94 protein-coding genes, 5 tRNA genes and 1 pseudogene (1 of these 100 only partly in view) are annotated in these 114,552 nt (G+C 66.3%); 48 read left to right on the top strand and 52 right to left on the bottom strand.

The window, feature by feature from the left end; translation table 11 throughout:
* The 8 genes from cysS to ACHAC9_RS17935 form a co-directional block, all read left to right on the top strand.
* A protein-coding gene (gene cysS, locus ACHAC9_RS17970; RefSeq protein WP_435761866.1) for a cysteine--tRNA ligase crosses the window boundary here: on the top strand, positions 1-793 show its 3' portion. It extends 611 nt beyond the left edge of the window; the window shows 793 of its 1,404 coding nt (coding positions 612-1,404); its start codon lies beyond the left edge, outside the window; the stop codon is at positions 791-793.
* A complete protein-coding gene (locus ACHAC9_RS17965) occupies positions 793-1,488 on the top strand; it encodes a DNA-3-methyladenine glycosylase family protein (protein ID WP_435761943.1) in 696 nt (231 codons plus the stop codon). The genes cysS and ACHAC9_RS17965 overlap by 1 nt, the downstream gene beginning before the upstream one ends.
* Positions 1,489-1,556: 68 nt before the next feature.
* Positions 1,557-2,534, top strand: a complete 978-nt coding sequence (locus ACHAC9_RS17960; RefSeq protein ID WP_435761864.1) for an acetyl-CoA carboxylase carboxyltransferase subunit alpha — start codon at positions 1,557-1,559, stop codon at positions 2,532-2,534.
* 10 nt (positions 2,535-2,544) lie between these two features.
* Complete coding sequence (gene tilS, locus ACHAC9_RS17955) at positions 2,545-3,960, top strand: tRNA lysidine(34) synthetase TilS (RefSeq protein WP_435761862.1); 1,416 nt, start codon at positions 2,545-2,547, stop codon at positions 3,958-3,960.
* Positions 3,961-4,095: 135 nt separating this feature from the next.
* Positions 4,096-5,343, top strand: a complete 1,248-nt coding sequence (locus ACHAC9_RS17950; protein WP_435761860.1) for an aspartate kinase — start codon at positions 4,096-4,098, stop codon at positions 5,341-5,343.
* Between the two features lie 96 nt (positions 5,344-5,439).
* Positions 5,440-5,532, top strand: a tRNA-Ser gene (locus tag ACHAC9_RS17945).
* 315 nt (positions 5,533-5,847) lie between these two features.
* Positions 5,848-7,473 carry an AMP-binding protein gene (locus ACHAC9_RS17940; RefSeq protein ID WP_435761858.1) on the top strand — a complete coding sequence of 542 codons (1,626 nt, stop codon included), beginning with the start codon at positions 5,848-5,850 and terminating at the stop codon, positions 7,471-7,473.
* Positions 7,474-7,514: 41 nt separating this feature from the next.
* On the top strand, positions 7,515-8,681 hold the full coding sequence (locus ACHAC9_RS17935; RefSeq protein ID WP_435761855.1) for an ABC transporter substrate-binding protein: 1,167 nt from the start codon (positions 7,515-7,517) through the stop codon (positions 8,679-8,681).
* 47 nt (positions 8,682-8,728) lie between these two features.
* Here ACHAC9_RS17935 and ACHAC9_RS17930 read toward each other — a convergent pair whose 3' ends face one another.
* Genes ACHAC9_RS17930 through ACHAC9_RS17915 form a run of 4 tightly spaced genes read right to left on the bottom strand, consistent with a single transcriptional unit; the run spans position 8,729 to position 12,095 of the window.
* Positions 8,729-9,439, bottom strand: a complete 711-nt coding sequence (locus ACHAC9_RS17930) for an ABC transporter ATP-binding protein (protein WP_435761853.1) — start codon at positions 9,437-9,439, stop codon at positions 8,729-8,731.
* Positions 9,436-10,203 (bottom strand): ABC transporter ATP-binding protein, encoded by a 768-nt coding sequence (locus ACHAC9_RS17925; RefSeq protein ID WP_435761851.1) that lies wholly within the window; start codon positions 10,201-10,203, stop codon positions 9,436-9,438. The genes ACHAC9_RS17930 and ACHAC9_RS17925 overlap by 4 nt, the downstream gene beginning before the upstream one ends.
* Complete coding sequence (locus ACHAC9_RS17920) at positions 10,200-11,162, bottom strand: branched-chain amino acid ABC transporter permease (RefSeq protein WP_435761849.1); 963 nt, start codon at positions 11,160-11,162, stop codon at positions 10,200-10,202. Before ACHAC9_RS17920 ends, ACHAC9_RS17925 begins: the two co-directional genes overlap by 4 nt.
* A gap of 12 nt (positions 11,163-11,174) precedes the next feature.
* Positions 11,175-12,095, bottom strand: coding sequence for a branched-chain amino acid ABC transporter permease (locus tag ACHAC9_RS17915; protein ID WP_435761846.1), 921 nt, complete (start codon positions 12,093-12,095; stop codon positions 11,175-11,177).
* Positions 12,096-12,247: 152 nt separating this feature from the next.
* On the opposite strand from ACHAC9_RS17915, the gene ACHAC9_RS17910 reads away from it, so the two are divergent.
* Genes ACHAC9_RS17910 through ACHAC9_RS17890 form a run of 5 tightly spaced genes read left to right on the top strand, consistent with a single transcriptional unit; the run spans position 12,248 to position 17,662 of the window.
* Positions 12,248-14,653 carry a bifunctional salicylyl-CoA 5-hydroxylase/oxidoreductase gene (locus tag ACHAC9_RS17910; RefSeq protein ID WP_435761844.1) on the top strand — a complete coding sequence of 802 codons (2,406 nt, stop codon included), beginning with the start codon at positions 12,248-12,250 and terminating at the stop codon, positions 14,651-14,653.
* A gap of 1 nt (position 14,654) precedes the next feature.
* A complete protein-coding gene (locus ACHAC9_RS17905) occupies positions 14,655-15,185 on the top strand; it encodes a MarR family winged helix-turn-helix transcriptional regulator (protein WP_435761842.1) in 531 nt (176 codons plus the stop codon).
* 8 nt (positions 15,186-15,193) lie between these two features.
* Complete coding sequence (locus tag ACHAC9_RS17900) at positions 15,194-16,048, top strand: enoyl-CoA hydratase family protein (RefSeq protein WP_435761840.1); 855 nt, start codon at positions 15,194-15,196, stop codon at positions 16,046-16,048.
* Between the two features lie 5 nt (positions 16,049-16,053).
* Entirely contained in the window at positions 16,054-17,229 is a 1,176-nt protein-coding gene (locus tag ACHAC9_RS17895) for an acyl-CoA dehydrogenase family protein (protein WP_435761838.1), read from the top strand.
* Positions 17,230-17,272: 43 nt separating this feature from the next.
* Positions 17,273-17,662, top strand: coding sequence for a RidA family protein (locus ACHAC9_RS17890; RefSeq protein ID WP_435761835.1), 390 nt, complete (start codon positions 17,273-17,275; stop codon positions 17,660-17,662).
* Between the two features lie 39 nt (positions 17,663-17,701).
* Here ACHAC9_RS17890 and ACHAC9_RS17885 read toward each other — a convergent pair whose 3' ends face one another.
* From ACHAC9_RS17885 to ACHAC9_RS17870, 4 genes are all read right to left on the bottom strand, one after another.
* On the bottom strand, positions 17,702-18,301 hold the full coding sequence (locus ACHAC9_RS17885) for a TadE/TadG family type IV pilus assembly protein (RefSeq protein ID WP_435761833.1): 600 nt from the start codon (positions 18,299-18,301) through the stop codon (positions 17,702-17,704).
* Positions 18,302-18,414: 113 nt separating this feature from the next.
* Entirely contained in the window at positions 18,415-19,902 is a 1,488-nt protein-coding gene (locus tag ACHAC9_RS17880; RefSeq protein ID WP_435761831.1) for a pilus assembly protein TadG-related protein, read from the bottom strand.
* 156 nt (positions 19,903-20,058) lie between these two features.
* Positions 20,059-20,538: a TadE family protein gene (locus ACHAC9_RS17875; RefSeq protein ID WP_435761828.1), complete on the bottom strand. Its 480-nt coding sequence runs from the start codon at positions 20,536-20,538 to the stop codon at positions 20,059-20,061.
* Between the two features lie 187 nt (positions 20,539-20,725).
* Positions 20,726-21,169, bottom strand: coding sequence for a hypothetical protein (locus tag ACHAC9_RS17870; RefSeq protein ID WP_435761825.1), 444 nt, complete (start codon positions 21,167-21,169; stop codon positions 20,726-20,728).
* A gap of 215 nt (positions 21,170-21,384) precedes the next feature.
* Between ACHAC9_RS17870 and tssF the strand changes: the two genes are divergently transcribed.
* Both tssF and tssG read left to right on the top strand, forming a co-directional pair.
* Positions 21,385-23,235: a type VI secretion system baseplate subunit TssF gene (gene tssF, locus ACHAC9_RS17865; protein ID WP_435761822.1), complete on the top strand. Its 1,851-nt coding sequence runs from the start codon at positions 21,385-21,387 to the stop codon at positions 23,233-23,235.
* Positions 23,184-24,269, top strand: a complete 1,086-nt coding sequence (tssG, locus tag ACHAC9_RS17860; RefSeq protein ID WP_435761820.1) for a type VI secretion system baseplate subunit TssG — start codon at positions 23,184-23,186, stop codon at positions 24,267-24,269. Before tssF ends, tssG begins: the two co-directional genes overlap by 52 nt.
* Here tssG and ACHAC9_RS17855 read toward each other — a convergent pair.
* Positions 24,261-25,154 (bottom strand): hypothetical protein, encoded by an 894-nt coding sequence (locus ACHAC9_RS17855; RefSeq protein WP_435761817.1) that lies wholly within the window; start codon positions 25,152-25,154, stop codon positions 24,261-24,263. The two genes, tssG and ACHAC9_RS17855, sit on opposite strands and share 9 nt — an antisense overlap.
* A 200-nt stretch (positions 25,155-25,354) precedes the next feature.
* Between ACHAC9_RS17855 and ACHAC9_RS17850 the strand changes: the two genes are divergently transcribed.
* Entirely contained in the window at positions 25,355-28,042 is a 2,688-nt protein-coding gene (locus ACHAC9_RS17850) for a bifunctional acetate--CoA ligase family protein/GNAT family N-acetyltransferase (RefSeq protein WP_435761814.1), read from the top strand.
* 42 nt (positions 28,043-28,084) lie between these two features.
* On the opposite strand, the gene ACHAC9_RS17845 is transcribed toward ACHAC9_RS17850, so the two are convergent.
* Entirely contained in the window at positions 28,085-29,332 is a 1,248-nt protein-coding gene (locus ACHAC9_RS17845) for a DEAD/DEAH box helicase (protein WP_435761812.1), read from the bottom strand.
* 192 nt (positions 29,333-29,524) lie between these two features.
* Here ACHAC9_RS17845 and ACHAC9_RS17840 point away from each other — a divergent pair, with 192 nt between their 5' ends.
* Both ACHAC9_RS17840 and ACHAC9_RS17835 read left to right on the top strand, forming a co-directional pair.
* Positions 29,525-30,043 carry a hypothetical protein gene (locus ACHAC9_RS17840; protein WP_435761810.1) on the top strand — a complete coding sequence of 173 codons (519 nt, stop codon included), beginning with the start codon at positions 29,525-29,527 and terminating at the stop codon, positions 30,041-30,043.
* Positions 30,044-30,145: 102 nt separating this feature from the next.
* The gene (locus tag ACHAC9_RS17835) at positions 30,146-31,450 is read left to right on the top strand and encodes an NAD(P)/FAD-dependent oxidoreductase (RefSeq protein WP_435761808.1); all 1,305 of its coding nucleotides are present in this window, start codon (positions 30,146-30,148) and stop codon (positions 31,448-31,450) included.
* 18 nt (positions 31,451-31,468) lie between these two features.
* On the opposite strand, the gene ACHAC9_RS17830 is transcribed toward ACHAC9_RS17835, so the two are convergent.
* Positions 31,469-32,182 carry a sensor histidine kinase gene (locus ACHAC9_RS17830; RefSeq protein WP_435761806.1) on the bottom strand — a complete coding sequence of 238 codons (714 nt, stop codon included), beginning with the start codon at positions 32,180-32,182 and terminating at the stop codon, positions 31,469-31,471.
* Between the two features lie 163 nt (positions 32,183-32,345).
* On the opposite strand from ACHAC9_RS17830, the gene ACHAC9_RS17825 reads away from it, so the two are divergent.
* The gene (locus ACHAC9_RS17825; protein ID WP_435761804.1) at positions 32,346-32,810 is read left to right on the top strand and encodes a hemerythrin domain-containing protein; all 465 of its coding nucleotides are present in this window, start codon (positions 32,346-32,348) and stop codon (positions 32,808-32,810) included.
* Between the two features lie 91 nt (positions 32,811-32,901).
* Here the strand turns inward: ACHAC9_RS17825 and ACHAC9_RS17820 are convergent, their stop codons facing one another.
* Positions 32,902-34,530, bottom strand: a complete 1,629-nt coding sequence (locus tag ACHAC9_RS17820; protein ID WP_435761802.1) for an ATP-binding response regulator — start codon at positions 34,528-34,530, stop codon at positions 32,902-32,904.
* 263 nt (positions 34,531-34,793) lie between these two features.
* Here ACHAC9_RS17820 and ACHAC9_RS17815 point away from each other — a divergent pair, with 263 nt between their 5' ends.
* Complete coding sequence (locus tag ACHAC9_RS17815) at positions 34,794-35,246, top strand: hypothetical protein (RefSeq protein ID WP_435761800.1); 453 nt, start codon at positions 34,794-34,796, stop codon at positions 35,244-35,246.
* 223 nt (positions 35,247-35,469) lie between these two features.
* On the opposite strand, the gene ACHAC9_RS17810 is transcribed toward ACHAC9_RS17815, so the two are convergent.
* The 4 genes from ACHAC9_RS17810 to ACHAC9_RS17795 all read right to left on the bottom strand — a co-directional run bounded on the left by ACHAC9_RS17810 (position 35,470) and on the right by ACHAC9_RS17795 (position 40,887).
* Positions 35,470-36,465 carry a diguanylate cyclase domain-containing protein gene (locus ACHAC9_RS17810; protein WP_435761798.1) on the bottom strand — a complete coding sequence of 332 codons (996 nt, stop codon included), beginning with the start codon at positions 36,463-36,465 and terminating at the stop codon, positions 35,470-35,472.
* A gap of 135 nt (positions 36,466-36,600) precedes the next feature.
* Positions 36,601-39,609, bottom strand: a complete 3,009-nt coding sequence (locus ACHAC9_RS17805; protein ID WP_435761796.1) for an ATP-binding protein — start codon at positions 39,607-39,609, stop codon at positions 36,601-36,603.
* 194 nt (positions 39,610-39,803) lie between these two features.
* Complete coding sequence (locus ACHAC9_RS17800; protein ID WP_435761794.1) at positions 39,804-40,625, bottom strand: response regulator; 822 nt, start codon at positions 40,623-40,625, stop codon at positions 39,804-39,806.
* A 118-nt stretch (positions 40,626-40,743) separates the two neighbouring features.
* Positions 40,744-40,887, bottom strand: coding sequence for a hypothetical protein (locus ACHAC9_RS17795; RefSeq protein WP_435761793.1), 144 nt, complete (start codon positions 40,885-40,887; stop codon positions 40,744-40,746).
* Positions 40,888-41,379: 492 nt separating this feature from the next.
* Here ACHAC9_RS17795 and ACHAC9_RS17790 point away from each other — a divergent pair, with 492 nt between their 5' ends.
* Positions 41,380-42,000, top strand: a complete 621-nt coding sequence (locus ACHAC9_RS17790) for a YfiR family protein (protein WP_435761791.1) — start codon at positions 41,380-41,382, stop codon at positions 41,998-42,000.
* Positions 42,000-43,892: a hybrid sensor histidine kinase/response regulator gene (locus ACHAC9_RS17785; RefSeq protein WP_435761789.1), complete on the top strand. Its 1,893-nt coding sequence runs from the start codon at positions 42,000-42,002 to the stop codon at positions 43,890-43,892. The genes ACHAC9_RS17790 and ACHAC9_RS17785 overlap by 1 nt, the downstream gene beginning before the upstream one ends.
* A 219-nt stretch (positions 43,893-44,111) precedes the next feature.
* Here ACHAC9_RS17785 and ACHAC9_RS17780 read toward each other — a convergent pair.
* From ACHAC9_RS17780 to ACHAC9_RS17765, 4 genes are all read right to left on the bottom strand, one after another.
* Positions 44,112-44,188 (bottom strand) — tRNA-Arg (locus ACHAC9_RS17780).
* Between the two features lie 107 nt (positions 44,189-44,295).
* A tRNA-Arg gene (locus ACHAC9_RS17775) sits at positions 44,296-44,372 on the bottom strand.
* 108 nt (positions 44,373-44,480) lie between these two features.
* A tRNA-Arg gene (locus ACHAC9_RS17770) sits at positions 44,481-44,557 on the bottom strand.
* Between the two features lie 107 nt (positions 44,558-44,664).
* Positions 44,665-44,741 (bottom strand) — tRNA-Arg (locus ACHAC9_RS17765).
* A 109-nt stretch (positions 44,742-44,850) separates the two neighbouring features.
* Between ACHAC9_RS17765 and ACHAC9_RS17760 the strand changes: the two genes are divergently transcribed.
* Together ACHAC9_RS17760 and ACHAC9_RS17755 are read left to right on the top strand one after the other, a co-directional pair.
* Positions 44,851-48,816, top strand: a complete 3,966-nt coding sequence (locus ACHAC9_RS17760; protein WP_435761787.1) for a sensor histidine kinase — start codon at positions 44,851-44,853, stop codon at positions 48,814-48,816.
* Between the two features lie 192 nt (positions 48,817-49,008).
* Complete coding sequence (locus tag ACHAC9_RS17755) at positions 49,009-50,565, top strand: histone H1-like repetitive region-containing protein (RefSeq protein ID WP_435761784.1); 1,557 nt, start codon at positions 49,009-49,011, stop codon at positions 50,563-50,565.
* Between the two features lie 3 nt (positions 50,566-50,568).
* Here the strand turns inward: ACHAC9_RS17755 and ACHAC9_RS17750 are convergent, their stop codons facing one another.
* Both ACHAC9_RS17750 and ACHAC9_RS17745 read right to left on the bottom strand, forming a co-directional pair.
* Positions 50,569-51,516: a D-2-hydroxyacid dehydrogenase gene (locus ACHAC9_RS17750; RefSeq protein ID WP_435761782.1), complete on the bottom strand. Its 948-nt coding sequence runs from the start codon at positions 51,514-51,516 to the stop codon at positions 50,569-50,571.
* Positions 51,517-51,653: 137 nt separating this feature from the next.
* The gene (locus ACHAC9_RS17745) at positions 51,654-51,992 is read right to left on the bottom strand and encodes a hypothetical protein (RefSeq protein WP_435761780.1); all 339 of its coding nucleotides are present in this window, start codon (positions 51,990-51,992) and stop codon (positions 51,654-51,656) included.
* A 232-nt stretch (positions 51,993-52,224) separates the two neighbouring features.
* Here ACHAC9_RS17745 and ligD point away from each other — a divergent pair, with 232 nt between their 5' ends.
* Together ligD and ACHAC9_RS17735 are read left to right on the top strand one after the other, a co-directional pair.
* Positions 52,225-54,873 (top strand): DNA ligase D, encoded by a 2,649-nt coding sequence (ligD, locus tag ACHAC9_RS17740; protein ID WP_435761778.1) that lies wholly within the window; start codon positions 52,225-52,227, stop codon positions 54,871-54,873.
* A gap of 136 nt (positions 54,874-55,009) precedes the next feature.
* Positions 55,010-56,537, top strand: a pseudogene (locus ACHAC9_RS17735) (catalase).
* Positions 56,538-56,907: 370 nt separating this feature from the next.
* Here the strand turns inward: ACHAC9_RS17735 and ACHAC9_RS17730 are convergent.
* Genes ACHAC9_RS17730 through ACHAC9_RS17720 form a run of 3 tightly spaced genes read right to left on the bottom strand, consistent with a single transcriptional unit; the run spans position 56,908 to position 59,178 of the window.
* Positions 56,908-57,147, bottom strand: coding sequence for a hypothetical protein (locus ACHAC9_RS17730; RefSeq protein ID WP_435761775.1), 240 nt, complete (start codon positions 57,145-57,147; stop codon positions 56,908-56,910).
* A 3-nt stretch (positions 57,148-57,150) separates the two neighbouring features.
* Positions 57,151-58,185: a Ku protein gene (locus tag ACHAC9_RS17725; protein WP_435761773.1), complete on the bottom strand. Its 1,035-nt coding sequence runs from the start codon at positions 58,183-58,185 to the stop codon at positions 57,151-57,153.
* A gap of 27 nt (positions 58,186-58,212) precedes the next feature.
* On the bottom strand, positions 58,213-59,178 hold the full coding sequence (locus ACHAC9_RS17720; RefSeq protein ID WP_435761771.1) for an SDR family oxidoreductase: 966 nt from the start codon (positions 59,176-59,178) through the stop codon (positions 58,213-58,215).
* Positions 59,179-59,346: 168 nt separating this feature from the next.
* Here ACHAC9_RS17720 and ACHAC9_RS17715 point away from each other — a divergent pair, with 168 nt between their 5' ends.
* From ACHAC9_RS17715 to ACHAC9_RS17695, 5 genes are all read left to right on the top strand, one after another.
* A complete protein-coding gene (locus ACHAC9_RS17715; RefSeq protein WP_435761769.1) occupies positions 59,347-60,816 on the top strand; it encodes a diguanylate cyclase in 1,470 nt (489 codons plus the stop codon).
* A gap of 46 nt (positions 60,817-60,862) precedes the next feature.
* Positions 60,863-62,509, top strand: a complete 1,647-nt coding sequence (locus ACHAC9_RS17710; RefSeq protein ID WP_435761767.1) for a SulP family inorganic anion transporter — start codon at positions 60,863-60,865, stop codon at positions 62,507-62,509.
* Between the two features lie 62 nt (positions 62,510-62,571).
* Positions 62,572-62,721 carry a hypothetical protein gene (locus tag ACHAC9_RS17705; protein ID WP_435761765.1) on the top strand — a complete coding sequence of 50 codons (150 nt, stop codon included), beginning with the start codon at positions 62,572-62,574 and terminating at the stop codon, positions 62,719-62,721.
* Positions 62,722-62,733: 12 nt separating this feature from the next.
* Complete coding sequence (locus ACHAC9_RS17700) at positions 62,734-64,560, top strand: DUF1302 domain-containing protein (RefSeq protein WP_435761763.1); 1,827 nt, start codon at positions 62,734-62,736, stop codon at positions 64,558-64,560.
* A gap of 33 nt (positions 64,561-64,593) precedes the next feature.
* Positions 64,594-65,139, top strand: a complete 546-nt coding sequence (locus ACHAC9_RS17695; protein ID WP_435761761.1) for a GNAT family N-acetyltransferase — start codon at positions 64,594-64,596, stop codon at positions 65,137-65,139.
* A 4-nt stretch (positions 65,140-65,143) separates the two neighbouring features.
* On the opposite strand, the gene ACHAC9_RS17690 is transcribed toward ACHAC9_RS17695, so the two are convergent.
* The gene (locus tag ACHAC9_RS17690; protein WP_435761759.1) at positions 65,144-65,770 is read right to left on the bottom strand and encodes a 1-acyl-sn-glycerol-3-phosphate acyltransferase; all 627 of its coding nucleotides are present in this window, start codon (positions 65,768-65,770) and stop codon (positions 65,144-65,146) included.
* Positions 65,771-65,958: 188 nt separating this feature from the next.
* Between ACHAC9_RS17690 and arsC the strand changes: the two genes are divergently transcribed.
* The gene (gene arsC, locus ACHAC9_RS17685; RefSeq protein ID WP_435761757.1) at positions 65,959-66,306 is read left to right on the top strand and encodes an arsenate reductase (glutaredoxin); all 348 of its coding nucleotides are present in this window, start codon (positions 65,959-65,961) and stop codon (positions 66,304-66,306) included.
* Positions 66,307-66,366: 60 nt separating this feature from the next.
* On the opposite strand, the gene ACHAC9_RS17680 is transcribed toward arsC, so the two are convergent.
* The 5 genes from ACHAC9_RS17680 to ACHAC9_RS17660 form a co-directional block, all read right to left on the bottom strand.
* Positions 66,367-67,590, bottom strand: a complete 1,224-nt coding sequence (locus ACHAC9_RS17680) for a DUF1565 domain-containing protein (protein ID WP_435761755.1) — start codon at positions 67,588-67,590, stop codon at positions 66,367-66,369.
* A gap of 139 nt (positions 67,591-67,729) precedes the next feature.
* The gene (locus tag ACHAC9_RS17675; RefSeq protein WP_435761753.1) at positions 67,730-68,167 is read right to left on the bottom strand and encodes an acyl-CoA thioesterase; all 438 of its coding nucleotides are present in this window, start codon (positions 68,165-68,167) and stop codon (positions 67,730-67,732) included.
* A 123-nt stretch (positions 68,168-68,290) separates the two neighbouring features.
* Entirely contained in the window at positions 68,291-68,968 is a 678-nt protein-coding gene (locus tag ACHAC9_RS17670; protein ID WP_435761751.1) for a hypothetical protein, read from the bottom strand.
* Positions 68,969-68,971: 3 nt separating this feature from the next.
* The gene (gene pepN, locus ACHAC9_RS17665; RefSeq protein ID WP_435761749.1) at positions 68,972-71,629 is read right to left on the bottom strand and encodes an aminopeptidase N; all 2,658 of its coding nucleotides are present in this window, start codon (positions 71,627-71,629) and stop codon (positions 68,972-68,974) included.
* 179 nt (positions 71,630-71,808) lie between these two features.
* Entirely contained in the window at positions 71,809-72,870 is a 1,062-nt protein-coding gene (locus ACHAC9_RS17660; RefSeq protein WP_435761747.1) for an alkene reductase, read from the bottom strand.
* Between the two features lie 156 nt (positions 72,871-73,026).
* Between ACHAC9_RS17660 and sugE the strand changes: the two genes are divergently transcribed.
* Positions 73,027-73,347: a quaternary ammonium compound efflux SMR transporter SugE gene (sugE, locus tag ACHAC9_RS17655; protein ID WP_435761745.1), complete on the top strand. Its 321-nt coding sequence runs from the start codon at positions 73,027-73,029 to the stop codon at positions 73,345-73,347.
* Positions 73,348-73,401: 54 nt separating this feature from the next.
* Here sugE and ACHAC9_RS17650 read toward each other — a convergent pair whose 3' ends face one another.
* The 3 genes from ACHAC9_RS17650 to ACHAC9_RS17640 all read right to left on the bottom strand — a co-directional run bounded on the left by ACHAC9_RS17650 (position 73,402) and on the right by ACHAC9_RS17640 (position 75,622).
* A complete protein-coding gene (locus ACHAC9_RS17650; RefSeq protein ID WP_435761743.1) occupies positions 73,402-74,073 on the bottom strand; it encodes a hypothetical protein in 672 nt (223 codons plus the stop codon).
* A gap of 242 nt (positions 74,074-74,315) precedes the next feature.
* Entirely contained in the window at positions 74,316-74,564 is a 249-nt protein-coding gene (locus tag ACHAC9_RS17645) for a DUF3297 family protein (protein ID WP_435761741.1), read from the bottom strand.
* Positions 74,565-74,647: 83 nt separating this feature from the next.
* On the bottom strand, positions 74,648-75,622 hold the full coding sequence (locus ACHAC9_RS17640; RefSeq protein ID WP_435761739.1) for a succinylglutamate desuccinylase/aspartoacylase family protein: 975 nt from the start codon (positions 75,620-75,622) through the stop codon (positions 74,648-74,650).
* Positions 75,623-75,727: 105 nt separating this feature from the next.
* Between ACHAC9_RS17640 and ACHAC9_RS17635 the strand changes: the two genes are divergently transcribed.
* Entirely contained in the window at positions 75,728-76,870 is a 1,143-nt protein-coding gene (locus ACHAC9_RS17635; protein WP_435761737.1) for an acyltransferase family protein, read from the top strand.
* On the opposite strand, the gene ACHAC9_RS17630 is transcribed toward ACHAC9_RS17635, so the two are convergent.
* The 3 genes from ACHAC9_RS17630 to ACHAC9_RS17620 all read right to left on the bottom strand — a co-directional run bounded on the left by ACHAC9_RS17630 (position 76,851) and on the right by ACHAC9_RS17620 (position 78,912).
* Entirely contained in the window at positions 76,851-77,324 is a 474-nt protein-coding gene (locus ACHAC9_RS17630) for a hypothetical protein (RefSeq protein WP_435761735.1), read from the bottom strand. The genes ACHAC9_RS17635 and ACHAC9_RS17630 overlap by 20 nt on opposite strands.
* A gap of 92 nt (positions 77,325-77,416) precedes the next feature.
* Positions 77,417-78,286, bottom strand: a complete 870-nt coding sequence (locus ACHAC9_RS17625) for a pirin family protein (RefSeq protein WP_435761733.1) — start codon at positions 78,284-78,286, stop codon at positions 77,417-77,419.
* Between the two features lie 29 nt (positions 78,287-78,315).
* Positions 78,316-78,912, bottom strand: a complete 597-nt coding sequence (locus ACHAC9_RS17620; protein ID WP_435761731.1) for an FMN-dependent NADH-azoreductase — start codon at positions 78,910-78,912, stop codon at positions 78,316-78,318.
* A gap of 113 nt (positions 78,913-79,025) precedes the next feature.
* Between ACHAC9_RS17620 and ACHAC9_RS17615 the strand changes: the two genes are divergently transcribed.
* Positions 79,026-79,943, top strand: a complete 918-nt coding sequence (locus tag ACHAC9_RS17615; RefSeq protein ID WP_435761729.1) for a LysR family transcriptional regulator — start codon at positions 79,026-79,028, stop codon at positions 79,941-79,943.
* 2 nt (positions 79,944-79,945) lie between these two features.
* On the opposite strand, the gene asd is transcribed toward ACHAC9_RS17615, so the two are convergent.
* The gene (gene asd / locus ACHAC9_RS17610) at positions 79,946-80,797 is read right to left on the bottom strand and encodes an archaetidylserine decarboxylase (RefSeq protein ID WP_435761727.1); all 852 of its coding nucleotides are present in this window, start codon (positions 80,795-80,797) and stop codon (positions 79,946-79,948) included.
* Positions 80,798-81,041: 244 nt separating this feature from the next.
* Here asd and ACHAC9_RS17605 point away from each other — a divergent pair, with 244 nt between their 5' ends.
* The gene (locus tag ACHAC9_RS17605) at positions 81,042-83,252 is read left to right on the top strand and encodes a TonB-dependent receptor plug domain-containing protein (protein ID WP_435761725.1); all 2,211 of its coding nucleotides are present in this window, start codon (positions 81,042-81,044) and stop codon (positions 83,250-83,252) included.
* 109 nt (positions 83,253-83,361) lie between these two features.
* On the opposite strand, the gene pepA is transcribed toward ACHAC9_RS17605, so the two are convergent.
* From pepA to ACHAC9_RS17580, 5 genes are all read right to left on the bottom strand, one after another.
* Entirely contained in the window at positions 83,362-84,213 is an 852-nt protein-coding gene (pepA, locus tag ACHAC9_RS17600) for a flocculation-associated PEP-CTERM protein PepA (RefSeq protein ID WP_435761723.1), read from the bottom strand.
* Positions 84,214-84,377: 164 nt separating this feature from the next.
* On the bottom strand, positions 84,378-85,616 hold the full coding sequence (locus ACHAC9_RS17595) for a TCR/Tet family MFS transporter (RefSeq protein ID WP_435761721.1): 1,239 nt from the start codon (positions 85,614-85,616) through the stop codon (positions 84,378-84,380).
* Between the two features lie 57 nt (positions 85,617-85,673).
* A complete protein-coding gene (locus ACHAC9_RS17590; RefSeq protein WP_435761720.1) occupies positions 85,674-86,360 on the bottom strand; it encodes a ribonuclease HI family protein in 687 nt (228 codons plus the stop codon).
* 112 nt (positions 86,361-86,472) lie between these two features.
* The gene (locus ACHAC9_RS17585; RefSeq protein WP_435761719.1) at positions 86,473-87,075 is read right to left on the bottom strand and encodes a YXWGXW repeat-containing protein; all 603 of its coding nucleotides are present in this window, start codon (positions 87,073-87,075) and stop codon (positions 86,473-86,475) included.
* 203 nt (positions 87,076-87,278) lie between these two features.
* Positions 87,279-87,515 carry a hypothetical protein gene (locus ACHAC9_RS17580; protein WP_435761718.1) on the bottom strand — a complete coding sequence of 79 codons (237 nt, stop codon included), beginning with the start codon at positions 87,513-87,515 and terminating at the stop codon, positions 87,279-87,281.
* 225 nt (positions 87,516-87,740) lie between these two features.
* Here ACHAC9_RS17580 and ACHAC9_RS17575 point away from each other — a divergent pair, with 225 nt between their 5' ends.
* The 7 genes from ACHAC9_RS17575 to ACHAC9_RS17545 all read left to right on the top strand — a co-directional run bounded on the left by ACHAC9_RS17575 (position 87,741) and on the right by ACHAC9_RS17545 (position 99,462).
* Positions 87,741-90,893 (top strand): penicillin-binding transpeptidase domain-containing protein, encoded by a 3,153-nt coding sequence (locus ACHAC9_RS17575; RefSeq protein WP_435761716.1) that lies wholly within the window; start codon positions 87,741-87,743, stop codon positions 90,891-90,893.
* 91 nt (positions 90,894-90,984) lie between these two features.
* The gene (locus tag ACHAC9_RS17570; protein ID WP_435761714.1) at positions 90,985-92,283 is read left to right on the top strand and encodes a hypothetical protein; all 1,299 of its coding nucleotides are present in this window, start codon (positions 90,985-90,987) and stop codon (positions 92,281-92,283) included.
* On the top strand, positions 92,280-92,834 hold the full coding sequence (locus tag ACHAC9_RS17565; protein ID WP_435761712.1) for a hypothetical protein: 555 nt from the start codon (positions 92,280-92,282) through the stop codon (positions 92,832-92,834). The genes ACHAC9_RS17570 and ACHAC9_RS17565 overlap by 4 nt, the downstream gene beginning before the upstream one ends.
* Positions 92,835-92,836: 2 nt before the next feature.
* Positions 92,837-93,901: a hypothetical protein gene (locus tag ACHAC9_RS17560; protein WP_435761710.1), complete on the top strand. Its 1,065-nt coding sequence runs from the start codon at positions 92,837-92,839 to the stop codon at positions 93,899-93,901.
* Complete coding sequence (locus ACHAC9_RS17555) at positions 93,898-94,914, top strand: hypothetical protein (protein WP_435761708.1); 1,017 nt, start codon at positions 93,898-93,900, stop codon at positions 94,912-94,914. Before ACHAC9_RS17560 ends, ACHAC9_RS17555 begins: the two co-directional genes overlap by 4 nt.
* Before the next feature lie 68 nt (positions 94,915-94,982).
* Positions 94,983-97,196: a hypothetical protein gene (locus ACHAC9_RS17550; RefSeq protein ID WP_435761706.1), complete on the top strand. Its 2,214-nt coding sequence runs from the start codon at positions 94,983-94,985 to the stop codon at positions 97,194-97,196.
* A 10-nt stretch (positions 97,197-97,206) separates the two neighbouring features.
* Positions 97,207-99,462, top strand: a complete 2,256-nt coding sequence (locus ACHAC9_RS17545; RefSeq protein WP_435761704.1) for a bifunctional serine/threonine-protein kinase/formylglycine-generating enzyme family protein — start codon at positions 97,207-97,209, stop codon at positions 99,460-99,462.
* Positions 99,463-99,687: 225 nt separating this feature from the next.
* Here the strand turns inward: ACHAC9_RS17545 and ACHAC9_RS17540 are convergent, their stop codons facing one another.
* Positions 99,688-101,184, bottom strand: coding sequence for an FHA domain-containing protein (locus ACHAC9_RS17540; protein WP_435761702.1), 1,497 nt, complete (start codon positions 101,182-101,184; stop codon positions 99,688-99,690).
* 74 nt (positions 101,185-101,258) lie between these two features.
* Positions 101,259-102,209 carry a PP2C family protein-serine/threonine phosphatase gene (locus tag ACHAC9_RS17535; protein ID WP_435761700.1) on the bottom strand — a complete coding sequence of 317 codons (951 nt, stop codon included), beginning with the start codon at positions 102,207-102,209 and terminating at the stop codon, positions 101,259-101,261.
* 89 nt (positions 102,210-102,298) lie between these two features.
* Between ACHAC9_RS17535 and ACHAC9_RS17530 the strand changes: the two genes are divergently transcribed.
* Positions 102,299-102,793, top strand: coding sequence for a GNAT family N-acetyltransferase (locus ACHAC9_RS17530; RefSeq protein ID WP_435761698.1), 495 nt, complete (start codon positions 102,299-102,301; stop codon positions 102,791-102,793).
* On the opposite strand, the gene ACHAC9_RS17525 is transcribed toward ACHAC9_RS17530, so the two are convergent.
* The 5 genes from ACHAC9_RS17525 to ACHAC9_RS17505 form a co-directional block, all read right to left on the bottom strand.
* Complete coding sequence (locus ACHAC9_RS17525; protein ID WP_435761696.1) at positions 102,764-103,225, bottom strand: SH3 domain-containing protein; 462 nt, start codon at positions 103,223-103,225, stop codon at positions 102,764-102,766. The genes ACHAC9_RS17530 and ACHAC9_RS17525 overlap by 30 nt on opposite strands.
* 2 nt (positions 103,226-103,227) lie before the next feature.
* The gene (locus tag ACHAC9_RS17520; RefSeq protein WP_435761694.1) at positions 103,228-104,793 is read right to left on the bottom strand and encodes a hypothetical protein; all 1,566 of its coding nucleotides are present in this window, start codon (positions 104,791-104,793) and stop codon (positions 103,228-103,230) included.
* Positions 104,763-107,120: an FtsW/RodA/SpoVE family cell cycle protein gene (locus tag ACHAC9_RS17515; RefSeq protein WP_435761692.1), complete on the bottom strand. Its 2,358-nt coding sequence runs from the start codon at positions 107,118-107,120 to the stop codon at positions 104,763-104,765. The genes ACHAC9_RS17520 and ACHAC9_RS17515 overlap by 31 nt, the downstream gene beginning before the upstream one ends.
* Complete coding sequence (locus tag ACHAC9_RS17510; protein WP_435761690.1) at positions 107,102-108,061, bottom strand: protein kinase domain-containing protein; 960 nt, start codon at positions 108,059-108,061, stop codon at positions 107,102-107,104. Before ACHAC9_RS17510 ends, ACHAC9_RS17515 begins: the two co-directional genes overlap by 19 nt.
* Before the next feature lie 139 nt (positions 108,062-108,200).
* Positions 108,201-108,680 carry a hypothetical protein gene (locus ACHAC9_RS17505; RefSeq protein ID WP_435761688.1) on the bottom strand — a complete coding sequence of 160 codons (480 nt, stop codon included), beginning with the start codon at positions 108,678-108,680 and terminating at the stop codon, positions 108,201-108,203.
* A gap of 207 nt (positions 108,681-108,887) precedes the next feature.
* Here ACHAC9_RS17505 and ACHAC9_RS17500 point away from each other — a divergent pair, with 207 nt between their 5' ends.
* Entirely contained in the window at positions 108,888-110,024 is a 1,137-nt protein-coding gene (locus ACHAC9_RS17500; RefSeq protein ID WP_435761686.1) for a metallophosphoesterase, read from the top strand.
* Between the two features lie 122 nt (positions 110,025-110,146).
* Entirely contained in the window at positions 110,147-111,577 is a 1,431-nt protein-coding gene (locus tag ACHAC9_RS17495; RefSeq protein ID WP_435761684.1) for a M20/M25/M40 family metallo-hydrolase, read from the top strand.
* A 100-nt stretch (positions 111,578-111,677) separates the two neighbouring features.
* On the opposite strand, the gene ACHAC9_RS17490 is transcribed toward ACHAC9_RS17495, so the two are convergent.
* On the bottom strand, positions 111,678-112,049 hold the full coding sequence (locus ACHAC9_RS17490) for a DUF1566 domain-containing protein (protein ID WP_435761682.1): 372 nt from the start codon (positions 112,047-112,049) through the stop codon (positions 111,678-111,680).
* A 229-nt stretch (positions 112,050-112,278) separates the two neighbouring features.
* On the opposite strand from ACHAC9_RS17490, the gene ACHAC9_RS17485 reads away from it, so the two are divergent.
* Positions 112,279-113,493 (top strand): right-handed parallel beta-helix repeat-containing protein, encoded by a 1,215-nt coding sequence (locus ACHAC9_RS17485; protein ID WP_435761680.1) that lies wholly within the window; start codon positions 112,279-112,281, stop codon positions 113,491-113,493.
* A gap of 568 nt (positions 113,494-114,061) precedes the next feature.
* Here the strand turns inward: ACHAC9_RS17485 and ACHAC9_RS17480 are convergent.
* A complete protein-coding gene (locus ACHAC9_RS17480) occupies positions 114,062-114,193 on the bottom strand; it encodes a hypothetical protein (RefSeq protein ID WP_435761678.1) in 132 nt (43 codons plus the stop codon).
* 2 nt (positions 114,194-114,195) lie between these two features.
* Here ACHAC9_RS17480 and ACHAC9_RS17475 point away from each other — a divergent pair.
* A partial coding sequence (locus ACHAC9_RS17475; protein ID WP_435761676.1) for a DUF1565 domain-containing protein occupies positions 114,196-114,552 on the top strand: 357 nt, incomplete at its 3' end.

Here is a 114,552-nt window from a genome sequence, read left to right as displayed (position 1 = left end):
CCGCGGTCGGCCAGGCTGGCACATCGAGTGCTCGGCGATGGCTTGCTCGTTGCTCGGCGAACGCTTCGACATTCACGGCGGCGGCCAGGATCTGCAATTTCCGCACCACGAAAACGAGATCGCCCAGAGCGAGGGCGCCTTCGGCGGCCCGATGGTCAACTACTGGATCCACAACGGTTTCGTGCGCGTCGACAACGAGAAAATGTCCAAGTCCCTGGGCAACTTCTTCACGATCCGCGACGTGCTGAAGAAATACGATGCCGAAGTGATCCGCTTTTTCATCGCGCGTGCCCACTACCGCAGCCCGCTGAATTACTCCGACGTCCACATCGACGACGCCAAGGGCGCGCTGACGCGCCTGTACACGTCACTCGCCGATGTCGACCTCGGTACGCAAGACGCGGCAGTCGACTGGGATGAAGCGCATGCGCAGCGTTTCCGTGAAGCGATGGACGACGACTTCAATACGCCGCTTGCCGTGGCCGAGCTGTTCGACCTGGCAAGCGAAGTCAATCGTACCAAGTCGGCCGCGACTGCGCGCCAGTTGAAAGCCCTGGCAGGCGTGCTCGGCCTGCTGCAGCGCGCGCCGCAGGATTTCCTGCGCGCGGGAGGCGGGCAGGAGGGGCAGGGCGGCCTGGTCGAGGCCGAGATCAATGAGCTGATCGCCGCCCGTGCCGACGCCAAGAAAGCGCGCAATTTCGCCGAGGCAGATGGCATCCGCGCGCAATTGGTTGCCGACGGGATCATCCTCGAAGACAAACCGGACGGGACGACAAACTGGCGTCGCGCATGATGGCAGCGGAAAAGGACAACGGCGCCGCCAGCGTGCCGGAACTCGAGGTGCCCGCGTACTGGGCCGAGGCGAAAGCCGAGCTGATGAAGCGCGACCGCATCATGAAGCGCCTCATTCCGCAGTTCGGCGACATGCACCTGAAGGGGCACCCGGACGCGTTCACCACGCTGGCGCGCTCGATCGTCGGCCAGCAGGTCACGCCGAAAGCGGCCGACGCCGCCTGGACCAGGCTCAATGGATGCTGCCCGAAGCTCACGCCCGCCCAGATCATCAAGCTCGGCGCCGAGCAGTTGTCAGCCTGCGGTTTATCAAAGCGCAAGACCGAATACATCCTCGACCTGGCCGACCATTTCAAGGCCAAGCGCGTGCATGCCAATCTCTGGTCCGAGATGGACGACGAGGCGGTCATTGCCGAGCTGGTGCAAATCCGCGGCATCAGCCGCTGGACCGCCGAGATGTTCCTGATCTTCAACCTGCTGCGTCCGAACGTGCTGCCGCTTGACGACCCCGGCCTGATCCAGGGCATCAGCCAAAACTATTTCTCGGGCGAACCGGTATCGCGCAGCGATGCGCGCGAGGTGGCCGCGAACTGGGAACCCTGGCGCACCGTCGCCACCTGGTATTTGTGGCGCAGCCTCGACCCCGGCGCGGCATCAGGCCTGGCATCCGCAGCGGCGTCCGGTACGGTAGAATAACGCCACATCGCCGTGTGGCCGCGTCAGTACTTAATGCGCCCCGGCCACAGAACAACCCCGGAGGTACAATGACTAAAACAACTTTCCTCAGTTTCGAGCAGTCTATTGCCGAGCTCGATTCGAAAATCGAAGAACTCCGCTTCGTCCAGGACGATTCCGCCGTCGACATTTCGGAAGAGATCGACCGCCTGGACAAGAAGAGCCAGCAGCTCACCAAAGACATCTACGCCAAGCTGACCCCGTGGCAGGTCTCGCAGATCGCTCGCCACCCGCAGCGTCCGTACACGATGGATTACGTGAACGCGATCTTCACCGACTTCCACGAACTGCGCGGCGACCGCAGCTTTGCCGACGACCAGTCGATCGTCGGCGGCCTGGCGCGTTTCAATGGCCAGGCCTGCATGGTCATCGGCCACCAGAAGGGGCGCGATACCAAAGAACGCGCGATGCGCAACTTCGGCATGCCAAGGCCCGAAGGCTACCGCAAGGCGATGCGCCTGATGAAGGTCGCCGAGAAATTCAACCTGCCGATCTTTACCTTCGTCGACACACCGGGCGCTTTCCCCGGCATCGATGCCGAAGAGCGCGGCCAGTCCGAAGCCATCGGCCACAACCTGTACGTCATGGCCGAACTCAAAGTGCCGCTGATCGCCACCATCATCGGTGAAGGCGGTTCCGGCGGCGCGCTGGCCATTGCCGTGGGCGATGCCGTGCTGATGCTGCAGTACGCGACCTATTCGGTGATCTCGCCGGAAGGCTGCGCCTCGATCCTGTGGAAGACCTCGGAACGCGCGGCCGATGCCGCCGATGCGCTGGGCCTGACCGCGCACCGCCTGAAAGCGATGGGCGTGATCGACAAGATCGTCACCGAGCCCCTGGGCGGCGCCCACCGCGACCCGAAGAACATGGCGCAAATGCTCAAGCGCGCACTGGCCGACACCCTGCGCCAGTTCCAGGGGATGAAGACCCGCGACTTGCTCGAAGCCCGTCACGCGAAACTGATGGCTTACGGTAAGTTCAAGGAAATGACCCCGACCGAAGAGTGAGCCTGACCCAGTGAGTAGTCCTTTAGCCGGGCCAGTCCCGGCCACCTTCACGCGCGCGCTCGACGCGCTGCGCGCACAGTTTTCTCCCACCACAATCGCCATTGCCTGCAGCGGCGGCCTCGATTCGATGGTCCTGCTGCAACTGGCGTCAAACTGGTGCCACGCGCACGGGCACACGCTCCTCGTTTTTCACGTCCACCATGGCCTCAGTACCAACGCCGATGCATGGCAGCGCCATGTCGAAGCCAGTGCGGCCGCGCTCGGCGTACGCGCCGATCATCGGTACGTGCAGATCGACACCGGAGGCTCGGGAACCGAGGCGGCGGCGCGCAAGCTGCGTTATCGCGCACTTGGCGACATGTGTCGCGAGCACCGCGCGACCCTGTTGCTGACCGCCCATCACCTCGACGACCAGGCCGAAACCGTGCTGTTGCAACTGCTGCGCGGGTCGGGTCCGGCCGGGCTGTCCGGCATGGATGCGGCCAATAGTGCGCCCGCGCTGCTGGGCAACCCGGATCTGGTGATGGCGCGCCCGCTGCTTCCCTTGTCGCGTCTTGACCTGGAAAGCTATGCGCGTGATGTCGGGCTGGACTGGGTAGAGGACGAGTCGAACAGCGACACCCGCTATGCCCGCAACGCTTTGCGCCACCGCGTGATGCCCGCATTGGCGCAAGCCTTTCCCGGTTTCCAGCAACGCTTCGCGCGCAGCGCCGCGCACGCGCAGTCGGCGCAGCGCCTGTTGAAGGAATTGGCCGAAGGTGACCTGGCCGCGACTTTGGTCGACGGCGCGATCGAGGTGGCGCGACTGAGAGCAATGAGCCTGGACCGCGTCTACAACCTGCTGCGCCACTGGTTCGCAGGACAGGGGCTGGCGATGCCGTCGACCGCCTGGCTGGCCGAGATGGTGGCCCAACTGTTCGAAGCGCGGATCGATGCCCAGCTGCTCGTGACGCACCCGGCCTGCCATATCCGGCGCCATCGCGACCGGCTGTATATCACGCCGAAGCTGGCTGATTTGGCTGGCATGCGCGACCCGGACGACGAAGGCATCATCGAAAAAAAGGGCGAAACCTTCCGCTGGCAGGGCGAGGCGCAACTGGCCTTTCCTGCTTATGGCGGCGTGCTGCATGTCGAGCCGGCCGACAATGGCGTCGGCTTCGATCCGGCCTGGCTGCGCGAACAAGCGCTGGTCATCGACTTTCGCAAGGGCGGCGAGCGCCTCAAGCTTGCCGCGAACCGTCCGACGCGTCCCCTGAAGGCGCATTACCAGGCAGCCGGCATTCCGGCCTGGGAACGGGCGCGCCTGCCGACTGTCAGCAGCGGGCGCGACCTGCTGTTCGCAGCCGGCCTGGGCATGGACTGCCATCATTTTGCGCCCGACGCGCCGGAGCCCGTTGCCTTGCGCTGGGAAGTGAAACTCGATTAGTTTCTATGCGAAAAGCGTATTACTTTATTTTATTTTCGTATAGCTTTTCGGACTTCCCATCTTGTGACCTTGCACTGCAACATGCTAGAGTAGGTGTTCCCTTTTCACCCTTACCACGCTGGGAAGCATCCTGTTATGGCATTAATTGTCCACAAATACGGTGGTACGTCGATGGGCTCGACGGATCGCATCAAGAACGTCGCGGCCCGCGTCGCCAAGTGGCATGACGCCGGATACCAGATCGTCGTGGTGCCTTCCGCGATGTCGGGCGAAACGAATCGCCTGATCGGTCTCGCCAAGGAACTCATGGCGCAGCCCGATCCGCGCGAACTGGACATGATCGCCTCGACCGGCGAGCAGGTGTCGGTGGGCCTGCTGGCGATGGCGCTGCTGGCCATCGGCAAGGACGCCGTCTCCTACACCGGCTGGCAGGTCGGCATTCGTACCGATTCCTCGTTCACCAAAGCACGCATCCAGTCGATCGACGACACGCGCGTGCGCGCCGACCTCGAGGCGGGTAAGATCGTCATCATCACCGGCTTCCAGGGCGTGGACGAGCAAGGCAATATCTCGACGCTGGGCCGCGGCGGTTCGGACACCTCGGCCGTGGCGATCGCCGCCGCGCTGAAAGCCGACGAATGCCTGATCTACACCGACGTCGACGGCGTCTACACGACCGACCCGCGCGTCGTCGATGAAGCGCGCCGCCTGGAAAAGATTACTTTTGAAGAAATGCTGGAACTGGCATCGCTCGGCTCGAAAGTGCTGCAGACCCGCTCCGTCGAGTTCGCAGGCAATTACCAGGTGCCGACGCGCGTGCTGTCGTCGCTGACCGACCCCCTCATGCCATTGGCCGATGAAGCCAACTCCGGCACCCTGATTTCGTTTGAGGAAGAAACCAACATGGAACAAGCCGTCATCTCCGGTATCGCATTCACCCGTGATGAAGCCAAGATTACCGTCATCGGCGTGCCCGACAAGCCAGGCGTCGCCTACCATATCCTGGGCCCGGTGTCGGACGCGAATATCGAAGTGGACATGATCATCCAGAACCAGTCGGTCGACGGCAAGACCGACTTCACCTTCACTGTCTCACGCAACGATTACCAGCGCGCGGTAGCGGTGCTGGAAGCGCAGCGCGATGAGCTCGGTTACGTGCGCATCGTCGGCGACGCCAAGGTATCGAAGGTGTCGGCGGTCGGCGTGGGCATGCGCAGCCACGTCGGCGTGGCCTCGCAGATGTTCCGCACGCTGGCTGAAGAGGGCATCAACATCATGATGATCTCGACCTCCGAGATCAAGATTTCGGTCTTGATCGACGAGAAGTACATGGAGCTGGCGGTCCGTGCCCTGCATAAAGCTTTTGATCTGGAGAAAGCTTAACTTTTTTCCATATTTTGGCCGCGGCGCCTTGACCAATCCGGCACCGCCCATTAATATGCTTGCTCTCAGCGCTAGCGAATCTTGCTGGAGTTGACTGGAGACGTGGCCGAGTGGCCGAAGGCACATCCCTGCTAAGGATGCATACGGCTTATACCTGTATCGTGGGTTCGAATCCCACCGTCTCCGCCAGATTCAAGAAAAAAGCCACCGCAAGGTGGCTTTTTTTTCGTTGACGCGACAGGCGATCGCCTTCCGCCAGCATGAACGTTGGCCTTGAGGTGGAAGCTTTGCGGGGACCGAAAATACGCGCCTGCAATGCCGATGCCTTGACGCTGCCCGGACACCAGGCCTACGGGCCGACCCGGTTCCTGCCTGTCCCCGGCGGCATGTCGAATTCCTTGCTCTATGCGATACTTTAAGCTTAAAGTATGTTGAGACCGATGAGAATTCGACATGGCCACGCCGTTGGCGCCGGCATGGCTTCCTGGACTGGCCGGAGACAACATGAGCGCAAGCGCGTATCTGGACACTTTTGCGAACGACCACCTGCCGCCACGCGAACAGTGGCCCGAACTGCTGTTCGAACTAGACGAGCTGGCCTATCCCGAACGACTCAACTGCGCCGCCGAGCTGCTCGACGCGATGGTGGCGCGCGGCCATGGCGCATCGAGGGCGATCCGCGGCGCCAGCGTGAACTGGACTTACGCCGAATTGCTCGAGACGGTCGACCGCATCGCCGGTGTGCTGCGCGCCGATCTGGCGCTGGTGCCCGGCAACCGGGTGCTGCTGCGCGGCGCCAATAACCCGATGATGGCGGCCTGTGTGCTGGCGCTCTGGAAGGCCGGCTGCATCGCGGTGCCCACCATGCCGCTGCTGCGTGCCAGGGAGCTCGGCACCATCATCGAGCTGGCGCGGGTGGACGCCGTGCTGTGCGGCGCCGACCTGCGCGCGGAACTCGACCTGGCCTGCCAGGGCATGCGGGCCGCACCGCGCGTGCTCTCCTTTAACGAGGCCGCACCAGGTTCGCTCGAGGATCGGATGGCCTCCAGGCCGCCGCATTTTGATGCCGTCGACACGTCGGCGCAAGACGTCTGCCTGATCAGCTTCACCTCCGGCACCACCGGCCGCCCGAAAGGCACCATGCACTTCCACCGCGACGTGCTGGCGATCTGCGACTGCTTCCCGCGCTCGATCCTGGCCACAAGCGCGGCCGATGTGTTCATCGGCACGCCGCCGCTGGCCTTCACCTTTGGCCTGGGCGGACTGCTGCTGTTCCCGCTGCGTTACGGGGCATCGACCGTGCTGCTCGAAAAGCTCACGCCCGACCTGCTGCTGGCGGCAGTCGCCCAGTACCGCGCCACCGTCTGCTTCACCGCGCCCACCTTCTACCGGCAAATGGCGCCGCTCGCCGCCAAGCACGACCTCACCAGCCTCTCCCGGACCGTCTCCGCCGGCGAAGCACTGCCGCTGGAAACGCGCCAGGCCTGGCAGCGCGCCACAAGCCTGGCGATGATCGACGGGATCGGCGCGACCGAAATGCTGCATATCTTTATTTCGGCCGGTGGCGACGCGATCCGTCCCGGCGCCACCGGCCGCCCGATTCCCGGCTACCAGGCCTGCATCCTGGACGACGACGGCCATCCGGTCGGCCCGGGTGTGACCGGTCGGCTGGCGGTCAAGGGTCCGACCGGCTGCCGCTACCTGGCCGACCCGCGTCAGCTCGACTATGTCTGGAATGGCTGGAACCTGACGGGCGACGCCTATCAGGTGGACGCGGACGGCTATTACTGGTTCCAGGCGCGCCTTGATGACATGATCATCTCGGCCGGCTACAACATCGCCGGACCGGAAGTCGAGGACGCGCTGCTGCAGCACTCCGCGGTGGCCGAATGCGGCGTCGTGGGCGCTCCCGACGAAGAGCGGGGGCAGGTGGTCATGGCCTATGTCGTGCTGCGCGCGGGTGAAGTAGCCGGGCCAGGGATGGCGAAGGCCCTGCAGGACCATGTCAAGGGGGCCATCGCGCCCTACAAATACCCGCGCCGGATCGAATTTCGCACCAGCCTGCCGCGTACCGAAACCGGCAAGCTGCAGCGCTTCAAGCTGCGCCAGGAAGCACGCCAGCAGCAGTAAGGCCATACCCGTCAACCATTGTCCAACCAGGAGCCCATTCCGTGAAACTGCACCGCCTCACCGCCACACTGCTCGCCTTGTGCGCCGCCTTCAACGCCCAGGCTGCCGACAAGGTCAAAATCGGGATGCTGACCACCCTGTCCGGCGCCGGCGCTGGGCTTGGCGTCGACATCCGCGATGGGTTCGAGCTCGGCCTCAAACACCTCGGCAACAAGATGGGCAAGCTGCCGGTCGAGGTGCTCACCAGCGACGACCAGCAGAATCCGGACGTGGCCAAGCAGATGACCGAGCGCCTGCTGAAGAAAGAAAAGGTCGACTTCATGACCGGCGTCGTGTTCTCGAACGTGATGCTCGCTGTCGGACCGAGCGTGTTCGCCGCGAAGACGCACTACATCAGCGCCAATGCCGGGCCGTCGCAGTACGCCGGCGCGCAGTGCAGTCCCTTCTTCTTCAACGTCGCCTGGCAGAACGACAATCTCGACGAGGCGGTCGGCAAGATGGTGACCGAGCAGGGCTTCAAGAACGTCGTGCTGCTGGCCCCGAACTACCCGGGCGGCAAGGACAACCTGAACGGCTTCAAGCGCACCTACAAGGGCAAGGTCGCCGACGAGATCTACACCAAGATGGGCCAGCTCGACTACGGCGCCGAAATGGCGCAGATCCGCGCGTCCAAGCCGGACGCCGTCTTCATCTTTCTGCCGGGCGGCATGGGGATCAATTTCATCAAACAGTTCGCCGACGCGGGCCTGTCGAAGTCGATCCAGCTGTTCGGCCCGGGCTTCTCGGCGGACGAGGACATCATCAAGGCGGTCGGCGCGCCGATGATCGGCATGCGCAACGCGTCCCAATGGGGCCACGACATGGACAACCCGCAGAACAAGCGCTTTGTCGCCGATTTCCTGAAAACGTACGGACGCATGCCGTCGCTGTATGCATCCCAGGGCTACGATGCCGCGATGCTGATCGATTCGGCGGTACGCGGCGTGGGCGGAAAGCTCGAGGACAAGGCAGCCGTGACCAAAGCGCTGAAGGCGGCCAACTTCAAGTCCGTGCGCGGCGACTTCAAGTTCAACAGCAACCATTATCCGGTGCAGGACTACTATGCCCGCGTGATCGAGAAGAACAAGGAAGGCCGCGTCACCAACCGCACGCTGGAGAAGGTGCTGAGCGACCACGGCGACGTCTACGCGCAAGCCTGCAAGATGTAAAAGTAGCGCCTGCCCCCGGCGCGCCGCAGGGGGCGATAAAAACTGTGCTACACCCCTACATAGCGCTGCCAGACAGCGGGCTGCGCGCGCAGCTGCTCGCTGCTGCCGGTCCAGACCACCTTGCCCCGCTCGACGACCGTATGGCGATCGGCCAGGGACAGCAGGCGCTCCACGTACTTGTCGATCACGAGCACGGTTTGTCCCTGTGCGCGCAGGTGCGCGAGGCACTGCCAGATCTCCTCGCGGATCAGCGGCGACAGGCCTTCGGTGGCCTCGTCGAGGATCAGCAGATGCGGATTGGTCATCAGCGCGCGCCCGATGGCCAGCATCTGCTGCTCGCCGCCCGACAACTGGTTGCCCATGTTCTCGGCGCGCTCCTTCAGGCGCGGGAACAGGGCGTAGACGCGCGCCAGGGTCCACGGCTCGTCTGATTTGTTGCGGTTGGCGGCAAAAGCGACCAGGTTTTCGCGCACCGTCAGGTTGGGGAAGATCCGGCGCCCCTCCGGTACGATCGCGATGCCGAGGCGCGCGATCCGGTCGGTCGGCATGGTGTCGATGCGTCGGTCGCAAAAATGTACCGCGCCGCGCCGCACGGGCGTCAGGCCCAGGATCGAGCGCAAGGTGGTGGTCTTGCCGACGCCGTTACGCCCTAACAGGGTGGCAGTCTCGCCGCGCCCGATTTCCATGGACAGGCCGAAGATGACCTGGCTGCTGCCGTAAGCGGTATCGATGTCGTCGACGCGCAGGATGGGATTCATGCGATGGCCTCGTCGCCCAGGTAGGCTTTCTTTACTTCGCTGTTGTTGCGGATCTCGTCAGGGCTGCCGCTGGCGACCACGCGCCCGGCGACGAGCACCGAAATGCGGTCGGCCAGGCGAAACACCGCGTCCATGTCGTGCTCGATCAGCACCACGCCGATCTCGCCCCCCAGATCCCTGATCAAAGGGATCAGGCGTGCCGATTCGTCCGGGCCCATCCCGGCCATCGGCTCGTCCAGCAGCAGCAGCCTGGGGCAGGTGGCCAGCGCCAGGCCGACTTCGAGCTGGCGCTGTTCGCCGTGCGCCAGGTTGCCGGCCAGCGCATCGACGCGCGGCCCGAGCCCAACCTGCTGCGCGACCGCGCGTGCCTCGTCGAAAAGAAGGCTGTCGCCAATCGCGGCGCGCCAGAAGCGCATGCTGCTGCCGCGCCGGGCCTGCACCGCCAGCGCGATGTTGTCGAGCACCGTACAGGCCTCGAAGATGGTCGTGATCTGGTACGAGCGCGCCAGGCCCAGGCGCACCCGCTCGTGCATCGGCCGCGCCGTGATGTCCCGGCCTTCGAACAGGACCGCGCCTTCGTCGGGTCGGATCGCGCCCGAGATCTGGTGGATCAGCGTGGTCTTGCCGGCGCCATTCGGTCCGATGATCGCGTGGATCTCGCCGCGCTGTACGGTCAGATTCAAGCGATCGGTGGCAACCAGGCCGCCGTAGCGCTTGACCAGATTGCGCAGCTCGAGCAGGGGAGGGGTCGGCTGCGTGTTCACGCCGGGCGCCCGCGCTGTTCCATACGCTTGAACAGGCTGGCCAGGCCGTTGGGCAGCAGCAGCACCACGCCGAGCAGGATCGCGCCCAGGTAGAGTTGCCAGTGAATGGTGTAGGCCGACAGTATTTCTTCCAGCAGCAGCATGACGAAGGCGCCGAGGATGCCGCCGTAGAAGTAGCCGGTGCCGCCCAGGATCACCATCACCATCAGCGTGCCCGACTGGGTCCAGTGCAGCAGGCTGGGGCTGACCAGCATGTTCTGGTTGGCCAGCAGCGCGCCGGCCAGGCTGGCCATGGCGCCGGCAATGACGAAGCAGGTCAACTTGTAGCGCAGCACCGGGTGGCCGATCGCCTCCATGCGCACCTCGTTTTCGCGCACCGCCTGGAGTACCCGGCCGAAGTGCGAGTTGATCAGGCGCCAGGACAGCAGCAGGCAGGCGCCGACCACGCCCAGCACCACGTAGTAGAAGCCGGTGTCGGACGCCAGGTCGATGATGCCGGTGGACGAGCGTGCCGCCATCGACAGGCCGTCCTCGCCGCCGTATTCCTTGAGGCCGATAAAAATGAAGTACACCATCTGCGCAAACGCCAGCGTGATCATGATGAAGTACACACCCCTGGTGCGCAAGGACACGAAGCCGATCGCCAGCGCCAGCAGGGCGCCGGTCAGTATTGCGGCCGGCCAGCTGATCCATGCCGAGGTGACGCCGTGGTGCATCAGCACGCCGACCGTGTAGGCGCCGCCGCCCAGGAAAGCCGCGTGGCCCAGGCTGACCATGCCGCCGAAACCCAGGATCAGGTTCAGGCTGGTGGCCGCGAGCGCGAAAATCAGGAGGCGGCTGGCGACGCCGATATAGAACTCCTGCTCGAGATGGCCGGCCGCCAGCGGGAACAAGAGCGCCAGCGCGACCAGGAAGGCGGTCCAGCCGCGCGAGAGGGGATGGTGCAGGGTGCTGAGCATGGATGGAATTCCTTAACCGCGCGCCGGGAACAGGCCCTGGGGTTTGAAAAACAGGACGGCGGCCATCAGGACGTAGATCAGAATGGATGCCAGGGCGGGACCGATGCTGGCCGCGAAGTCGGTCGGCATGACGAACTTCAGCACGGGAGGCAGCAGGCTGCGGCTGAGGGTGTCGACGATCCCGACCAGCAGGGCGCCGACCAGCGCGCCGCGGATCGAGCCGATGCCGCCGATGACGATCACGACGAAGGCAAGGATCAGGATGCTTTCGCCCATGCCCACCTGGACCGCGAGGATCGAGCCGAGCAGGGTGCCGGCGACGGCGCACAGGGCCGCGCCGACGGCGAACAGCAGGGTGAACACGCGCTTGATATCGACCCCCATCGTGAGCGCCATCTCGCGGTTCGAGGCGCCGGCGCGCACCAGCATGCCGAGACGGGTCTTGACCACGATCAGGTACATCAGGAGCGCCACCGCAAGGCCGGCGCCGATGATGAACAGGCGGAACGACGAGTAGAAGAAGCCCGGCAGCAGTTCGACCGGTTCCGAGAAGATCGGCGGCGTGTTCAGGGTCAGGGGCTGGGCGCCCCAGATCATGCGCACGCCCTCGTTGAAGATCAGGATCAGCGCAAACGTGGCGAGCACCTGGGACATGTGGTCGCGCCCGTACAGGCGCCGCAGGATGGCCATCTCCAGCAGCGCCCCGAGCGCCGCGGTGGCGGCGACCGCCAGCAGCATGCCGAGCCAGAACGATCCGGTCAGGCTGACGAAGGTGGCGGCGAAGTAGGCGCCTGCCATATACAAGGACCCGTGCGCGAGATTGATGAAGTCCATGATGCCGAATACCAGGGTCAACCCGGCCGCCAGCAGGAACAGCATCAGGCCGAACTGCAGGCCATTGAGCACGTTTTCAAGCACGAAAGTCAGGTCCAAGCGTGTCTCCTGAATTACTTGACATCTAAAATGTTTAGGGATTTAATATACTACATGAAGTTCATGCGCTTGCACCTCCCGGCGGTGAATTTTCTTGCACGGGAATCCAGGCCGACGCCCCTGTACGCACCACGCCAGAACACGGAGCAATCATGAAGATAGTTTGCATTGGAGGCGGCCCGGCCGGCCTGTACTTCGGCCTCCTGATGAAGAAGCAGGACCCCGCGCACGAGATCACGGTCATCGAGCGCAACCGGCCGTACGACACCTTCGGCTGGGGCGTGGTGTTCTCCGACCAGACCCTGGGCAACCTGGTGGCGGCCGACGAAGACACTGCGCGCACCATCTTGCAATCGTTCAACCACTGGGACGATATCGACGTCCACTTCAAGGGCCGAACGGTGACGTCAAGCGGGCACGGGTTCTGCGGCATCGGCCGCAAGCGGCTGCTCAACATCCTGCAGGCGCGCTGCGAGGAACTTGGGGTGCAGCTCGTGTTCGAAGCCGACGTCACCGACGACCAGGCCACGGCAAGTAAATACGGCGCCGACCTGGTGATCGCCTGCGATGGCCTGAACAGCCGCGTGCGGACCCGCTACGCCGGCACCTACCAGCCCGACATCGACAAGCGCCACTGCCGCTTCGTCTGGCTCGGCACCAAAAAGAAGTTCGACGCCTTCACCTTCGCTTTTGAAGAGACCGAGCATGGCTGGTTCCAGGCCCACTGCTACCAGTACGACGGCGACACGTCGACCTTCATCGTGGAGACGCCGGAAGAAGTCTGGCGCCGTGCCGGCCTGGACGACATGAGCCAGGAAGAGGGCGTCGCCTTCTGCGAGAAGCTGTTCGCCAGCTACCTGGACGGCCACTCCCTGATGAGCAATGCTTCGCACTTGCGCGGTTCCAGCATGTGGATCACCTTCCCGCGCATCGTCTGCGAGCAGTGGGTGCACTGGAACAGCATCGACGGCCGCCGCGTGCCGACCGTGCTGATGGGCGACGCCGCCCATACCGCCCACTTCTCGATCGGTTCCGGCACCAAGCTGGCGCTGGAAGATGCGATCGAGCTGACGCGCAGTTTCCAGCGCCATGGCGCGGCCGGCATCGACGGGGTACTCCAGGCCTACCAGGAAGTGCGCGCGATCGAGGTGCTGAAGATCCAGAGCGCGGCGCGCAATTCGATGGAGTGGTTCGAGAACGTCGAGCGCTATACCGCGATGGAAGCCGAGCAGTTCGCCTATTCGATGCTGACCCGCAGCCAGCGCCTGTCGCACGAGAACCTGCGGGTGCGCGACGCCGGGTATGTCGCCCGCTTCGAAGACTGGATCGCCAGCCGCGCGTTCGCCCAGGCCGGCTTGCCGGCGCCACCCCCGTCAAGCAAGGTGCGCGCCAGCATGCCGCCGATGCTCACGCCGTTCCGCCTGCGCGGCACGGTCCTGAAGAACCGCATCGTGGTCTCGCCGATGGCGCAGTATTCAAGCGAGGACGGTGTGGCGGGCGACTTCCACCTGGTGCACCTGGGCAGCCGCGCGCTCGGTGGCGCCGGCCTGGTGTTCGCCGAAATGACCTGCGTCTCTGCCGACGCCCGCATCACGCCCGGCTGTCCCGGCATGTACGCCCTTGAACACACGGCGGCCTGGAAGCGCATCGTCGATTTCGTCCACGCCAGCAGCGACGCAAAAATTGCGATGCAGCTCGGCCACGCCGGTGCCAAGGGATCGACCCGGCGCGCCTGGGACGGCACCGACCTGCCGCTCGACGAGGGCAACTGGCCGCTGGTGTCGGCCTCGCCCCAGCAGTACCTGGAAGGGGTGTCGCAAATGGCGCGCGAAGCCACACGCGAGGACCTGGAGCGCATCAAGCGCGACTTCGTGCGCGCCACCGTCGATGCGGCGAAGGCCGGCTTCGACTGGCTCGAGCTGCACTGCGCTCACGGCTACTTCCTGTCGAGCTTCATCTCGCCCCTGACCAATCAGCGCGGCGACGACTACGGCGGCAGCCTGGAGAATCGCTGCCGTTACCCGCTCGACGTGTTCGCCGCGATGCGCGCAGTCTGGCCGCAGGACAAACCGATCAGCGTGCGCCTGTCGGCCCACGACTGGGTCCCTGGCGGATTGACCCCGGATGACGCGGTCCAGGTCGCGCGCCTGTTCAAGGAAGCCGGCGCCGACATGATCGACGTCTCCTCCGGCCAGGTCAGCAAGAAGGAAAAGCCGGTGTATGGCCGGATGTACCAGACCCCGTTTGCAGATCGCATCCGCAACGAGGTCGGCATCCCGACCATCGCGGTCGGCGCGATCTTCGAGGCCGACCATGCCAACAGCATCATTGCATCCGGGCGCGCCGACCTGTGCGCAATCGCGCGGCCGCACCTGGCCGATCCGGCCTGGACCCTGCACGAAACCGCGAAGCTCGGTTACACCGGGTTGCCGTGGCCGAAGCAGTATCACGCCGGCAAACTGCAGCTCGAGCGCAACCTGCAGCGCGAACGACAGATGGCGGCCGCCAGCAGCGGCCTGACCCCGCAGCAGGTTGCGGCCAAGCTGCTCGAGGGCTGACATGGCACGCAAGAACGCCATCCGTGCGCAAGCCGCCGACGAAGTCCATCCAGTGCTGGACGTCGAGAGCCGGCTGACCGAGGACAATCACCAGTCGCTCAAACTGTGGCTGCGCATGCTTTCGTGCACCACCATGATCGAAGCGGAGATCCGCAGCCGCCTGCGCCTCGAGTTCGGCATCACGCTGCCGCGCTTCGACCTGATGGCGCAGCTCGAGCGCCATCCGGAAGGATTGCGCATGGGTGAGCTGTCGAAGCGCCTGATGGTCACCGGCGGCAGCGTCACCGGCATCACCGACCAGCTCGAGCAGGAAGGCCTGGTGGTGCGCGACGCGGTGCCGGACGATCGCCGCGCCTACAGCGTCAGCTTGACCCCGTCCGGGCGGCGCGCGTTCAATCGCATGGCATCGAGGCACGAAGGCTGGATCACGGAACTGATGAAAGGCCTGGACGCACAGGAAAGAGACACGCTGTTCACATTGCTGTCGACATTGAAGCGCGGCCTCGCCGCCGCTGCCCAACCGGACCATTAGGAGAATCCATGCGCCACCTCCCAGGCGAACCGCAGCAGTTGGCGGGCAACCGCGCCGACTTGGCCGGTTACCAGCCGCAGCACTTCCTGTTCAGCGTCGAACAGGGTGTGGCCACGCTCACGCTGAACCGTCCCGAGCGCAAGAACCCGCTCACCTTCGACGCGTATGCCGAACTGCGCGACCTGTTCCGGGCGCTCGGCGTTGCCGCCGACGTCAAGGCGATTGTCATCACCGGCGCCGGCGAGAACTTCTGCTCCGGCGGCGACGTGCACGACATCATCGGCCCGCTCACGAAACTCGACATGCCGGGCCTCCTGACCTTCACCCGCATGACGGGCGACCTGGTCAAAGCCATGCGCGCCTGTCCGCAACCGATCATCGCGGCGATCGACGGCGTCTGCGCCGGCGCCGGCGCGATCCTCGCGCTGTCCTCCGACATTCGCTATGGCACCGCGCGCAGCAAGACCGCCTTCCTGTTTACCCGGGTCGGCCTGGCAGGCTGCGACATGGGTGCCTGCGCGCTGCTGCCGCGCGTGATCGGCCAGGGCCGCGCGGCCGAGCTGCTCTATACCGGACGCAGCCTGGGCGGCGAGGAAGCGGAGCGCTGGGGTTTCTTCAACCGCGTGTGCACCCCCGAGACGGTGCTGACGGATGCCCAGGTCTTCGCCGCGGCGCTCGTTGCGGGACCGACCTTCGCGCATGGCATGACCAAGAAAATGCTGCAGCAGGAGTGGAACATGGGCGTCGACGAAGCGATTGAGGCCGAAGCCCAGGCCCAGGCGATCTGCATGGCCACGAATGACTTCCATCGCGCCTATCACGCGTTCGTGGCGAAGGAAAAACCGCAATTCGAAGGGAACTGAAGGTCATGGCCGATATCGACTACCTGAACTGGCCGTTCTTCGACGGCCGCCACCGCGAACTGGCGCAGGGCCTCGACGCCTGGGCCGCGCAGAACATCCCGCAGCAGCACGGGCATGACGTGGACGCGGCCTGCCGCTCCCTTGTCAGGCAGCTCGGCGACGCGGGTTGGCTGGAGCATGCCATCGGCGGTACCGCGTACGGCGGCGCGTTCGATGCCATCGACACGCGCGCCGTCTGCCTGATCCGCGAAACCCTGGCGCGCCATTCGGGCCTGGCCGACTTCGCGTTCGCGATGCAGGGCCTCGGCAGCGGCGCCATCACGCTGTTCGGCAGCGACGAAAACAAGGAGCAATACCTGACCCGGGTCGGGCGCGGCGACGCGATTGCCGCATTCGCACTGTCCGAGCCCGATGCCGGTTCCGACGTGGCGGCGATGTCGTGCGCGGCCACGCTGGAGGGCGACCACTACCTGCTCAATGGCGAGAAGACCTGGATTTCGAACGGCGGCATCGCCGACCTGTACGTGGTGTTCGCGCGTACCGGCGAAGCGCCGGGGGCGCGCGGCATCTCGGCCTTCATCGTCGACGCCGATGTGCCGGGCTTCGAGATCGCCGAGCGGATCGACGTGATCGCGCCACACCCGCTGGCGCGCCTGCGCTTTACCGATTGCCGGGTTCCGGTGTCGAAGCGCCTGGGCGAAGCGGGGCAGGGCTTCAAGGTCGCGATGGCGACCCTCGACATCTTCCGCACCTCGGTGGCTGCCGCCGCGCTGGGCTTTGCCCGCCGCGCCCTGGACGAGGCCCTGGCGCGCGCCACCACGCGCAAGATGTTTGGCAAGACGCTGGCGGACTTCCAGCTGACCCAGGCCAAGCTGGCGGATATGGCGACCGGCATCGACGCCGCCGCCTTGCTCACCTACCGTGCGGCCTGGCAGCGCGACAGCGGCCGACGGGTCACCAAGGAAGCGGCGATGGCCAAGCTGACCGCCACCGAAACGGCCCAGCAGGTCATTGATGCGGCCGTGCAGATGTTCGGCGGTCTGGGGGTTGTCAGCGAACAGCCGGTCGAGCGCCTGTACCGCGAAATCCGCTCGCTGCGCATCTACGAAGGCGCAACCGAAGTGCAGCAGTTGATCATCGCGCGCGAACTGCTGGCCGAAGCCGCGGTGCCGCGTGGCTGACCCGTCCACCGTCGCCGCACTCATCAACGAAAGGCACACCCCCATGGAATTCCTGCAACCAAAGGACTGGCCGAGGCCGCGCGGCTACGCCAACGGCATCGCCGCAATGGGCCGGATGGTGTTCGTGAGCGGCATGGTCGGCTGGGACGCCGACGGCGTCTTCCAGACCGACGATTTCGCCGGGCAGGTACGCCAGGCCTTGGCGAACATCGTCGCGGTGCTGGCCGAAGGCGGCGCCAAACCGGAGCACATCGTGCGTATGACCTGGTATGTGCTCGACAAAAAAGAATACGTCGCCGCCTACCCGGAAATCGGCGTGGCCTACCGCGAACTGATCGGCCGCCACTTCCCGACCATGAGCACGGTGCAGGTGGCCGGCCTGATCGAGGACCGTGCCAGGGTCGAGATCGAAGTCACCGCGGTCGTGCCCTAATAGATCCGACCTTCCTGGTCAAGCGCCCGAAGTCCCGAGCTAGCAGTCGCATGGGACCCCAGGAGGGAGTCCCAGCGTTTCGACCGTCGCGACTGTCGTTGCACGCGAGAGCGCGAACGAAAAAGGAACAAGCGACACCAGTGCTCGGTAAGGAACTGGTTCGCATGCCGCGCTGACGCCATTCGGCAAACAGATACGAGCCCTGACAAGCCTGATGCAGTTTTCAGCGTTTGGATTGGTTGCGCAGTTCACCCGATTTTCTTGCGGGGTGGCCGGTAGGGCCGTAATCGATAGCGGTACACTCGAGTTCAAAGGAATGTGGAGATAGTCGATCTTAACGTGTTGATCAGAAACCGGATCGGCGAAGACGAGAAGACCTGGCGTAGTGCGAAGAACTGCCCTTTGGCGCAGGTTCGCCATTGCCGTCGCGTCACTGAAGTCCGTATTAACGGCAAGCGCTGCTGCCCGGCGTGTTACTTCTTGCAGGGTATTGACGATGTACATCGCGCGTGCCAGTTCAACGATGCCGAAAAACAGCATCAAGAATATCAGTATGACAATGGCGAACTCGACCGCGGCGACCCCTTGTTGCTTCACGGTGGATCGATAATGCCGGAGATATCGATTAAGTTTCTGCATAGTGAATCACGACTTCTGCACTTGCGTGCAGCGTGTCCCCTCCAATGTAATGAGCCACGAATTTATAGCAGATGTCATGATTCATCATCACATCATATAAATACGGCAGGGCTTCATGGATACAACACGACTTGCGTCCCCAGTGATTGTTCGGGAACGAGTCCTGCGAATTCACCGTAGAGCGTGCTGTCCGTCGCGGACACCGTCATAAAGAACTTGCCGATACCGCGTACGGTCGCTTTACTGCCAGAAACCGGGCAAGCGAGCAGGGGCAAATTCAAGACCCGCCGGTTAGTCATGCTTTTGTTGCCGGTTGGCGGCGCCCTATAAAAGCTTGTCCCGCTCCGATAAGAGTAAGGCGTAGGCGTTGCTGCGGCGGATGGATAGGGAGTCGTGGCAGAGGTCCTTGGTGCACCCGGGTTATACAAAGTGTTCCATGCCGAGATATCGAACGTACTATACCCCACGGCCGGTTCGGCCTTCCCTGCTTCGTATGAATCGTACTTGACAGCCTTTGCGTAGGACCATAGCGGCCCGAATTGAACACCGGTGGTGCCATCGGGAGCAGTGTCTGGTCCGGCAACAGTCCATCGCCTGTCTGTTGTCTGCAATAGTGCCGCTGATTGCCCTGCCGGCGTCGCGCTCATCCAGGGACTGCCGCCATTGTATGTGTACTCCTTTATATTCACGTCTGCGGGTGCCGACCGCGCATTGCAAGGAGATGTCGGGGCGCTGTAAGAGCCGAAGCGCGAATTCAAATGGTAATAAAGGCTCGAAAGCGGGAATGAGGGAGATACAGTAACGCCTGCGCCCGTCAGCCGAGTCATCGCCATCGTCCCGGTGCAAACGAAGGGAGCGAGCGTCGCTGTATCGGTAATCGTTCTGCTGCTCTGATAGGGATTCACAGCATAGGTTTGGCCTGCGGAGGATCCGGGTCGATTCAGGTCAACCAGGTTGTAACCCACGCCACGTCGAAAACCGTACTCTTCCAATTCGCCGTTGTGGTTACGATATTCTTCATCACGCATGGCGCAGATCGCCAACGGCGTCACTTTGATAGCGGACCGACCTGCGACGGCTCGAGCGCTGGCATATGTCACAGACGAATTCGTAAAAACATGGACGAATGACGTCCTTACCCTGCCATATCTTTCGTCCAGACCGTCTGTTTCCACTTTGACATACAGCAATCCGTCGGGCTGGGTTTTTGCTTCTTGAGAAGTTTTCCAGGGACCCCCTGGATCAGCTCCGAACTCTATTGCAGTATCCGACCAGTTTAATGTCCCGTTGCCGTAACCGTAAGAAAGTGCGCCGGGCGTTACGGTCAAGCGATCAGACGCTTTCTCCAACGCATTAGTAATCCCCTGAGCAGTTCCGTCCAGTTCGTGCGCAGCCGCCAGTGCAACTGTGTCGGCTACGTTCTGCATCTCCATTTGGCGATTGTAGACCTGGGGCAGATCGAGACATAGACCAAAAAAAGCGATCATTACAATCAGCGCTCCCAGGAATGTAATGGCGATGGCACCGGTTTCCTTACTGGAGAAGCTTTGCGCACGATGGGTAACTCGCCGGCCATGTAATAAATTGTGGATTACCCGCATATGTGTCTCCGATCCCCATCCCTCGTTTTACTGCACTTGATCCATGGACACCGTGAAGTTGACAGCCACAATCAATGTCTCTAAGGCCAATTTTACGTCTAGGGTATGATGTCGAAATCTATTCAGATTAGTTGGGAAGCACACGGGTTCCAGACCTCATCTGTCACCGACGTAACGCATGGTGACGTCGCCAACCAGAACCATGTCGGTGTTGCCTAGATACGATGACGTAATGCTGCCGAAGAAATTATCATGAAGGGATATTTGAACCCCGACACGAACAACCTCCGGGACGTTTGCCCCGCATGCGCTTGTATTGCACTGGACATCAATCAGAATGCCCTCTGTGAATGGAAGTATTTCCTGGAGCTCCTCTTGTGCAATCCATCGAGCGATCGCCGCAACCCGTGCCTCATTGAATCCACCCCCGGGCGTCCTCATCTCTGCTTGAGTGGCGGTCGATAAAAACCGAGTAGCATCGTGCGCGGCCTTTTGTCCAACGCTGTAAAACCAAAAGAGGCGCGCTAAAAAAAAGGGCACTACTAACACTAAGATAAACAACGGCAAGATAATTGCCATCTCAACAGCAACGCTTCCGTTTGCCGCCCTGCGGAACAGTCTGGGTCGCCTATACATCGCCGCCCTTTCCAGTATGGTAAGTTCAGGTCGATATTAGACGCTGAATTCAATTACGATTTGACATATAGCAATTGCGCCAGCGCATATTTCAATGAGCAACACGCGCGCTGGTCGGGGGTATCCATGTCGGTTACTGACAAGGGTCGGGGGAAACCTCGTCGATCGGGACGGCCCCCGCCAGCCGTCAGGTTTTCTTCCTGCGGCCGATGCCGCTCGCTGCCATCCGGTTCAGGCGGGCATGGCCCGGCACCGCGCCCGACGGTTGAGCGAGCACGAGCGCCAGGTCGATTGTCAGCCGGTGCAGCGACAGCAGGTCGCTCGCGGCCGCCAGTGCTGCCCGGCCGAGCGCGGCATCGCCCGCTTCGACCTGGGTTTCGATGCGGTGCAGGGAAGCGAGCAGCAGCGCATTCTCGGCGAGGCGCCCATGCAGGCCGTCGAAAGCGAGCGTGTCCATCACCGTTTCCTCATGCGCGAGATCTGCCTCGATCGCTCCCACGACCGCCAGGAATGCGGCACAGAATTGGTCGTCGGGCAGGGTCGCATGCCGGTGGATGCGCACGAACAGCAGCTTGCGCGCGTGGCGCAGGGCGGCGGCAGCCGTATGGTGGGGGGAGGGGAGCGTGGCCATCGGAAACGGCTCGGGCGTTGTAATCCGGCCAGTGTGCATCCGCTACCGGTACGATCTTTGCGCTAGCTCAATGCGACGTGCGAGGTGGGTCGCATCAGTGGCCGGCCGTGCCAGGATGGCTGTCGTTCCAGCCAGGATCGCTTCTTATCGCCAGTCAAAGTAGCGCGAGCAACGCGATGGGAGCATAGCTAGTTTCCAGCCGGCAAAGAGAACGTATGGATGAGCTACTACGGTATTTCGAGGAAGAGCTGGGACTGTTCGGCCAGTACGCGCGCGAATTTCGCAGCCGCTTCCCCAAGCCCGCGGGCGACCTGCACATCGCGGGCGAGAATTACGACGATCCAAGCGTTGCCCGGCTGATCCAGTCGGTCGCGCTGCTGAGCGCGCGGATCCACAAGCGGCTCGACGACGACTATCCAAAGTTCACCGAGTCGCTCCTCGAGGGCCTGTACCCGCATTACCTGCGCCCGCTGCCCTCGTATTCGGTAGCCCGGCTCCTTCCGTCCGGTCGCGACACCGCTGATTTCGCCAGCATCGCACGCGGCACCCCGCTGCGCAGCAGCCCGGTGGCAGGCACGGTCTGCCAGTTCCGGACCGTCTATCCGGTGCTGACCGGCCCTTTGCACATCGTCGATGCGGCGTTCTCGGTCCCCATCGCCTCGCCGCGTACGGCGCAGCTGCCGCGCGGCGTCACCGCAGGCCTGTCTTTCGGGCTTCAGATAAAAGGTTCGCTGGCAAATCTCTGCGGGCGCGGACTGGGCCGGGTGCGGGTATTCGTCGATGGCGAGCCCTCGCTGCGCGCGGCGCTGATCGACGCGCTCTTCATGCGCGCGCGCGGCGCCTGGGTCCAGCCCGATGGCAGCGCGGCGTGGGTCCCGCTCGAGACCATACCGCTGCACCTGGCTGGCTTCGGCGCCGACGAGGCGCTGCTGCCGGCACCCTTACGGTCGCATCCGGCGTTCCGGCTGCTCACCGAGTATTTCACGTATCCCGAAAAATTCAACTTCATCGATATCGACCTGCATGCGCTTGCCCGCCAGCTGCCCGCAGGCTGCACGCGCTTTACGCTGCACCTGGGCCTGGCGGGAATGACTGGGGACGCCGACAGCGCGCGCATGCTCGCGCCGCTGTCGGCGCGCCACCTGCTGCTCGGCTGCACGCCCGTGGTCAACCTGTTTCGCAAGGCGGGCGACCCGATTGCGCTGACCCACACGCGGGCCGAGTACACGCTGGCGGCCGACGCCGCCCATGCAGCCGCCTTCGACATCCACAGCATCGACAAGCTAAGCGTCGTGCGCGAAACGCGCGGCACGACGAGCGTTACCGAATTCAGTCCGCTGTACGCGGTGCGCCACGAGGACAAAAGCGCAGGCGGCCATTTCTGGGTGGCGCGCCGCGACGAGACCCTGGCGCGGGTGAGTCCCGGCCACGAGCTCAGGCTGGCGCTGGTCGACCCTGACTTCACGCCGGACGAAGCGGCCAGCGCCACGATCTCCACGGAACTGACCTGCACCAACCGCGACCTTCCTGCGCAGCTGCGCATCGGCCAGCTCGACGGCGACCTGCTGGCCGAATCGGCATCCGGCGCCGCGCCCTTCACGCTGCTGCGCAAACCAAGCCCGAGCTGGCGCGTTGCCAACGGCGACGGCGCCCACTGGCGCCTGATCTCGCACCTGGCGCTCAACTACGCCGGGCTGACCACCGCCGGTTTGCCTGACCTGCAGAAAATGCTCGCCCTGTACGACCTGCCGCGCTCACCGATTGCCCGGCGCCAGATCGCAGGCATCGTCGGTCTCGAGCACGGCACCGTGCGCGCCTGGCTCAGGACGCGTCCGGTCTCCTCGCTGATGCCCGGTGTCGGCATCCGCATGACGGTCGACGAGGAGGCGTTTGCCGGCAGCTCACTGTACGTGTTCGCGCAGGTGATGGACCGCTATTTTGCGCTGAACAGCCAGCTCAACTGTTTCACGCGGCTTGACATCGTGTCGAGCCAGACCGGAGAGGAGATCCTTGCATGCGCCCCACGCACCGCCGAGAAACTGCGAGCGTCATCGAGCGGCTGCTAGCGGCGCCCCACGAGTTCGAGTTCGTGCAGGCGGTCTCCGTCCTGCTGGCATCGCTCATGGCGCAAGGAGCGTCGGCTGACGAGGCCTTGCACCATAACCTGCGTTTCGAAAACAGTCTGCTGCTGGGTTTTCCCGCGTCCGAGATCGAGGCCATCGCGCGGGCGGAAAGGGCGGACGACGCTGCCGCACCCGGCGCCGGCGGCGGCCATCGCTTTACGATCACGCCGACCTTCATGGGACTGCTCGGGGCGCAGGGCACGCTGCCCCGGCACGTCACCGAACGCATCGCAGCCTGGCAAAGCGCACGCGACGACGCGGCGCCACGCGCTTTTCTCGACTTGTTGTCGAACCGCATGCTGGCACTGTTTTACCGCGCCTGGCAAAAAAGCCGGGTCGAGTACATGCCCGGGCAGAAGGGGGACGGCGAGGATCGCTTGCGCCCGCTCCTGCTGGCGCTGTCCGGATGCGCGCCCGGCCAGGCGGGCCACGCGCCGCCCGAGAGCCTGGCCGCGCACTACGCAGGCATGCTGGGCCAGCGCCCTTCCTCGAGCGTGGTGCTCGAGCGCATCGTGTCCGATTTTTTTGGCGTCGCCGTACGGATCGAGGAAGCCGTCGGTCACTGGGATCGCTTGCTGCCCCATGAGCAGGCCCAGCTCGGCATCAATGCCGAGCTGGGCGAAAATGTGCTGCTTGGCGAACGCAGCTGGCGGCCCGACCTGCGCGCGCGCCTGCGCATCGGTCCGCTCGACGCGGCAGGCTTCGCACAGTTCCTGCCCAGTGGCGAAGCGAGCGCCGCGCTGCGCGCCATCCTGCGCAGGTTTGCGGAGCCGACCGTTGGCTTCGAGGTGGAACTCGTCTTGCGTGCGCAGGATGTTCGTCCAATGCAGTTGGCGGGGCCGGCAACCGGACCGGGACTGCTCGGACGCGACAGCTTTCTCATTGGCGGCCCGGCCGGTGCGGACCGTGCCGACATGCGCTACCTGATGCTGCCGATGGCCCCGCTCGGTGCACTGTCTGCGACTGGTTCAATGTAAGGCCGGAGAAGTCGACCGGTCGTCCGGGCGCGCGCCGCCCACCGCACTAACCGCACGATCCGCCAGAACTTGGGCTGAGCCTTCATCTACAATCTGGTCGGGATTGCGCCGGCGGCCGGTTATCCCGTGACGGCGCGCTCGTAGGCCTGAGCGCCTCAGTGCTTGTGCGTCACCGGTTTGCGGACCGGTCAGCATCATCCCATCGTACCCGGCGACGATGCGGTTCTGTTCGCGCCAGGCACGGTCGGGGCTGGCCGGCTGAGGGGCCGGGGCTCCGTACGACAGGGCCGGGCTGTACACGGTGGCGGGCACCGGGATGCTGCCGTCGGCGGCGCTGACGGCAGCGGGAGCTGCGTGGGCGACGCCGGCCAGAAGGCACAGCGCGGCCACGCGGGAAAGCGTGGTGACGAAGGTCATGACATCCTCGAGAAAAGCGTTCGACAAGCCGCGCGCGGGGCGCGGCAAACGGGGGTCAAGCGAGGCGGGGGCGCGGAGGTCGTTCCGGCTGGGCGAGGTGGACCGACGGCAGGCGGCCGGCAGCGCAGGCACTGAGGCACTCGCGGGTGCATGGACGGCCAGTTGCGGCAGGCCGACGGGCAGGACCGCGGTGCCGATGCCGCAAGCCGAACAGGTGCCGCACTTGGCAGCACCGTCTTGCGCCGCTTCCGGCTCCTGGTCCGCGGCCCGCGTTACCGGCGCGGCTTCGTGGCAAGGAGGATGTTGTGCATCCTGCAGCGGCTGCCGGACCTGCATTGCCGCCTGCTTCGCATGCGCGGGCATGCCATGCGCCGGCGCGCACGCGACCATGTCCGCAGCGGCCATGCCCCGATAGGGCATCGCCAGCAGGAGCAGCCAGACGATCAACGAGCGCAGGAGGGTATTCACCAAAATATTCCAGCATGCCGCCTCAGCGATTTGGCACCCGCCGCTGATCAGTGCGCGCCGCGAAACGATCCGGCGGTATTCTCTGACAACGAAGTCAAGGCCGCGTGGCGAAGGGAGCTCAGCTTGGTGTCCCGTCCGGAAAATCCGCTGTTTCAACCCGGCATGGCCGCGCGCGCGCTGGCCGTGTGGCGGTGCACACCATGAGCGTGCGCAACCTCGACAAGCTGTTCGCGCCGCGTTCGGTGGCGCTGATCGGCGCCTCGAACCGCCCCGGCAGCCTGGGCGCGACGCTGCTGCACAACCTGGTGGCAGGCGAGTTTCGCGGCTCCATTTATCCGGTCAGCCCGAAGTACACGGAGCTCGCCGGCCTGGCGGTGGTGGCAAGCGTGGCTGACCTGGCCGTGGCGCCCGACCTGGCCGTCATCTGCACGCCGCCCGCCACACTGCCGGCGATCATCCGCCAGCTCGGCGAGAAGGGCACACGCGCGGCGGTCGTGCTCAGCGCGGGCCTGGCGGATGCGCGCGAGGATCGCAGCAACGGCGGCCGCTCCATGAAGCAGGCGATGCTGGACGCCGCCCATCCTTATTTGCTGCGCATCCTGGGTCCGAACAGTGCGGGGCTGCTGGCGCCCGGCCTCGGCCTGAACGCGAGTGTCGCGCACAGCGGCGCGCTCCCCGGGCGGATCGCTTTCGTCTCGCAATCGGGCGCATTGATGACCGCGGTGCTGGACCGGGCGCGCTCGCGCGGGATCGGCTTTTCGCATTTCATCGCGCTCGGCGACTCGGCCGACGTCGATCTCGGCGACGTGCTCGACTACCTGGCCAGCGATGGCGCGACCAGCTCGATCCTGCTGTATGTCGAACACCTGCGCTACGCGCGCAAGTTCATGTCGGCCGCGCGCGCGGCGGCGCGCAGCAAACCGACCCTGGTGCTGAAAGCCGGGCGCGTGGCCATTGGCATGCGCGCCGCCGCGAGCGAGAGCGGGGCGCTGGCGAGCATGGACGAGGTGTTCGACGCGGCGATCCGGCGCGCCGGCATGCTGCGCGTGTTCACCACCGAGCAGCTGTTCGCCGCGGTCGAGACGCTGGCCCACGCAAAACCGCTGCACGGCGAGCGCCTGGCGATCGTCGCCAACGGCGCCGGGCCCGGCGTGCTGGCCTTCGATGCGCTGGTGTGCGGCGGCGGCAGCGCGGCGGTGCTTGCGCGGGAGACGACCGCGCGCCTGGCGGCGCTGCTGCCGACAGGCGCCACGCCTGCCAATCCCATCAACCTGCAGGGCGACGCCGTACCCGAACGCTATCGCCAGGCGCTGGAGATTCTGCTGCAGGATCCCGGGACCGATGGGGTGCTGGTCGTGCATGCGCCGACCGCCACCGTCGACAGCGCCGACATCGCGCGCGCGATTGCGCCGGTGGCAAAGGGCGCCTCGCGCAACGTGCTCGCCTGCTGGCTGGGGGGCGACTCGGTCGCCGGTGCGCGCGAGATCGCGTCAATCGCCGGCATGCCGACCTTCGACACGCCCGAAGACGCGGTCGCCGGTTTCCTCCAGATCGTGCACTACCGCCAGAACCAGAATCTCTTGATGCAGGTGCCGGCGTCGGTATCGAACATCACGGCGGGCGAGCGCGGCACGGCACGCGCGCTGGTGCGCGAAGCGCTCGCCAGCGGGCGCCATCTGCTGTCCGACCCCGAGACCAAGGCAATCCTGCGCGCCTACGGCATGGACCTGGTCGAAACGCGCGCGGCCGCCAGCGTCGATGAAGCGGTGGCGGCGGCGCGCGGCATTGGTTTTCCGGTGGCGGTCAAGATCCTGTCGCCGGACGTGATGCATAAATCCGATGTCGGTGGCGTGGCGCTCGACCTCGACTCGGAGCAGGCGGTGCGCGCCGCCGCCGGGCGCGTGCGCAAGCGCCTCGGCGAGCTGCGCCCGGATGCGCGCTTCGAAGGCTTTTCGGTGCAGGCGATGGCGCGCCGCCCCGATGGGCATGAACTGATCCTGGGGGTTGCGACCGATCCCGTGTTCGGTCCGGTGATCCTGTTTGGCCAGGGCGGCATCGCGGTGCAGGTGGCGGACGACCATGCCGTGGCGCTTCCGCCGCTGAACGCCGTGCTGGCGCGCGAGATGGTCGAGCGCACCCGCGTTGCGCGCCTGCTGGCCGGCTACCGCAACCGCCCGCCCGCCGACATGGATGCGATCGTCGCCACCCTGGTGCAGGTATCGCGCCTGGTATCGGACATCCCCGAAATCGTCGAGCTCGACATCAACCCGCTGCTGGCCGACGCGAACGGCGCCATCGTGCTCGATGCGCGCATGCGCCTGGCGCTGGCCGACCATTCCGCCAGCACCCTCGACCGGCTGGCGATCCGGCCTTATCCACGCGAGCTGGAAGAGACGATCGATTTCGGCGGCCTGCCACTCCTGCTGCGCCCGGTGCGGCCCGAGGACGGCCCGGCGCACCTGCGTTTTTTCGACGCGCTCACGCCCGACGACGTGCGCTACCGCATGTTCGTGCGCATCCGCGAACTCCAGCCTTCGCAACTAGCGCGTTTCACGCAGATCGACTACGACCGCGAGATGGCCTTCATCGCCACCCGCCCCGGGCCGGACGGCCTGCCGGAGACGCTCGGCGTGGGACGCGTGGTGGCCGACCCGGACAATGTCAGTGCCGAATTCGCGGTGACGGTGCGCTCGGACCTGAAGGGCATGGGGCTGGGCCGGATCCTGATGCAAAAGCTGATCGACTATTGCCGCAGCCGCGGCACGCGCGAGATCGTGGGCGAGGCGCTGCCGCAGAATAACCGGATCATCGGGCTGGTGAAAAAGCTGGGTTTCGAGGTGCTGCGGGCGGACGAGGAGGGTGTGCGCAAGTTCCGCCTGGTGCTGTGATGAAATAATATTTCATCGTGGGGTCGTTCGTGACATATCCTTTCAGCGCCTGAAACGCACGTCTTCGGTCACGACCTTCGCATCGCCCTTCGGTTTTTTCGGCTTCTTCGGTTTCTTGACGACCTCACCGCCGGCATTCGTCTCCGGCACCCGGTGCTCCGCCGCGAAGCCGGGTTCTTCCACGCGGTTCAAGGTTTGACCGGTCAGCTGTTCGATCGCCGCCAACTGCAATACTTCGTCCGCGCACACCAGCGAGACGGCTTCCCCGGAAGCCCCGGCGCGGCCGGTGCGGCCGGTGCGGTGCACGTAATCCTCGGCCACGATCGGCAAGTCAAAGTTCACCACCACCGGCAAGTCGTCGATATCCAGGCCGCGCGCGGCGACGTCGGTGGCGACCAGGATCTTCACTTCGCCGGCCTTGAAGCGCTCGAGTGCGCGCAGGCGTGCCGGCTGCGGCTTGTCGCCGTGGATCGAATCGGCGTCGATGCGTTTCGAATGCAGCAGTTCGACCAGCTCGTCGACCCCGCGCCGCGTCTTCACGAAGGCCAGCACCTGGCCCCAGCCGTGCTGCTTCAAGAGGTGCAGGAACAGTTCGGGTTTACGTTTCTTGTCGACCGTAATCGCCCACTGTTTGATCGCTTTCACCGTCGTGTTGCGCGCCGCGGTCTCGATGCTGACCGGGTCATTCAGGAGCTTGTCGGCGAGCACCCGGATCGGATCGGAAAAGGTGGCCGAGAACAGCAAGGTCTGGCGCGCCTTCGGCAGGGCTGCGAACACCTGGTCGAGTTCGCGCGAAAAGCCAAGGTCGAGCATGCGGTCGGCTTCATCGAGCACCAGCATCTGCACGCCGTTCAGTTTCAAGGCATTCTGGCGCTGCAGGTCGAGCAGGCGGCCGGGCGTGGCCACCAGCAGGTCCAGGCCTTTGCGCAGGCGCATCATCTGCGGATTGATGCTGACGCCGCCGTACGCGACCATGGTGCGCAGCGGCAGGCCGGCGCCATAGGCTTTGAAACTGGCATGCACCTGTTCGGCCAGTTCGCGGGTCGGCACCAGCACCAGGGCGCGCGTCGAATTCGGAGCGATCGGCGTGCCTTCCATGGTCAGGCGCTGCAGGATCGGCAGCGCGAAACCGGCCGTCTTGCCGGTACCGGTCTGGGCCGCGGCCAGAAGATCGCGTCCAGCCAGCACGGCGGGAATCGCCAGCGTCTGGACCGGCGTCGGGGTGCTGTAGGCGAGGGCATCGAGGGTGCGCGTGATCGGAGCGATCAGGCCGAGCGAGGAAAACGACATGTCAACCTTGGGGCAAATGAACAGCCGACAGTTTACCCTGCACCGCGCCGGCAGGTGGACGATTTGTGCGATGCGCATCCGGGCTGTCGCTGTTGTATTCCAGGCGGCAATTTGTAATTATGTGTTGCAACGAACGGACGCTGATATTGCAACTGGTAAAGTCCAGACCACATCACAATGAGAGGACCCAGCATGAAATCCCTGATCCGTACCGTCTTTGTCGGCGCCGCCCTGGTTGCGGCCGCCGCTCCCGCGCTGGCGCAGACCAATGTCAGCATCAACATCGGCCAGCCCGGCTTCTATGGGCGTATCGATATCGGCGGCTTCGCCCCGCCCTCAGTCTATGTCCAGCAACCCGTCATCGTGCGCGAAGTGCGCCATGTCGGTTCCCAGCCGGTCTACCTGCGCGTACCGCCGGGCCACCGCAAGAACTGGTCGCGGCATTGCGCCCGCTATGACGCCTGCGGCCGTCCGGTGATGTTCGTGCGCGACGACTGGTACACCAACACCTATGCGCCGCGCTACCGCGAGCGTCACCACGACGGTTACCGTGCGCAGCGCCAGGAAGTGCGCCACGTCGTCGTCCACCACGACGACCGCCGCGACGATCACGACAAGCACGAGCGCAAGCACGACAAGCACGAGCGCAAACACGACAAGCACGAGCGCAAGCATGACAAGCACGGCAAGGGCCACGGCCGCGGCGATTGATTCACGCACGGTGCGCCGCGCACGTGCATGTCTCTGCCGGTGTACACTTGCCAGGTAGCCAATAACCGGCCCCGGCCGGCGGCGTCATATGCGGAGGGTGGCTTGCAGAGCGAAATCGTGATCGTTGGTGGTGGAGCGGGCGGACTGGAACTGGCCTGCAAACTGGGACGCAAGCTCGGTCCCGCGAAGGTGATGCTGGTCGACATGCGGCTGTATCACATCTGGAAGCCTTCGCTGCACGAGGTGGCGGCCGGCACCCTCGACATCCATCAGGAGGGCCTGTCGTACCAGATGCTGGCCCACGATAACGGTTTCACCTTCGTCTACGGCCCCATGACGGCACTCGACCACGGGGCGCGGCGCATGACTGTCGGCGCCGTGCGCGCGCCAGACGGCGAACAGGTGCTGCACGAACGCAGCATCGATTACGCCTCGCTGGTGATCGCGGTCGGCAGTACTTCCAACTATTTCGGCGTGCCCGGCGCGCGCGAACACACCATTTCCCTGAATGCGACCGAAGACGCCGAGCGCTTCCGCCTGCGCCTCTTGCGCCTGATGGCCATGGCCGAGCAGGCACGCGAAGAGCGCTCCGACGCCGACGCGGCGCTCGACGTCGTCATCATCGGCGGCGGCGCCACCGGCGTCGAGCTGGCGGCCGAGCTGCGTGAAGCGTCCGGCGTGTACGCCACCTACGGTTTTTCTCGCTTGCAGGTCAAGCGCGACTTGCGCATCACGCTGCTGGAGGGAGCGCCGCGCATCCTCGCGCCCTTGCCGGAACGCGTCTCGAACGCGGCGTTGAAGCTGCTCGATGAACGCGGCATCCGCGTCGTTAACAATTGCCGTGTCACGAAGATCGAGGCAGACCGGATCGTCGACAACGACGGCAACGTCTATCCGGCCAGTATGTGCGTCTGGGCGGCCGGCATCCGCGCGCCGGAATTCCTGGGCGCGCTAGGGCTGCCGGTCAACAAGGGTGGCCAGATCGAGGTCGATGCGCAACTGGTGGTCAAGGGCGTGCCCGGCGTGTATGCGCTCGGCGACTGCGCCGCCTGCATCGACGGCTCCGGCAACCCGGTGCCGCCGCGCGCCCAGGCCGCGCACCAGCAGGCGGAGTACCTGCTCAAAACCTTCGTGCGCCGCGCAGCCGGCAAGCCGGTGGATGACAAACCTTACCTGTATCGCGATTATGGGTCACTGGTCTCGCTCGGCAAGACGACCAGCGTCGGCAGTCTGATGGGTTCGCTAAGCGGGGCCAGCTGGTTCGTCGAGGGCATGATGGGGCGCTTGATGTACACCAGTTTGCATCTGATGCATCACCAGGCCGTGCTCGGATCGATGCGCACCGGTGTGCTGGCGGTGGCGCGGTTCCTGATACGCAGGACGACGCCGCTGGTGAAGCTGCATTGATGAGAGGCGGGCGGTCGATTACCCCGCACGCCGCGGCAAAATCATCGTCAGGGCAGTCCCGCCACCCTCAACGCGCCCCAGCGCCACGCTCCCGCCCAGCGCGCGTGCCCGTTCGCGCAGCAGGCGCAGCCCGTGGCAGCGCAGCGACTCGGGCGGCGCTGGACGCGCCAGCCCCACGCCGTCGTCGCGCACGGTCAGCATCAACTGCTCGCCATCGTCGTCGAGGATCACATCGACCGTCTTGGCGCGCGCATGCTGCAGTGCATTGTGCAAGCCTTCCTCGGCGCAGCGCAGCAGTGCCACGCCCTGGGCGCGCGGATAGGCGTCGTCGTCGTCGGGCAGGCTGACGCGGGCCGTGAGGCCATGTTCCTGGCCGAACTCGGCCACCAGCTCGGAGAGCGCCGCCTTAATGCCCAGGAACTCGAGCTTGTCGTTCCACAGCGTGAGCTGCACCAGGCGGTTGGTCTCGATGATGCCGCCCAGCAGGGTCTTCATCTGCTGCGCGCGGTCGAGCGCCTTCGCATCCGTCAGGCCTTTGGAGAGCAAGCCCAGGTGCATGGTCAGCGCGGTCATCGACGAGCCCAGGGTGTCGTGGAGCTTACGCGCAAGCAGGCGCCGCTCGTCGTCCCAGCTGTTCATCAGGTGGGCGACCAGCTCGGTCAGTGCGGCGGTGCGTTCGGCAACCTGCCGTTCCAGTTCCGGGTCGAGGTGCTGCGGGTCCGGTGCGGTCATCGTGGGCTCGGTTGAATGTTTCCCAAATCATACAACAGCTTCGACCAGGAAGTGCGCACACTGGGCCCGCTCCGTGCGCTGCCGAACAGTGCGCCAGAGCGTTTCAGATAATGCTGGAGTCCTGGATATCTTATTAAAACCATAAACACCTCAGGGAGTTCCCATGCCTAAAACCAATGAACCAATCGATGCCATCGAACTGCTGACGCAACAGCACCGCGAAGTCGCGGAGATGTTCGAGCGCTTCGAAAACATGACCGACCGCGCCAAAGTGAGCAAGAAGAAGCTTGCTGACGAGATTTGCAATGCCCTGATCATGCACACCACGATCGAGGAAGAGATCTATTACCCGGCCACGCGCGCAGCGAGCGACGAGACCGAAGACATGATCGACGAGGCCGTTGTCGAACACGCTTCGGCGAAAGACCTGATCGCGCAGATCATGGAAATGGACCCGGGCGACGACCTGTACGACGCCAAGGTGAAGGTGCTGGGCGAGCTGGTAGAGCACCACGTCGAGGAAGAAGAAGAGGAAATGTTCCCGAAGACGCGCGAACTGAAGCTGGACCTAAAAGCACTGGGCCAGGAAATGCAGGCACGCCAGAAGGAAATCGAAGCGTCGCAGTAAGACTCCCAGTCCGGGCTGCCATCGGCGGCTTGTGGGCAGATGGTAAAAACGGCGCCGAGGCGCCGTTTTTGTCGTTCGTAGCTTGAACCGTTCAGCCCGCCGCGGCCGGTAAGTGCGCAAGCTCTCCGAGCGCCTCCAGCAGCTGGGCAATATCCACTGGTTTGACCAGGTGCATGTCGAAACCCGCTTCCAGCACGCGGCGCTGGTCTTCGGCCAGGCCGTAGCCGGTCAGGGCGATCAGGCGCATGGCGCTCGTCGCCGGGTTGGCGCGCAGGCGGCGCGCCACTTCGTAGCCATCGATACCGGGCAGGCCGATGTCGACCAGGGCCACGTTCGGCAGGTGCGCGGTCGCCAGTGCAACGCCGTCCAGGCCGTCGGCCGACTGCAGCACCGGATAGCCATACACGTCGAGCATGGTCGCCATCATTTCGCGGCCATCCTCGTTGTCTTCGATCAGCAGGACCGCTGGTTTGCCCGCCACTGCATCGGCAGGCCTCGCATGTGGCGTGGCCTGGTCCTGGGAGGCTTCGGCGCGCGGCAAGCGGATCGTGAAGGCGCTTCCTTCGCCGGCGCCGCTGCTGGTGGCGCTGACGCTGCCGTCATGCAGCTCGACCAGGCGCCGCACCAGCGACAGCCCGATGCCCAGGCCGCCTTGGGCGCGGTCCAGGCTGATCGAGCCCTGCACGAAGACGTCGAATACGTGCGGCAGCAGATCGGAAGAGATGCCGACACCGGTATCGCGCACCGTCAGCAGCACGTCGTCATTCTCGGCGCCGATCGTGATGTCGATGGTGCCGCCGGCCGGCGTGTATTTCAGCGCGTTGTCTATCAGGTTCGTCGCAATCTGTTCCAGCCGCGTCGGGTCGCCGTCGACCCAGTTCGGCGCCAGGTCGACATTGATGCGGTAGCCGCCGGTGCGGCCGGTGGCGCGGAAGGTGTCGAGGCAGGCGCCGACCAGGCCGGCCATGTCGACCGATTTGCGTGCCAACAGAATCTTGCCCGACATCGCGCGCGACAGGTCGAGCAGGTCGTCGACGATGCGCGACAAGTGCTGGGTCTGGCGCTGGATGATCTGGCGGGCCCTGGAGGCCATCTCGGCGTGCGCGCCCGGCATGTCGATCAGGGCTGCGGCGCTGGAGATGGCCGACAGGGGATTACGCAGTTCGTGGCCGAGCATGGCCAGGAACTCGTCCTTGGCGTGGCTCTTGCGCTCGGCCGCCTGGCGGTCTTCGATCTCGCGCATCAGGCGCTCGTTGGTACCGGTCAGCTCCAGGGTGCGCTGCGACAGCTTTTCCGTCTGGCGCCGCAACTGCTCGTTCTTGTTGGCCAGGGCCACGAACACCGAGACCTTGGCGTGCAGGATCTGCGGGATGACCGGCGTGAACAGGAAATCGGCGGCGCCGCGCTGGTATGCCTTCAAGCGGTCGATCTCGTCGGCCAGGAAAGCGGTGACGAAGATGATCGGAATATCGGCCGAGCGTGCGCGCTGGTGGATTGCCTCGGCCGTCTCGAAGCCGTCCATGCCGGGCATGTTGACGTCCAGTATGATGACGGCAAAGTCGTGCAGCAGCACCTGGCGCAGCGCTTCCTGGCCGGAACGCGCGGCCAGGACCGTATAGCCGGTCTCCTCGGCCCATTGGTCCAGCAAACTGCTCAGGGCCAGCAGGCTTGCCGCATCGTCATTGACGACCAGAATTTTTGGTTTGTCGGTAGTTGGCACGTCGTTCCTGCTGCGTTCGTCGTTAGGGGCCAGGATTCTGCGGGACTGAAAGGATAGCAGAGAGCCTTTGTTTTCCAAAGTAAAGACACAAATCGGGCGCCAGAATAATAGCACGGCAATTTCTGGTGTTTATGGGCAATCGTGCAGCGTGTTGCGTGTTCGCCAGCGCACATACTAATAGGGGCGCGCATGCGATAGTGGAACCGTGTCCAGTGCAACCGTGTCGAAGTTGGCGGACAGGCTGATTACCTAAGAGGACAAACATGAATATCAATACGATTGTAAGCGAGCAGTACCATGGCAAATCGCTGCGAGAACTGGTGGATGCACCGCTGACGGCCCTGTGCGGCATCGGCGAAAAAGAGGCGCAGGCTTTCCAGGACGCCTTCAACGTGAGCACGATTCGCCAGCTGGCCCAGCTCAAGTTCATCACCCATGCGGTCGCCATCGAAATGATGGCCAGCGCCGAGCATCCTTCGAGCTCGGAAACGGCCAGGGAAACCCTGCTCGACGAGGCGGTCGAGATGACCTTCCCGGCCAGCGACCCGATCTCGGTCGATTCGGGCATCACCCGCATCGAAGTCGCTCCTGATAAGGTGGAAGCAGCACGCGACCACCAGAACGCGTCGGCGATCGCCGCGCACAATGAGGCCGCTTGCGGCCAGGCCAACGTCGGCAGCGCGCGCACCGAATCGACCGGTAGCGGCACGGCTTGATCGGTTCGCTTGGCGGGAACGGCGCAGGCACCTGCAGCGAATTCAGGTGCCTGCGCCGTTGTCGTTTGTGGGGTTGATCTTGTCGATCGGGCGGACTCGTCGCGACGGCTGATCCGCTGCTGTACCGCTGCAAACCGTACAGCCTCCGGCCATTCGAATGCAAAAAAGCCCAATCCCGATGTGTCGAGATTGGGCCCTATCTGTCATGCACTGTCCCTCAAACTTACCTGTGCGGCACCAGCTCCGGCGTCGCCTGCTTGGCCGGGGTCTTGACGATCGCCGCCTTCGGCGCGCTGCCGGTAGAGCAGAAGCGGTTCTTGCCGGCGCGCTTGGCTTCGTACAAGGCGTAGTCGGCGATGCTGATCAGGGCGTCGACCGATTCGGCGTCGTCCGGATAGATGCTAATGCCGATCGAGGTCGACAGGCGCAGCGTCAGGTCGTTGATGAAGAAAGGCTCGCACAGCGCTTCGACCAGCTTGGCGGCCGGACCCTGGGCGTCTGCCAGACTGTGGATGTCGCCCAGCACGACCATGAATTCATCGCCACCCAGGCGCGCGACCGTGTCTTCCTTGCGCGAGGACGACAGCAGGCGCTGCGACACCATTTTCAGGATCTCGTCGCCGTAGGCATGGCCGTAGGTGTCGTTGATCGCCTTGAAGCCGTCGAGATCGAGGTACATGATCGCCGCCTTCGCATGGCTGCGGTTGGCGTGCTGCAGGGCGGTCTCGATGCGGTCTTCCAGCAGGCGCCGGTTCGGCAGGCCGGTGAGGGCGTCGTGCAAGGCCAGTTCCTGCTGGGCGCGGCTGTACTGGGCCAGCTCTTTATAGAGCAGGCGCACTTCAAGCATATTGTGGATGCGCTTGTGCACTTCCAGCAGGTCGAACGGTTTGCTGATGAAATCGCGCGCGCCCGCTTCCAGGGCTGCAATCTTGAAACTCGGCTGGGCGGTGAGGGCCAGCACCGGCAGGTAGCCGCCTTTTTCGATTTCCTTCAGGCTTTTCATGACCTGGAAACCGTTCAGGCCCGGCATTTGCAGGTCGAGCAAGATGAGATCGTAGTTGTGCTCGCGATGCAGCGGGCAGACCTGCTCCGGCTCCATGGTCGAGCTGACGTTAACGTAGCCCTCTTCGCGCAATATCTCTTCCATCAATTCGATATTGTCCGGCGAATCGTCCACGACCAGGATCTTGGCATTCAGAATTTCTTGTCTGCTCGGCATGCTTGTTCTCTTCGAAATAGGTACTTGAAGGAAACTAGTTTCACTTCAGAAATCCAACTTTCCCACCTCAACTAGTCTACCAAACCTGGAAGAATTTCTTGTAGGACAGCGCCGCGTCCGCTGGTAGGAACTTCATTATCGTTTTCGCGCCGCCGATGGACGGACCAGCGACCCCACCACGTCGACCAATTCGTTCGGCTCGACCGGCTTGGAAATATGCGAACTGAAGCCCGCTTCGAGTGCCCGCAAGCGGTCTTCCGAACGGGCGAACGCGGTCAGCGCCACTGCCGGCAGCAGGCCGCCGCGGTCGCGCGGCAGGGCCCGTATCCACGACAATAACTCAAACCCATCGACTTCGGGCATGCCGAGGTCGCTGATCAGGAGGTCGGGCATGTCTGCCTGCAGGGCCGTGAAGGCATCGCGCGCGCTGGCCGCGATGCGGACCTTCGCATGGCAGTCGGTCAGGATGCGCAGGATCAATTCGCGCGCGTCGCGGTCGTCGTCGACCACCAGCACCGACACGCCCGTCAAGTCGCGCAAGGTGAGATCAGGCGCGGCCGGCGGCGGGCTGCCCAGGATCATGCTGCTGCGGCGCTCGGCGCGGGTCATTCCCTTGGCCAGCGGCAGTTCGAACGAGAAGCTTGCGCCGCGCCCTTCGCCCGGGCTCTCGGCGCGCACCGTGCCGCCATGCTGCTCGATCAGGTGCTTGACGATCGCCAGGCCCAGGCCCAGGCCGCCGTGGCGGCGCGTCATTGAGGCGTCGGCCTGGCGGAAGCGTTCGAAGACATGGGTGATGAATTCCGGAGCGATGCCGGCGCCGGTGTCGCGCACCGTGACCACGACCGAGCCGTCGAGCGCTTCGAGTTCGACCGTGACCACGCCGTCGCGCGGGGTGAACTTGATCGCGTTCGAGAGCAGGTTCCACACCACTTGCTGCAAGCGCGCCGCGTCTCCCGCGACCATGCCGGGATTCTGTTGGTAGCGTTTCTCGATGCGGATGTTCTTGGCGTCGGCCGCGGGGCGAACGGTCTCGATGGCGGCGTCGAGGAAGCCGTGCGGGTTCAGCGTCTGCATGTCGAGCAGCACCTTGCCCGAGGTGATGCGGCTCATGTCGAGCAGGTCTTCGATCAGCTGGGCCTGGGCGCGCGCGTTGCGCTCGATCGTCTGCAGGCCGCGTTGCAGGTCGGCCTCGTCCTTGCCGCCGCGGCGCAGTACCTGGGCCCAGCCGAGGATGGCCGAGAGCGGCGTGCGCAGTTCGTGCGAGAGCGTGGCGAGGAACTCGTCCTTCATCTGGCTCGAGCGCTCAGCCTCGGCACGCGCCTCGCGTTCGCTCTCGAGCAGGACCTTGCGCTCTTCGGCGGCCTGCTGGGCCGCTTCGTACAGGCGCGTATTGTCGAGCGCAACCGCGGCCTGGGCGGCAATCCCGCGCACGATGCGCTCGGTGCGTTCGGTGAAGATGCCCGGCTCCGGGTGGCCGAAGAGCATGGTACCCAGCACTTCGCCGGAGCCCGCCATGACCGGCACGGCGAGATAGCTGCGCACCGTCGGCTGGCCCGACAGCAGGCTGAACTTGATGGGGCTCTGGCCGTAGCGCGCGTCGCACGTGATGTCGTCGGAACGGATCACGCCGGCGCCGCGAAAGCTTGGTCCGAACAGGGTGCTCGCATGCGGTTCGCCGAAGCTCTGGAAGTCGTTGGCGGTGCCGCCCGACAGTGTATACAGCGAGAAGGTCGGCCCTTCGTTTTCCTTGCCGTGGTAGAAGAAGGCGGCGAAACGCGCGGCGGCCACGCCGCTGGCGGCGTCGGTCGCCACTTGCAGCAGCGAGCGCAGGTCGCGTGCGGAGGCCAGTGCGCCGCCGGTGCTGTTGAGCAGTTCGAGCACCTTCGATTCTTCGCGCAGTGCTTGCTCCACACGCTTGACCTGGTCGACGTCGGTATTCGTGCCGAACCAGCGCACGACCTGGCCGCTGCGGTCGCGCACCGCGTTCACGCGCGTCAGGAACCAGCGGTAGTGACCATCGGCGCCGCGGATCGGGTATTCCATCTCGAACGGCGCGCCGCTCCCGATCGATGCGCGCCATTGTTCCAGCATGGCGGGCAGGGCGTCCGGTTCGACCGTGTCTTGCCAGCCCCAGCCAGTCGCGCCGTCGGGTGTGGTGCCGGTGTAGTCGTACCAGCGTTCGTTGAACCAGACGATCGCGCCGTCGGCCTGGGCCATCCAGGCCAGTTGCGGGATCGTGTTGGCCAGCGCGCGCAGCACTTCTTCGCTCTGGCGCAGGCTGTCCTCGGCGCTCTTGCGCAGGGAAATGTCCTGCACCACGCCGGTCATGCCGGTGACCTTATCAAGCAGGGCGGGGTCGGCGTAGTCGGCGCGGCCCACCAGGGCAATCCAGCGCACCTGGCCGCCATCCGGCAGCAGGCGGCATTCAAGGTTCAGGTCGGCGTGCGTTGCAAAGGCATGCAGCACTTCGCGGCGCACGGTCTCGCGGTCCGGTTCGTCCAGGCGCGCGCGCAGCGCGGCCCAGGCATGGGCCACTTCCGGGTTGAGGCCGAGAATGTCGGCGGCACGCTCGCCCAGGCTGACGCGGTCGCTGGCGGCATCCCAGCGCCAGTCGCCCAGGCGGCCGGCGGCCAGGGCCACCTGCAGCCGGCTGTTGCCGTCCATCAGGGCTTGCTGGTCGGCGCGGCGCCGCGTGATGTCGTGGAAATACAGGGTCAGGCCGTCCGGCGACGGATACATGCGCGCCTCGAGCCAGACCGCGAGGCGCGGATAGAAGAATTCACGGCTGCCGGTCTGGCGCGAGTCCATCGCGCGCTCGATTTCGGTCGCCAGGTTGGTGCCGTCGAGTTCCTGGAACTCGTCCCACAGGCGTTTGCCGACCAGGCCTTCACGCGACTTGTTCAGCGGCGCCAGCAACTGCAGGGCGCGTCCGTTGACATAGGTGATGCGCCAGTCGAAGTCGACCGCGCAAAAGGCATCGGTCAGACTTTCGAGCATGTTTTCGGTACGCTCGTTGGCCTGCCGCAGCGCTTCCCTGGCGGCGCCGAGCTCGGCTTCGGCCTGCTGGCGCGCAGCGAGCACGTTCGTGGCGGTGCGCAATGCTGCCGAACGCATCATTTCCAGGTCGTCGCGGTTTTCGCTCACGCGGCGCTCCCGGGAAACATGGCGCCGCACGCCAGCGCCGCACGGGGGGCGGGAATGCGGGAACGGCAGGGGATCGATTGGGTGGAGATCATGGCAAGACCGGGGCTCTGCAAGACGGGGCGCTCGCCCGCAGGCGCGCTTCCCGGCCATTCTAGCCCGGCCGCTCCGTTTGGTTGCACACGCATGACCCTCACTCAGGCGCCCGCCCGCAGCGCGCCCGTGACCTGCCCGAGCGCGTCCTGCAGCTGATCGAGCTCGTAGGGCTTTTGCAGCGACTGATAGGGGAAGTCGAGATGGCGCAGCAACATGTCGCCATAGCCCGATGCAAAAATCACTTTCAGGTGCGGATAGCGCCCCAGCGACAGGCGCGCCAGGTCGACGCCGGACATGCCGGGAAGGCTGACGTCGGTGAACAGCACGTGATAATGCCGCGCGGCGAGATGCGCCAGTGCGTCGTCCGGATGGGCCACGCCGTCGGCCTCGTACCCAAAGGCCTTGAGCATCTCGCAGACCAGGTATTGGGAATCGAGGTTGTCCTCGACCACCAGGATACTGAGGGTGCCCGGCTCCTCGAGCGCCTGCGGCTGCGCCGCTTCGGCTGCGGCCAGGGCGCACAGCACGCCCTTGGCGCCGCCCTGCGCGCCGACCGGCGTGAAGTACAGGTCGAAGTGCGCCCGCCCGGTCCCGAAATTGACGGCTGCGCCGGCAACGCAGGCCGCTTCGCCGCGCCATGCGTCTGCCAGTGCCGCGTCCGCTGCAGCGAACGGCGGCGGCAGCACGGCCGGTACCGAGCCGCCGGGCACGCGCGAAAATCCCGGCCCGGCAAGGGCGCCATAGGCCTCGTTGCACAGCACGATCGGCTGTTCGCCCCAGGCCAGCAGCATCGGGAGCGGCGTGTTGAACATCAGGTCGGCGGCAACGCGCAGCGGCTGCGGCCACCCCGCGGGATCACCGAGCGCGCTGGCGCTCCAGTCGTAGGAGGAGACAGTGCGGGCGGACTTACCGGAAGCGAGCATGGGAAACGGCCTGTTGTGTATTCAAAAACATGGCCGAATCGTACACTAAATGAATGGTGTTTGTCTGCCCGCTGGAAGTGCAGGCCAGGTGCAGGGGGCCGCCGCGCTTGTCCACGCGTCAAGCCTGCGGCCCGGCTGCGAGGGCGATGCCGGCCTCGTGCGCCAGCGCCGCTATACGCAGCGCGGCCAGGTAACTGTAGTTGCTGCCGAATTCGAACCAGAATTCGATCGTGGGGACGCTTGCATGCCGTATCGAGGTCATTCTCCCGATGCGCCGGGCGGCGGAGGGGAGAATGATAGCAAGCCGGTGCGCCGGCGGCGCAAAAAAAAGCCCGCTGGAGAGCGGGCTGAATCTATTTCCGAGGAGGAGATAGAGGAGACAGGAAGAATTATGCTGAAATGCAATACGAATTGCCAATTCCGATTCCTGATGACAGTTATTGATGCTGCATATGGCTGGTGCATCAACCCACAAGATCTCGCACTCGCTTGGTGCATTGAGGAAAATGTTTTACCATGACATGTCAAAAAACAATTCAGGTCGGGCGCTGTGCATGTCCGTGCTGTCCGAATCGGTCCTGTCGCGCTATCATGCGTTCGGCGCATGTTGTGCGGCAGGCGTGACTTGGCCGAAGAGCCCATGGCCGCATGCCCGTCGGCGTACGATGGGCAGGCCGAGTCTGGCAAACCGGGTGTGCGCCGGGCGTTCTAGCGCATCTGCAACGAGCGCAACCTGCTAATTTAACCCCGGACAATGACCCAACATCGCTTTTACCGCACCCCACAGCCCACTTCCCCCGCGCGCATGCGCCGGCGCGTCGCCGGCTGGTCGCTGGCCTGGGCCGCGGCCGTGTTCGTGGGTGCCGCGCTGCCCCCGGGGCCCGCGTTTGCGCAAAGTGCAAGCAGCGAGACGCTCGAGCGCCGCGTCAAGGCCGCCTTTCTCTACAAGTTCCTCGGTTATGCCGATTTTCCCGCCGCCGCATTCGCCGACAGTGGCTCTCCTGTGACGATCGGCGTGGTCGGGTCCGACGAGATGGCGGCCGAGCTGGCACGCGTGGTCGCCGGGCGCCAGGTGCGCGGGCGCCCGATCATCGTGCGCACGCTGCGCGAAGGCGAGCCGAGCCAGGTTCACCTGCTGTTCGTCGCCGGCAGCGACAGTGCGCGTGCGGCGCGCATCCTGCGCGCGGCCCCGCCGGCCCCGCTGCCGGTCACCGAATGCGAGCTGGGCCTGCAGCACGGCAGCGTCATCAATTTCAGGATTATCGAGGAGCGGGTGCGGTTCGACGTCTCGCTCGACTCGGCAGAGAGGAATAACGTGAAACTCAGTTCGCGCCTGCTTACGGTCGCCAATCGCGTGGTAAAGGGAAACAGCTGATGCACTCTCGCGATACCGGTTCCGTCCGCAGCAAACTGATCAAGATGGCTGTCTTCACCACGCTGGCGGCACTGCTGTCGGCCTCGATCGCCATGCTCCTGCTCGACCTGCGCACCTTCCAGCGCTACTGGGTCGACGACCTGACCACCCAGGCCGACATCATGGCCAACGTCACCGCGCCGGCCTTGGCCTTCAACGACGCCTTGACCGCCCAGCAGCAGCTGTCGGTGCTGCGCGCGCGTCCGCAAATCCTGGCCGGTGCCGTGTACGCGAATACCGGCGCGCGCTTTGCCACCTATGCCAAGGCGGGCACCGATCAGGCGCTGCCGCCGCGCCCGCAGGCGGCCGGCTACCGCATCGAGCGCGGTTCGCTCGAGGTCTGGCACAACATCGTCGAAAACGGCGAGCCGGTGGGCACCGTCTTCCTGCGTTCGCGCTTTGGCCTGCTCGAGCGCCTGCTCAACTACGGTGCCATCCTCGGCGGGGTGATGCTCGGCGCGCTGCTGATCGCGGCGCTGGTCGCTTCGCGCCTGCAGGCGGCCATCACCCGCCCGCTGGAAGCGGTGACGAACGTGGCGCGCCAGGTGATGCAGCAGCGCGACTTCACGCTGCGCGTACCGGGCAATAACAGCGGCGAAATCGGGGTGCTGGTCGAAGCCTTCAACGACATGCTGGCCGAAATCGGCCGCCGCGCCGACGCCTTGCAGACGGCCAACCGCACCCTCGAGCACGAGATGGACGTGCGCCAGAAGGCGGAAGATGCGCTGATCGTGGCCGACCGCCGGAAGGACGAATTCCTGGCCACCCTGGCGCATGAGCTCCGTAATCCGCTGGCGCCGATCCGCACCGGCCTGGACATCCTGCGCATCCGCAGCGGCGATGCCCAGGCCACCCAGCGCGCGACCGACATCATGGAACGCCAGCTGCGCCAGATGGTGCGCCTGGTGGACGATTTACTCGACGTATCGCGCATCAATACCGGCAAGTTCGCCATCAAGATGGGCCGTGTCGAACTCAAAGCCGTGGTCAATGACGCTTTGGAGGTGGTGCGCTCGTATATCGAGCTGCATGGGCACGAACTGGCGATCGATTTGCCGGACCGCCCGGTGTTCCTGCACGGCGACGCCACGCGCCTGGCCCAGATCCTGTCGAACCTGCTCAACAACGCTGCCAAATATACCAACCGCGGCGGGCGTGTCACGCTGGCCGCCCGCGTCGAGGAAAAGACCCTGGTGCTGGACGTGATGGACACCGGCATTGGCCTGGCGCCCGACATGCTCGACTCGGTGTTCGAAATGTTCGTGCAGGTCGATTCGACCCTCGAGCGCACGAATGCCGGCCTGGGCGTGGGCCTGTCGCTGGCGCGCAAACTGGTCGAACTACATGGGGGCACGATCGCCGCCTCGAGCGAAGGCCTGGGACGCGGCAGCCGCTTCACGGTGCGCCTGCCGATCGTGGTCGAGCCGGAACTGCCGACCAAGCCCACCCCGGCGGCCTTCATCAGCACCGAAACCTACCGCATCCTGCTGGCCGACGACAACGTCGACTTCGTCAACAGCATCGGCGCCTTGCTCACCGCTATGGGTCACAGCGTGGTGATTACCCACAACGGCCCGGATGCACTGGCGGCCGCAGCGCGCTTCTGCCCGGACTACGCATTCCTCGACATCGGCCTGCCGCAGATGTCGGGCTACGACCTGGCGCGCGGGATCCGCAAGCTGAGCTCGGGCCCGATGACGGTACTCATCGCGGTCACCGGCTGGGGCCAGGAAAAGGATCGCCAGCTCGCTTTCGAGGCTGGGTTCGACCACCACATGGTCAAGCCGGTGCGCTTCGAGCAGATCGAGGAAATTCTGGGCAACCGCAGCGTCGTCAAGAAGCTGCGGACCTGACGGACTCGCGTGAGAGGAAGGTACGGTGGAAGCGCTTGCGCGCTCCCGCCGGCCCGGCCTTCGCACTTGCTTTGCCTTGCGGTCGCGCCAAAAAGCCCGGTTGAAGACTCGCAGATGTGCTTCAGCGGTAAGGATTGGCGCCAAGGAAGGGCGCGGAAAAAAGGGAGCCGGAAAAGAAAAATGGCCCAGAATCTCTTCTGAGCCATTTCCTTGAAACTGTGGTGCGGCTGGCAGGAATCGAACCCACGACCCCTTGGTTCGTAGCCAAGTACTCTATCCAGCTGAGCTACAGCCGCCCGAAGCACGCATTATAGCGGGACATCGGCAGATTGGGAAGGGCCTTGCCACGAATGCCCCGCCACAACGAAAAAGGCCAGATCTCGCGATCTGGCCTTCGTATTCGTGGTGCGGCTGGCAGGAATCGAACCCACGACCCCTTGGTTCGTAGCCAAGTACTCTATCCAGCTGAGCTACAGCCGCCCAAGGCAAGCATTATAACGGGGCATTGCCGGATTGGGAAGGGCCTTGCCGCGATTGCCGGTCCCGCAACGAAAAAGGCCAGATCTCGCGATCTGGCCTTCGTATTCGTGGTGCGGCTGGCAGGAATCGAACCCACGACCCCTTGGTTCGTAGCCAAGTACTCTATCCAGCTGAGCTACAGCCGCCCGAGCACGCATTATAGCCGGGCATGGCCGGATTGGGAAGGGACTTGCCGCGCATGCGCGTTTCATAACGAAAAAGGCCAGATCTCGCGATCTGGCCTTCATATTCGTGGTGCGGCTGGCAGGAATCGAACCCACGACCCCTTGGTTCGTAGCCAAGTACTCTATCCAGCTGAGCTACAGCCGCCCGAGCACGCATTATAGCAGCGGCAACGGCCTTGCGGAAGTCTTAATTTATCACAACATTTTTGGATCCTCTGGTAAATTAGTCGTTCTGCATCCGATGTGAAGATACTATGCTGGGCATTACCTTGCGCAAGGGCTGCTCCACCGCGGCGCGCTTCTCCCTGGCGGCAGTGCTGGCCATGCTGGCGCCGGGCGACATGGCAAACGCGGCCGCGCCGCGCAACTTGCACTTCGAGCGGGTATCGATCGAACACGGCCTGTCGCAGGGGTCGGTCCTGAACATCCTGCAGGACCGCCAGGGGTTCATGTGGTTCGGTACCCAGGCCGGCCTGAACCGCTACGACGGCTACCAGATGACCGTCTACGGCAACGACCCGCAAGACCCCGGCTCGCTCCCCGACAGCTTCATCAATGCTTCCTTCGAGGATGCCGAGGGGCGCCTCTGGTTCGGCACCAAGGGCGGCCTGGCGCGCTTCGATGCGGCATCCGGCAAGTTCGTGCGCCATGCGCTGGCCGATGCCGGTGCGCCTGCGAGCGGCAACCGCAGCGTCAACGCGATTACCGCCGACCGCCAGGGCATGCTCTGGCTCGCCACGAATGACGGCATCAAACGCTTCGACCCGGCCAGCGGCGCCTTTATCACGATCCGCCACCCCGGCCACCCCGGCCACGACGGCGTCCCTGGCGGCAACGCCGTCAGCGCGCTTGCCTTCGACGGCCACGGCGTGCTTTGGGCCGGCACGGCGCGCGGGGTGGCGCGCCTGGCGCCCGGCGCGCGGCAGATGGAACACTTCACCGCGCTTGATGCGGACCCGCGCCGCGCACGCATCAATGCGCTGTCGATGGGCCCGCGCGATACGCTCTGGATCGGCACCGACGCCGGGCTGGAAGCATGGGAAATCGGGGAAGCTAGGCCGCGCCGGCGCGCGATCGGCGCGCTTGACGGCGTCGGCGAAGTTCGTGTGGCTGCCTTGTATCACGACGCCGGCGGCACGCTCTGGGTCGGCACCGACCTCGATGGCGTGAAGTGGCGCGATCCGACCAGCGGGCGCTTCGTCTCCTACAGCAACCGGCCGCTCGACGCGCACAGCCTGTCCGACAACCAGGTGGGCGCGATCCGGATCGACCGCAGCGGCACGCTCTGGGTCGGCACGCGCTTTCGCGGTCTGTCGCGCACCGATCTGGCCAGCGGCGGCTTCTCGAATTTCAGCTACCGTCCCGAAGGCAGCTACCGGATCGGCTTCGAAAAGGCACGCGACGTCGCCGTGCGCGCCGACGGCAAGCTCTGGATCGGCAGCACCGGCGGCGGCCTGGTGCTGCTCGACCCGGACACCGGCGCCACCGTCCAGCTGCGCCACCAGGCGGGGCGCGCCGACACGCTCCCGAGCGACGTGATCCACAGCGTCTCGATCGTCGGCGACCGCCTGTATGTCGGCAGCGCCGGCGCGCTGGCCTGGAGCGACGTGGGCGGCGGGCGTTTTCACCAGGTCGCGCTGCCGGAACTGGGCATGGCCACCGTGCAGGACGTGCTGCGTACGCGCGACGGCGTGCTCTGGGTCCTCACGCGCGCGGGCCTGTACCAGCTCGACGACGACTTGCGGGTGCGCCAAACCTGGCGCCACGACCCGCGCAATCCGCAGGGAATCGGCGACAACGCCTTGTTCGCGATGGTCGAGGACGCGCAGGGCATCCTCTGGATCGGGACCGACAATGGCCTCGACCGGTTCGACCGGCGCAGCGGCGTCTTCACCCACTACCGCCACGATCCGCTCGACGCGGGCAGCCTGCGCCACAACCGCGTCTACAGCCTGACGCTGGGCGCGCGCGGCCAGCTCTGGGTCGGTACAGCCGGGGGCCTGCACCGGATGGACCGGGATGCCGCCGGCAAGACCGCATTTCATCCGGTGAAGCTGCGCGATGCGCGCGCGCCGCTGCCGATCGGCGCCGTGCTGGAAGACGGCCAGGGCCGCCTGTGGGCCAGCATGACCGACGGCATCAGCCGCTATGACCCCGCCACCGGCCAGTACAAGCACTACACGGCCAAGGATGGCCTGAACGAGGGGAGCTTCTTCGTCGCCTCGGCCGCGCGCGGACCCGACGGCCAGTTGCACTTCGGCGGCGTCAATGGCCTGGTCTCCTTCCTGCCCGGCGCGATCCGCGACAATCCTTTTCCTCCCGTGGTACGGATCACCGACTTCCTCGTCCTTAACAAGCCGCAGCGGCTCGCCACGCCGATCGACCGCACCCGCGCGATCACCCTGACGCAACGCGAATCGGTGTTTTCGTTCGAGTTCGCCGGCCTGCACTACGCGGCCCCCGCCAGCAACCGCTATGCCTACCAGCTCGAAGGCTTCGACGCCGGCTGGGTCGAGACCGATGCAAGCAGGCGCTATGCGACCTATACCAATCTCGATCCGGGCACCTATGTGTTCCGGGTCCGGGCCAGCAACAAGGACGGTGTCTGGAGCGAGGCCCCGGCTGCCGTGACGGTCACTATCACGCCGCCCTGGTGGAAGAACCCGTGGTTTCGCCTGGTGGCGCTGGCGGTGACCGGCGCGCTCCTTGCGGCCGGCTACCGCCTGCGTATCCGCGCGCTGGTGCAGCAAAAGGAGGTCCTCGAACGCGAGGTCGGCACCCGCACGGCCGAACTGGTGCTGCAGAAGGACGCGGCCGAACAGCGCAAGCGCGAGGCCGAGGAGCAGGGCGAGGCGGCCGACAGCGCGCGCCGCAACATCGCGCTGCTGTCCGATATCGGCCGGCGCCTGACCGCGAACCTCGACACCGAGGCGATCATGACCACGCTGCACGAGCACGTGCAGGTGTTGATGGATGCGCCGGTGTTCGCGGTCGCGGTGGCGCGGCCCGAGGGCACGCTGCTCGACTTCCCGTATGCGGTGGTGAACGGGCGTCGCCCGGTGCCCCTGACGCGCGACCGGCGCGACCCGGACCAGCTGGCCGCCTGGTGCATCGAGCACGGGCGCGAGGTCTTCATCAACGAGCTGTCGCTCGATGCCGCGCGTTACCTGCCGGGTGTCGATCCGGACGCGGTGGCGGCGGGCGCGCTGCCGTGCGAAGTGGACGCCGCCTGCGCCGGCGGGTTGCCGCAATCGTTGTTGTACGTGCCGGTGCTGGCCGGCCGGCGCGTGCTGGGCGCATTGAGCGTGCAGAGCTTCGCGCCGCGCGCCTACCAGCGCGTGCACCTCGACATGCTGCGCACGCTGGCGGCCTACGTCGGCGTCGCGCTCGACAATGCCCAGGCCTACCGCCAGTTGAAGGACGTGCAGGGCCAGCTGGCGGCGCAGGAAAAGCTTGCCTCGCTCGGTTCGCTCGTGGCCGGCGTCGCGCACGAACTGAATACCCCGATCGGCAACAGCCTGCTGATGGCCAGCACGCTGCACGAAAAAACGTCCGCCATCGCGCAGGCGCTCGAGACCTCGGCGCTGCGGCGCTCGGAACTGTCAAGCTATGTCGGCGCGGCGGGCGAGGCGTCGGAGCTGATCGTGCGCAGCCTGCACCAGGCAGCCGAACTGGTGAACAGCTTCCGCCAGGTCTCGGTCGACCAGGCCAGCGCCCAGCGCCGCTGCTTCGACCTGGCGCAGGCCTGCCAGGAAATCGCCGCCACCCTGATGAACAAGGTGCGCCTGGCCGGCCACACGCTCGAACTCGCGGTGCCCGGGGCGATCGCGATGGACAGTTATCCGGGGCCGTTCGGGCAGGTCCTGATCAACTTCGTCAACAACGCGCTGCTGCATGCATTCGACGGGCCGGGCGGCAGCATGCGCCTGTCGGCCGAACTGCGGGGCGAAGACTGGGTGCGCATCGCGTTCGCCGACGACGGCCGCGGCATCTCCCCGCTGCACCTGGCGCGCGTGTTCGACCCCTTCTTCACCACGCGCATGGGGCAGGGCGGCACCGGCCTGGGCCTGAACATCGCCCACACCATCGCCACCTCGCTCCTTGGCGGCACGATCCGGGTAGAGAGCGAGCCCGGCGGGGGCACCGTCTTCATCCTCGAACTGCCCCTGCGCGCGACCGGGACGCGGCCCCGGGGCGAGGAGCGCGCGGCGCACGCGTGAAGCGCGCCTGCCCTGTGATAGCATCGCTGGGTTCCTTGCCTCGTTGGCATCTCCGCACCCGTCCCAATGCCCAAATCGCTCCAGCTCGCACAGCCAGACACACAAGCGCCGTCCGCTGACCCCGACGTCGCCCCTGGGCCGGCGGGCCCGGACCCGACACCTGTCCGCTCCGCCGATCGGGGCCCGAGGCGATTGGGCACGGCGGTCTCGCTGTCCCTGCTCGCGCATGCACTGCTGCTCAGCGTCGCCGTGGGTGGCCAGGGGCTCGGCCTTCCCGGGCTGAGCTTGCCTTGGCAAGAGCGGCGCCTGGGCGCCGACGATTTGCGCATCGTGCTTGCGCCGGCGGCTCCCGCACCCGCCGCCACGGCCGACACGCCACCCGTCGCAGTTCAGAAACAGGCGGCGGAGCGCAGCGCGACGCCGATCACCATGCCGGCGCCCGCACCCGCGCCGATCCCTGCCAATCCCGCGCCGCCGCCAGCACCGGTCCTAGCCGCTGCAACAGCGGCGCAAGCGTCTGTAGCGGTGGTGGCGCCCAGCGCGCCCGCCGAAGTGAGCGAACTGCCTGAACCTGGCAAAACGAACGACGCGGCGCGGGAGCGGACCGAACAGGACAGGCGCGAGCAGGAACAGCAGAGTGCGCAGCGGCTGCGACAGATCGCGCTGGAGGCGGCGCGCCTGGATGCCGAACGACAGGAAGTGGACCGCCAGGACGCGCTGCGTCGCGCGGTAGTGCAGCAGGAACAGGCAAGAGAGCTCGAGCAGGCGCAACAAGTCGCCGCGCGACAGGAAGTGGAACGGGCCGAGGCCGCGCGCCAGGAAGTAGCCAAGCAAGAGGCAGCACGCCAGGAGGCAGCTAAGCAAGAGGCAGCAAGTCAGGAGTTAGCAAGGCAAGAGGCAGCACGCCAGGACGCATCAAGACAAGAAGCAGCACGCCAGGAAGTGGCGAGGCAAGAGACAGCACGCCAGGAGTTGGCGAGGCAAGAGGCAGCACGCCAGGAAATGGCGAGGCAAGAAGCAGCGCGCCAGGAAGTGGCGAGGCAAGAGGCAGCACGCCAGGACGTGGCGAGGCAAGAAACAGCAAGCCAGGAGTTAGCAAGGCAAGAGGCAGCACGCCAGGAAATGGCGAGGCAAGAAGCAGCGCGCCAGGACGCATCAAGGCAAGAAGCAGCACGCCAGGAGGCAAGCCGCCAGGACGCGGCAAGGCAAGAGGCGGCCCGGCAAGACGCAGCAAAGCAGGAGACGGCACGACAGGAACAGGCAAAAGGAGCGCAGGCGCAACGCGAGCGCGCCGCGCAGGAGGCGGAGCGCGAGGAACGCCTGCGCGCGATCGGCAAGCAGCTCAATCAGGAAGCCGCCCAGCGCGACGCCCCACCCACGACGCCCACGACCACCAGCCTGCGCCGCGGCTGGCTGTTCGGACGCGCCGATCCGAATGCCGACCTGGTCCTGTACGCGCAAGCCATGAGCCGCAAGATCGAAATGAACATGGCCTTCGACACGGTGCGCGAGGTCGTGAAGCAGCCGCACACCCAGCCGATCGTGACGGTGGCGATCCGTGCCGACGGCTCGGTCGAGAAGGTGACCTTCGTGGTTTCCAGCGGCGTGCCCGCGATCGACGAGGCGATACGGCAGGTCGTGAGCAGCCAGGCGCCCTACGGCGCGTTTCCGCCGGCGCTGGCACGCCAGTACGATGTGGTCGAAATTCGCCGTACATGGATTTTCGACATGGCGATCCGCTTGCAGTAAGGCTCACCCCACCAGATTGGTCGCGCGTCCGGCTTCCCACGCTTCGATGTTATCGACCAGCATATCGGCCAGCGTCTGCATCGCGCCGGCACTGGCCCAGGCCACGTGCGGCGTCAGGATGAAATTCGGCAGCCGCAGGCCCAGCAGCGGATTGCCCTGCGATGGAGGCTCCTTGCTGAGCACATCGAAGCCCGCGCCGCCGATCGTGCGCCGCATCAGCGCCTCGGCCAGCGCATCCTCGTCGACCAGGCCGCCGCGCGCGGTATTGATCAGGAGGGCGGTCGGCTTCATCAGGCCCAGTTCGCGCGCGCCGATCAGGTGGCGCGTGGCGTCGGTCAAGGGCAGGTGCAGGCTGATGACGTCCGACGTGGCGAGCAATTCGTCCAGCTCCAGCTGCGTCACGCCGGGTTCGTCGATCTTCGAGCGCGAGTTGGTGGCGATGCGCATGCCGAACGCCTGGCCGATCTGCGCCACGCGCCGGCCCAGGGCGCCGTAGCCGATGATGCCGAGCCGGCTGCCGGCCAGGTCGCCGATCGGGTGGTCGAGCAGGCAGAAGCGGTTCGAGCGCTCCCAGCGCCCGGCTTCCACGTCGGTGACATACGCGCGCAGGTTGCGGCGCAGGGCAAGCATCAGCGTGAAGCAGTGCTCCGGCACCGAAACGCCCGAATAATTGCGGATGTTGGCGACAAGGATGCCGCGCGCGCGGCAGGCGGCCAGGTCGACGTTGTCGGTGCCGGTGGCAGCCACCGCGACCATGCGCAGTTCCGGCAGCTGGTCGAGCGCCTCCGCATTCAACGGCACCTTGTTGGTGACGGCGATCGTCGCGCCGCGCAGGCGCTCGGCGACCTGGTCGGGCGCGGTGGCCGGGAAGTCCTGCCAGTCGTGGTCAAAAGCGGGACGCCTTACCTTGGCAAGCAAGCTGTCGCGGTCGAGGAAGACGATCTTGTGCATGGCGCGCTCCGTGAATGGGTGCGCATATTGTAGGGCATGCGCTTGATAAAGTTGGGAATCTGCTAAAAAACGGGCGAAAAAAAGACAGGGCGGACCCTGTCTTTTTTGGGCTATGGTGGGGCTCGAGCGGCCTGTAATTATTTGGTGCTGGTCGTGGTCGCATGCGCAGCGTGGGCGGCGGTATCGGCCTTGTGTTCGGCCTTCGCTTCCGCGGCGTCGGCTTTCGCTTCGGCCTTTTTCTTGCTGGCCTTCTTGACGGCCTTGGCCTTGTCCTTGGACGCGTCTGCTTTCGCTTCGGCAACGTCAGCCTTCGCTTCGGCCGAGGCCTTTTCTACCTTGGCATCGGCCTTCGCCACTTCCTTCGCTTCCTTGGCTTCTGCCTTGATGGCCGGGGTACTCGTCTGGGTGGCGGTGCTCTGGGCAAATGCCGAGGTAGCGAACAGGCCGGCAATCAGGGTAGCGACGATTTTGCTCATGGTGGTCATTCCTTAAGGAGTGGGAAATGTGTCGGAACCGATGCTCGGATTCCAGGTGCTGCTGTGCCCAATAACGCGGGCCGTACCGACAGGGTTGACGCGAATTACATCCCGTTACAATCCGCAGCCGCGTTCGCGACAGCGCACCCGGGAGCACGACCGTTAGCTGCCGTACAGTTCCCTGGAAAATCCCTGACTACACTGGCCCTACTGGAATAACGCAGGAGTTGTCATGCCCGACGCCCTCAAGCTCTACAAATCCAAACGCGATTTTTCGATCACCTCGGAACCCGCCGAAGGCGGCCAGGCGGGACAAGACGCGCTCACGTTCGTGATCCAGAAGCACTGGGCCAGCCGCTTGCACTACGACTTGCGGCTGGAGCTCGACGGCACCATGAAAAGCTGGGCCGTGCCGAAAGGCCCGAGCTACGACACCCACGACAAACGCATGGCCGTGCACGTCGAGGATCACCCGATTTCGTATGCCGATTTCGAGGGCACCATTCCCGAAAAACAGTATGGTGCGGGCAAGGTCATCATCTGGGACAAGGGCACCTGGGCGCCGGATGGCGATCCGGAAGAGGGCTATCGCAAGGGCAACCTGAAATTCGAACTGCGTGGCCACAAGATGCACGGCCGCTGGGTACTGGTGCGCATGAAGGGCCGCGGCGAAAAGCAGGAAGCCTGGCTCCTGATCAAGGAGAAAGACGAGCACACGCGTCCTGCCGAGGAGTTCTCGGTCGTCGACGAGATGCCCGACAGCGTCAAAGCGCTGCCGATGCCGGGTACGAACGAGAAGCTGCCGGCCAAGGTCAAGGTCAAGGTCAAGGCCAAGGCCAAGGTCAAGGGCAAGGCGACAGCCGCCGCGGCAGACGAGCAGCCGGCAGGCGTGGCGAAGAAGGGACGGGCCACGAAGGCCGGGAAAGCGGCCGCCCAGGCGAAGGACCCCGGCCTGCCCGAAGGGGCGATCGAGGCGCCGCCGCCGAAGGAGTTCGCCCCTGAACTGGCAACCCTGGTCGACAGCCCACCAGGCAACCCGGAAGAATGGGTGTTCGAGGTCAAGTTCGACGGTTACCGCATGCTCGCGCGCATCGAGAATGGCGAAGTGCGTCTCATCACGCGCAACAATAACGACTGGACCGACAAGCTGCGCCCGATTCAAGAGGAAATCGCGCGGCTAAAGCTCCCGGACGGCTGGTACGACGGCGAGATCGTCGTGCACGACGCCCACGGGCGGCCGAATTTCGGCATGCTGCAGCTCGCTTTCGACGGCAGCAATGGCGCCGACATCGTCTACTTCATCTTCGACGCGCCCTACCTCGGCGGCTACGACCTGCGCAAGGTGGCGCTGGTCGACCGGCGTGCGCTGCTCGAAGCGGCGCTGACCCAGGCGGAGGCGTCCGAGATGCTGCGCTTCTCCGCCGAGTTCGGCACCGATCCGGAAGGGCTGGTCGCCGCCGCCTGCAAGATCGGCCTGGAAGGCGTGATCGGCAAGCGCCGCGATTCGCATTATGTGTCGCGCCGCTCGCCCGACTGGATCAAGCTCAAATGCGGGCAGCGCCAGGAATTCGTGATCGCCGGCTATACCGACCCCAAGGGTTCGCGCACCGGCATCGGCTCGCTCCTGCTGGGCACCTACGATGGAGAGGGCGTGCTGCGCTACGCCGGCAATGTCGGCAGCGGGTTCAATGCAGAGAGCCTGCGCGACATTACCGCCAAACTGAAAGCGCTCGATACCGACGTCAGCCCGTTCCCGCCGCGCGCGGTCCCCGGGCGCAAGCACCACTGGGTCAAGCCCGAGCTGATCGCCGAAGTCAGCTTTTCGGAGTGGACCAGCGCCGGCGCGGTGCGCCACCCCGTATTCCAGGGCCTGCGCACCGACAAGCCGGCGCAAGGCATCACGCGTGAACTCCCAACCCCTGTCGAGGAAATCGAAACGAGTGACAAGGCTGAACCAGCATCGACCGGGTCGGGAACTTTCGAAGGCAAGCTGCCCGCCACCCTGAAGATCAGCAACGGCGACCGTGTCGTCGACGAAGAGAGCGGCGCCACCAAGATGGACGTGGTGCGCTATTACGCCCTGGTCGGCGAACTGATGATGGAACACTTGAAGGGCCGCCCGGTGTCGCTGGTGCGCGCGCCGTCGGGCATCAAGGGCGACCTGGTGTTCCAGAAGCACGCCGATATCAAGAAGCTGCCCGGCGTAAAGCACATGGACCAGGCGCTCGACCCGGCGCATCCGCCGATGCTCACGGTCGTTAACATCGCCGGCATCCTGTCGGCGGCGCAGTGGAACGCGCTCGAGTTCCACACCCAGAATGCATTCGGCAAGTCCTACGACAAACCCGACCGCATGATATTCGACCTCGATCCGGGCGAGGGCGCCGAGTGGCCGGCGATGCAGGAAGCGGCCCAGGTGATGCGCGCCTTCCTCGGGGAACTCGGCCTGCCGGCTTTTCTGAAGACAAGCGGCGGCAAGGGCCTGCACGTGGTGGTGCCGATCAAGGGCGGCAAGGACTGGGACACCGTCAAGGGCTTTTCGCAGGCCATCGTGAACCACCTGGCGACGACCTTCCCGGAGCGCTATTCGGCCAAGAGCGGCGCCAAGAACCGGGTCGGCAAAATCTTCATCGATTACCTGCGTAACGGCCAGGGCGCAACCACCGTCTGCGCCTGGTCGGCGCGCGCGCGCCCTGGCCTGGGCATCTCGGTGCCGCTCTCCTGGGACGAACTGAGCACCCTGAAGTCGAGCGACCAGTGGAGCGTCAAGAACGCGCATACGCGCCTGGACCAGGGCAACGATCCGTGGGAGGGGTATGCGAAGGCGGCCAAGACCCTGACGGTGGCGATGAAGCAGCTGGGGTATGCCGGGCCGGTGTAATCGGGCTTGAAAAGCAGGCGGCGGTCCAGGGCGTCTTTGGGAAAAACTATCAAGTACATAGATATATTTAATTTCTTCTATGCTTCAGTTGCGGATACGGTAACTATCCTTTATGAAACATTGATAGAAATAATCTATGAAACTGACATCTCCCGCCGCTGGCCGCGCTGCACTGTGCGCGCTGACCCTGGCCTCCGGCGTCATTGCCCTCTCGCAGGACGTCCAGGCCCAGACCCTGACCAAGGATAACGGCGCGCCGGTTGGCGACAACCAGAACAGCCAGACTGCCGGCGCCGGCGGTCCAACGCTGCTGCAGGACGTGCACCTGGTGCAAAAGCTGCAGCGTTTCGATCGCGAACGCATCCCGGAGCGCGTGGTGCACGCGACCGGTACCGGCGCCCATGGCGAATTCACCGCCACCGACGATCTGTCGGACCTGAGCAAGGCGAAGCTGTTCGCCAAGAACACCAGGACCCCGGTCTTCGTGCGTTTCTCGACCGTGATCCCGAGCCGTTCGGGCGCCGAGACGACGCGCGATCCGCGCGGTTTCGCCACCAAGTTCTATACCCAGGAAGGCAACTGGGACCTGGTGGGGAATAACCTGCCGATCTTCTTTATCCGGGACGCGATCAAGTTCCCGGACATGATCCACGCCCTGAAACCTTCGCCGATCTCGAACGTGCAGGAGCCTGAGCGTGTCTTCGACTTCTTCTCGCACGTGCCGGAAGCGACCCACATGCTGACCCGTGTGTATTCGAACTACGGCACCCCGGCGACCTACCGTGAAATGAACGGCAGCAGCGTTCACGCCCTCAAGCTGGTGAACGCGCGGGGCGACTATGTCTATGCCAAGTTTGCATGGAAGTCGCGCCAGGGCGAGCGCAACCTGCGTCCGCAAGACATTCCTGTGGTACAGGGCAAGAGCACCAGCCACGCCACCGTCGACCTGTACGGCGCCATCAATGCCGGCAAGTTCCCGCAGTGGGACCTGACGGTGCAGGTCATGAAACCGGAAGAATTGAGCAAGTTCGACTTCGATCCGCTGGACGCGACCAAGATCTGGCCGGGCATCCCGGAGCGCAAGGTCGGCACCATGGTCCTGAACAAGGTTCCGGAGAATTTCTTCGAGGCGACCGAGTAACCTGGTGCCGGGCATCGAAGCTTCGGAAGACCGGATGCTGCAAGGCCGCCTGTTCTCGTACGTCGATACCCAGCACCACCGCCTCGGCGCGAATTTCCAGTCGCTCCCGATCAACAAGCCGGTCGTGGCCGTCAACAACAACCATATCGATGGCGCATCCAGTACGGGCAACCGCAAGGGTCTGGTCAACTACGAGCCGAGCCGCCTGGCGCCCTTGAAGGAAGATGCGAACGCGCGCAGCAGCAAGCTGCCGCTGACCGGCAGCACCCAGCAGGAGCGCATCGCCCGGACCATGAACTTCCGCCAGGCAGGCGAGTTCTACCGTTCGCTGGGCGCGCAGGACCGTGACGACCTGATCGCCAACCTGTCGGGCGACCTCAAGCGTGTAACGAATGCGGACAGCCGCAACACCATGCTGTCGCACTTCTGGAAGGCCGATGCCGACTACGGCAAGCGCCTGGTTAAAGCGGTCGGCGGCGACGCGGGCAAGATCGCCGCGCTGGCCGCGTCATTGAAGGAGTAAGCGCCAAAAAAAAAGGCGCCGGGCTCAAGCCCTGGCGCCGTTTCTTTGCGGACCGCGCAGACCGCGCGGCCCGTCGCTTAGTCGAGCTTGCGTCCGAGGCAAGCATCGATGCGAATAAGCAAGTCGCGTAAAAAAGGCGCCGTGGAGACGGCGCCTGCGTGCGGCACAAACGTGCGTGCGCCTACGGTCAATAGCGGCGCGTGCCGGTCGTGCCGTTATAGGTCTGCTTGTTCATCTTTGCCTGGATTTTTTTCCAGATGAAACCTGCGATTGCCATCATGATCATCTTGCGCATAGAAACCTCCTTGTTGGTGGACGGCGACATGCCGTCCGGTTGAATGTATTTTGCTGCATTGCCGGCTGCACGATCTTAGCCCTGCGATTCGTTCTTGAAGATACCACGCACGTTCATGGCCATTAGCGCCACCTGCAGCGAAATCAGGGCCCAGGCTTCGTCATGCACGCCCCAGATGATCCACAGGACGTTACTGAGGATGAACATCCAGAATCCGAAGACGCGTTTTCCGGCTTTTTTCGAGCCGATCAGAAAGGCGGCGTACAGGCTGACCACCATCGCGGGCCACTGGAGGAAGTCGAGAAGTCCCTCCATCAGTCAGGCTGCCTTCCTGCGGCGAACGGGTGCCTTGGCTGCCGGGGCTGCGGCTTGGCTTGCCTTGGCCGCAGTGGCGCGCTTCGGCGCGGCCTTGGCGGCGACAGCCTCGCGGCTGGCGCTGCCTGTCTTGCTTGCGCGCGGCGCCGGTTTCTCGTCTTGGGCTTCCTCGCTCGGCTTGCGCGCGCGCTTCGGCGGTGGCGGTTCGTCGTCATCGTCGTCATCGCCCGCAGCCGCCTTGCCCGGCTTCTTGCCCAGGCTCGCCTGCAGCAGCGCTACCAGGTCGATCACATTCGTCGCCTTGGCCGGCTTCTGCTCCGGATCGGGCATCGTGATGGTCTTGGTCTGCTTGGCCTTGACCTTCTTCTCGATCAGGGCCATCACGTCTTCGCGGTAGCTGTCTTTGTACTGATCCGGCTCCCAGTCCTCGCTCATGCCCTCGACGAGGGCCATCGCCATATTCAGTTCCTTGTCGCTGATCGCGTTCTTCGCATTCTTCGCCGGGATCTTGAGTTCGCGCGGGTCGCGAATCTCGTCGGCATAGCGCAGGGTGTTCATGACGATCGTGTTGCCGACGCAGTGCAGTGCGGCGAGGTGCTGCTTGACGCGGATGACGACGTGGGCGATGCCGATCTTGCCGACTTTCTTCAGGGTGTCGCGCAGCAGCGCATACACCTTGTCGCCGCCCTTGCCCGGCGCGAGGTAATACGGCTGGTCGTAATACAGGAGCGGCACGTCGCCGGCGTCGACGAAGGCCAGGATGTCGATCGTCTGGCTCGCTTCCGGGTTGGCGCGGCGCAGGTCTTCGTCCGACAGCACGACGTATTCGCCCTCGGTGTATTCGTAGCCCTTGATGATGTCGTCCCAGCCGACTTCCTTCTGGGTGTTCTTGTTGTAGCGCTTGAAGCCGATCGGCGAAAAATCGCGCCGGTCCAGCATGTGCAGGTCGAGCCCCTTGTTGCTGGTTGCCGGATACATATCGACCGGGATGTGCACCAGCCCGAAGCTGATCGCACCTTTCCACATGCTGCGTGCCATTTGCGATTCTCCTTGTTGTTGTGTGCTTTATTCGCCGACGCTGCCCGTGACCGGCAGCACGATGCCGGTGATATAGCTCGAGCAGGCGTTCGACGCGAGGAACACATACGCCGGCGACAGTTCTTCCGGCTGGGCCGCGCGGCCGTAGGTGGTGCTCTCGCCGAAGTGGACGATCTTGTCCGGAGACTGGTCGGCCGGATTGAGCGGGGTCCAGACCGGGCCCGGGGCCACGCAGTTGACGCGAATGCCTTTATCGAGCAGGTTCGCCGCGAGCGACATCGTGAAGGCGTGGATCGCGCCTTTCGTGCTCGAATAGTCGAGCAGCAGCTTCGAACCCTTGATGCCCGTCACCGAGCCGGTGTTGATGATCGCCGCGCCGCGCTTCAGGTAGGGCAGGGCGGCCTTGGCCATGTGGAAGTAGCCGTAGATATTCGTGCGCATCGTCTCATCGAAGCGTTCTTCGGTGATGTCGAGGAGCGAGTCGGCATGCATCTGGAAGGCGGCGTTATTCACCAGCACGTCCAGTCGGCCCCACTGGCCGAACACCGCATCGACCGCCTGCTGGCAGAAGTCCATGTCCTTGACGTCGCCGGCAATCGTCACGCAGCGGCGGCCTTCGGCCTCGATGCAGCGCTGCGTCTCGGCGGCGTCTTCGTGTTCGTTCAGGTAAAGGATGGCCACGTCGGCGCCTTCGCGCGCGAACAGTACCGCCACCGCGCGCCCGATGCCGGAGTCGCCGCCGGTGACGATGGCCACGAGTCCCTCGAGCTTGCCGCTGCCCTTGTAGTTCTCGGCCATGAAGCGCGGTTTGACGTCCATCTGCGCTTCGAGGCCCGGTTTGGCCAGGTGCTGCCCGGGCATCGGCGGCACCGGCTGCTCGGCGCCGATCTGCACCGGCTTGCTGCCTTCCTCCGCTTTGCCGCTGGCATCGATCTGGTCCTGGCGGTTCTGAATCGCCTTCTGGTGGTTCGCTACATCGTCCTGGTTGGCCATCGCGCGCTTCCTTCCTTTGCATGTTCGAGACCGCTTCAGTATCGGGCGCACAATTCGGCGCGACGGTGCGCTCGCACACACAGGACGCCACTTCGCCTGTTCGGACAGGGCCATTTATGTCAAAATCAGCATCGTTATGTAACAAATATGCATGTCAAGGAGAAAACCATGCCCCAGCAGGTCGCGCCGCAAGGTCCAACTACCGGGTTGTTCGTCAACCCGGCGGCCGGGCGCCGTGCCGATTTCGAGGCCGCTTGCGGTGCCGAGTTCAGTACGCTGGCGCTGCTCGACAGTGCCGATGCCGCGTTGGCGAGCCCCGGCCTGGCGTCGAGCGACCTGCTCGTCATCGATCTCGACCATTTCGACCCCGAGCTCGACCATGCAGGCCTGGCGCGCCTGGTGGCGGCGCGCGCCGGCGCCCCGACCTTGATCCTGTGCCCGTTCGCGAATGCCCGCTGGCTGCGGGCCCTGATGGCCTGCGGCCCGGTCGAGTACGCGATCGCGCCACTTGGCGCCGACGCCCTGCGCGAGGCGATCCGCGCGCGTCTCGGGGGCGGACCGACGCCGGCCGCGCCGCCCAGCCAGCGCGAACAAGAGCTTGACGCGCTGCAGGCCTTGCGCGCGCGGGTGCGGCGCGCACTGGACGAAGGGGAAGAACTCGAGGGGCTGGCCGAGCGGCTGTGCCAGGTCCTGTGCAGCTGGCCGGGCGTGACCCATGCGGCGCTGTTCTACCTGCAGCCGGGGGGTGACCTCCAGCTGCAGGCGCAGAGTGGCGAGCGCAGCCTGAACCTGGCGAAGGTGCTGGGGCGCGCCGAGCGCCTGCTGCAGTCGCCGCTGCGGCACGCTTTTCCTGGCCTCCTGGCGGCGGCCGGGAATACGATCGCGCTGCTCGACGACCTGGACAAGGCGGGCGAGCCGGCGCTCAGCGAAGCATTGCGCGAACACGGCGTCAAGATGGTGCTGGCGCTGCCAATTCCGTCGAACGGTCCCGGCACGCCGCGCGGTTCGCTGTGCCTGCTGTTTCGCGAGGCGCGCAACTTTTCGCGCGACGAGCTCGATGCGCTGGCCGACATTGCCGACCTGGCGGCCGTCGGCTTGCGCATGGCCGACCTGAACCGCGAGAGCGAGGAGATGCTGGTGCGCGTGACCCACCTGTCGACGCTCGACGCGCTGACCGGCGTGGCGAACCGCCGCCACGGCGAAAGCCTGCTCGAACAAGAGATCAAGCGCGCGCGCCGCTACAAGCTGCCGCTGGCCCTGATCGCTTTCGATATCGACCGCTTCAAGGGCGTCAACGACCGCTATGGCCACCCGGTCGGCGACCTGGTACTGCGCGCAGTGGCCGACGCCGCCCAGAAGCTGGTGCGCGCCAGCGACGTGCTGGTACGTGCCGGCGGCGAGGAATTCCAGGTCATCGCGCCCCACACGAACGCCATCGACGGCCTGAAAGTGGCCGAGAAACTGCGCCTGGCGATCGAGGCGACCGCGATGCCGGGTGTCGACCAGGTCACCATCAGCCTCGGGGTGGCGCAGCTGGGCGAGCACGAGAGTGCCGATTCGCTGACGGTGCGGGTGAATGCTGCGCTGGGGCGGGCCAAGCGGGCGGGGCGCAATTGCGTTGAGCTGGCGATGGGGTGAGGGTGGTGTGCGGGGGCTACCCTTGCCCTTTTGAAACGGACGAGCAATGCTGCACTGGTTGAGGCACTACCGGCGCGCCATGCTGCCCGGCGATATCAGCGCCGGCGTGGTGGTCGCCATGATGATGATCCCGCAGGGCATGGCCTATGCCCTGGTGGCCGGACTGCCGCCCGTGGTCGGCATCTACGCCAGCATCGTCCCGCCCGTCCTGTATGCCTTGTTCGGCACCAGCAGCACCCAGTCCGTGGGTCCGATGGCGATCATCTCGCTGATGACGGCCTCGACCCTGGCCCCGCTGGCCGTTGCCGGTACGCCCCTGTATGCCACCCTTGCCGCCCAGCTGGCCCTCTTGTCCGGCCTGGTGCTGCTCGCTTGCGGCTTGCTGCGCATCGGCTTCATCGCCAACTTCTTTTCGCGCCCGGTGATGAGCGGCTTCACCATCGGCTCCTCGATCGTGATCGCGCTCGGCCAGCTGCCTGCACTGCTCGGTGCGCCGTTTCCCTCGCTGCACCTGCCCAGCGCAATCCTCGGCGGGGCGTCGCTGCTGCTCCTGCTGGCGGCACGCAGCGCCCTGGCGCCGCTGCTGCGCCGTTTCGGGCTCAGTTCGGTCGTAGCCGACATCGGCGCCAAGCTCGCGCCAATGGTCGTCGTCGTCGGCGCCACCGCGCTGGTGCCGCTGCTGGGCCTGGAAAGCCTTGGCGTGCGCACCACGGGCAGCGTTCCCGCCGGGCTGCCGCTCTTGAGGCTGGCGACCTCGAACGAACACTGGCAGGCACTCATCCAGCCGGCGCTCCTGATCGGCTTCATGGTTTTCCTGATCAGCATGTCCGGCGCCCAAACCCTGGCCCTGAAGCGTGCCGAAAAACTGCAGAGCAATTACGAATTGATCGGCCTGGGCGCGGCGAACGTGGGCAGCGCGCTGACGGGCGGCTTTCCCGTCACCGGCAGCATCTCGCGCTCGGCGGTGAACTTCGCGGCCGGGGCCAACTCCCAGCTCGCCAGCCTGATCACGGCAAGCTTGCTGTCGCTCGCCTTGATCGCGCCCACCGGCTGGCTGGCGCTGCTGCCGCTGCCGGCCCTGGCCGCCACCATCATCGTCGCCGTGCTCGGGATGCTCGATACCTCGACCTTGCGCACCGCCTGGCGCTACGACCGGGCGGACGCGGCCGCGCTGGTGGCGACGGGCACCGGCGTGCTGGCGCTGGGCGTCGAGGCCGGCGTGGTGGTCGGCGTCGCGCTGTCGATGGGAGCACTGATCTGGCGCGCCAGCCGGCCGCATATCGCGGTGCTGGGGCGGATTCCGGGTACCGAGCACTTCCGCAACATCGAGCGCCATACCGCCGAGACGGCAAGCGGACTGCTGCTGCTGCGGGTCGATGCCGGACTCTTTTTCGGCAATGCCGAGGCGGTGAACGAACGGGTCGAAGACGAGATTGCGGCGCGCCCGGATACGCGCCACCTGGTGCTGGTGCTGTCGGCGGTGAATGCGATCGATACCTCGGCGCTGTTCGCGCTGGGCGAACTGAACGCGATGCTGCGCACGCGCGGCATCGGCCTGCACCTGGCCGAAGTGAAGGGGCCGGTCATGGACCGCCTGAAGCGCAGCGAGCTGCTCGAGGCGCTGAACGGCACACTGTTCCTGAGCACGGCCATGGCCTGGGATTCGTTGTCTGCAGGCGGCGTCATGCGTTAAGCATTGCGGCAGTGCAAAGGGTGTGGCAGTATTTGCGAATAATCAATTACTGGGAGAGTGCGATGCATCGCCTGATTACGTTCGCATGCATGCTGATCGCCACGATCCTGTGGATCGCCGGTCTGAACGAGGGCTCGCTCCTGTTCTTCGTGGCCGCCGGCGCCTTCGAGCTGGTGTTCTGGAAGCGTTTGCTGGCACGCCCCTGCGCTTGAGCGGAATGCGCCATGACCACGCTCGCTCCTTCCCGGCGCGGGGCCGGGACCCGCACGCGTAAGACACCGGCACCACTGCGGCGCCGTGGCGTTGTCCTGGCACTGGCCCTGGCCAGCTTGCCCATCGCCCACGCGGCCGAGTTCAAGACGGGCGGGCGTATCACCTTCGGCTCCGTGGTCCGTCTGGAAGAGCGCGATCCGCAACTGCTCACCGGCGTCAACGCCAGCGCCATTGGCCTGGCCGGCTTTGGCAGCGGCGGCAATGCCGACGACGCCAACATGAACTACGCACGGGGCGACGCGGCATCGACCGCGCTCAAGGCGTATCTCGACCTGAGCGCGCGCGAAGGGGCGTGGTCGGCACTGGTGCGCGTCAAGGCCTGGCAAGACGTCGCGCTGGAGGACCGCAAGCGCCCGTGGGGCAATGTCGCCAACGGGTATGCGCTCGATGCGCCGCTGAGCGACGCCGGCTCACCGCGCCGGTCGCGCTTTTCCGGTGTAAGCCTGGGCGACGCCTGGCTCCAGTACAGCACACAGGGTGGGCCGGCTGGGCCCCGTTACACGGCGCGCCTCGGCCGCCAATCCTTGAACTGGGGCGAGCGGCCTGGCATGGCCGGCACGCCGGGCGGACTCGAAGCGCTCAATCCGAAGGATTTGCCGGCACTGCGCCGGGCTGGCGCCGTGCCCCAGGAAATGCGGGTCGCCGCGCCCATGCTGTTCGGCCGCGTCGACCTCGACCCGGCGTTCGCCGTCGAAGCGTACTACCAGCGTCGTCACACGCCGACCGCGCTCGACATGTGCGGCACCCTGTGGTCCCTCTCCGACTACCTGACGCCGGGATGCGACCTCGTGATGTCGGGCCAGCCGCAGGTGAGCGACCGCGCACGCATCGGGCTTGGCGCCACCATGAAACGCCTGCCGACCCCGGAGGTGGAGCAGGGTGAATACGGGCTGGGCCTGACCTGGAAGTCCGTGCCGCTCGGGCTGGACATCGGCCTCTACCATGCCCGCTACAACGCGCGCACCGCGCTGCCGAGCCTGCGCCGCAGCACGCGCGTCGGTGGCCCGGCGCTGGTCGCGGGCGACCCGGACGGGCGCAACATGGCCTACTTCACCGAGTACGTGGAAGGCCTGGCGCTCACGGCGCTCACCTTCGCCCACAAGCGCGAACGCACCAGCTTGTATGGCGAAGCGTCTTATCGGCCACGGGTCCCCTTCATGCTCGCGCCGGGCGACGTGTTGCCGCCATTCCTGAACGCGAGCGCGCCGGCCCTGCTGCGCGCCAGCGCCAACGCGGTGCCGCCGGGCGGCTTGTTCCACGGCTATGACCTGTACGCGATGTCGCAGCTGCAGCTGGGGGCCGGGCGCGAGTGGCAGGTCGGCAAAGCCGTGCTGGCGGCCAGCCTGGAAGTCGTCGGCAAGCATGTGTCGGGCTTGCCTGACCCCGCCGTGCGGCGCTACGGCCGGGCCGATATCTTCGGCGTGGGGCCTGTGGCCGGCGCCTGCACCGTCACCACGGGCGACGCCGTCCGCCAGTGCAGCCTGCGCGGCTACGCCACCAGGAACAGCTACGGCTACCGCGTGCGCTTCGACGCCCGGATGCCGGTGCTGGTCCAGGGGCTGGCCGGCAGTGCCAGCCTCACGTTCGCCCACGACCTGAAAGGCTGGGCCGGCGACTTCCTGCTCAACGAAGGCCGCAAGACGGCGAACCTGGCATGGCGTTTCGAGTACCGCCAGCGCTACCTGCTTGAACTTGCCTGGTTGCCGAACTGGGGCGGAGACTACAACCAGGTCGCCGACCGCGACGTCGCGGCGCTCGCTGCCGGGGTGCGTTTTTAATCCATGTACAGGAACGACCGAGGAGAAAACGACATGCAGGTCAACATGCTGGACGCTGCCGGCGTCAGGGCCCATGCACTGCCGCTGCGCGCGCTGCTGCTCGACGCGGTCGCGCATGGGGCCTCGGTCGGCTTCGTCATGCCGCTCGCCGAGACGGAGGCCGATGCCTACTGGCGCGAAGTGGCGGGGGCGGTCGAGGCCGGCTCGCGCATCCTGCTGGCCGGCTGGCGCGACCACGTGCTGGTCGGGACGGTGCAGCTCGACCTGTGCATGAAGCCCAATGGCAGCAACCGCGCCGAGGTGCAAAAGCTGCTCGTGCACAGCGGCGCACGGCGCGCCGGTGTGGGGACAAGCATGATGCAGGCGGCGGAGGTGCAGGCGCTCGCGCTGCGCCGCGGCCTGCTGTTCCTCGATACCGAGGCGGGTTCAAACGCCGAAGCGCTGTACGCGCGGCTCGGCTATACGCGGGTGGGCGAACTGCCGGAATATTGCGCGACACCAAGCGGCGCCTGGCGCGCGACGGCCATCTGGTACAAGACCATGTTCGTGCGCGAGCGCAAGGGCGTGCTCCAGGGGTGAGCTGTCAAGGCTTGCGCCGATCGGGGCCGATATGGGGCGGGGCCAGCTTGATCGGCGCCGCGTCTTGCGGATTGAAGCCATGGCGGTCCCGGTAGACGGCGGCGATGGCCGCCATGTCGGCGTCCTGGTCGCCGGTCAGCGTCATGAAGTCCACCAGGCCCAGTTCCTTCCTGCTGTAGTCAATGTAGACCAGCACCAGCGGCACCTTGGCGGCCATCGCGAGATGATAGAAACCGCTCTTCCAGTGCGGACGGTAGCCGCGCGTGCCTTCCGGCGTGATGCCGACCCAGCACCATGGCTCGCCCAGCATGTTCTCGGCCAGCAGGCGCGTCGCACCCATCGGCGCGCGCCGGTCGACGGGCACGCCGCCCCAGTAGCGCATGATGCCGCCCAGCGGACCGCGAAACAGCGAGTCCTTGGCGAGCCAGCGAAAGTTCAGGCCCAGGGCCCACTTGCCCAGCAGGCCGATCGGAAAATCCCAGTTCGAGGTGTGGGGGTACACCACAGCGATGCCGTGCGGGCCGGGCAGGGGCCGGTAGCGCAGCTTCCAGCCGGCCAGGTTCAGGAGGCGCAGCGCGGTGCGCTGGCCCCAGGTTTGTAAGGCCGCAGGATGCATCAGGGTGTCGCTCATCTTTTCTCCGTCGTGCCGCGTGAAAGCGGCCTCTTGTTATGTGTTGCTACTCATGCGAGAACTTATCGTTACCATGCGGAAAACGAAGCGAGGAATTTTATAGGGCCAGGGCAAGAGCGACAAGGAAAAAAGCTGGTCTGTTACATGGCCGGGCCGTATCATGGCGGCCCTTTGCCCCTTCGATCATCATGGACATCACGATCTATCACAATCCGCACTGCAGTCATTCGCGCAGCACGCTGGCCGCAATCCGCGACACCGGTGTTGAGCCGCACATCGTCGATTACCTGGTCGCGCCACCCGCGCGCGAGGAGCTGGTGCGCATGCTCGGCGCGGCCGGTCTGCATGCGCGCGACGCGATTCGCACCAAGGAAAGCCTGTATACGGAACTCGGGCTCGACGCCGCCGATGTGAGCGACGAAGCCCTGGTCGATGCGATGCTGGCGCATCCGGTGCTGATGAACCGGCCTTTTGTGGTGACGCCGAAGGGCGTGCGGCTGTGCAGGCCGTCGGAGACGGTGCGCGAAATATTGTAGGTGGCGTGTCACCGCTGTGCAGCCGGTGTCAAGCACGCCCGGCGAGCGCCAGGCGTCGAACTAGCGTACGCCGTCGGGGTCCTCGTTGCGGGACAGCTCCGCGTCCGGCAGTTGCTCGTGCTGGAAAGCGCCGATATCGAAGCCGGTTCCGACGCTGCGCTGTTTCCCCTCGAAGTCCGGTTCCGGGGTCTCGACCACCATGCCGCGCCCGATCGCGGGTGAGCGGCTGCTGAGGCGGAAATCCGGCGTGCCGGTGCGGCTGTATTCGAGGAAGACCGGTTCGGCCGCGACCGTCCCCACATGCTGGCGTCCGGGCGGCAGGCGCCAGTCGCTGACGCTGTTCTGAAACACCAGGTTGTGCACGTAGCGGTTGTTGGCGCCCGTGGCGCCTTGCTCGAGGATGCCGTGCTTGTTGTCGAAGACGATGTTGTTGGCCACGATCGTGTTGTCGTTCGGCCCCTTCGAATAATAGAAGTCGCCCCCGCCGACGACGATGCCCGAACCGGAAGTCGACACCGTGTTGCCGGTGATGTCGACGCGCTGGGCGTCGTGCCACAGGTGGATGCCGGCGCCGGAGATGCGGTAGATCACGTTGCTGCGCACGCGCGCCTGGGTGCTGACGTAGATGCCGTGGTGGAAGCGGCACTCGGGGGGGCCGATGTCGTGCACGTTATTGCCGATGACCTCGCCGTGCTTGCCCTTGTAATAGCTGTCCACGCCGATGCCCGCGCCGCCGGCCGCCTCGCAGGGCACGTCGAGGGCGATATGGTGCACGTGGTTGTGGCGGATGCCATTGTAGGAACCGCCGTTGTAGATGCCGCTGAGCCATTTGGTGCCGCTCTGGTACTGGAAGCCATCGACATCGAATCCGACGATGTCGACGTAGTTGCCGCGGTTGTCCCAGGCGCTGGTGGTGCGCGAGTCGAGCGGCGGGACGATTTTCGCGCCCCAGCGTTCCGACGACACGAAGATGATGCGCGCTTCGGCAGTGCCGCTGACATTGGTGCGAAAGCCGCCCGTGTACATGCCCGGCGCCACGTACACGGTCGTGCCCGAGGTGACCACCTGGGCGGCGCGCCCGATCGTGCGGAAGGGTTCGGACTGGGTGCCCGGGTTGGCATCCGAACCGTTTGGCGCGACAAACAGGTTAGTACGCACGACTTCGGGAATGACCAATTGTTCGGACGAGCCTTCGCTCAGACGGCAGCCATCGAGCACCAGCAGGATGGCGCAGAACAATACCGCGAACAATGGATTGGCGGAACGATTCGCTGGACCGGACATGGCGGAACCTCGTGGACGGCGGACACCAATGCAGTGTCGCCCGGCGCGAACGCCGCGCGGCGCGATTCCCTCAAGTTTGCCTTTGAGCGGGCGCAAGGTGATTCACGCAGGCACATGCATGCCCCCGGCCTCGTTCCCTTCAGCCCCTTTTCACGACCTGCGGCATGTAGGCGTCGAGGAATTCGGGCGGCATGCGGCGCGGCCGGCCGCCTGTGACGTCGATGCAGACCAGTTCCCAGCGCCCGCGCAGCACGGTCGCCCCGTCGCTCGTGCGCACCAGCTGGAAGCGGCGTTCCATCGACAGCTTGCCGTCGCCGCCGACCAGCCAGGTCGCAAGAAGCAGCTCCTCGCCCAGCAGCGTCGGCAGGATGTAATCGTATTCGCCGCGCCGGATCGCCATCGCGCGGTCCAGGCGCCGGTAATCCTCGAGCCCCAGGCCAAGCGACTCGGAGTGCGCCCAGCCAATCTGCTCGCACCAGCGCACGTAAACTGCATTGTTCGTGTGGTTCAGCCCATCGATATCCGCGGCGCCCGGCGCCAGGGATAACAGAAACGGTTGCGGATAATCCAAGGTCAATTCAACTCCCCTTCGAACAGGCGGCGTGGCGCCGGCAAAGCGCCATTCTAGCCGCTTGCCGGGCTCGCCGAGCCGTGCGTGCCAGCAGAGGCAGGCCACAAGCGTTGGGGTTGGAGCGCGCTCTCAGCGGCGGGTCCAGCTGACGTTGGTGGGGCAGGTGGTACGGCCGGCGCCGTGACCATCGGCGTTTCCAAAGCCCGTGACGAGGCCGCCGACGCTGCCGCTGCGGTAGCAGCGCGGCCGGCCGGCCACGGTCTTGCGGTAAATGGTCACGCCGTCGGGTGCCGTATAGCTCTCGAGCGTCAGGCCAGGGGGCCGGCTCGCGCGTGCGGCCGCAAAGGCTTCGGCGAAGCGCTCCCATTTGCGCTCGGGCTCGGCCGTGATCGGGCTGGACCCCTTGCGCAGGTCGCGGTCGACCTGCCCCGCCATCGCTATCGAATTCGCGAGCAGGTCGCCCGGCAGTGGCGAGCCCCGTGCGTCGGGCTGCGACTCACCGGCCGGTTCGGGGTCGGCAGGGGGCGGGGTGGAGGATGGTGTTGCCGGCTCGGGCAAAGGTGCGACAAAAACGGCCGGCTGGCGCGCACGTGCCCGAGACGGCGGCGCAGGAGCAGCCGGCTGCGGCGCCGGCCAGGGCAGGGCCTGCACCAGCACCAAAGTGGAAGCGCGCGGCGCCGGCTCCGGTGCAGCGGGGCGCGCGCTCGTCCACCAGGCCAGCACCAGCAGCAGGTGCAGGCCAAGGGTCAGGACGAGCGGGGTCCATGGCCGGGATCCGCCGTAGCCTGGCGTGGCGCCGTGCTGCAATGCTTACCTCGGTGCCGTCATGGCTGCCTTGATGGTCACGCAGCGCTGGTCTTCCTGCTGGGCGTCGAGCAGCGAACGGCGGGTGCCGGCCGACAGGCCCTTCATCGTTGCCGCGGCCTGGCTCAGGCGCTTGACGCTGGCCGGCGTGCAACTCGTCGGAATCAGCGAACCGGCATAGCTGCGCATATAGACCGGGCCGGCCGCCTTGTCGATCGCCGGCAGCTTCGCCAGGCGCTGGGCCGCCGTCTGTTCGGCCAGCACATTCTGCTCGGCCGGGTACAGGTTGTCGATCGCCGTGCGCACCTTCGAGAACGGCAGTGTCGTCTGCAAGTCCTCGACCGTGCCGAGCCACTCGCTTTTCAGCTTCGGATCCGGACGGATCACGGTCGCGGCGAGTGCCGCAGCCTGGCCGGCGTCGGAGTTGTCGCGCTTGGCTTCAAGCTCCACCAGGGCGGCTGCGCCCGGATGGTTGTAGCGGTTCAGGCGGCGCACGATGGCCCAGCGCAGGTCCTGGTTGATCGCCAGGCCCTCGACGGTGGAGGTGCCGTCCAGGATCCCGGCCAGGTGATCGAGCGCTTGCGGGCTGCTGGCCAGGAACAGGTAGGCGTCGAACCAGCGGCGCTGGAAGTTCTCGTTGCCCTTGCTGGCATTGGCCGCCTTCCACGCCATCGCTTCCAGGTCCGTGCGGGTCTGCGTGGCCCAGGCCGAGTTCACACCCATCAGGTCCAGGTATTCCTTCGAATCGGCAAGCTTGCCCAGCACGTCGCCCAGCAGCGTGTAATCCTTCTCCAGCGGCGCGTTCACCAGCACCGTCTTGATGAATTCGTTCAGCGGCAGCTTGCCGTCGCGTACGCCGTCCCACAGGCTCTGCCACAGCATCGTGCGCAGCAGCGCATCATCGACGCTCGCCAGGCTGGTGCGCGCGGTCTCGAACGAACGTTTGTCGAGCTGGACCTTCACGAAACCCCAGTCCTGGTAGTTCGGATACACCAGGTCCGGGCATGCGCTGCCCGCCAGCGCCGCCACTTTCGTGTTCGCGCCCTTGTAGGTCACGGGCACGTTTTGCAGCGCCACCAGCTTGCCGCCCTCGACCTTGAAGGTGGCAACCTGCACGCGCTGTTCGCGCAGGGTCGGCAAAAGCTTGCTCGGCGCGCTCTGCTGCAGGGAGAAGGCGCTGACCTTGCCGCCGGTGCAGCTGAAGTTCGCAGCAATCGTATTCACGCCCGCTTCGTAGAGCCACTCGCGCGTCCAGCCCGACAAGTCGCGCCCGGCCGCCTGGCCCAGGCTGCCGATGAAGTCGTCGAGCCTGGCGTTCTCGTAGGAATACTTGGTCAGGTAGTTGTGCACGCCCTTGCGGAAGACTTCCGCGCCCAGCAGGTGGCGCAGCTGTATCAGGGTCGAGGCGCCCTTCGAGTACGTGATCGCATCGATGTTGTCGAACGCGTTCGCGGTCGACGGCACCGGCACCTCGATCGGGTGGGTATTCGCCTTTTGGTCCTGCACGTAGGCGGCCTGCTTGCCGGTCGAATAGAAGTGCTGCCAGGCGTCCTTGAATTCGGTCGACTCGGCGGTCGCCAGCGTGCCCATGAAGGAGGCGAAGCTCTCGTTCAGCCACAGGCCGTTCCACCACTGCATGGTGACGAGGTCGCCGAACCACTGGTGCGCCATCTCATGCATGATCACCGAGGCCAGCGACTGGCGCTGGGCATCGGTCATCTTCGCCTTGTGCAGGAAGCCGCGTTCGGCGAAGGTGATCGCGCCGGCGTTCTCCATCGCGCCGTACAGGAAGTCGGGCACGATCAGCTGGTCGTATTTCTCGAACTGGTAAGGAATGCCGAAATAGTTGTCGAAGAAGGCCAGGCCGTTCTTCGTGTAGCCGAACCAGTCTTCGGGCGTGACTTGCGCGGCCACCGACTGGCGCGCGAACAGGCGCATCGGGTACTTGCCGCTCTTGTCTTCCCATACCTTGTAGGGGCCGGCGTGCAGCGAGAAATTGTATGGGCTCAGCTTCTTCGACTTGGGGAAGACCCAGCGCTTGCTGGCGCCAGCAATCTCGATGCTGGTCTCGCGCGTGGTCGACACCACATGCCAGTCGGCGGGCGCCGTGGCCGTCACCTGATAGGTCGCCTTCAGGTCGGGCTGGTCGAAGACCGCGAACATCTGGTGTGCGGCGGCCGGTTCGAAGTGCGAGTACGTATACACCCGGTTATCGACCGGGTCGACCATGCGGTGCAGGCCTTCGCCATTCGTGCTGTGCGCTCGTTCGTAGGCGATGACGACGCTGTTGCGGCCCTTGACCAGGTCGGCGGGGGCGATCGTCACGAACCAGTTGTTGTACTTCGTCTCTGCCTGCTTGCCGTTGACGCTGACCGATTTTACGGTCGCCTTGTCGAGGTCGATCGTCAGCGGCGCGCCTGTATCGTTCAGGTCGAAGCTGGCGGTGGTGACGCCGCTGAAGGTTTCTTTTCCGGTCAGCGTGAACTCGAGCGCATACTCGACATTCGACACGCGCGCCGAGCGGGCGGCGGCGTCCTGCTGGGAAAGGAAAGCGTTTTCGGCGCGGGGCGCCGGGGCGGCGCAGGCGCCGCTCGCTGCGAATACCGATACGGCGAAAGCTGTTGCGATGGCGATCGTCATCGCGCGTGGTGCAAGAATAGTCAAGTTGGTTCCCTGTTGGCGCGTGCACCGCCGACCGGCGCAGCATGCGAATTGCGCAAGAATATCATGAGCGCAACAGCAATTACAGGGGAAACCGGATGCACTCACGGGGCGTACATACCCCGTGCATACGGGTCGGTACGACTGGAAGGCTGGCCATGCCGGCCAGCCTTGTCGCGACATTACGCCTGCTTCAGCGCCGCATAGTCCGTATAGCCTTCGGCGCCGCTACCGTAAATCACGTCCGGACGCAGGGGATTGAGGTCCGCACCGCTCTGCAGGCGCTCCGGCAGGTCCGGATTGGCGATGAACCACAGGCCGAAAGCGATGGCATCGGCGTCGCCGGCAGTGAGCAGGCGCTCGGCCGCCTCGACCGTCATCTTTTCGTTGGCGATGAAGACGCCGCCGAACTGTTTCTTCAATACGGGTCCCAGGCTGTCCTCGCCTACGGCTTCGCGCGCGAAGATGAAGGCGATGCCGCGCTTGCCCAGTTCGCGTGCGACGTAGCCGAAGGTCTCGACAGGGGTCGAATCGCCCATGTCGTGTGCGTCGCGGCGTGGCGCCAGATGCATGCCGACGCGGTCCGCGCCCCAGACGGCGATGCAGGCATCCGTCACTTCCAGCATCAGGCGCGCGCGGTTCTCGATCGAGCCGCCGTATTCGTCGGTACGGAAGTTGGTGCTGTCTTGCAGGAACTGGTCGAGCAGGTAGCCGTTGGCGCCGTGGATCTCGACACCGTCGAAGCCCGCCTTCTTTGCATTTTCGGCGCCTTTGCGGTAGGCCGCGACGATGCCGGCGATCTCGTTTGTCTCGAGCGCGCGCGGCGTGGCGTAGTCGCGCTTCGGGCGCACCAGGCTGACGCTGCCGGCCGGCTTCACCGCGCTCGGGGCGACGGGTGCCGCGCCGTCCAGGAACACCGGGTCGGAAATGCGGCCCACATGCCAGAGTTGCATGACGATGCGTCCGCCAGCGGCGTGCACGGCCTCGGTGATCTGCTTCCAGCCTGCCACCTGCGCGTCGGACCAGATGCCCGGGGTGTCGGCGTAGCCGACGCCCATCGGCGTGACCGAAGTCGCTTCCGACAGGATCAGGCCGGCGCTGGCGCGCTGGACATAATACTCCGCCATCAGGGCGTTCGGCACGCGGTCCGGGCCGATGGCGCGGGCACGGGTCAATGGCGCCATGATAATGCGGTTCGGCAGTTGCAGCGCGCCGATGGTGATGGGGTCGAATAAAGTGGTCATTGCGTTCCTCTTGGATGAAGTCCGGGCATCTTACGGGACGCGCCCGATTCCTGCCGAGGACGCCACATTTTCGCCCGTGATGCCGGGCTGAACGCAGGGCGGTGCTATACTTGCGCCCGTTTTTCACGGACGGGGAAGCCCCGCGAAAGGTTGAAAATGAGCTGGATTTATCTGGTGGTGGCAGGCTTGCTGGAAGTGGCGTGGGCAGTCGGACTGAAGTACACCGCAGGCTTCACCAAGCCGATTCCGACGGCTTTTACGCTGCTGGCGATGCTGCTCAGCGTCGGCATGCTGGGCCTGGCCCTGCGTAACCTGCCGCTCGGCACGGCCTACGCAGTCTGGACCGGCATCGGCACGATCGGCACCGCAGCGTTCGGCATGATGATGCTGGGCGAGCCGGCCGGCGCGCTGCGCATCGGCTCGATCGGCCTGATCGCACTCGGGATCGCAGGCCTCAAACTGTTGACGCCGGCCTGACACAAAGAAAAGCAGGCCAGCAGCCTGCTTTTCATTCGTACCCTGTGCCTTGCATCAGAAGCGGTAGCTGACGCCCACGCGGATCACGGGATACAGCTTGAAATCCTTCACTTCGTCGGCCAGCTTGGCATTTTCTGCCGCGACGTCGTTCGCGACCTGGGCGCACACGGGAGCCGGTGCGGTGCAGCCACGGGACGCCAGGCTGGTTTTCGGCGAACCCTGGAAAGCCACGCCCAGGTCCATGCCGAAGCCCCAGCCCGCCGCCGCGACCGCGTTGCCCCAGCCGATGCCGAGATAAGGGGCGGTCTTGCGGAAGTCGATCTTGCCGCTCAGGTCGCCGACCATCGCCGAGCTGTAGGTGCGCCCGTTGATGGTGTAGGTGCCGTTCGCGTTCGGCTTGGCGTTCGCGTCGATGCTATTGCCGTTGTAGACCAGGCCGCCGCTGACGCGGAAGGCGCTGCCCCACGGATGGTAGTCGAGCAAGGCGTCCACGGTAGCCAGCTTGAGCTTGAAGTCGTATTCCACGTCCGAGGTATTGCCATCGTAGGAGTAGCTGGCGAAGTTCAGGCCGACGCGGGCGTTCAGGTTCGGTGCGACCGGGGTGCTCAGGTGCAGGCCAAGGCCGGTCGTGCCGAGGTCGACGGTGGTGGCGATTTCGCGGGCCTGGGCGGTGCTTGCCGCTGCCAGCGTGACCAACAGGATCGACACAATCTTCGTAAATTTCATCTGGTTTTCCAATATCTCAGCGTGCGCTGGTGCGAGCGACGAATTGCCGATTGGCAATCCCAAGCACGCCATCATATTGTTCTGGATTTGGACAGGCAAGCGCTTTTTCCGCAATGCAACATCATCTGTTGTGGTAGGGCGACAGCCGACGAGTCGAGCGGCGCGCCGCAGCGGACAGCACCGTTCATTGGCGGGAAAGAGGAAATGAGGAAGATGCCGGCGCGGTGCGCCGGCCGGGTCGATCAGCGGTAGAACGCGTCGACCTTGCCCTTCAGTTTGATCAGCATCGGCTTACCCTTGCGGTCGAGCGTCTTGCCGGCGGCGACCTTGATCCAGCCTTCGCTCAAGCAATACTCTTCGACGTCGAAACGGTCCTTGTCGTTGAAGCGGATACCGACGTCATGCTGGAACACGTCGCGGTTGTGGAAAGGGCTGCTCGGATCGATGGAGAGCCGGTCTGGAAGAGGGGGGAGGGTAGCGGTATCGGTCATGGGTGCGAATTATCCACTAGTTCGCAAGCGACGACAACGGCGCACGCTTGCGACATCTGGACCCATGTAGCGAGGTCCCTGTTTCAGTCGCGCCCGAACTCCGGATTCGCCCGCGTCAGGTAATACCACTCCGAATTCGCCCCCGCCTTGGCATCCGGGAACAGGATCCGGCCACTAAATTCTGCCAGCACCGGCCTGCCATCGGCCCGCGTGCCGATCTGCTCGCCCTCGGCGACCGGATCGAAGCTGGCCCAGCTACGTGAAAAGACGTCGCCCGCGTCCTCTTTGTCGTGCACCACGACCATCTGCAGCGCTTCCATCTCGTCAAACGGCACCGGTTCCGGTTCCGGCGCCTCGATCAGTTTGAGGAACGCCAGCGTGTTGAGGATGGCGCGGTAGGCCACTTGCGGCGCCTGCGGGTCGACGTGCTGGCCGCATTCGAGCGTGAGCGCATAGCCGCCCGTGGTGCGCATGTATTCGGTGGTGCCGACGCCGTAGCGCAGCACGGTTTCGAGTTCGTCGGCGTTGCCGCGCGAACGGCGCTGCACCCCACCGCCATAGGCCGCCATCCAGCCGGTGACGAAACGGCGCACGCCCAGGCGGCGCGCCAGGGCGCGTTCTTTCTCGGCCTGCCCGAAGGGTTCGAGCGGGCCCCCGTTATTGACGGGCCCGACCATCACGAATGGCTCGCCATGGGCTGCATTGAACGAGTGCAGGTCGAGCAGCACGTCGTGCTGTGCCAGCAGCGGACAGAGCCAGTTGGCAATGCGGTCCTCGAAATCCTGCGGCTCGTCCTTGGGGAACAGGTTGCGGTTCAGGTTGCGCTCGCCGTTGCGTTCGTTTTTCGCGTAGGCGAGAGGATTGACGATCGGAACAAACGTCACGCTGCCGGCCGCAATGCGCAGCGCGCCGCTGTCGAGTTCAGCCATGACGCGCCGGATCGCCTCGGTGCCGCAGATCTCGTTGCCGTGGGTCGCGCCCATGATGATCACGCTCGGGCCGTCACCCAAGCCGGTATAGTTGACAAACTTGAACTGCAGATTCGGTGTGGAGGTCATGCGTGATGATCCAAAGAAATATCGGTGCCGCCATTTTATCGGGAATCACTGGCACGTGCGAAATGGGCATGGCATGATCCGCCACTCCTGTTTTCACGCGATCCCATGATTGATCCCCGCAGCGCCCGCCTGCATGGTCTCGACACCCTGCGCGCGCTCGCCGTCACACTGGTCGTCCTGCACCATTACACGCTGTTCGTCTCGCACGACGATGCCACCTTCGGCTGGCTCGGGCGGATCGGCTGGGCCGGCGTCGACCTGTTCTTTGCGCTCTCGGGCTACCTGATCGGCAACCAGATCTTTGCCGCCCTGAAGACGGACGCCGGCCTGTCCCTGAAGGCCTTCTACGCGCGCCGCCTGCTGCGCACGCTGCCCAATTATTTCGTGATACTGGCGATTTATTTTCTTTGGCCGGCCTGGGGCGAGAATGCGCCGCTCGCGCCACTCTGGCGCTACCTGAGTTTCACCCAGAACCTGGGCCTGGCGCCCGGTACCGCGTTTTCGCACAGCTGGTCGCTCGCGATCGAGGAACAGTTCTATCTGCTGCTGCCGGCGCTGGCGCTGGCCGGCGCCCTACTGCGGCTGCGCATCTCTGTCGCCTGGGTAGTCATCGTGTGCGTGGTCGCGGCCGGCATGGTGCTGCGCGCCCAGCTCTGGTCCGAGCATGTCGATGCCCAGAAGTATGGGATTTACTTCTATTACAAGCTCATTTATTACTCGAGCTTATGCAGGCTCGACGAGTTGGTGGCCGGCGTGTCGCTGGCGCTGCTGAAGAACCACCATCCGGACGTGTGGACGCGCGTCACCAGCCACGGCAACCGCATGCTGGTCGCCGGGCTCGCGATCACGGGGCTGAGCTTCTGGCTGTTCCTGGATCAGCACTACGGGTTCGTGGCAACCGTCTTCGGCTACCCACTGCTGGGACTGGGCTTTGGCTTGCTGATCCTCGCCGCCTTGTCGCCGCGCTCGCTCTTGCGGGAGTTGCGCATTCCCGGCGCCGGACGCCTGGCCGTGTGGTCGTACGCGATCTACCTGACCCACCGTGGCGCCAGCGCGGTCGCCGCCGCTCCCTTGCAGGCGCTCGGCTACGGCCCGCATTCCATCGTTGCGGTCGTGCTGTTGCTGTCGCTGTCGGTGCTGTCGGGCTGGATCTTGTACCGGTTGGTGGAAACGCCCTTCATGGCGCTGCGCGAACGCTACGTGCCGAGCAACCTGGCGCGTCCCACCTTCAGTCCTGCGCCTCGATGACATCGAAGGCTGCCGGCATCGCGCCGAGAAAGGCCAGCACCGCGTGGACGCGCTCATGTAGCGCGAGACCCTCGGTCGCGTCGATCGCCGCGCGCAGTCCCGGCCGCGCTTCGATCGTGTAAGGACTGCGGTAAGCGTCGATCAGCAGCGTCACGAGGTCGGTCGGCGCGCCGCAGGAGCGGCGCAGGCGGGCGTCGATCACGCCCAGCAGCGTGCGCTGCATGGCCGGCGTCGGGTTGGCGATGTGCGCGAACACCGACGGGGTGTTGTCGATCGACGCGCACAGCGAACGCTCGATGGCGTCGGGTTTCAGGTCGGAGGCGATATCGAAGTAGGCCCGGTCCCAGTGCGTGCGCGCATGGAGATGGTTGCGCGGGAAGCGGTCCACCGTCTCGAAGCCGAGCGCATGGCTGGCGCGCGAGAGCAGGTCGATCAGGACGGGCATCAATGGCATGGCAGGAGTGTGGAGAAGCACATGCCGGCAGTGTAACGCAAGCGCGCCGGGCGATCCATCGACCGCCCAGGCGCGCGTAAAACGGGTGACAATCAGGCGCCGAAACGCCCGCTTCGGAAATCCTCGACCGCCTGCTGCAGTTCGGCCTGCGTATTCATCACGAACGGACCATACTGCGCGATCGGTTCGTTCAAGGGACGGCCCGCGAGCAACAGCAGGCGGGCGCCGCTCGGCGCCTTGATGACGACGCCGTCCGCGCCTTCGGCATTGTCGAGAATGGCCATGCGCGTTTGCGGCACGCCGCGGCCGGCAACCACCGCCTCGCCCCGAAACACGTAGATGAAGGCATTGTGCCCGGGGGGCAGTACCTGCTCGAAGCTGGCGCCCGCAGGCAGGTCGATGTCGAGATACAGCGGCTCGGTGCCTTCGCGCTGCACGGCGCCTTCGACGCCGTGCGTGGTCCCGGCGATCACCTGCACGGTCACGCCTGACTCGAGCGTGAAGCGCGGCACCTCGGCATTCGGGATGTCGCGGTACCACGGATCGCGCATCTTGTCCTTGCCCGGGAGGTTCAACCACAGCTGGAAGCCTTCCATCAGGCCTTCATTCTGCTCCGGCATCTCGGAGTGGATCACGCCGCGCCCGGCCGTCATCCACTGCACGCCGCCGTCCGTGATCAGGCCCTCGTTGCCGCCGCTGTCGCGGTGGCGCATGCGTCCGGCCAGCATGTAGGTGACGGTCTCGAAACCACGGTGCGGATGCTCCGGAAAGCCCGCGATGTAGTCGCCGGCCTTGTCGCTGCCGAAAGCGTCGAGCATCAGGAAGGGGTCGAGGCGGCGCTGCAAGGTGTGGGTCAGGACGCGGTTAATCTTCACACCGGCCCCGTCCATCACGAACTGGCCTGCGACGATGCGTTCCACGCCGCGTGGCCGCGCTACACGTTCTTCAAGCACTGCATTCATCATCGTCTCCTGTAGCGCCGCCCGGCCATTTACGCCAGTGCGGCTTCGATGGTGGCGTCGGCTTCTGCACGGCCCTTGCTCGACGCTTCCGGACCCATCGCCTGTGCCGGCGAATGGATGAAGGTGTTGTCGGTCATGCCCAGGAAGTTCAGCAGCATGCGCACGAACGGCACTTGCGGGTCAGCCTCGGCCGGATAGATGCCGCCGCGCGCGGTGGCCACGAATACCTTTTTGCCTTTCAACAGGCCTTCCGGACCGGACTCGGTGTAGCGGAAGGTCACGCCGGCACGGGCGATCGCATCGAACCAGCTTTTCAGTTGCACCGGAATGCTGAAGTTGTACATCGGCGCGCCGATCACGAGCACGTCGGCGGCCTGCAGCTGGGCGATGAGGGCGTCGTCGAGGGCCACGCGGGCTGCCTGCTCGGCGCTGCGCGATTCCACTGGCGTGAACAGGGCGCCGAGCGCGGCTTCGTCGAGCTGCGGGTGCGGATTGCGCGCCAAATCGCGGGTCACGACGGTGGCATTCGGATTAGCGGCGACGAGCCTGGCGACGATGCTGTTGGTGACACGGCTTGACTCGGATTCGGCGCCGCGCAGGCTGGAGGTAATCTGGAGAATGTTCATGTCGGTGTCTTCCTGTAAGTGATTGGTCCTGCGATGAAGACACTGTAACAGTTCCAAAATCAATCCAGAAGACCTTAGAATGGATAACTTTATTCAGCCAGTGGAACAATCTGATGGACATCGAACCGAATGACCTGCTGCTGTTTGCGCGCATCGTCGAAGCGGGCAGCTTCAGCGCGGCAGCCACGCGCGTCAGCCTGCCCAAGTCGACGGTCTCGCGCCGCATCTCGCTGCTCGAAGCGCGCCTCGGCGAACGGCTGCTTGCCCGCACCACGCGCAAACTGATGGTGACCGAATTCGGCGCCAGCCTGCTGGAACACGCGCGCAAGGTGGCCGAGGAGTCGGAAGCGGCCGGCGCGCTGGCCCAGCACCGCCAGGCCGCGCCGAGTGGACGCCTGCGCATCTCGCTGCCCGCCGATTTCGCCAACCTCGGCATGAGCGCGATGATCGGGACTTTTCTTGCGCGCTACCCAGCGGTGAGCGTCGAACTCGATCTGTCGCCGCGCCGGGTCGACCTGGTGGCGGAAAACTTCGACATCGCGATCCGCATGGGAGATTTGCCGGACGATTCGACGCTGGCAGCACGGCGCGTCACGCTGCAGCGCTTTGGCCTGTATGCCTCGCCCAGCTACACGGCCGTGCGCGGTTTACCCGAGCACCCGGACGACTTGCTCGGCCACGACTTGCTGTGCCTGCTCAGCCGGGGTGGCGGACCGCTGTCCTGGACGCTCACGCGCGGCAAGCTGCGATGGCAACGCGAACTGCCGGCGCGCCTCACGGCGAACTCGCCCGACCTGCTGGCCCGCATCGCCTGCAACGGCGCCGGAATTGCGGCCAGCTCCGAACTGTTCGCGGCGCCACTGGTAAGCACGGGAGAACTGGTGCGGGTGCTGCCGGAATGGGACCTGCCGGCCGCCACCGGCTGGGCCGTGTTCCCCGGACGGCGCCTGATGCCGGCCAAGACACGCGCCTTTCTCGACATGATGGAAGAACTGTTTTGCAGCGAGGCGCAGGAAAGCCGGGGTTGTTGATATCAGACCGGCCGGTTCCCCATCATTTCGCCGAGTCGCACCTTGCGCTCCGGCGCCCAGTCCGGGTTGAACGCGATGGTCTTTTCCTTGAACAGCATCACCACCGTCGAGCCGAGCAGGAAGCGGCCCATCTCTTCGCCCTTTTTCAGCAGCACCGGGGAGGAGTCATAGGTCCATTCCGAGATACGGCCGGTGCGTTGCGGATTGACGACGCCATGCCACGGGGTGGCCATGCTGCCGACGATGGTCGCGCCCACCAGCACCATGACGAAGGTGCCGAATTCGTCGGACTCGAACACGCAGACGACGCGCTCGTTGCGTGCGAACAGGCCCGGCACGCCGCGCGCGGTGGTCGGGTTGACCGAGAACAGCGCGCCCGGCACGTAGATCATGCGCGTCAGGCGGCCGTCGCACGGCATGTGCAGGCGGTGGTAATCCTTCGGGCTCAGGTAGAGGTTGGCAAAGGCGCCGTGCTGGAACTGCGTGCCGAGTGTCGCATCGCCGCCGACCAGCTCGGTAGTGGTGAACTTGTGGCCCTTGGCCTGCAGGATGTGGTGGTCGTCGATCGCACCGAACTGGCTGATCGCGCCATCGACCGGGCAGACGAAATCGGCCTGCGCCAGCGGACGCACCCCATCCTTCAGGGGACGCGTGAAGAATTCGTTGAAGCTCGGGTAGCTGGCGATGTCGGAATTATGCGCCTCGTCCATGTTGACGCCGTACTTGCCGACGAACCAGCGGATCAGGCGGGTCGTCACCTTGCCTCCGCGGTGGCCGGCGACGCGCCCGGCAAACGAGGTCAGCGCCTGCTTCGGCATGACGTATTGCGGCAGTACTTTGAAACGATCGGACACGATGGCAGCCCTTTATTGCTTGTGATGATGGCGAATTATAAATAAGGGGCGTGCGCGTGCATATCATTGTTTTCGATGGCGCTGCCCCAGGGCAGTGTAGCGCATCGGCCACGCTGGGCGCCCAAGTCCGAGCGCTTGTGGCCCAACGGGACCATGCATATCGAAAATATATTCCTCAAGGCATCTTTTCTCAGGTGAACTAAAGGACAATACGGGCTCATAAACTTGCCTTCCTGATATGTATATGCTTTCCCCGATTCGCCTGACCCTGCTCGCTGCCGCGCTGGCCGCCGCCTTTCCCGTGTTGGCCCAGGAAACCGCCTCCGCAGCGGCGGCGACCGCGCCGAAAACCGAGGCCGCCGCGCCAGCGCCGGCAGGCGGGCAAACCATGCAGAAGGTCGAAGTGCGCGGCAGCGCCGACAGTTACGATCCGCGCCGCGACGACACTGCCACCAAGATCGTCGTCGGCCGGGAAGAGATCGCCCGGTATGGCGACACCAACGTCGCCGACGTGCTCAAGCGCGTGCCCGGCATCACGGTCAACAGCCCGAACGGGCGCGGCGCCGAAATCCGCATGCGCGGCCTGGGCGCCGGCTACACGCAAATCCTGATCAACGGCGAACGCGCGCCGAGCGGCTTCACCCTCGATTCGCTGTCGCCCGACGTCATCGAGCGCATCGAAGTGCTGCGCGCGGCGAGCGCCGAATTCTCGACGCAGTCGGTGGCCGGGACCGTCAACATCGTGCTCAAGAAAGCAGTGCGCGCCGGACAGCGCGAATTCAAGATCGGCGCCCGTGCCGGCAGCGGCTTCAGCGGTCCGACCGCGAATATGCAATTGTCCGACAAGCTGGGCAAGATGTCGTATTCGATCGCCGGCAGCGCCATGTTCGAACAGTACGACCGCAGCGTCACCAGCAGTGAACAGGGCTACGACCTGGCGGGCCTGCCGACCCTGGCGCGCCATACCGACGGCGATGAGAGAGGGCGCCTGAACCTGTTCAACCTGGCCCCGCGCCTGAACTGGACACGCGAGAACGGCGACACGCTGACCTCGCAAAGCTTCGTCAATTCGGCGCGTTTTCGCAACCACAAACACGAAACCACCAGCACCAGCCTGGGCGCGCCCGCGTTCTACCCGGTGCTCGATTCGTGGCTCAGGTCCGATAACGACGTCCTGCGCACCGAGCTCAATTGGGTGCACAAGATGGCCGATGGCGCCAAGCTCGACGTCAAGGCAAGCCTGATCGGCGGCCGGAACACGACCGACAACCGGCGCCTGACTCCCCCAGGAGCCGCACGCCCGATCGACAACCTGGTCCACATGGAAGCCGAGGAACTGGGCACCACCACGGTCGGCAAGTTCAGCAAGACGATCTCCACCGGCCACGCACTGGGCATGGGCTGGGACGCCGGTTATTCGGTGCGCGAAGACAGCCGCGAGGAAACGGAAAGCGGCCGCCTGGTATTTCCGCTGCTCCCGAAGGGCGAAGAGTCCGAGTCGCGGGTAGCGCGCCTGGCGCTGTATGCCCAGGACGAGTGGAGCTTGACGCCGCGCTGGTCGGTCTACCTGGGCGCGCGCTGGGAAGGCATCCGCACGGCTACCTCCGGCAATACCTTCACCACTGGCCGCTCGAGCTCGAACGTCTGGAGTCCGGTCATGCAGACCCTGTTCAAGATCCCGGACACCAAGGGCGACCAGCTGCGCTTCGCCGTCACCCGTACCTACAAGGCGCCGAACTTCCAGCAACTGATCCCGCGCCGCCAGACCTCGATCGACAACCGTTCGACCGATCCCGATTACGCAGGCAATCCGGACCTGAAACCGGAACTGGCGCTCGGTATCGACGCCTCTTACGAGCATTACTGGGGCGAAGGTGCGCTGCTCTCGATCAGCGGCTCGATGCGCCGCATCGACGGCTACACGCGCTACCTGGTCGATTTCGATGGCGCGCGCTGGGTCGCGATGCCGATGAACGCAGGGCGCGCGACAACGCGCGGGCTGGAACTGGAAACCAAGTTCCCGCTGAAGGCGCTGATGAAGGATGCGCCGGCGCTCGACCTGCGCGCCAGCCTATCGGCGAACTGGTCGCGCGTCGATGGCGTGCCCGGGCCGGATAATCGCCTCGACGGCCAGACGCCGCTGTCGGGCAACCTCGGCATCGACTACAAGCGCGCCGACCTGACCACGGGCGCGAGCTTTGCCTATAAGCAGGGCGGGCAGGTGCGCATCTCCGATCGCCAGACCTCGACCATCATCGCGCGGCGCGATCTGGAAGCGTATGCGCTCTACAAGTTCAATCCGAAGCAGCAGCTGCGCGTGGCGCTGTCGAATATCCTTGGCCAGGATTTTGTGAACCGCGGCAGTTTCGCGGAAGTGGGACGCGGCCTGGTGGTACGCGAATCGCGCTTCAAGGCCGGCCCGAGCGTGCGTGCGACGCTGGAATTGAAGTTCTAAGCAGCCTGTAAAAAAAATGAAAGCGTAAACGACCTATAGCCTGGCAAGCCAGGCTATAGGTCGTTTATATGTCGTTTATATGTCGTTTACTGAGCTTGAACCGGAAGGATTACTTCACGCGGCGGCGCAGGGCGCCGATACCGAACAGGGCGATGCCGAAGAGGGCGACCGAACCTGGCTCCGGGACGTCGGCAAACTTGAACTGACCGCTATTGCCAACAAAGAAGTATTTGCCTGGCACGTTCGCATAGCGGGACTTGGGAGCGCAGCCCGGGCCCGAGAAGCCGGCGAACTGGCACGCCAATTCCTTGATCGCGTTGGCGCCCGGCGCGCCGATGGTATTCGCATTGGTAAAGGCGAATGCGGTCATGTCCACGGTCGACATGTCGACGCCGCCGTCGGTGAAGAAGTAGCCGGCCTTCAGCGCGCCGGCCTGGGCCTGCGCGTGAATGCTGACCTGGCCATTGTTGGTCGGGCTGCCATTGGCATCGACCAGGCCGCCACCACCGGCCTGGACGCCGAAGGTGCCGATCAGTGTGCCAAGGTCGGCGCCGAACATGCCGTCGGTTCCCGCGTAGCGGTTGTTGATCGGGTCCTGGTACATCCGGATGGTGCCGCCGCTGAACGTGAAGGCGCCATTGAAGGTGCCGGTGCCGAAGGCTTCCAGCGTCGCATAGATGTTGCCGCCGCGATAGTTCACAGGAAACAGCTTGCCGTTGGCATCAGCCTGGGCAATGTTGAAGGCTGCATATTCGGTAAACGAGAACGAGGTCGCGCCGGTCGGCTTGATCTGAATGAACCCGGTGCCGTTGACGTCCAGGGACTCCTTGATCGTCTGGCCGGCGGCGAGGCCCCCGCCAATCGGGTTGAAAGTCCAATTGTTCATGACAGGCGCCGCCTGGATGGTGCCGGCGGCCAGTGCGACAGCTGCAGCGCAGCCAAGTTTTTTCAGGAAGTTCATTATTATTCTCTTTCAGGAGTGGGTGTGGTCTATGTGCTTATTAGCAATAACCATGCCAGAAAGAAATATCCATGTTAAATCAGTAACTTGCGAAAAAGAACTTCAATTTCCAGATGTGACTGTAAAGTTTTTCGACAGAAACTAGTCAGTGCCATCGATGTGCCTCACCGACGGCGCCGGAAGTAGCGCAGTGCCGCCAGCACTGCCAGCGCCTGCATCGCTGCCGACAGGTAGAAGCTGCTGCCGATGCGCCAGTCGTTCGGTGCGAGGTGGCTCACCTCGCCGAGGATGGCGGCGCCCAGCAGGGGCATCAGGACCACCGCGATGCTGTTGATCGATTGAAGCGAACCCATCAGCTCTCCCTGTTCGCCGGCATCGGTCGCGCGCGAAATGATCGCTTGCAGCGCCGGCCCCGCGGCAAAGGCGAGCAGGTTGCAGCAAATGAACACGTACATCATCCAGCCCTGGGTCGCCAGGCCGTACAGCAGAAAGGTCAGGGCCCCGGAGGCCAGGCCCAGCACCGCCAGGCGCGCCTCGCCGAAGCGTCGCAGCAGCTTTGCCAGCAGCCAGGCCTGGACCACGACGCTGGCAAGGCCGACACAGAACAGGGCAATGCCATTGTCGCGCGGGGTCCAGCCGAACCGGAAAGTGGTGTACAGCACCCAGGTGCCGTGGGTCATCATCTGGGCGAAGGTGGTCAGCACGAAGACGACCACCAGGCCGCGGATGTCGCGGCGCCCCAGCAGTTTGCGCACTGCGCGCAGGGGATTGGCGCGCTTCCAGTCGAAGGGGCCGCGCGCACCTGGTGCCAGCGACTCGGGCACGAACAGCGCTCCGTAGACCAGGTTGGCCCCCGCCAGAGCCCCGGCCACCCAGAACGGCAGCGCCAGCGAAATCTCGCCCAGCAGGCCGCCCAGCACCGGACCGCAAATGAACCCGGCGCCGAACGCCGCCCCAATCTTGCCGAAACTGCCGGCCCGCTGATCCGGTGTCGAGACGTCCGACGCATAGGCCGATGCGACCGACATGCTCGCTGCCGACACGCCGCCGATGGCGCGCCCGACGAACAGCCAGGCCAGGGTCGGCGCCCAGGCGATGATCAGGAAATTGAGGCACATGCCGGCCATCGAATACAGCAGCACCGGGCGCCGTCCGATGCGGTCGCTGATCGCGCCCAGCATCGGCATGAAGAGGAATTGCAGCAGGCCGAACACGGCCGCGAGCAGGCCGTACCAGAGTGCCTGCTCGTCGCGTCCGGACACGAACTGCCCAACCAGCCCCGGCATCACGGGAATGATCAGGCCGATACCGAGTACGTCGATGAAGACGCTCACCAGCACGAAATGGAGCTTGCCCGTGCCCGTGGGGGCTTGAATGTCGGGCTTTGGCACAGGTGCGTTCACGTGCCTGTCCCCAGCCGCTCGGCCGCGCACGCCGGCGTGACCCGCCAGGCCCCGGGATCAGGGGCGCAGCGCGTCATCGGTTTCCACGGCAGGGTTCACGCTGGCGCGCTGCGAGAGCGCGTCGGCATCCAGGTTCTTGTGGCGCGGCACCCAGCGCAGGCTGGCGCCCGGCAATCCGGCCAGCAGGGCGTGCACGCGCGCGCGCAAGGGCCGCAGGGCCGATGCGCTTTTCGCTGCGCTCGCGGCGACGTCGTCGATCACGACCCGGCTGTCGCCGTAGACGGTCAAGTCAAACGCACCAATCCTCCTTGCTGCTTCCAGCACGGCGATCAGCGCCAGGTATTCGGCTTCGCTGCTGTTGCCGTAGCCGGCCGGCTCGGACAGTTCGAGCAGTTCGCCATCCGGGCCTAGCAGCCGGGCGCCGATGCCGCAGCGCCCGGGATTGGGCCGGGCCGAGCCGTCGAACCAGGCGCGCCAGGGCGTGGGCGATCCGTCGTGACGCGTGCGCTGCGCGGCCAGCGCCGCCGCGCGCGCCGTGTGCCTGGCCAGGACCCGGGCCGCTTCGGCCTCGCGCAGCGCCGCGCGTCCCGCCAGCAGCGCGGCCAGGCCGGCTTCCCCAGCGCTGGCGGCGAGCGTGGCGCGCAGCGCATCCGCGAATGTCAGGCCGCGGCGCCGGGCCAGCTTGCGGCTGGCGGCCAGTTCGCTGCGGTTGGCGGCGCCTTGCAGGCGGTCAAGTTCGGTCATGGCGACAGCATAACCGTTTTTGATGGTTGAAACAGCGCCGGGGGGCGCCAGGCCGAGGGCGCACAGCCGAAAAAAAAGCGCCCCGGAGGGCGCTGTCGGCTGCTGCTGGGGATCAGCGGCGGTACGGATTGTTCGGGCGGTCGTCGCGCTCGTTGCGGCGGCCGTCGCCGTCACGGTCGCGGTCGCGCCGGTTCGAGACGCCGTCGTTGTCCAGGTCGCGGTCGTAGCGGTTCGGGACGCCGTCGCGGTCCGTGTCGCGGCCACGGCGCTCGTAGCGGTCAGGCACGCCGTCGCGGTCGCGGTCGCGGTAGCCATAACCGTCGCGGTAGCCGCTGCGGTGTCCGCCGTCGTAGAAGCCCTGGCGGCCGTACCCGTCACGCGAGGCGTAGTAGCCGTTGCCGCCGCGTGGCGCCCAGCCGCCATGTTGCATGGTCCAGCGGCCGCCGCGCTGATGCCAGGCCGGCGCTGCGTACACGTAGCCGGGGCGCTCGGCGATATAGTTGCCCGGCACCCAGTGGTGACGGTTGCGACGCCAGTCCCAGTAACCCGGCGACCAGACATAACCGTGGCGCACGGCGGGAGCACGTTCGTACATCGGTGCCGGCGGGGCCGAGCCGATATACAGTTGAACATCGGTTTGCGCCATCGAGGGCAGCGGTGCGTAGGCAGCGGCGCCGAGGGCGATCAGGGTTGCGAGGGTCAGGCTGGATTTCATGTCGGTCTCCATCTCCAAAAGCGGATGATTCAATATATCAATCGGCTTGAAGGAATGGGATATTTGATGCATGTGCTTACAACTGAAACAGATTCCAGCAGCTCGGCAACAACAGGAGGGAAACGGCGGGGAGACGCGTGGCTGGACGATGCCAGGGGGCGGGCCGGGCGCCCGTCAAGGGGCGGCCCGGCGCGCGAGGGCGATCAAATCCGGCTCCCGCCGACGCGGCGATCGGCCAGCACGGTCGGCTGTTGTTCGGGGGCCAGGCGCTTGCCTTTCACGACCACGACAGCCATTTTGGTTTCGGTGGCGATGCTCGAATCGACGATGGCGGCGGGGCGGGCCTGGGCTTCGGGCAGCGTGTCGGTGAAGAAGCTGCTTGACGCAGCAGCGGCGAGGGCGACGACGAAAACGGCTTCCATGTGCTTGGCGATGTTCACGGTGTTTCTCCTTGCGGGTGGGGTTTCGATGTGTCCAATGTAGCCAACGCTTTCGCATAGCTCCATCGGATTGCGACAAGGTGCATGAAAAGCGGGATGGCCTGCACAAAACGGGGACCGACACGAAGTCACCAAGCTCCCCTGACTCGACGGTAACGGTCCGCTTTCCGCTCCCCCCTGCTAGACGTGAACGGACGCGGCCATTCCGGCCGCCGGGGAGGGAAGATGGGGGGAGTGTTCGCCAGGGTATGCGCCTGCATGGTTGCCAGGCGCAGGGCATGGCGCCGCGCGCGCAACCTGCGCTCTGGCGGCGTACTGGCGGCGCCGGCGGCGTGTGCGCCCGGCTGGCGGGTCGGGTCCCGCTTCTGGCTGATACTGCTGGCCTCCGGCTTTGCCGCCGGCGGCGCCCTGCTCATCGCCGGCCACGCGCGTTCCCTCGGCACGGCGGCGTCAAGCCGCCTGGCCTCGGGCGGCGGGCCTGTGCGGCCGCTCGCGTCCTTCCAGCCGGCGCTGCCTGGCGTCTCCTTCAGCATACCGGCGCAGCCTGGCGTCACCCTGTCGGCGCAGGCTGGCGGCGCCTTGCTGATCGCATCGAACATGCGTGCCGAACGGCCCGTCGTGATCGACCTGTGCAGCCAGGCGCTGGCGGGCGGCACCCGACGGCTTGCGGTACTGCGCATCGGCTACCGTTTCGATGAGGTGGCACGCTGGGCCGCGCGCAACGAGACCGCGGCCAGTCCGGTCACGCTGAGAAATGTCGTGCTTACCGGTGCTGGCATGCCGCGGGTCGATATCAGCGGCGCGCTGGGTTCACCCTTGCAGCTGGCCTGGCACGGTCAGGGCGCGCGCTGGATCGGCGACGCCAGTAGCGGCAGCATTGCGCGCGGCGAGCGCGGCGCCGTGGTGCTGGGGCGCGAAGGCTGGCTGGTGTGGGAAGCGCAGGCCGCGCTGCGCGTGGCGCGCCGCGCCAGCGCCGCCTGCCCGCAAGGCGGCGAGCTGCTGCTGACGCGCTACTCGGCGGCCCCTGGCCCGGGATCGGCTGCTCTGGTCGCCGCCTTCCCCGAGCGCGGACCGATGCGCAGTACCCGTCTGGCCCCTGGCGACTACCGGGTGCCGGGGGAGGCGAGCGCGCCACTGGAAGACGGCGCCTTGTTCGACAGCCTGCTGGCACGCGGCTTCGTGCGCCTGGCACCGGGTGGACTGGTCGAGGTGGCGCCGCGCGACCTGCTGCAGTGGCGCGCGGCCGCTCCCGCCCAGCGCAGTGTCGACTTGCGCGGCTGGGACCAGGTTGTGTTTGACGACGCCGGCCGGCGCCTGCTGGAGCGCTTGCACCACCGCGCCGACGGCGCCTATGTGCGCGAACAGGTCCGGGTCTTCAATGACGAACGGCGTTTATTCGCCTGGCGCCTGCGCCCGGGGTTTGACAACGGGGCCTGGCAGGCGCAGGCCGGATCGATGAGCGCCGCCACCAGCGAGGCAATGCCCCTGGGCGCGTCGCGCCTGTTCGACGCCTTGCCGCAGGGCTGGGCGCCGTGGCGGCGCGTCGCCGGCTGGCCCGGGACGGCGGCCACTGCGCGGCTGGTGTTGACGCTGGCGCAGCCGGCCAGCGGGAACGAGCGCTTCGACATCATGCTCATGGGGCGGGTGAGCGCCATCGCGGGCGCCGCGCCCGCTGCCGTGCGCCCGGCCTGTGGCGGACGCGCCTGCCGCCGGCTTGACGACGTGCGCGAACTGGTGCTGGTGCCGCAGCGCGGCGCGCGCCAGGTCGTGATCGAGGCGGCGCCGCTCGACCTTGCCGGCATGGGGGGCGGCGACGCGGCCTACCGCCACCTGCAGATGAAGGAAGGCCGGCTCGCCTGGCAGGCCCTCCCGCACACGGCTCCAGCCCCGGGCGCGGCGTCCGCACCGGTGATGCTGGCCGACCGCAGCGGCGCGCCGCTGTGGGAAGGCGGCAGCCCGACCGCCGCGGCGCGGGAGGCCGGCCTGGCCACGCTGCTGGGCCTGAACCCCCAGCACGCGAACAGCGTGGCCGGCATGCTGGCGCGCCTGCCGGCGCCAGGCGGGCGCGCGCATGCGGCCACACTCACCCTCGACATCAAGCTGCAGCGTCTCGCCGCGGCGGTGCTCGAGTGCGTCGGCATGCGCCGCGGCGGGTGGGACGGCGCGCGCTGCCAGGGCGGAACCAGCCCGCCGGACGGGCGCCAGGCCGGCCTGGTGCTGCTCGATACCGGCAGCGGCGATATCCTGGCCGCGGCCAGCAGCGGCGCTGGTGCGCCCGCCGCGCACGCCGACTGGCGCGAGCTGCGCGATTTCGATCGCGTCGATCCGGCGCGCAGCCTGCTGCGCCAGGCGGCCCTGCAGCACGACGGCGGCGCCGAGCGCAGCCCGGGCTCGACCTTCAAGATCGTCAGCGCGCTCGGGCTCGAGCTGGCCGCCCAGCGCGACCCGCGTCTCGACGCGCTGCTCGGCGGCATGCGGCTCACCGACATCAACGCGCTCGCCGGCACGCGCGGCTTTGCCTTTCGTACCGATGCCCCCAGCTATCCCAACGCCGGCACGGGCGCCCGCATCACGAATTTTCGCGATGGGAACCTGGACCGCCGCGCCATCGATGGCAGGCTGGGCCTGGCCCAGGCGCTGACTTACAGCCTGAACACCTGGTTCGCCTGGGGTGCGGAACTGTCCGACGCCAGCCTGATGGGCAAGGCGCAGGGCGGGGTGCCCAGCCTGCGCGCGCTCGACGACGCGGCCTTGCTGGGGGTGCGCCCGATCGCCGACATGGCGCGCCGGCTCGGCTTCGAGCGTCCCTTGCCGCTCGACGGCGGCCTGCTGCCACCGGATTACGACTGGCGCGGCTGGGACGCGCTGCAGGCGAGCAGCGCGACTTCCGACCCGATCGGTTCGCGCCACGAGCTGCGCCAGATGGCGATTGGTTTGCGCATGCAGGCCACGCCCCTGCACATGGCCCTGGCCGCCGGCGCGGTGGGCGAGGGCAGGGCGATCGCTCCGCGCCTGCTGCTGGCCCTGGACGGGCGCAGCGCGCAAACGCAGAAGGGCGAGGCGCTGGGCGTGCGCCTGGACCGCATCCGCGCCGGCCTGCACGGAGTCGTCACGACCGGTACGGCGGCGAGCGTGTTTAAAGGACCGGAGTTCGACCGCCTGCGCGCCGGCCTGTACGGCAAGACCGGCACCGCCCCCGTCGGTGAGCAGGGGCAGGCTGGCGTCTGGTTCACCGGCTGGCTCGAACCGGGCAGTCTGCCGGGGCAGACGCGGCGCCTGGCGTTCGCCGTCTTCGTCGGCAGGTCGGATGCGACCGGCGGCGAGCACGCGGCGCCAGTGGTTGCGGCGCTGCTGCGCAGCCTGGCGCAAAAGAACTGAGCCGCTTCGGCGCGCCTTGTTCTTGTGTTTCTATGGCATGATTTGCAAAATCCGTTTTCTGACGGATACGCCATCGACACAAGAGGAAGGTATGCGTTTGCCGGGAACCCGGTATCAGGAGCCTGGCTGGGAGCAGGTGCGCAAACTGCTGGGACAGTGCTCGCTCGACGCCTTTGCCCGCTGCGACCTGGCCGAGCTGCTTCCACCCGCCTCGGGTGAGGATGCGTTGGCCCGGTATGTCGATCTGCTAGCCGACAGCCTGCACGCAGCCAGCCGCAGCGCGCGCGCGCAAGCACCCGGCAACAGCTATGGCGACAGCGTTGTCGAGCTGGCGCTGCTGCTGGCGTATGAACTGGCCGCGCGCCCTGGCGACTGGGAGGCGTTTCGCACGGCGCTGGCGGGCGAGCAGGCACGGGTGCCGGCGTTCTGGCGCCAGGGCGGCGGTGAAGCCCTGCTGCGCAAGAAAGTGAACGACATGTTCGCGCTCCTGCGCGACAAGGTCGACGCCGACAATTACCAGGTAGCCTGCGGGCGGCCCTGCAGCCCGAACCGCATCTACGCTTACCGCATGCTCGACACGGCCTACGGCGAGATTGCGCGCCTGTTCGCCGGCTGGCGCGAGCACCGCGCCCAGGTCGGGGCCATCCTGGGACGACCGCTCGAGACGGCGCTGCCGATCGAAGTGCGCCAGCTGGCGTCGATCGCCGGCTGCCGGCCCGCATGGATCCTGCGCTGGAGCGAGAGCCTGGAACGTTTCAGCGGGTCGCCCGGTCCGCTGCACACGCGCTCGAAACGGTTCGACAGCCTGAAGAACAAACCGGACAAGATAGGCGAGATGCTGGCCGAGATCGGCGAATACGAGACCCTGTCGGCGAACCGCGACCGCGACTGGCTGCACGACCTCGACACCTCGGCCGCCTGGATCGACGATTACTGGCGCCTGCTGGACGAGTCGAACGCCGCCGGCACGCCGGGGCCGGACCTGATCCTGGAAGCGCTGGAAGACGAGCTCGACGCGGTTGAGGCGCCGCAGCCGGCCGCGGCGAGCGAAGACGAGGACCCGGTCGCCGTGCTGCGTGCGCAGTCGGTTTCACTGCCCCCCGGCTTTGTGCTTGCGGCGGGCGCGGCGCAGGATCCGGGCAGCTGGAGCGCGCGCATGCTGGCCGGCGAATCGCTGGCGGTGCGCCTGGCCGTGTATGCAAAACTGCTCGGGCCGGATGACGACAGTTATCCGGACGCATGGCGCGATCCGGCGACGCATGCGCTGCCGACGATGGCGCAGCTGGCCGCGCTCGACGCCGTCTCGCTGCCGACGCTGCGCAAACGGCGCGACGCGGCCATTGTCAGGCTGGGTGCTGCCGCTGAAACACCGAATGGGAGAAACGAATGAAGACGACGAGCGAGTTCGACCGCAAGCTGCGCGAACGTGTGCTGCTGGCGCCGCGCGTGGAAGGCGACCGCCTGGTGCTGGGCGACGCCACCCTGCGTGCGGCCCTGGACGGCAGCCGGCCCCTAAGCGCCGGCGAACGCGCGGCCCTGCAGGCGTCTCCCCTGACCACGCGCCGGCTGCGCACGCTGGCGCTGGAACGCCGCGCGGCGGCAAACGACGCCTGGCACGGCAGCGCCGGCATGCTGCGCGCGGCCGACAGCGGCGCGCAGCTGACGCAGCTGGCTACCGATGACGGCTTCTGGCGCCTGCATTTCATCGAGGGCGGCACGCAGCGGCGCGTGATCCTGCAACTGATGCCCGATGCGCCTTTCGCGGCGCGCCTGCTGCGCGAAGCGCCTCTGTTGCGCGTACTCGACGGCGCCGGCGCGCACCTGCTGTCCGGACGGCTCGACCCGGATGGCGAATGCGAATGCGCCTGGCCCTTCGCCGACGCTCCCGCCATGCACTTCCAGCGCCATGGCGCGGCGTTTTGCGTGCAGCCGGCGGCCTAGCGATGCTGGAACTCTTCAAGCGCATGGCCCGCGCCCCCGCCGTCGACGGTGACGGACTGGGCACGCAGGTGATCGCGCGCCTGGCGCCATCGGGCTGCACGCTGCCACCTGGCTGCACTGCCGTGGTGGTGGCCGCCAGCGGCCACACGCGCCGCGCAAGCGCGAGCGCTCGCGTCAACCTGGCCGAGAACGAGACCGGCTGGTGTTTCCACGGCGGCCCGTATGGCTGCGACCTGGTGCCGTTCGCCGCCGCGCCCGAGATCGGGCTGCGCGTGCATTTCGCCATCGACAGCCTCGACCCGCGCGTGAGCCAGCAGCGTTTCGACCTGTTCCTGGCAAGCGAAGCGGCGGGCGAGCTGACGCTCGCCGATCTGGCGGCGCGCATCGAGGCGGCCCTGCAGCGCGAACTGGCTCAGGGCAACCTGGAACTGCCCCCCTGCACGAGCCTGGACGAATGGAATGCGTTCCGGGGCGGCTTCAACCAGCTGCTTTACACGCGTTTCGGGCTCACGGTCGACGATTGCGTGCCGGTCGACCTGGCCGGCACCCGCGATTTTGCGCGCGCGCTGGCGGCGCGCGCCGTGGTGGCCGACGCGCCTGTTGTGCACACCGCGGCGACGCTCGCGCCGGTGCCGGGCCTGGCAGCCGGGCAGAGCGCGACGCCCCAGGGCGACGCGCATGCGCTGCGCCGCCTGTTCCTCGAACTGCCCTGCGTGATGTGCCGCCTGCGCGAGGCGGCGCTGCCGCAGGGGCAGGATATGTTCCGCCAGCAGCAGGCCTTGTTGCGGCGGCTTGATCTGGTGTGCCTGGCTGCCTCCACCATGCCGGCGCTGGGACTGGCCGCGCCTGGGCAAGCGCTGGCGCCTGACGTGCAGCTGCGCCGCGCGCAGCACAGCCTGCGTGCGGCCGCCGCGCTGGACGAAGTCTGGGCGCTGCTGGCGCGCCTCGAGCAAGCCGGGGACCCGGGGCTCGATTCCCTGTTCGATGAAGCCGACCGGATCGTCGCCAATCTCGAACACGCGCTGGCCGGGCGCAAGCGCGTGGCCCTGGAAGAGGAGGACGCATGAACGCGCCATTATTCAATCGTCCCGACACGGTCGCGCTGCGCAGTGCGCTGCCTGGGGGCGGCTATGTCACCGTCACCGCCACCCGCCGTCCGCGCGCCGGACGCGCCGACGTCAAGTGCAGCGCGCCTGGAACGCCGCTCGTGGCTGCCCGCATGGCGCTGGTCGCACGCCTGGCGCGCCATACCGAAGCGCGCCACGACAGCCGCGACCAGGTCGTCATCAGCATCGACCGCGCGCCAGGCGCCCACGAGCGCGACTGGGAACTGGCGGTGGTGCTGGCCGACCGCGCGGTGCGCGGCCTGCTCGCGCTCGGGGAGGGCGTGGTTGCCAACGGCTGGTCGGACGCGTGGCAACTTGGGCGCATCGACGGCCACGCCGTGGCGAGCCTGCCCGAGGGCGCGCTGCGCGGCGGTCCGGGATATTTGCACCATCTTGGTGCATTGTGCGGCCAGCCCGACGTGTCCGCTTCGGTCTCGAGCGCGCGCGCCTGGTTCCCGCTGCACAGCGGCGGCATCAACGACGCCCTGTGCTGGGTCGAGGTCAGCGTCTATCCGCTGGGCGAAGGCGAGACGCCCGGCGAGGAGCCGATCGCCGCGCCCGGGCTCGACGGCGTGCGCCAGCTGGCGCTGCGGCAGGTTTTGCTTGGTGCGCGCCATTTCGACGGCGAACAGCTCGGGCGCTGGCGCACCACGGTGCGCTTCGGCCACGACGCCTTTCATGGCAATTCCTACGAACTGGCGCTGGTGCTGGCCGACCGCCTGGCCCGTGGACGCGAATTCGTCCCGCGCGGGCGCATCATCGCCAGCGGGTGTTCGGGCGCCTGGCACGCCGGGCTGGTCGATGCGGTCGAAGGGATGGAGCCGAAGTGCGCCCTGATCGAACGCGAAGCGGGAGGCGGCGACCGGGTGCTGCTGCCGCGCGCCTGGGAAGGCCGGTTGCCACCCGGCCTGCGGGACGCCCTGCGCGCAAAGGGGGCAAGCCTGGCCTGCGTCGAGCGCATCGGAATCATTTGAGGCCGCGCCTGATAGAATCGGCGCTGGGCCGTTGGAAGTTGAGAATCACCTGAGGATGGAGTCGGATCATGGTCCAGATGTTCGGTTTTGGCGGTAGCAAGTGCCCGCGTTGTGAGCACAGGAATGCGGGCGGCGCGGGTTTCTGCGCGGCCTGCGGCATCACGCTGGGTGCGCCGAGGAATGCGCCGCTGCTGGTCGACAATCGCTGGATCGCCGGTCCCGACGAGTTGGCCGTGTTCTTCGGCGTGCAGGCGCTGTCCGGCCTGTTCGTGAAAACCCTGCATGTGCCGGCCACCGCGCGCGCCTACATCCTGCAAGGCGACGCGGCCACCGAAGTGCCGCAGGGCGAATACGAGATCGAAGGCTTCTTCTCGCGCCTGAACCACCTGCTGCGCGACGGCCATGCCGACATCCTGATCACGCGCACCAATGCGCTGCCGGTCGAATTCACGTTCGACGACCTGGAGACGGCCGAGCACCTGGCGGTCGGCGCGCGCTTTACTGTGAGCCTGCGCATCGAGAACCTGCCTGCCTTTGCGCGCCATTTCATGACCATGCCGGGCACGGTCACGACCACGCAGCTGCGCGAGCTGCTGTTGCCGGCCGTGCGCCAGCTGGCCGCCGAATTCGTGGGCGCCCGCTCGCTGCGCGAGATGGCGGGGCAGGCGGCACTGCGCGGGCAATTCGACGAGCGCCTGCAGGGCGCGCTGCGCCTGCTGCTGGCCGACTACGGCCTCGGTGTGGTGGGGGTGGACACCCTGGCCCTGCGCCACGATAAATTCGACGCCAACCGCGCGCGCATCGGCACGCTGTGGCTGGCCGCCGACGAGCGCCGGGTGCAGATGACGCATGTGCGTCAGCTCGAAGAGCTGTACGACGAAAACGAATGGCACCGGATCACCCGCGAAGAGCAGGCCGCGCGCCGGCGCCTGCGCCGCCTCGAATTGCAGGAGAAGGAAACCCTGGATCGGCGCGAGGTCACGCTGAACTATGCCGAGCGGGCAATCGCCATGCGCGCGCGCGAAATCGACCTGTATGCGCGCGTGGCGGAAGCGAAATCGCGGCGCGAAGCAGTCGAACGCGGCGCCGGCGAGATCCTGGCCGAACTCGAACACGACCTCGCGCAAAAGCGCGGCCAGCGCGCGGGCACCGAGGCCGAGTGGGCGCACCTGCAGGCGCTGGCCGCCATCCGCATGCGCAGTGCGCTCGAAGTGGCGCAGCAGGAAGCGGCGCAGGCACGCCTGCTCGCGCGCCAGCGCTTCTCGCAGCAACTCCTGACCCAGCAAATCCGCAACAAGGTCGAGCAGGCGAAAGAAATCGAGGACGCCTCGCGCCGGCGCGCGGAACTGGCGCGCCTGGGTGAGAGCGAAGCGGCGGCGGCGCAGCGCGCGCGCGACCTCGACGAGGAAGAGCACAAGGCCCAGTTCGAACTCGTGGTGCTGGCCAATGCCGCGCGCCGCCGGGTCGCCGAGCGCGAAGAAGAATGGGTCGAGCTGCAGGCCCAGGTCCGCGTGCGCGAACGGGTGCGTGGCGAGGACCTGGAAGCCGAAGGCGTGCAGCAAAAAATCGCGGCCCTGCGCCGCGACGGCGACCAGCAGGACGCCATTGCCCAGCACGAAAAGCTGCTGCGCACGATCGAGGCCGAGCACCGCCAGGCGAGGGCAAACAAGGAAGTCGAGCTGCTGGCCGAGGAACGGCGCCACCAGCAGCGGCGCGCCGAGCAGGAGGCCGCGTGGCAGCAGGAACTGCGCCGCATGGGCGTTGAGCGCGCCGAACGCGCGTCCCAGCTCGAACACGCGCTGGCGCTGGCCCGGGTCGAGATCACGCGTTCGCAATCGCTTGACGCGCTCGACGACACCACCAAGCTGGCCGTGGCCGGCGCCCCGAATGCGGCGGTTCTGGCCGACTACCTCAAGACACGGGTGCACGCGACCATGGATGCCGACCAGCTGGCCGCGCTTGCCGGCGTCGTCGCTGCCGGCGGGGCCATGGGCGCGCTGGACGCGGCGCGCCTGGCACAGGAAACCCTGGAGCGCGAGCGCGTCCGGCGCGAAGTCGAGGTCGACAAGGACCGGCGCCACCAGCTCGACCTGCTCGCGCTGCAGAACGACGTCAACAAAACGTCGCTCGGCGCGCAGGCGCAAGTGGCCGGCAGCGTCGGCGCGGCGGTCACCGCGGCAGCCGTCGCGGCGCCTTCCCATGCACAGCGCGCCTGCATCCATGGCCACCCGGTGCGCGGCAACGACCGCTTCTGCGGCGCCTGCGGCGCGCCGCTGGGTTGACGAAGGCCAGATGCAAACAGCCATCGACAAGATCCGCGAGCTGCGCGCGCTGCACGAGGACGGCCTGCTCAGCGGCGAGGAATTCGACCTGCGCAAGAACGCCATCCTCGACGCCGCCTACGCGCTGCCGGCGGCGCAGGCGCCACGCGGCACCGAACTCGGTCTCATGGCCGGCCAGCAGGTCGGCCCGGCGAACCGCCGCTACCGTCTCGAGCGCCTGATCGCGCTCGGCGGGATGGGCCAGGTCTGGCAAGCGACCGACCTCGCCACCCACGCGGAGCTCGGCCACAGCGCCCAGGTCGCGCTCAAGATCCTGTCGCCCGAACTGACCGAAAGCGCGGGTCACGCCAGGCTGCTGGTGCAGGAAGCCACGCGCGCGCGGCGTTTGGCGCACGAACACATCGTGCGCGTCTACGACTGGGCGCAGGACCCGGCTACCAGCAGCTATTTCGTGATCATGGAATGCCTCGAGGGCGAAGACCTGGAAAGCCTGCTGGCGCGCGAAGGTGCGCTGCCCCTGGGGCGCACGCTGGACTTGCTGCGCCCCGTCGCCGCGGCCCTCGACTATGCCTGGGAACGGCACCGGCTGGTGCACCGCGACATCAAACCGGGCAATGTGTTCGTCACCGCGCGCGCCGAGGTCAAGCTGCTCGACTTCGGCATCGCGGCACGGGCCCGCGCCGGCGAACGCACCTCGACTGAAGCACCGGCGATGTCGGGCACGCCCGGCTACCGCGCGCCTGAGGCGGGCGCGCCGGGACGCGAGCCCTCGCGCGTGCTGGACGTGTATTCGGTGGCGGTCATGGTGCACCAGATGGTCTCCGGCATGGTCACGCCGACGTCCGGCACGCCGGCGCGGCCCGACGGACTGTTGGAGGCCCAGTGGGAGGCATTGCGCAGCGGCTTCGCGCAGGACCCCGCGGCGCGCCCGCAGAGCGTGTCGCAGCTGCTCGAGCGCCTCGGGGCGGCGCAGGCCGGGCCGACGGCAGCCGACCAGGAAGCAGCGCCAACGGAGGCGGACGTCGTCGTTGTTGAATTGACTGCTGCCGAGCCGTCTGCGGCAGCCGCCGCCGACGCACCCGCGCCCGACCCGGCCGCACGGCAAGCCCAGGAAGCCGGCGAGCGCGCACGCAGCGCGGCCGTCGCGGCGGCGTCGCAGGCTGCCCGGCAACGCCTGCGCGAACAGCAAAAGCGCGAGCGCGCCGAGGGCGAGGTGGCCCGGCGCGCACGCCGTGAAGCCTTGCGCGAACAGCTCGCCGCACGCCGCGACGAGGAAGTGGCGAAGACGCGCCAAGCCCAGGACGACGCCCAGCGCAAGGCGCTGCAGGCCAGGGCGGCGGCCGCTTACCTGGCCGAGCAGGAGCGCGTCAGGGCGCAGGGCGCGCCGCAGGAAACGCCCGTGCCGGCGGTCACGCCCGCCACGCCGCCGACGCTGCTGCGCGACCGTTTCATCGAGGGAGACAGCGAAGGCCCGGAACTGGTCGTGCTGCGCGCCGGCCGCTTCCAGATGGGTTCATCCGAACACGAGCGCAAGATCGCGATGGCGTGCGGTGCCCAGAAAAACTGGCTGGCACGCGAAACGCCGCAGCACTGGGTCGGCATCGCCCGGCCTTTCGCCATCGGCCGCTACCCGGTGACGGTGGGCGAATGGCGCGCCTTTGCCGAGGCGACAAACTGGCAGCCGGGCGGCGAGGTCAACTGGGCCGCACCCGGCTTCGCGCAGCTCGATGCGCATCCGGTGGTCGGCGTCTCCTGGCACGACGCCCAGCAGTATGTGGCCTGGCTAAGCGAGCGCACCGGCCAGCGCTACCGCCTGCCGAGCGAAGCCGAATGGGAATACGCCTGTCGCGCCGGCACCAGGACCGCGTTCAGTTTCGGCGACGCAATCGACACCTCGCTCGCCAACTATGACGGCAATTTCACCTGGCATGGCGGCCAGCGCGGCGAATACCGGCGCGGCACCACGCCGGTCACGCAGTTCGCCCAAAACCCCTGGGGCTTGCACGACATGCATGGCAATGTCTGGGAATGGGTGCAGGACGTGATGCACGACAGCTACGAGGGCGCGCCGGGCGACGGCAGCGCCTGGGAAGAGGGCGGCGAACGTGCGCGCCGCATCCTGCGCGGCGGCTCCTGGCTGTACAACCCGCGCTACCTGCGCTCGGCACTGCGCAATGGCTTTTCTGCGGTGATGTCGAACGACATCGTCGGCTTTCGGGTGGTGCGCGAACTGCCCGACGAGGCGGATGAATCCGACGTTTCCTGAGATCGATTTCTTAAAGGTAGGGTGTGGAAGTCTGTCCCCGCCTGGCGTAAACTGAACGTCGTCACACCGACGTCGATAGCCCACAGGAGGGCGTCATGAGAATCCCCGAAGAGCTGCGCATTCCGGCCATCGTGTTCGCGCTGCAAGCGGCGCTGCTGGCTGGTTGCGCTCTGGTGTTTGTGGTGGTAATGAGAATGGGGCAGTGAGAACCTGCTCCCGCAGGTTCTATGCCCGGACCTTCTCGGCGCTGCGCTCACTCGCGGCGGCGCGTTCCTGCGCCCGCAGCACCAGTGTGGCCGGACCACTCCGGTATTCCGGATATGGCCGGGCGGCGAAGCGCGCGCCGGCCGGCCAGCCTGCCAGTCCCTGCGTGTCCATGGTCGGCGTGAGCGCTGTTTCCGCACCGCTCTGCGGATCGAGGTGCCAGAAGCCGCCGTCGTGGTGAAACAGGGGCGGCAACCCGAGCGCTGTCATGCGCGCCGCGGTGCTTACACCGCGCTGCGGGTCGATCAGGTAGAAGGCCTCATGATCGATGCCGGCGTCGCACCGGTGCAGCAGGATGCCGTTCGACAGTACTGCCGTGACTTCCAGCACGGCCACGCCGGGAATGCTGGCCGTCAGTTCAATCCGCATGCCGGGGCGCAAGGCGCTTGGCCTGTGCTTGCCGGGCCAGGCGCCGTTGACCAGCAATCCATAGCGCGACACATCCTCGATCTCGAAGCCGGCGCGCGCCCGCCGGATCAGCGCGTGGCGGCTCGAAATGCGCCGCGTCAGGCCACCCAGCACGGGGCCCGATGCGCCATGATGCATGAGGCGGATATCGGCCTCGATTGCGCCCGGTTCGCTGCGCCCGATCACGACTTCGTCGAGGGCGAACAGCCGAAGATAGCGCGGCCCGCCGATGTCGGACGCTTCCCTCAATACCAGGCAGGCCGTGCTGGCCGGGCAGGGGTGGACGGCGGCTTCAAGAGGCACGTCGATTTCGAGCAGCTCTTCATCCCAGGCGATGCTGGAAAAGCCGAGGTCGATCTTGCCGGCGCGCGCATCGAGGTCGAGGTGGGCAATGCCGGCATTGCTCGCGCTGACGTCGATGTCGACCCGGCCACCGCCGGTGCGCGCCTGGACCCGCGCGATCGAGGCGTCGTCGGCGTGCACGCGCACGTTCTTGTGGGTGGCAAGGAAAGTCTGGTGGATCTCGTTCAGGCTGGCGTCGGCGCGTGGCGCCAGGATCAAGAGGGTGGCGATCCAGGTGCGCGCGCTGGTGCTCACCCCACCGAGGCGGCTGTGCAGTTCGACTTCGATGCGGTACTGGCCGTGCTCGCGCCCGCGCGAGGAAAATTCGAGGAAGACCGGCAGCCATTCGCCGCGTACGGTGCGGTTGAAACTGTGGCGCTCGCCGTTTTCCAGCTCCAGGTGTGAATTGGCGAGCAGCGCGACCTGCGCGGCGCAGTCGGGCGGCATGCCGCGCAGTTCGAGCTTGAGTACCTGGCGCCCACCCGCCGCGCGCGGATCGAAGCCGCTCACGTGCAGGTAAGGGCGCAGGGCGGCAGGGGCAGCAACAGGGCCGCCGAAGGGCAACGGGGCAGTATCAAGCGTGGCCGGGAGCGCCGGTTCAGCGGGCGCCGTCGTCTCCGGCTGGAGATGCCCGTGCGCGCAGGCAGGCTCGCCGGGCATCACCCAGACGGTGCAGTGCGGATGATCGGGGTGGCGGCAACGGTTCATGGAGTGGGCTTGGTGGACCGGGGAAGCTTACGCGAATTCGCCCAGCCGTGGCGCGCGGCAGTGGCTGCTGGCGTTCAAGGACTTTGGGGTAGTGCGGTTTCATCAATGCCGCTGCCGCCCACACGCAACACGATCGCGGTCAGGTTGTCCGGCTGTACGCCAACCGGCGGATGCTGCGCCATCTCGTCAAACAGCGCATCGAGGCAGGCGCGCGCATCGCCGCCCGCGAACAGGCGCGGCCAGCGCGCGACGAATTCGGCCGGATCGCTGCAGGACCAGAAGCCGTCGGTGGCAAGCAGGTAGGCGGCATCGATGCGCAGGTGGATGGCGCGCCGGTCGGGCAAGGCGCGCAGCCAGGGCGGCAGCGTGGCCGCGTCGAGCCCGAACAGGCCGTCGTCGAGGCGCGCCGGGTCGGCCAGGGTGTTCCCGAGGATGAAGGCCTGGGCGATCTGGGGCGCGTGGCTGCCGTGCACATGGCGCCACCAGGCCGCTTCGTCGAGCAGCCCGGCCATGGCGAGCACCGTGGCGGGCACATGGTCGACGGTCAAGGGCGTGGCCGCTCGGGGCGTGATTTCGTACAGGCGCGAGTCGCCGGCGTGCCAGAGCAGCGGGTTGCCGGTCGCCGGCATTTCGAGCATGGTCAGCGTGGTGCCGGGGCGTGGGCCGGCTTCATGCAGGTCGTCGAAGCGTTGTTGCAGGCGAAAGTGCAGGCCTTCCAGGTAACGCGTCAGGGTGTCGACGTCAAGACAGGCGGGAATCGCGAGCAAACCGGCGGCCACCGTTTCGGCTGCCTCGCGTCCATGCCCATGCCCGCCCATGCCGTCCATGACGGCCAGGCGCAGGTGGCCCGGCGGCCAGCCGTCGACCTGCGCCGATTGCATGGCGCCGCCCGCCAGGTAGCTGGCGCGGCCGGCAGCGTCGATGGTCAGGAAGTTGTCCTGGTTTTCCAGGCGCTGGGCGGGGCCTGCGCCGATCCGGCTTTGCGCCGCCACATCGAGCCGGCCGCCATTTGCACCTTCAAGCATGTTCTTGTCGCTCCATCGTCGTCACTCGCCGCGCAGTGTCCAGCCCATATCGTATGCTATGTTATGGTTTTGCCAAAGCCCCGCACGACATGCTGATTCGCCCGTTGATTGCATCCGACTTGCCCGCCTGCGCACACCTGCTGCACGACAGCGCCAGTGAATTCATTGTGCACGAGTCAAGCCGGGAGGGCGCCTGCACTTTCCTGCGCGAGAACGACGAAGCGGGTATCCGCGCTTATGTCGCGGCCGGCCATATTTATCATGTGGCGGTCGACGCCGGCGAGATCGCCGGCTTCATCGCGATCCGCGACAACAGCCATGTCTTTCACCTGTTTATCGACAAACGCTGGCACCGCCAGGGACTGGCGCGGCGCCTGTGGGACGTCGCGCGCGAAGCCGCCATGACGCGCGGCGCCAGTGGCGTGTTCACGGTCAACGCATCGAACCACGCCGTGCCCGTGTACGCGGCCTTCGGCTTCGAGCGCAGCGCGCCGACCCAGTGCGTCAAGGGCTTGTACTTCAATCCGATGCGCTGTGAACTCGCCACTACTCCACTAGGGCGAACGTTCGTCGGCGCGCCGTAACCACAGGCTGCTGGCCCAGCCTTCGAAGCGCTGGCCGTCGGCCTGGGCCGTGACCTGCCACCAGTCGCCGTCGCGCTTGCCCGTCGCCCGCACCACCGACCCGGCCGGCAGCACCAGCACCCGGCGCGCCCCGATGCCGCGTTCGGCACGCAGGTTGAGCGCATCGGCGACGACGTAGCTGCGTCCGGCGCGCGGCATGTCGGCGCCGGCCACTTGGCGGGAGGCCAGCAGTGCGACCTGCGCCGGCTGGCGTAGCGGCGCCAGCCAGTACCACAGCGCGGCGCCGATTACGCCGGTCCCCAGCACCAGCACCGCCAGCGCGCGCGCATTCGGCCGGCGCCACCAGGCGTGCGGCGTGCAGCGCGCCGCCAGCACCAATGTGGCCAGCAAGGCGGCGCCACAGCAGGCGAGGGCGAGGGCGGCGGCCGACATGCTCAAGCCTCGACGCGCAGCACGTAGTGGCCGGCCACGATATGGTGCCCGACCGGTACCAGGTAGGGTGTGTCGCCGGTTGCCGTCTCGATCGCGGCCACGAATCCGAGCCGCTCGTCGAGGTGGTACAGCGCCTGGGTCGGCGACTCGCGCGTGACGCGGTAGCCATCCGGCCCGGCCTCGAAAGCGAAGGCATTGCGCGACAGGCCGAGGCGGTCGGCGCCACCCGCGTCGACCCCGTCGGCGCCGCGCAGGCAGGTGGCGGCATCGAGCACGCGCAGGCTGGAAAGCATCGGCGCGCTGCGACCGAAGACGTGGCGCGTTCCGCCCACGACCGGCATGCCTTGCGCCTGCGGCAGGCAGACAATGGCGCTGTAGCGCTCCGCCATGTGCGGCATCGGCGCCAGCACGCGCACGTCGACGCCGTCGACGGGTGCGAAGCGGTTCGGCACGGCGATGCGCTGGCGGCCGTCGGGCGTGACCGCGTACAGGGCGTCCGCCGCGTCGAGCGCGAAGCCGAGCAGGCAGTCAGGCGTCAGGGGGCCGATCGTCATGTCGCGCCGGATGCCGAACTCGATGGCGGCGGCGCCCGTATCGCGGTAGCGCGAGAGGCGCGGCAGGGCCAGCGCGGCGAGGCTGACGCGCTGGCGCATCACTGGCGCGTAGGTTGCGTCCTGGCTTGCGACGGCTGCCGGCGCCGGGACCGCGCCGGCGCGGTGCAGGGCGGGCACCGCGGTCAGTTCGGCATCAATCGGCGTGTGTGCGCGCGTCTTCCAGACAGCCGGCGCGCGCGTGGCGGGCGGCGCGCTGCTCGGCTCCGGCGTGGCGGCGGCCTGCGGCTGGCCTGGCGCCACTTTCAGGAGCAGGCGCGGCGGCGTGCCGGTGGCGTCGGCAGCACGGGCGCGGATCGTGTAGTAGCCGCTGGCGGCGTCGAACGCGCATTCGAACGCGTCTTTTGGACGCACCTGCACTTCGATCGGGGCATCGGGGCCGTCGTTGATGAGGAGGATGTTGGCGTCCTGCGCGAACGGCCAGCCCGGCACCGCGTGGGTCGCGCTGGCCGCATCGGCCCCGAGCACTGTCAGGCGCGCGTTCGGATACACCGGGCACACCGGCTGCCAGATGGCACTGTCGCGCGAGACGCTGACCGTGTACAGGACTTGTTCGTTCGAGGCCGGCAGGTAGACCGCGTGGCCGAACTTGATTTCGACCTGGCCCGGCGCCAGGTCGTCGGAACCGAGTACGTGGTAGCGCACGTCGTCAGGCCCGAGCAGGTCGCCGAAGTCTTTCTGGTGCAGGGCCTGGAGCGTCTGCGCCAGGTCGCGCACGCGGGCGCCGCGGGTCAGGTGGCGGTCGTCGTCGACCTCGTCCTGCGGCAGCACCAGGGTGACGTGCGAAAAGCAGCGGGTGGCGGCGCGTCCGCGCTGCTCGCGCGGGGCGCGTTCGAGCAGGTCGCGCAGGAACGGGCGGCGGTTGAGCAGCGCCAGGCCCGGTGCCTGCCACAGGGCTTCGGCATTGAACACGTCGCTGACGCGGTTCAAGGTTTCGTGTTGGACGTAGACCGGCATGATGAATTCTCCTCGATTGATGGGGCGCCTGCGGCATGGAAGGCTAGCAGGGGGAAGATGAAAAACAGCAGGTGCGAGCCGCCGGCGGACAGGAAACTCATCGGCTGGCCCATGATCGGAAAGAACGCGAGATTCGTGCCCCAGGACAGCAGGAAGTGGCCGAAGAGGAAGGCCGCGCCGCCACACAGCACGAAACAGCGAAAGCGCCCGAGCCAGGCCTGGCGATAGTCGCGTGCGCTGCTGCCCCCTTGCCAGGCGCGCCAGGCGCTGTGCAGCAGCGCGCACAGGAACAGCGCCTGCAGCACCCACAGGATCAGTCCCGACGCCAGGCCGTGTCGCTGCAGCAGGAAGGACGGCGCGAAATCGTCCTGCACCGCGGGGATCGCCAGCGCCTCGAGCGCGCCGTGCCCGATTGCCGCCAGGCCAAACAGGCCGTCGGCCCCGAACCAGCCGCCGCTAGCGATCGCGCCCGCGCCCAGCAGCAATTGCTGGCCCGTGTGCGGATGGGCCGCCGGATCGAGCCAGACGCCGAAGCGCTCGCCATAGAAACTCCACTGCGCGACCTCGCCCGGCGCCGCGCCGCGCAGGACGGCCAGGCCCAGCAGGCAGGTCCCCACCAGCGCCGCGACGGCCAGGGCAGGGCCGGGTTTTCGCGCCGCGCACGACCAGGCCAGCAGCATGGCCGCGCCCCAGACCAGCAGCAGGATCAGCGGTGAATAATCGTCGACCTGCACCAGTGCCACGGCCAGCAGCAACATGAACACCAGCGCGGGCGAGGCCAGGCGCAGCCAGCGCAGGAGCGCGCTGCCGCGCGTTGCTCCTCCACCGAGACCGAGCGCGAGGCAGTGGGCCGTCAGCACCGTCAGGGCCAGCTTGGCGAATTCCACCGGCTGCAAATCGAATACGCCGGTCTCGTTGCCCCAGCCGACCTGCAGCAGCAGCGCGCCCAGCGCCGCGCCGGCGAGCAGCAGCAGCAGCAGCTCGACCCGGGCCTGGCCCGGCGCCTTGGCGCCCCTGAACTGCCCGGCGACGCCGAGCAGGCCCAGGCCCAGCGTACTGGCAGCGGCCGTCTTCTGGAAGTGGCGCAGCCAGGAAGTGTCGGGCGCGCCGGTGCCCAGTTCCAGTTGCAGCAGCAGGCCGGCGGCCAACAGCAGCACGCCGAGCGTCATCACCGCGCCCGTGCGCCGTCCGGTGAACGCATACCACAGCGCCGTCCACGACAAAAGCAGCGCCGGACCCACGCCGGGTGCATTGCCGGCACGCTGCGCCAGCAGCAGGCCGAAACCGGCGACCGCCAGCGCGATGCCGGCGCCCAGGCGCGCCGCGGCCGGTACGTCGGCGCGCCAGCGGGTGCGGCCGGCAAGGGCTGCGGCCAGCAGGCCGGTTCCCGCAGCGGCGGCCAGCGTCCACCATCCGGCAGCTGGCCAGGTCCAGGGGGCGCGCCGTTCCCAGTGCCAGCGCACGCCCTCGGGCAGCTCGGTGCGCGCCTCGTGAAACAGGCTTACCCGCTGCGCCGGTCGCAGGTGCAGCCTGCCCTGGTCGACACGTGCCAGCAGGCGCGTGCGCCCGACGACGATGGCGGTGACGCCAGTCAATGCTTGCTCGGCCAGCGCCAGGTCGCGCGGCATGCCCTTGTCCATCACCAGCAGCGGCACGCGCTCCAGGCCTGCGGCGGCGTAGAGGAAGGGCACGCCGTCTTCGAAGGCCAGCTGCGCGCTGCCCGGCGCCGCGCCGGCATTGCCGACCTGGATGCCGCAGGACAGGTTGCCGCCGAAACGCAGGGGGCGCGCAAGTGTCAGCGCGCGCGGCGCCATCCGGTTCCACAGGCCGAGCAGGCGCGCACCTGGCCCGGTGCCGGGACAGGCGCCGAGCGCCTGGCCATCGCGCCGCACGCTCGCGCCATCGTAATGCCAGGCGTGCGTGCCGTCGCTGAAGGCCACCACGCCTTCGTTGACGGAGCTGAACCGGTAATGCGCGACGCCGAGCTGGATCTGGAGGCCGGCCTCCACAGTACGGGCGCCGCTCTTGAAGCGTTGCGTGCCGCGTTCGAAGCGCAGGCCCTGGACCCCGTCGGCGCTGGCGGCATACCAGGCCCCGGCTGCGTTGCGGCGCAGGCGCAGGTGGCGGCCGCCGGCCTGGGGCGCCGCCAGCTCGTCTCGGCCCAGCAGGAGCGCGGCGCCGGGCGCCAGGCTGACCTCGATCGACGCCGGCAGCCAGGCCGGCGGGGTGCGCAGCAGGGCCAGCGCCTGCAGAAAGCACAGCAGCGCGAGCGCCGCCGCCGCGAGGATCTTGATGCCGGGCACGCGCATCAGGCGGCCCTCGGCCATGAAACGCCCTGGGCCGCCGCGATGAGGCGGCTGATCGCCAGCGCATGCGGCGGGCGGTCCTGCGCGCGCCTTGCGAGCAGGGCACGCAGCAGCGTCAATGCCGCCGCGCCCTCAGCTTCGCCGCCGGCGCAGGCGAGGAAGCGCGCCGCTTCATCGTCCGCCAGGATTGGGGGCAGGGCGCCGCGCAGCTGCGCGGCTGCCTGGCCGCCATGTTCGCGGAAGGCGTCGCCGCAAGCGCCGCAGTAGCGCAGCGTGGCGCCGTCGGTGACCAGGTAGTAGAACAGGGCGCCGAGGGAGAAATAGTCGGCGCGCGCGTCGGTGACATAGCCGAGCGGCGCGTCCTGCAAGGCCGGGAAGAATTGCTCGGGTGCCTGCCAGCTGGCGGTGCCGGCATACGAATGGGCGCGCGTGTCGGCCAGGCTGCGGTTGGTGCCGAAGTCGGCCAGTTTCAGGCGGGGGCCTGTGGCGTCGACCAGCAGGTTGGCGGGCTTCAAGTCGAGATAGCGCCAGCCGTGCCCGTGCACCCGCGCGAGCGCCGCATTGACCTGGCCGAGCCAGGCGAGTGCCTGTGCCAGGCCGATGCGGCGGCCGGCTGCGGTGCAGGCCGCCATGTGCGCGGTCAGGTCGCCGTCCATCAGTTCGAGCGCCAGCGCCGGCAAGCCGTCGTGCAGGCCATGGTCGAGCAGGCGCACGATGTGGCGCGCATCCCAGGGAGCGAGGCTGGCGAGGAAAGCAATCTCGCGCGCCGCGCATTCGCTCCAGCGCGTGCGCAGGGCCGGCTCGGCGCGCTCCATCTGTGCGCGGTTGACCAGTTTCAGCGCCACCGAGCCGAGTCCGTCGCGCTCGGCGCGCCAGACAAGGCCGTAGCTCGACCCCGCCAGCTGCTCGCGCAGGCGGTAGTGGCCCCCGCCCAAGGTCACGATGTCGCCGCTCTCTGTCATGCTTCCCCCGGTTCAACGCGGCCAGGATGCCGCTGCGCACAGCTAGCGGGGGGAGGCGCAAACGCTGGCGGTGACGCACACTGGGGACGAAAAAAAACCGCGCCCAAAAGGGCGCGGTTCCTGGTACAGCCGGGCTGGATCAGCGGCGATAGCCGTCGCGATAGCCGTCGCGATCGCGGTAACCGTCGCGGTAGCCGTCGTGGTCGCGGTGCCCGCGGTGGCCACGGTCATAGCCGTGATGACGGCGGCCGCGCTGCTCGACATACACGACCGTCGGCTCGCGGTAATAACGCGGCTGGTCGTAGTACACCGGGCGGGGCTGCTCATAGTAGACTGGGCGTGGCTGGGCATACACCGGCGCTGGCTGGTAGTAGTCTACCGAGGCATAGCCGCGATTGTCGTAGTAGCGGCGGCCATCGTGACCGCTCAGCGAATTACCAACCGCCGCGCCGAGGACACCGCCGACGATCGCACCGCCGCCACCGCCCGCAGTCGCGCCGATTGCTGCGCCGAGCACCGCGCCGACCGCCGTATTGGTGCCGCGGTCGCCAGCGAATGCCGAGGGCGAGACGGCGACAGCGGCCAGGATCACCGCACCAAAGCATTTTTTGTTCAACATGGCATTTCCTTTTTCGCCGCAACCAGGATCGACATGATCGCTGTGACGCCGGGGCATGGAATGAACTATAGAGCGACTCCCTGCGACTGGCACCTGCTAATACAGATTCTTACAACTGATCCATCCCCGGTAACATTCTCCCGGTCCGCCTTGCAGACGGCCACGACTGCCCCATCTGGTTCGCATCGCCACTTTGCTGTCAACCCCATGTCCGCACGCCGCAACCTGCTCCTCGTCCTTTCCCTGCTGGTCCTCCTGCACGTGTATATCGGGCTGCGCCTGATGCCTGACCTCGGCCTGGGGCTGCCCGGCATGCTGGCTGGAAGCGCTCTGTTGGTGCTGTCAACCGTGCTGGTGCCGGTCGGGCTGCTGTCGTCCTCGCTGCGGCGCCGGCGCTGGTCGGAGCAACTTGCCTGGATCGGCCTGTTGGCGATGGGCCTGTTCTCCTCGCTGCTGGTGCTGACCTTCCTGCGCGACCTCTGCCTGCTCGTCGCCGCGGTGACCGCCTTTGACAGCGGCGCGCTGCAATATTCCAGCGCCCTGGCCGTGCCCCTGCTGGCCCTGGCGGCGAGCTGCATCGGTTTTGTGAACGCGCGGCGCGTGGCGCGCGTGGTGAAGGTCGATGTGCCGATTGACGGCTTGCCCGCTGCGCTGCACGGCTACTCGATTGCGCAGATTTCCGACATCCACGTCGGCCCGACAATCAAACGGCCCTACCTGGAGGCGATCGTCAAGCGCGTCAATGCACTCGGGGCGGACGCGATCGCGGTGACCGGCGACCTGGTCGACGGCAGCGTGGGGCGCCTGGCCCCCCATACCCAGCCGCTTGCGCGATTGTCCGCACCAGACGGCGCCTTTTTTGTCACCGGCAACCACGAATACTATTCCGGGGCCGAGGAGTGGATCGTCGAATTGCGGCGCCTCGGCCTGACCGTTCTCCTGAACCAGCACGTAGTGCGCGAGCGCGGCGGGGCGTCCCTGATGATTGCCGGCGTGGCCGATTATTCGGCCCACCATTTCAATCCCGCGCACCGCAGCGACCCGCAGCTTGCCGCCGCCGGCGCGCCGCCCGATGTGGCCGTGAAGATCCTGCTCGCCCACCAGCCGCGCAGCGCGACGGCCGCCGCCGCGGCGGGCTTCGACTTGCAACTGTCGGGCCACACGCATGGCGGCCAGTTCTTTCCCTGGAACTTGTTTGTGCCGCTGCAGCAGCCATTTGTCGCCGGCCTGCACCGGGTGCGCCGCCTGTGGGTGTATACCAGCCGCGGCACGGGTTACTGGGGGCCGCCGAAGCGCTTTGGTGCGCCGTCGGAAATCACCCTGGTGCGGCTGGTGCCGGCCTGACGGCAACTGCCTGCAACTGGCGGCCCGCTGGCCGGTGTTTCCGACAGCTGAGGCTGTAAAGACAGCCAAACCCTGCCGGATGCGCTATCGTTCTCATCCTCCCCATTCGAAGGATTGAACGCATGAACCGTCTCCGCCATCTTCCCCTCGGCATCCTCGCCGCCGCCATGTTCGCCGGGGCCACCCAGGCGGCCAGCCCAGGTAACGATCCGGCCGCGCTGGCGAAGATCCGCGATGCCGCGTTGCGCAGCGATTACGCCTGGGAACGCATGGCGGATATGACCGACCTGATCGGTCCGCGCCTGTCGGGTTCGCCCGGGGCGGCGGCTGCCGTGACCCAGGTGGCCGAGGCCATGCGCAAACTGGGCGCGAAGGTGACGCTGCAGCCCGTGAAAGTGCCGCACTGGGTGCGCGGACAGGAGACGGGCGAACTGGTCGAGTACCGGGGACGCCCGGCCGGGATCAGCCAGCGCGTGGTGCTTACCGCCCTGGGCGGCTCCGGCGCCACCCCGGCCGCCGGCCTCACCGCGCCGGTCGTCGTGGTCTCGAGCTTCGACGAACTCAAAGCGCGCGCGGCGCAAGTAAAGGGAAGCATCGTGCTGTTCGACGTGCCCTTCGACCAGGACATGGCGGAGCGGGGGCTTGCCGGCCAGGCCTATGGCCAGGGCTCGAACTACCGCAGCAACGGTCCGCGCATGGCGGCCGAACTGGGTGCGGCCGCGGCGCTGGTGCGCTCGGTGGGCGGCGCGACCTACCGCCTGCCGCATACCGGCAACACGAACTTGCAGGACGGCGCGCGCATCCCGGCCGCCGCCGTCACGGTCGAGGACGCGATGCTCATCACCCGCCTCGCCAAACGCGGCCCCGTGAGCATGCGCCTGGTGCTCACGCCGCAGATCCTGCCCGACGCCGACAGCTACAACGTGATCGCCGACTTGCCGGGCGTCGATAAACCCGATGAAATCGTCATCGTCTCGGGCCACCTCGATTCCTGGGACCTGGCCACCGGCGCCCACGACGATGCCTCGGGCGTGGCCAGTGCCATGGCCGTGTTCGAGACCTTGAAGAAGCTCGACTACCGCCCACGCCGCACGATCCGCATGATCGCCTGGATGAACGAGGAAAACGGCACCCGCGGCGCGCGCACCTATCTCGAGGCGAACACGGCGAACGCGGCCAGCCACGTCGGCGCGATCGAAAGCGACAACGGGGCAGGGCGTCCGTTCGGCCTGCGCGCGAGCGTGCCGGCGGCATCGACGCGCCTGTTCGCGCCGCTGCAGGCGGCCTTGCAGCCGATCGGCGCCGGCGTCTTCCAGCGCCAGGACGCACTCGCTACCGGCGACCTGTCCGGCCTGGAACGCGCAGGCGTGCCGAGCTTTGCGCCACTCATCGACACATCGCGCTATTTCGACTACCACCACACGGCAGCCGACACGCTCGACAAGGTCGATCCCGACAACCTGCGCCGTCACGTGGCGGTCATGGCGGCCACGGCCTGGTTCCTGGCCAACGTCGAAGAGCCGATCGGGCGCGCCGTCGTGCCTGCCCGCTAAGGCTACCGTTGTAAGTCGGCAGAGGCGCGCGACGACACGGCCGTACAGCGGCACGACTCCCGTCGTGCGCCATACGACTGCGCCGCTCGAGCAGCCTTTCTTATTCGATCAGCACCCGACGGACGGCACGCGCATGCCCGCGAAACGGCCGCCCGTACACGGTCTGGATGCCGCTGGCGAAATTCTCGCCCCAGACCAGTTGCGCACGCGTCTCGTGCGGTTCGGACGACCAGTACCACTCGCGCTCGAATTGTTCGCGCAGGTTCGCGAACAGGAGCGAGAGCTCGCGCCGGTTCGGCAATTCGCCGCCCTGCGCTGCCGTCCATTCGATCGCACCCGGCCAGCCGACATCGACTGCGTCCCCGGGGAGCAGGATCAGGTGGTGGTCGGGTACGCCGCCTTTGCCAAGGATGATGCCGGCGTAGTGTTCGCCTTCCTTCAGCGTGTCTCGTAGTTGCATATAGATGCCCATCGGTGTCCTCGCGCGTCGGTATCTGGTGAATACAGATATGACAGGGGCCGCTTCTCTTTAGTTGCCGCTTCAAACACGACATGGATCATGGTTCTGTTCGATTTCACGAAAATTCACCGTTTTAGCTGTTTGATACACCAGGAAAATTTATTGAAGAAAACGTTGAACTAAGGAAGTTTCCTAGCCTCCAAGCTTACGTATTCACTTTTTACGCCAGGAAATTTTCCCCATGAAAAAGCAAGTCATTAACGCAGTTCGTAATGCCGCCATCATCCTGATCGCTTCCTTTTCCGCAGTCGGCGCAAACGCGCAAACCTCGGCGCCGGTCGCCCTCAGCGGCTACCACAGCCTGAGCGCCACGCCTGGCACGCAGAGCAGCGCCACCCTGCCGGCAACGACGAATAACTATTATGTGTCGCCGACCGGTTCGGACACCGCCGCCGGCACCAATGCGGCACCATTCAAGACCCTGGCCCGCGCCGCCAAGGCAGCGATCAAGGCGAACACGACCGTGTTCGTGGCCCCGGGTACCTATGCAGGTGGCTTCAAGACCACGGGCAACGGTACCGCCGCCGGCCGCATCTACTGGGTGTCGACCACGAAGTGGGGCGCCAAGATCGTGCCGCCAACGAATTCGACCAACAAGACCGCCTGGGATAACCGCGGCAATTACGTCAGCATCATCGGCTTCGAAGTGGACGGCAGCAAGATCGCAGGCGGCACCAAGTGGACGCTGGGCATCTATACCGGCGGTTCGTACAACGTCATCGAAGGCAACCACGTGCACCACACGGCCAACACGATCGCCTGCAGCAGCGCCGGCGGTTCGGCCATCGGTGTCGACAGTTATTTCAAGGGCGTGATGGGCGACGTCATCGGTAACGTCGTGCACGATATCGGCCCTGCCGGCTGCACCTACGTGCAAGGCATTTATCACAGCACCTCGGGCACGATCAAGAACAATGTGGTCTACCGCGTCGGTTCGGCCGCGATCCACCTGTGGCACGATGCAACCAATGTGAAAATCACCAACAACACGGTGAGTGCGTCGAACTTCGGCATCATCGTCGGCGGCGGCGATTACTACTTCACGAGTGCCGGCGCGAACAATGTCGCCGTACACAACAACATCGTGTACGACAACAAGTACGGCATTTCGGAACAGGGCAAGACCGGCACCGGCAACACCTACCAGAACAACCTGGTGTTCAAGAACACGACCTATGACTGGCAGTTGCGGAATAGCCTGAAGCACACCGGCACCATCAGCTCGGACCCGCTATTGGCTGCTTACTCGCGCACTGCCGCGATGCCGAACTTCATGCCGAGCACTAGTTCCCCAGTCATCGGCCGCGGTACCGCAAGCTTTGCCCACCCGACCGACATTGACGGCAAGCCACGTAACCCCAGCACCGGTGTCGATATCGGCGCTTACCAGCACTGATCGACGATTTCGATCCTCAAGCCTGTCGGCTTGACTTACCCCGCGCAGCCGCAAGGCACGCGGGGTTTTTTACGTCGATTCCCGGCTGCGAGTTTTCCGACAGGTCATGACCGGCGCTGATGCGACATCGCTGAAAACACTAATTACTATAGGCAAACAACATTTGTAGCAATGATATCCGAAAGAAATATTTCCGCTAAAACGTTGAACTTAGGCAGTTGCCCGCCCTCAAAGTTATGCATTCACATTTTAACGTTAGGAAATTCCCGCATGAAAAAGCAAGTCACCGCAGCAAGCTCGAATCGTCTCAATGCAATTGCGCGCGCAACCACGTCCGCGCTGTTTATCCTCTGTGCCGCCTCAACTGCGCACGCCCAGGAACGCTCCACTGTGCCTGGCTACGATGCTGCCCGCACGGATTCAACGTCGTCCAGGCAGGTCGCCGCAGCGCGTCAGGTGATCGCCTTGTACCGCACCCTGCTGAACCGTGCGCCGGATCGGGATAGCCTGGTTTACTGGACGCGCCTCATGTCCCGGGGAATGACGATTGCGCAGGTCGAAGCGCGTATCAAACAGACGGATGAATACCGCGACCGCGTTGCGCCGGCACCGACTCCTGCGCCGGCTCCTGCACCGGCACCAGCACCGGCACCAGCACCAGCACCAGCACCAGCACCAGCACCAGCACCAGCACCGGCACCTGTGCCGCCTGTCGCTACGCCAGCTACCGCAAACAATTATTACGTTTCGCCGACCGGTTCGGACACCGCGGCCGGCACCAAAGCTGCGCCATTCAAGACCCTGGCGCGCGCCGCCAAGGCCGCGATCAAGCCTGACACGACTGTGTTCGTTGCGCCGGGCACCTACGACGGCGGCTTCAAGACCACCGGAAACGGTACGGCGAACGGCCGCATCTACTGGGTCTCGACCACCCAATGGGGCGCCAAGATTGTTCCTCCTGCAAGCTCGGCCAATAAGACCGCCTGGGACAACCGCGGCAATTACGTCAGCATCGTCGGCTTTGAAATCGATGGCAGCAACATTCGCAGCGGCACCAAA

It is taken from the genome of Massilia sp. CMS3.1 (genome assembly GCF_051262535.1).
GTDB lineage: Bacteria > Pseudomonadota > Gammaproteobacteria > Burkholderiales > Burkholderiaceae_D > Telluria.
Note: the sequence above shows the minus strand (reverse complement) of the source record. Positions and strands in the feature narration are given on the sequence as shown.

Bases quoted from the DNA above. Each gene is read 5' to 3' on its own strand.
- ACHAC9_RS17690 (WP_435761759.1), bottom strand. From the start codon at position 65,770: ATGAGCGACACCCTGATGCATCCTGCGGCCTTACAAACCTGGGGCCAG.
- ACHAC9_RS17790 (WP_435761791.1), top strand. From the start codon at position 41,380: ATGACCCAACATCGCTTTTACCGCACCCCACAGCCCACTTCCCCCGCG.
- ACHAC9_RS17535 (WP_435761700.1), bottom strand. From the start codon at position 102,209: ATGCTTGAAGGTGCAAATGGCGGCCGGCTCGATGTGGCGGCGCAAAGC.
- ACHAC9_RS17920 (WP_435761849.1), bottom strand. From the start codon at position 11,162: ATGCTCAGCACCCTGCACCATCCCCTCTCGCGCGGCTGGACCGCCTTC.
- ACHAC9_RS17965 (WP_435761943.1), top strand. From the start codon at position 793: ATGGCAGCGGAAAAGGACAACGGCGCCGCCAGCGTGCCGGAACTCGAG.
- ACHAC9_RS17895 (WP_435761838.1), top strand. From the start codon at position 16,054: ATGGCCGATATCGACTACCTGAACTGGCCGTTCTTCGACGGCCGCCAC.
- ACHAC9_RS17550 (WP_435761706.1), top strand. From the start codon at position 94,983: ATGGTCCAGATGTTCGGTTTTGGCGGTAGCAAGTGCCCGCGTTGTGAG.
- ACHAC9_RS17885 (WP_435761833.1), bottom strand. From the start codon at position 18,301: ATGCAGAAACTTAATCGATATCTCCGGCATTATCGATCCACCGTGAAG.
- ACHAC9_RS17635 (WP_435761737.1), top strand. From the start codon at position 75,728: ATGATTGATCCCCGCAGCGCCCGCCTGCATGGTCTCGACACCCTGCGC.
- ACHAC9_RS17815 (WP_435761800.1), top strand. From the start codon at position 34,794: ATGAATATCAATACGATTGTAAGCGAGCAGTACCATGGCAAATCGCTG.
- ACHAC9_RS17555 (WP_435761708.1), top strand. From the start codon at position 93,898: ATGAACGCGCCATTATTCAATCGTCCCGACACGGTCGCGCTGCGCAGT.
- ACHAC9_RS17710 (WP_435761767.1), top strand. From the start codon at position 60,863: ATGCTGCACTGGTTGAGGCACTACCGGCGCGCCATGCTGCCCGGCGAT.
- ACHAC9_RS17940 (WP_435761858.1), top strand. From the start codon at position 5,848: ATGAGCGCAAGCGCGTATCTGGACACTTTTGCGAACGACCACCTGCCG.
- ACHAC9_RS17645 (WP_435761741.1), bottom strand. From the start codon at position 74,564: ATGACCGATACCGCTACCCTCCCCCCTCTTCCAGACCGGCTCTCCATC.
- ACHAC9_RS17900 (WP_435761840.1), top strand. From the start codon at position 15,194: ATGCGCCACCTCCCAGGCGAACCGCAGCAGTTGGCGGGCAACCGCGCC.
- ACHAC9_RS17810 (WP_435761798.1), bottom strand. From the start codon at position 36,465: ATGCCGAGCAGACAAGAAATTCTGAATGCCAAGATCCTGGTCGTGGAC.
- ACHAC9_RS17785 (WP_435761789.1), top strand. From the start codon at position 42,000: ATGCACTCTCGCGATACCGGTTCCGTCCGCAGCAAACTGATCAAGATG.
- ACHAC9_RS17880 (WP_435761831.1), bottom strand. From the start codon at position 19,902: ATGCGGGTAATCCACAATTTATTACATGGCCGGCGAGTTACCCATCGT.
- ACHAC9_RS17875 (WP_435761828.1), bottom strand. From the start codon at position 20,538: ATGTATAGGCGACCCAGACTGTTCCGCAGGGCGGCAAACGGAAGCGTT.
- ACHAC9_RS17565 (WP_435761712.1), top strand. From the start codon at position 92,280: ATGAAGACGACGAGCGAGTTCGACCGCAAGCTGCGCGAACGTGTGCTG.
- ACHAC9_RS17520 (WP_435761694.1), bottom strand. From the start codon at position 104,793: ATGCCGGTCTACGTCCAACACGAAACCTTGAACCGCGTCAGCGACGTG.
- ACHAC9_RS17800 (WP_435761794.1), bottom strand. From the start codon at position 40,625: ATGCTCGCTTCCGGTAAGTCCGCCCGCACTGTCTCCTCCTACGACTGG.
- ACHAC9_RS17725 (WP_435761773.1), bottom strand. From the start codon at position 58,185: ATGGCACGCAGCATGTGGAAAGGTGCGATCAGCTTCGGGCTGGTGCAC.
- ACHAC9_RS17590 (WP_435761720.1), bottom strand. From the start codon at position 86,360: ATGACCGAACTTGACCGCCTGCAAGGCGCCGCCAACCGCAGCGAACTG.
- ACHAC9_RS17560 (WP_435761710.1), top strand. From the start codon at position 92,837: ATGCTGGAACTCTTCAAGCGCATGGCCCGCGCCCCCGCCGTCGACGGT.
- ACHAC9_RS17570 (WP_435761714.1), top strand. From the start codon at position 90,985: ATGCGTTTGCCGGGAACCCGGTATCAGGAGCCTGGCTGGGAGCAGGTG.
- ACHAC9_RS17510 (WP_435761690.1), bottom strand. From the start codon at position 108,061: ATGACAGAGAGCGGCGACATCGTGACCTTGGGCGGGGGCCACTACCGC.
- ACHAC9_RS17630 (WP_435761735.1), bottom strand. From the start codon at position 77,324: ATGCCATTGATGCCCGTCCTGATCGACCTGCTCTCGCGCGCCAGCCAT.
- ACHAC9_RS17625 (WP_435761733.1), bottom strand. From the start codon at position 78,286: ATGAATGCAGTGCTTGAAGAACGTGTAGCGCGGCCACGCGGCGTGGAA.
- ACHAC9_RS17650 (WP_435761743.1), bottom strand. From the start codon at position 74,073: ATGAAATTTACGAAGATTGTGTCGATCCTGTTGGTCACGCTGGCAGCG.
- ACHAC9_RS17750 (WP_435761782.1), bottom strand. From the start codon at position 51,516: ATGCACAAGATCGTCTTCCTCGACCGCGACAGCTTGCTTGCCAAGGTA.
- ACHAC9_RS17950 (WP_435761860.1), top strand. From the start codon at position 4,096: ATGGCATTAATTGTCCACAAATACGGTGGTACGTCGATGGGCTCGACG.
- ACHAC9_RS17930 (WP_435761853.1), bottom strand. From the start codon at position 9,439: ATGAATCCCATCCTGCGCGTCGACGACATCGATACCGCTTACGGCAGC.
- ACHAC9_RS17540 (WP_435761702.1), bottom strand. From the start codon at position 101,184: ATGAACCGTTGCCGCCACCCCGATCATCCGCACTGCACCGTCTGGGTG.
- tssF (WP_435761822.1), top strand. From the start codon at position 21,385: ATGGATGAGCTACTACGGTATTTCGAGGAAGAGCTGGGACTGTTCGGC.
- ACHAC9_RS17615 (WP_435761729.1), top strand. From the start codon at position 79,026: ATGGACATCGAACCGAATGACCTGCTGCTGTTTGCGCGCATCGTCGAA.
- ACHAC9_RS17585 (WP_435761719.1), bottom strand. From the start codon at position 87,075: ATGAAATCCAGCCTGACCCTCGCAACCCTGATCGCCCTCGGCGCCGCT.
- ACHAC9_RS17760 (WP_435761787.1), top strand. From the start codon at position 44,851: ATGCTGGGCATTACCTTGCGCAAGGGCTGCTCCACCGCGGCGCGCTTC.
- ligD (WP_435761778.1), top strand. From the start codon at position 52,225: ATGCCCGACGCCCTCAAGCTCTACAAATCCAAACGCGATTTTTCGATC.
- ACHAC9_RS17715 (WP_435761769.1), top strand. From the start codon at position 59,347: ATGCCCCAGCAGGTCGCGCCGCAAGGTCCAACTACCGGGTTGTTCGTC.
- ACHAC9_RS17530 (WP_435761698.1), top strand. From the start codon at position 102,299: ATGCTGATTCGCCCGTTGATTGCATCCGACTTGCCCGCCTGCGCACAC.
- ACHAC9_RS17745 (WP_435761780.1), bottom strand. From the start codon at position 51,992: ATGAGCAAAATCGTCGCTACCCTGATTGCCGGCCTGTTCGCTACCTCG.
- ACHAC9_RS17525 (WP_435761696.1), bottom strand. From the start codon at position 103,225: ATGTCGGCCGCCGCCCTCGCCCTCGCCTGCTGTGGCGCCGCCTTGCTG.
- ACHAC9_RS17720 (WP_435761771.1), bottom strand. From the start codon at position 59,178: ATGGCCAACCAGGACGATGTAGCGAACCACCAGAAGGCGATTCAGAAC.
- ACHAC9_RS17495 (WP_435761684.1), top strand. From the start codon at position 110,147: ATGAACCGTCTCCGCCATCTTCCCCTCGGCATCCTCGCCGCCGCCATG.
- ACHAC9_RS17680 (WP_435761755.1), bottom strand. From the start codon at position 67,590: ATGTCCGGTCCAGCGAATCGTTCCGCCAATCCATTGTTCGCGGTATTG.
- ACHAC9_RS17840 (WP_435761810.1), top strand. From the start codon at position 29,525: ATGAAATCCCTGATCCGTACCGTCTTTGTCGGCGCCGCCCTGGTTGCG.
- ACHAC9_RS17700 (WP_435761763.1), top strand. From the start codon at position 62,734: ATGACCACGCTCGCTCCTTCCCGGCGCGGGGCCGGGACCCGCACGCGT.
- ACHAC9_RS17660 (WP_435761747.1), bottom strand. From the start codon at position 72,870: ATGACCACTTTATTCGACCCCATCACCATCGGCGCGCTGCAACTGCCG.
- ACHAC9_RS17500 (WP_435761686.1), top strand. From the start codon at position 108,888: ATGTCCGCACGCCGCAACCTGCTCCTCGTCCTTTCCCTGCTGGTCCTC.
- ACHAC9_RS17845 (WP_435761812.1), bottom strand. From the start codon at position 29,332: ATGTCGTTTTCCTCGCTCGGCCTGATCGCTCCGATCACGCGCACCCTC.
- ACHAC9_RS17905 (WP_435761842.1), top strand. From the start codon at position 14,655: ATGGCACGCAAGAACGCCATCCGTGCGCAAGCCGCCGACGAAGTCCAT.
- tssG (WP_435761820.1), top strand. From the start codon at position 23,184: ATGCGCCCCACGCACCGCCGAGAAACTGCGAGCGTCATCGAGCGGCTG.
- ACHAC9_RS17575 (WP_435761716.1), top strand. From the start codon at position 87,741: ATGGGGGGAGTGTTCGCCAGGGTATGCGCCTGCATGGTTGCCAGGCGC.
- ACHAC9_RS17620 (WP_435761731.1), bottom strand. From the start codon at position 78,912: ATGAACATTCTCCAGATTACCTCCAGCCTGCGCGGCGCCGAATCCGAG.
- ACHAC9_RS17890 (WP_435761835.1), top strand. From the start codon at position 17,273: ATGGAATTCCTGCAACCAAAGGACTGGCCGAGGCCGCGCGGCTACGCC.
- ACHAC9_RS17850 (WP_435761814.1), top strand. From the start codon at position 25,355: ATGAGCGTGCGCAACCTCGACAAGCTGTTCGCGCCGCGTTCGGTGGCG.
- ACHAC9_RS17695 (WP_435761761.1), top strand. From the start codon at position 64,594: ATGCAGGTCAACATGCTGGACGCTGCCGGCGTCAGGGCCCATGCACTG.
- ACHAC9_RS17515 (WP_435761692.1), bottom strand. From the start codon at position 107,120: ATGGCCGAGGGCCGCCTGATGCGCGTGCCCGGCATCAAGATCCTCGCG.
- ACHAC9_RS17825 (WP_435761804.1), top strand. From the start codon at position 32,346: ATGCCTAAAACCAATGAACCAATCGATGCCATCGAACTGCTGACGCAA.
- ACHAC9_RS17640 (WP_435761739.1), bottom strand. From the start codon at position 75,622: ATGACCTCCACACCGAATCTGCAGTTCAAGTTTGTCAACTATACCGGC.
- ACHAC9_RS17545 (WP_435761704.1), top strand. From the start codon at position 97,207: ATGCAAACAGCCATCGACAAGATCCGCGAGCTGCGCGCGCTGCACGAG.
- arsC (WP_435761757.1), top strand. From the start codon at position 65,959: ATGGACATCACGATCTATCACAATCCGCACTGCAGTCATTCGCGCAGC.
- ACHAC9_RS17605 (WP_435761725.1), top strand. From the start codon at position 81,042: ATGCTTTCCCCGATTCGCCTGACCCTGCTCGCTGCCGCGCTGGCCGCC.
- ACHAC9_RS17505 (WP_435761688.1), bottom strand. From the start codon at position 108,680: ATGTTGAACAAAAAATGCTTTGGTGCGGTGATCCTGGCCGCTGTCGCC.
- ACHAC9_RS17830 (WP_435761806.1), bottom strand. From the start codon at position 32,182: ATGACCGCACCGGACCCGCAGCACCTCGACCCGGAACTGGAACGGCAG.
- sugE (WP_435761745.1), top strand. From the start codon at position 73,027: ATGAGCTGGATTTATCTGGTGGTGGCAGGCTTGCTGGAAGTGGCGTGG.
- ACHAC9_RS17705 (WP_435761765.1), top strand. From the start codon at position 62,572: ATGCATCGCCTGATTACGTTCGCATGCATGCTGATCGCCACGATCCTG.
- pepA (WP_435761723.1), bottom strand. From the start codon at position 84,213: ATGAACTTCCTGAAAAAACTTGGCTGCGCTGCAGCTGTCGCACTGGCC.
- ACHAC9_RS17960 (WP_435761864.1), top strand. From the start codon at position 1,557: ATGACTAAAACAACTTTCCTCAGTTTCGAGCAGTCTATTGCCGAGCTC.
- ACHAC9_RS17490 (WP_435761682.1), bottom strand. From the start codon at position 112,049: ATGGGCATCTATATGCAACTACGAGACACGCTGAAGGAAGGCGAACAC.
- ACHAC9_RS17730 (WP_435761775.1), bottom strand. From the start codon at position 57,147: ATGGAGGGACTTCTCGACTTCCTCCAGTGGCCCGCGATGGTGGTCAGC.
- ACHAC9_RS17795 (WP_435761793.1), bottom strand. From the start codon at position 40,887: ATGACCTCGATACGGCATGCAAGCGTCCCCACGATCGAATTCTGGTTC.
- ACHAC9_RS17485 (WP_435761680.1), top strand. From the start codon at position 112,279: ATGAAAAAGCAAGTCATTAACGCAGTTCGTAATGCCGCCATCATCCTG.
- ACHAC9_RS17870 (WP_435761825.1), bottom strand. From the start codon at position 21,169: ATGGCCACGCTCCCCTCCCCCCACCATACGGCTGCCGCCGCCCTGCGC.
- ACHAC9_RS17910 (WP_435761844.1), top strand. From the start codon at position 12,248: ATGAAGATAGTTTGCATTGGAGGCGGCCCGGCCGGCCTGTACTTCGGC.